126 protein-coding genes (1 of these 126 only partly in view) are annotated in these 113096 nt (G+C 58.2%); 67 read left to right on the top strand and 59 right to left on the bottom strand.

Features of this window, described 5'->3' with window-relative positions:
- From VN577_20365 to VN577_20355, 3 genes are all read left to right on the top strand, one after another.
- Positions 1-128: the 3' end of an HAD-IIB family hydrolase gene (locus tag VN577_20365; GenBank protein ID HWR17196.1), read on the top strand. 1585 nt of this gene lie to the left of the window's left edge; 128 of the gene's 1713 nt are visible here — the last part of the coding sequence; its start codon lies off the left edge, out of view; it ends in the stop codon at positions 126-128.
- A 151-nt stretch (positions 129-279) separates the two neighbouring features.
- Entirely contained in the window at positions 280-714 is a 435-nt protein-coding gene (locus VN577_20360) for an NfeD family protein (protein ID HWR17195.1), read from the top strand.
- A gap of 13 nt (positions 715-727) precedes the next feature.
- Positions 728-1144 (top strand): paraslipin, encoded by a 417-nt coding sequence (locus VN577_20355; GenBank protein HWR17194.1) that lies wholly within the window; start codon positions 728-730, stop codon positions 1142-1144.
- 162 nt (positions 1145-1306) lie between these two features.
- On the opposite strand, the gene VN577_20350 is transcribed toward VN577_20355, so the two are convergent.
- From VN577_20350 to VN577_20340, 3 genes are all read right to left on the bottom strand, one after another.
- Positions 1307-1714, bottom strand: coding sequence for a VOC family protein (locus tag VN577_20350; protein ID HWR17193.1), 408 nt, complete (start codon positions 1712-1714; stop codon positions 1307-1309).
- A 95-nt stretch (positions 1715-1809) separates the two neighbouring features.
- Positions 1810-2883: a recombinase RecA gene (recA, locus tag VN577_20345; GenBank protein ID HWR17192.1), complete on the bottom strand. Its 1074-nt coding sequence runs from the start codon at positions 2881-2883 to the stop codon at positions 1810-1812.
- Between the two features lie 198 nt (positions 2884-3081).
- Positions 3082-4464: a glucose-6-phosphate isomerase gene (locus tag VN577_20340; protein HWR17191.1), complete on the bottom strand. Its 1383-nt coding sequence runs from the start codon at positions 4462-4464 to the stop codon at positions 3082-3084.
- A 114-nt stretch (positions 4465-4578) separates the two neighbouring features.
- Here VN577_20340 and VN577_20335 point away from each other — a divergent pair, with 114 nt between their 5' ends.
- Complete coding sequence (locus VN577_20335) at positions 4579-4992, top strand: low affinity iron permease family protein (protein HWR17190.1); 414 nt, start codon at positions 4579-4581, stop codon at positions 4990-4992.
- A gap of 24 nt (positions 4993-5016) precedes the next feature.
- On the opposite strand, the gene VN577_20330 is transcribed toward VN577_20335, so the two are convergent.
- The gene (locus VN577_20330) at positions 5017-7035 is read right to left on the bottom strand and encodes a M13 family metallopeptidase (protein HWR17189.1); all 2019 of its coding nucleotides are present in this window, start codon (positions 7033-7035) and stop codon (positions 5017-5019) included.
- 202 nt (positions 7036-7237) lie between these two features.
- Between VN577_20330 and VN577_20325 the strand changes: the two genes are divergently transcribed.
- Genes VN577_20325 through ispF form a run of 4 tightly spaced genes read left to right on the top strand, consistent with a single transcriptional unit; the run spans position 7238 to position 9328 of the window.
- A complete protein-coding gene (locus VN577_20325) occupies positions 7238-7606 on the top strand; it encodes a hypothetical protein (GenBank protein ID HWR17188.1) in 369 nt (122 codons plus the stop codon).
- A gap of 8 nt (positions 7607-7614) precedes the next feature.
- On the top strand, positions 7615-8034 hold the full coding sequence (locus VN577_20320; GenBank protein HWR17187.1) for a vitamin K epoxide reductase family protein: 420 nt from the start codon (positions 7615-7617) through the stop codon (positions 8032-8034).
- Positions 8035-8091: 57 nt separating this feature from the next.
- Positions 8092-8823 carry a 2-C-methyl-D-erythritol 4-phosphate cytidylyltransferase gene (ispD, locus tag VN577_20315; protein HWR17186.1) on the top strand — a complete coding sequence of 244 codons (732 nt, stop codon included), beginning with the start codon at positions 8092-8094 and terminating at the stop codon, positions 8821-8823.
- A gap of 37 nt (positions 8824-8860) precedes the next feature.
- Positions 8861-9328 (top strand): 2-C-methyl-D-erythritol 2,4-cyclodiphosphate synthase, encoded by a 468-nt coding sequence (ispF, locus tag VN577_20310; protein ID HWR17185.1) that lies wholly within the window; start codon positions 8861-8863, stop codon positions 9326-9328.
- Positions 9329-9356: 28 nt separating this feature from the next.
- On the opposite strand, the gene VN577_20305 is transcribed toward ispF, so the two are convergent.
- The gene (locus VN577_20305) at positions 9357-12749 is read right to left on the bottom strand and encodes a diguanylate cyclase (protein HWR17184.1); all 3393 of its coding nucleotides are present in this window, start codon (positions 12747-12749) and stop codon (positions 9357-9359) included.
- A 200-nt stretch (positions 12750-12949) separates the two neighbouring features.
- Between VN577_20305 and ligA the strand changes: the two genes are divergently transcribed.
- Complete coding sequence (ligA, locus tag VN577_20300) at positions 12950-14980, top strand: NAD-dependent DNA ligase LigA (GenBank protein ID HWR17183.1); 2031 nt, start codon at positions 12950-12952, stop codon at positions 14978-14980.
- Between the two features lie 53 nt (positions 14981-15033).
- Here ligA and VN577_20295 read toward each other — a convergent pair whose 3' ends face one another.
- Entirely contained in the window at positions 15034-16326 is a 1293-nt protein-coding gene (locus VN577_20295) for a beta-propeller fold lactonase family protein (protein HWR17182.1), read from the bottom strand.
- Between the two features lie 202 nt (positions 16327-16528).
- Between VN577_20295 and VN577_20290 the strand changes: the two genes are divergently transcribed.
- Together VN577_20290 and prmC are read left to right on the top strand one after the other, a co-directional pair.
- Positions 16529-17191 (top strand): hypothetical protein, encoded by a 663-nt coding sequence (locus VN577_20290; protein ID HWR17181.1) that lies wholly within the window; start codon positions 16529-16531, stop codon positions 17189-17191.
- Between the two features lie 125 nt (positions 17192-17316).
- Positions 17317-18153, top strand: a complete 837-nt coding sequence (prmC, locus tag VN577_20285) for a peptide chain release factor N(5)-glutamine methyltransferase (GenBank protein HWR17180.1) — start codon at positions 17317-17319, stop codon at positions 18151-18153.
- Here prmC and selD read toward each other — a convergent pair.
- The 3 genes from selD to VN577_20270 all read right to left on the bottom strand — a co-directional run bounded on the left by selD (position 18150) and on the right by VN577_20270 (position 22792).
- Positions 18150-19205: a selenide, water dikinase SelD gene (gene selD / locus VN577_20280; protein HWR17179.1), complete on the bottom strand. Its 1056-nt coding sequence runs from the start codon at positions 19203-19205 to the stop codon at positions 18150-18152. The genes prmC and selD overlap by 4 nt on opposite strands.
- 45 nt (positions 19206-19250) lie before the next feature.
- Positions 19251-21887, bottom strand: a complete 2637-nt coding sequence (locus tag VN577_20275) for a DUF6600 domain-containing protein (GenBank protein HWR17178.1) — start codon at positions 21885-21887, stop codon at positions 19251-19253.
- 326 nt (positions 21888-22213) lie between these two features.
- The gene (locus VN577_20270) at positions 22214-22792 is read right to left on the bottom strand and encodes a TIGR00730 family Rossman fold protein (protein ID HWR17177.1); all 579 of its coding nucleotides are present in this window, start codon (positions 22790-22792) and stop codon (positions 22214-22216) included.
- 104 nt (positions 22793-22896) lie between these two features.
- Between VN577_20270 and VN577_20265 the strand changes: the two genes are divergently transcribed.
- The 4 genes from VN577_20265 (at position 22897) to VN577_20250 (ending at position 26219) form a co-directional block, all read left to right on the top strand.
- Complete coding sequence (locus VN577_20265; protein ID HWR17176.1) at positions 22897-23685, top strand: cysteine peptidase family C39 domain-containing protein; 789 nt, start codon at positions 22897-22899, stop codon at positions 23683-23685.
- A gap of 64 nt (positions 23686-23749) precedes the next feature.
- On the top strand, positions 23750-24529 hold the full coding sequence (locus VN577_20260) for an SGNH/GDSL hydrolase family protein (protein ID HWR17175.1): 780 nt from the start codon (positions 23750-23752) through the stop codon (positions 24527-24529).
- 244 nt (positions 24530-24773) lie between these two features.
- Positions 24774-25607, top strand: coding sequence for an MBL fold metallo-hydrolase (locus tag VN577_20255; protein HWR17174.1), 834 nt, complete (start codon positions 24774-24776; stop codon positions 25605-25607).
- Positions 25608-25685: 78 nt separating this feature from the next.
- The gene (locus VN577_20250) at positions 25686-26219 is read left to right on the top strand and encodes a hypothetical protein (protein ID HWR17173.1); all 534 of its coding nucleotides are present in this window, start codon (positions 25686-25688) and stop codon (positions 26217-26219) included.
- 219 nt (positions 26220-26438) lie between these two features.
- On the opposite strand, the gene VN577_20245 is transcribed toward VN577_20250, so the two are convergent.
- From VN577_20245 to VN577_20225, 5 genes are read right to left on the bottom strand one after another with little or no spacing between them, the layout of a single operon-like run.
- Entirely contained in the window at positions 26439-26693 is a 255-nt protein-coding gene (locus VN577_20245; protein HWR17172.1) for a hypothetical protein, read from the bottom strand.
- Positions 26690-26914 carry a helix-turn-helix domain-containing protein gene (locus VN577_20240; protein HWR17171.1) on the bottom strand — a complete coding sequence of 75 codons (225 nt, stop codon included), beginning with the start codon at positions 26912-26914 and terminating at the stop codon, positions 26690-26692. Before VN577_20240 ends, VN577_20245 begins: the two co-directional genes overlap by 4 nt.
- Complete coding sequence (locus tag VN577_20235; GenBank protein HWR17170.1) at positions 26907-27113, bottom strand: hypothetical protein; 207 nt, start codon at positions 27111-27113, stop codon at positions 26907-26909. The genes VN577_20240 and VN577_20235 overlap by 8 nt, the downstream gene beginning before the upstream one ends.
- Positions 27110-27625: a hypothetical protein gene (locus tag VN577_20230; GenBank protein HWR17169.1), complete on the bottom strand. Its 516-nt coding sequence runs from the start codon at positions 27623-27625 to the stop codon at positions 27110-27112. Before VN577_20230 ends, VN577_20235 begins: the two co-directional genes overlap by 4 nt.
- Positions 27576-28001, bottom strand: coding sequence for a hypothetical protein (locus VN577_20225; GenBank protein HWR17168.1), 426 nt, complete (start codon positions 27999-28001; stop codon positions 27576-27578). The genes VN577_20230 and VN577_20225 overlap by 50 nt, the downstream gene beginning before the upstream one ends.
- A gap of 17 nt (positions 28002-28018) precedes the next feature.
- On the opposite strand from VN577_20225, the gene VN577_20220 reads away from it, so the two are divergent.
- Positions 28019-28192: a hypothetical protein gene (locus VN577_20220; protein HWR17167.1), complete on the top strand. Its 174-nt coding sequence runs from the start codon at positions 28019-28021 to the stop codon at positions 28190-28192.
- 244 nt (positions 28193-28436) lie between these two features.
- On the opposite strand, the gene VN577_20215 is transcribed toward VN577_20220, so the two are convergent.
- The 19 genes from VN577_20215 to VN577_20125 all read right to left on the bottom strand — a co-directional run bounded on the left by VN577_20215 (position 28437) and on the right by VN577_20125 (position 36760).
- The gene (locus VN577_20215) at positions 28437-28709 is read right to left on the bottom strand and encodes a hypothetical protein (protein ID HWR17166.1); all 273 of its coding nucleotides are present in this window, start codon (positions 28707-28709) and stop codon (positions 28437-28439) included.
- Complete coding sequence (locus tag VN577_20210; protein HWR17165.1) at positions 28699-28923, bottom strand: hypothetical protein; 225 nt, start codon at positions 28921-28923, stop codon at positions 28699-28701. Before VN577_20210 ends, VN577_20215 begins: the two co-directional genes overlap by 11 nt.
- A complete protein-coding gene (locus VN577_20205) occupies positions 28923-29060 on the bottom strand; it encodes a hypothetical protein (protein HWR17164.1) in 138 nt (45 codons plus the stop codon). The genes VN577_20210 and VN577_20205 overlap by 1 nt, the downstream gene beginning before the upstream one ends.
- A gap of 238 nt (positions 29061-29298) precedes the next feature.
- Complete coding sequence (locus VN577_20200) at positions 29299-29496, bottom strand: hypothetical protein (protein HWR17163.1); 198 nt, start codon at positions 29494-29496, stop codon at positions 29299-29301.
- Between the two features lie 94 nt (positions 29497-29590).
- Positions 29591-29986: a hypothetical protein gene (locus VN577_20195; protein ID HWR17162.1), complete on the bottom strand. Its 396-nt coding sequence runs from the start codon at positions 29984-29986 to the stop codon at positions 29591-29593.
- Entirely contained in the window at positions 29983-30429 is a 447-nt protein-coding gene (locus VN577_20190) for a hypothetical protein (GenBank protein ID HWR17161.1), read from the bottom strand. Before VN577_20190 ends, VN577_20195 begins: the two co-directional genes overlap by 4 nt.
- Before the next feature lie 21 nt (positions 30430-30450).
- A complete protein-coding gene (locus VN577_20185; protein ID HWR17160.1) occupies positions 30451-30825 on the bottom strand; it encodes a hypothetical protein in 375 nt (124 codons plus the stop codon).
- Between the two features lie 10 nt (positions 30826-30835).
- On the bottom strand, positions 30836-31117 hold the full coding sequence (locus tag VN577_20180; GenBank protein ID HWR17159.1) for a hypothetical protein: 282 nt from the start codon (positions 31115-31117) through the stop codon (positions 30836-30838).
- Positions 31117-31356: a hypothetical protein gene (locus VN577_20175; protein HWR17158.1), complete on the bottom strand. Its 240-nt coding sequence runs from the start codon at positions 31354-31356 to the stop codon at positions 31117-31119. Before VN577_20175 ends, VN577_20180 begins: the two co-directional genes overlap by 1 nt.
- On the bottom strand, positions 31353-31832 hold the full coding sequence (locus VN577_20170; GenBank protein HWR17157.1) for a hypothetical protein: 480 nt from the start codon (positions 31830-31832) through the stop codon (positions 31353-31355). The genes VN577_20175 and VN577_20170 overlap by 4 nt, the downstream gene beginning before the upstream one ends.
- Positions 31829-32119 carry a hypothetical protein gene (locus tag VN577_20165; GenBank protein ID HWR17156.1) on the bottom strand — a complete coding sequence of 97 codons (291 nt, stop codon included), beginning with the start codon at positions 32117-32119 and terminating at the stop codon, positions 31829-31831. Before VN577_20165 ends, VN577_20170 begins: the two co-directional genes overlap by 4 nt.
- Positions 32120-32240: 121 nt before the next feature.
- Positions 32241-32384 carry a hypothetical protein gene (locus VN577_20160; GenBank protein HWR17155.1) on the bottom strand — a complete coding sequence of 48 codons (144 nt, stop codon included), beginning with the start codon at positions 32382-32384 and terminating at the stop codon, positions 32241-32243.
- Positions 32381-32557 (bottom strand): hypothetical protein, encoded by a 177-nt coding sequence (locus VN577_20155; GenBank protein HWR17154.1) that lies wholly within the window; start codon positions 32555-32557, stop codon positions 32381-32383. The genes VN577_20160 and VN577_20155 overlap by 4 nt, the downstream gene beginning before the upstream one ends.
- Positions 32550-32774 carry a hypothetical protein gene (locus VN577_20150; GenBank protein HWR17153.1) on the bottom strand — a complete coding sequence of 75 codons (225 nt, stop codon included), beginning with the start codon at positions 32772-32774 and terminating at the stop codon, positions 32550-32552. Before VN577_20150 ends, VN577_20155 begins: the two co-directional genes overlap by 8 nt.
- Positions 32771-33025, bottom strand: coding sequence for a hypothetical protein (locus tag VN577_20145; GenBank protein HWR17152.1), 255 nt, complete (start codon positions 33023-33025; stop codon positions 32771-32773). The genes VN577_20150 and VN577_20145 overlap by 4 nt, the downstream gene beginning before the upstream one ends.
- Entirely contained in the window at positions 33022-33276 is a 255-nt protein-coding gene (locus VN577_20140; GenBank protein HWR17151.1) for a sigma factor-like helix-turn-helix DNA-binding protein, read from the bottom strand. Before VN577_20140 ends, VN577_20145 begins: the two co-directional genes overlap by 4 nt.
- On the bottom strand, positions 33273-34274 hold the full coding sequence (locus tag VN577_20135; protein ID HWR17150.1) for an ATP-binding protein: 1002 nt from the start codon (positions 34272-34274) through the stop codon (positions 33273-33275). Before VN577_20135 ends, VN577_20140 begins: the two co-directional genes overlap by 4 nt.
- Positions 34275-34283: 9 nt before the next feature.
- Positions 34284-36326 carry a DDE-type integrase/transposase/recombinase gene (locus VN577_20130; protein HWR17149.1) on the bottom strand — a complete coding sequence of 681 codons (2043 nt, stop codon included), beginning with the start codon at positions 36324-36326 and terminating at the stop codon, positions 34284-34286.
- Positions 36323-36760 (bottom strand): hypothetical protein, encoded by a 438-nt coding sequence (locus VN577_20125; protein HWR17148.1) that lies wholly within the window; start codon positions 36758-36760, stop codon positions 36323-36325. The genes VN577_20130 and VN577_20125 overlap by 4 nt, the downstream gene beginning before the upstream one ends.
- A gap of 27 nt (positions 36761-36787) precedes the next feature.
- Here VN577_20125 and VN577_20120 point away from each other — a divergent pair, with 27 nt between their 5' ends.
- From VN577_20120 to VN577_20110, 3 genes are all read left to right on the top strand, one after another.
- On the top strand, positions 36788-37846 hold the full coding sequence (locus tag VN577_20120) for an XRE family transcriptional regulator (protein HWR17147.1): 1059 nt from the start codon (positions 36788-36790) through the stop codon (positions 37844-37846).
- Between the two features lie 11 nt (positions 37847-37857).
- The gene (locus VN577_20115; GenBank protein HWR17146.1) at positions 37858-38751 is read left to right on the top strand and encodes a hypothetical protein; all 894 of its coding nucleotides are present in this window, start codon (positions 37858-37860) and stop codon (positions 38749-38751) included.
- A 113-nt stretch (positions 38752-38864) separates the two neighbouring features.
- Positions 38865-39050: a hypothetical protein gene (locus VN577_20110; GenBank protein HWR17145.1), complete on the top strand. Its 186-nt coding sequence runs from the start codon at positions 38865-38867 to the stop codon at positions 39048-39050.
- A gap of 7 nt (positions 39051-39057) precedes the next feature.
- Here VN577_20110 and VN577_20105 read toward each other — a convergent pair whose 3' ends face one another.
- Positions 39058-39408 (bottom strand): helix-turn-helix transcriptional regulator, encoded by a 351-nt coding sequence (locus VN577_20105; protein ID HWR17144.1) that lies wholly within the window; start codon positions 39406-39408, stop codon positions 39058-39060.
- Positions 39409-39515: 107 nt separating this feature from the next.
- On the opposite strand from VN577_20105, the gene VN577_20100 reads away from it, so the two are divergent.
- From VN577_20100 to VN577_20035, 14 genes are all read left to right on the top strand, one after another.
- Entirely contained in the window at positions 39516-40298 is a 783-nt protein-coding gene (locus tag VN577_20100; GenBank protein ID HWR17143.1) for a DNA adenine methylase, read from the top strand.
- Between the two features lie 113 nt (positions 40299-40411).
- On the top strand, positions 40412-41164 hold the full coding sequence (locus tag VN577_20095; GenBank protein HWR17142.1) for a hypothetical protein: 753 nt from the start codon (positions 40412-40414) through the stop codon (positions 41162-41164).
- A gap of 13 nt (positions 41165-41177) precedes the next feature.
- Complete coding sequence (locus VN577_20090; protein HWR17141.1) at positions 41178-41846, top strand: hypothetical protein; 669 nt, start codon at positions 41178-41180, stop codon at positions 41844-41846.
- Between the two features lie 10 nt (positions 41847-41856).
- Positions 41857-43692: a chitobiase/beta-hexosaminidase C-terminal domain-containing protein gene (locus tag VN577_20085; GenBank protein HWR17140.1), complete on the top strand. Its 1836-nt coding sequence runs from the start codon at positions 41857-41859 to the stop codon at positions 43690-43692.
- Positions 43674-46445 carry a fibronectin type III domain-containing protein gene (locus tag VN577_20080; GenBank protein HWR17139.1) on the top strand — a complete coding sequence of 924 codons (2772 nt, stop codon included), beginning with the start codon at positions 43674-43676 and terminating at the stop codon, positions 46443-46445. The genes VN577_20085 and VN577_20080 overlap by 19 nt, the downstream gene beginning before the upstream one ends.
- Positions 46446-46641: 196 nt before the next feature.
- Entirely contained in the window at positions 46642-47154 is a 513-nt protein-coding gene (locus VN577_20075; protein ID HWR17138.1) for a glucosaminidase domain-containing protein, read from the top strand.
- Entirely contained in the window at positions 47155-47679 is a 525-nt protein-coding gene (locus VN577_20070) for a hypothetical protein (GenBank protein HWR17137.1), read from the top strand.
- A 188-nt stretch (positions 47680-47867) separates the two neighbouring features.
- Positions 47868-48122, top strand: coding sequence for a hypothetical protein (locus VN577_20065; GenBank protein ID HWR17136.1), 255 nt, complete (start codon positions 47868-47870; stop codon positions 48120-48122).
- A gap of 124 nt (positions 48123-48246) precedes the next feature.
- Complete coding sequence (locus tag VN577_20060; GenBank protein HWR17135.1) at positions 48247-48582, top strand: hypothetical protein; 336 nt, start codon at positions 48247-48249, stop codon at positions 48580-48582.
- Positions 48579-49007 (top strand): hypothetical protein, encoded by a 429-nt coding sequence (locus VN577_20055; GenBank protein ID HWR17134.1) that lies wholly within the window; start codon positions 48579-48581, stop codon positions 49005-49007. Before VN577_20060 ends, VN577_20055 begins: the two co-directional genes overlap by 4 nt.
- The gene (locus VN577_20050) at positions 48973-49335 is read left to right on the top strand and encodes a hypothetical protein (protein ID HWR17133.1); all 363 of its coding nucleotides are present in this window, start codon (positions 48973-48975) and stop codon (positions 49333-49335) included. The genes VN577_20055 and VN577_20050 overlap by 35 nt, the downstream gene beginning before the upstream one ends.
- Positions 49335-50000, top strand: coding sequence for a hypothetical protein (locus VN577_20045; GenBank protein HWR17132.1), 666 nt, complete (start codon positions 49335-49337; stop codon positions 49998-50000). The genes VN577_20050 and VN577_20045 overlap by 1 nt, the downstream gene beginning before the upstream one ends.
- Positions 49997-51562: a terminase family protein gene (locus VN577_20040; protein HWR17131.1), complete on the top strand. Its 1566-nt coding sequence runs from the start codon at positions 49997-49999 to the stop codon at positions 51560-51562. The genes VN577_20045 and VN577_20040 overlap by 4 nt, the downstream gene beginning before the upstream one ends.
- Entirely contained in the window at positions 51559-53055 is a 1497-nt protein-coding gene (locus VN577_20035) for a hypothetical protein (protein HWR17130.1), read from the top strand. Before VN577_20040 ends, VN577_20035 begins: the two co-directional genes overlap by 4 nt.
- A gap of 6 nt (positions 53056-53061) precedes the next feature.
- Here the strand turns inward: VN577_20035 and VN577_20030 are convergent, their stop codons facing one another.
- Positions 53062-53406 carry a hypothetical protein gene (locus VN577_20030; protein HWR17129.1) on the bottom strand — a complete coding sequence of 115 codons (345 nt, stop codon included), beginning with the start codon at positions 53404-53406 and terminating at the stop codon, positions 53062-53064.
- 88 nt (positions 53407-53494) lie between these two features.
- Between VN577_20030 and VN577_20025 the strand changes: the two genes are divergently transcribed.
- The 19 genes from VN577_20025 to VN577_19935 all read left to right on the top strand — a co-directional run bounded on the left by VN577_20025 (position 53495) and on the right by VN577_19935 (position 73344).
- Positions 53495-54403, top strand: coding sequence for a hypothetical protein (locus tag VN577_20025; protein ID HWR17128.1), 909 nt, complete (start codon positions 53495-53497; stop codon positions 54401-54403).
- 17 nt (positions 54404-54420) lie between these two features.
- On the top strand, positions 54421-54867 hold the full coding sequence (locus VN577_20020; GenBank protein ID HWR17127.1) for a Rho termination factor N-terminal domain-containing protein: 447 nt from the start codon (positions 54421-54423) through the stop codon (positions 54865-54867).
- Between the two features lie 87 nt (positions 54868-54954).
- Complete coding sequence (locus tag VN577_20015; protein ID HWR17126.1) at positions 54955-57348, top strand: hypothetical protein; 2394 nt, start codon at positions 54955-54957, stop codon at positions 57346-57348.
- Positions 57349-57435: 87 nt separating this feature from the next.
- Positions 57436-57825, top strand: a complete 390-nt coding sequence (locus VN577_20010) for a hypothetical protein (protein ID HWR17125.1) — start codon at positions 57436-57438, stop codon at positions 57823-57825.
- Positions 57825-58016: a hypothetical protein gene (locus VN577_20005; protein HWR17124.1), complete on the top strand. Its 192-nt coding sequence runs from the start codon at positions 57825-57827 to the stop codon at positions 58014-58016. Before VN577_20010 ends, VN577_20005 begins: the two co-directional genes overlap by 1 nt.
- 1 nt (position 58017) lies before the next feature.
- Positions 58018-58716, top strand: a complete 699-nt coding sequence (locus VN577_20000; GenBank protein HWR17123.1) for a hypothetical protein — start codon at positions 58018-58020, stop codon at positions 58714-58716.
- Entirely contained in the window at positions 58713-59204 is a 492-nt protein-coding gene (locus VN577_19995; GenBank protein HWR17122.1) for a hypothetical protein, read from the top strand. The genes VN577_20000 and VN577_19995 overlap by 4 nt, the downstream gene beginning before the upstream one ends.
- Positions 59205-59657: a hypothetical protein gene (locus tag VN577_19990; GenBank protein HWR17121.1), complete on the top strand. Its 453-nt coding sequence runs from the start codon at positions 59205-59207 to the stop codon at positions 59655-59657.
- An 11-nt stretch (positions 59658-59668) separates the two neighbouring features.
- Complete coding sequence (locus VN577_19985; GenBank protein ID HWR17120.1) at positions 59669-59890, top strand: hypothetical protein; 222 nt, start codon at positions 59669-59671, stop codon at positions 59888-59890.
- A 15-nt stretch (positions 59891-59905) separates the two neighbouring features.
- Positions 59906-60907, top strand: a complete 1002-nt coding sequence (locus tag VN577_19980) for a hypothetical protein (GenBank protein ID HWR17119.1) — start codon at positions 59906-59908, stop codon at positions 60905-60907.
- 268 nt (positions 60908-61175) lie between these two features.
- Positions 61176-61910, top strand: coding sequence for a hypothetical protein (locus tag VN577_19975; GenBank protein ID HWR17118.1), 735 nt, complete (start codon positions 61176-61178; stop codon positions 61908-61910).
- A gap of 91 nt (positions 61911-62001) precedes the next feature.
- Positions 62002-62403 carry a hypothetical protein gene (locus tag VN577_19970; GenBank protein HWR17117.1) on the top strand — a complete coding sequence of 134 codons (402 nt, stop codon included), beginning with the start codon at positions 62002-62004 and terminating at the stop codon, positions 62401-62403.
- A gap of 2 nt (positions 62404-62405) precedes the next feature.
- Positions 62406-65132: a hypothetical protein gene (locus VN577_19965; protein HWR17116.1), complete on the top strand. Its 2727-nt coding sequence runs from the start codon at positions 62406-62408 to the stop codon at positions 65130-65132.
- Complete coding sequence (locus tag VN577_19960) at positions 65129-65968, top strand: hypothetical protein (protein ID HWR17115.1); 840 nt, start codon at positions 65129-65131, stop codon at positions 65966-65968. The genes VN577_19965 and VN577_19960 overlap by 4 nt, the downstream gene beginning before the upstream one ends.
- A complete protein-coding gene (locus tag VN577_19955) occupies positions 65968-66609 on the top strand; it encodes a hypothetical protein (protein ID HWR17114.1) in 642 nt (213 codons plus the stop codon). The genes VN577_19960 and VN577_19955 overlap by 1 nt, the downstream gene beginning before the upstream one ends.
- 1 nt (position 66610) lies before the next feature.
- Positions 66611-69118: a hypothetical protein gene (locus VN577_19950; GenBank protein HWR17113.1), complete on the top strand. Its 2508-nt coding sequence runs from the start codon at positions 66611-66613 to the stop codon at positions 69116-69118.
- Between the two features lies 1 nt (position 69119).
- On the top strand, positions 69120-69479 hold the full coding sequence (locus VN577_19945) for a hypothetical protein (GenBank protein ID HWR17112.1): 360 nt from the start codon (positions 69120-69122) through the stop codon (positions 69477-69479).
- A gap of 173 nt (positions 69480-69652) precedes the next feature.
- Complete coding sequence (locus VN577_19940) at positions 69653-70882, top strand: NAD(P)/FAD-dependent oxidoreductase (GenBank protein HWR17111.1); 1230 nt, start codon at positions 69653-69655, stop codon at positions 70880-70882.
- Positions 70883-71043: 161 nt separating this feature from the next.
- A complete protein-coding gene (locus VN577_19935; protein HWR17110.1) occupies positions 71044-73344 on the top strand; it encodes a family 10 glycosylhydrolase in 2301 nt (766 codons plus the stop codon).
- 50 nt (positions 73345-73394) lie between these two features.
- Here the strand turns inward: VN577_19935 and VN577_19930 are convergent, their stop codons facing one another.
- Positions 73395-74477: a hypothetical protein gene (locus VN577_19930; GenBank protein ID HWR17109.1), complete on the bottom strand. Its 1083-nt coding sequence runs from the start codon at positions 74475-74477 to the stop codon at positions 73395-73397.
- A 93-nt stretch (positions 74478-74570) separates the two neighbouring features.
- On the opposite strand from VN577_19930, the gene VN577_19925 reads away from it, so the two are divergent.
- The 3 genes from VN577_19925 to VN577_19915 all read left to right on the top strand — a co-directional run bounded on the left by VN577_19925 (position 74571) and on the right by VN577_19915 (position 76545).
- Complete coding sequence (locus VN577_19925; GenBank protein HWR17108.1) at positions 74571-75365, top strand: fumarylacetoacetate hydrolase family protein; 795 nt, start codon at positions 74571-74573, stop codon at positions 75363-75365.
- An 18-nt stretch (positions 75366-75383) separates the two neighbouring features.
- Positions 75384-76028 (top strand): fructose-6-phosphate aldolase, encoded by a 645-nt coding sequence (gene fsa, locus VN577_19920; GenBank protein HWR17107.1) that lies wholly within the window; start codon positions 75384-75386, stop codon positions 76026-76028.
- A 163-nt stretch (positions 76029-76191) separates the two neighbouring features.
- Positions 76192-76545 carry a hypothetical protein gene (locus VN577_19915; GenBank protein HWR17106.1) on the top strand — a complete coding sequence of 118 codons (354 nt, stop codon included), beginning with the start codon at positions 76192-76194 and terminating at the stop codon, positions 76543-76545.
- On the opposite strand, the gene VN577_19910 is transcribed toward VN577_19915, so the two are convergent.
- The 6 genes from VN577_19910 to VN577_19885 form a co-directional block, all read right to left on the bottom strand.
- Positions 76542-76946: a response regulator gene (locus VN577_19910; GenBank protein ID HWR17105.1), complete on the bottom strand. Its 405-nt coding sequence runs from the start codon at positions 76944-76946 to the stop codon at positions 76542-76544. The genes VN577_19915 and VN577_19910 overlap by 4 nt on opposite strands.
- A gap of 147 nt (positions 76947-77093) precedes the next feature.
- Positions 77094-77654, bottom strand: a complete 561-nt coding sequence (locus VN577_19905) for a RidA family protein (GenBank protein ID HWR17104.1) — start codon at positions 77652-77654, stop codon at positions 77094-77096.
- 30 nt (positions 77655-77684) lie between these two features.
- Positions 77685-78641: a hypothetical protein gene (locus VN577_19900; GenBank protein HWR17103.1), complete on the bottom strand. Its 957-nt coding sequence runs from the start codon at positions 78639-78641 to the stop codon at positions 77685-77687.
- Between the two features lie 269 nt (positions 78642-78910).
- A complete protein-coding gene (locus tag VN577_19895; GenBank protein HWR17102.1) occupies positions 78911-79216 on the bottom strand; it encodes a hypothetical protein in 306 nt (101 codons plus the stop codon).
- Positions 79213-79518, bottom strand: a complete 306-nt coding sequence (locus VN577_19890) for a hypothetical protein (GenBank protein HWR17101.1) — start codon at positions 79516-79518, stop codon at positions 79213-79215. Before VN577_19890 ends, VN577_19895 begins: the two co-directional genes overlap by 4 nt.
- A 117-nt stretch (positions 79519-79635) precedes the next feature.
- Positions 79636-79869: a hypothetical protein gene (locus tag VN577_19885; GenBank protein HWR17100.1), complete on the bottom strand. Its 234-nt coding sequence runs from the start codon at positions 79867-79869 to the stop codon at positions 79636-79638.
- An 850-nt stretch (positions 79870-80719) separates the two neighbouring features.
- Here VN577_19885 and VN577_19880 point away from each other — a divergent pair.
- The 3 genes from VN577_19880 (at position 80720) to VN577_19870 (ending at position 83929) form a co-directional block, all read left to right on the top strand.
- A complete protein-coding gene (locus VN577_19880) occupies positions 80720-82621 on the top strand; it encodes a LysM peptidoglycan-binding domain-containing protein (GenBank protein HWR17099.1) in 1902 nt (633 codons plus the stop codon).
- Positions 82622-82803: 182 nt separating this feature from the next.
- Complete coding sequence (locus VN577_19875; protein HWR17098.1) at positions 82804-83289, top strand: hypothetical protein; 486 nt, start codon at positions 82804-82806, stop codon at positions 83287-83289.
- A 106-nt stretch (positions 83290-83395) separates the two neighbouring features.
- Complete coding sequence (locus tag VN577_19870; GenBank protein HWR17097.1) at positions 83396-83929, top strand: hypothetical protein; 534 nt, start codon at positions 83396-83398, stop codon at positions 83927-83929.
- 30 nt (positions 83930-83959) lie between these two features.
- On the opposite strand, the gene VN577_19865 is transcribed toward VN577_19870, so the two are convergent.
- From VN577_19865 to VN577_19840, 6 genes are all read right to left on the bottom strand, one after another.
- Positions 83960-84448, bottom strand: a complete 489-nt coding sequence (locus tag VN577_19865; protein ID HWR17096.1) for a hypothetical protein — start codon at positions 84446-84448, stop codon at positions 83960-83962.
- 220 nt (positions 84449-84668) lie between these two features.
- Positions 84669-86117, bottom strand: coding sequence for a 2-oxoacid:acceptor oxidoreductase family protein (locus tag VN577_19860; protein HWR17095.1), 1449 nt, complete (start codon positions 86115-86117; stop codon positions 84669-84671).
- Between the two features lie 23 nt (positions 86118-86140).
- The gene (locus VN577_19855) at positions 86141-87193 is read right to left on the bottom strand and encodes a 3-methyl-2-oxobutanoate dehydrogenase subunit VorB (protein HWR17094.1); all 1053 of its coding nucleotides are present in this window, start codon (positions 87191-87193) and stop codon (positions 86141-86143) included.
- Positions 87177-87437, bottom strand: coding sequence for a ferredoxin family protein (locus VN577_19850; protein ID HWR17093.1), 261 nt, complete (start codon positions 87435-87437; stop codon positions 87177-87179). Before VN577_19850 ends, VN577_19855 begins: the two co-directional genes overlap by 17 nt.
- A gap of 3 nt (positions 87438-87440) precedes the next feature.
- On the bottom strand, positions 87441-88775 hold the full coding sequence (locus VN577_19845) for an acetyl-CoA hydrolase/transferase C-terminal domain-containing protein (GenBank protein HWR17092.1): 1335 nt from the start codon (positions 88773-88775) through the stop codon (positions 87441-87443).
- A gap of 19 nt (positions 88776-88794) precedes the next feature.
- Positions 88795-89256 carry a hypothetical protein gene (locus tag VN577_19840; protein ID HWR17091.1) on the bottom strand — a complete coding sequence of 154 codons (462 nt, stop codon included), beginning with the start codon at positions 89254-89256 and terminating at the stop codon, positions 88795-88797.
- Between the two features lie 365 nt (positions 89257-89621).
- On the opposite strand from VN577_19840, the gene VN577_19835 reads away from it, so the two are divergent.
- Positions 89622-91559: an asparagine synthase-related protein gene (locus VN577_19835; GenBank protein ID HWR17090.1), complete on the top strand. Its 1938-nt coding sequence runs from the start codon at positions 89622-89624 to the stop codon at positions 91557-91559.
- A 135-nt stretch (positions 91560-91694) separates the two neighbouring features.
- Here VN577_19835 and VN577_19830 read toward each other — a convergent pair whose 3' ends face one another.
- Both VN577_19830 and VN577_19825 read right to left on the bottom strand, forming a co-directional pair.
- Entirely contained in the window at positions 91695-92378 is a 684-nt protein-coding gene (locus VN577_19830; protein HWR17089.1) for a glycine cleavage system protein H, read from the bottom strand.
- 651 nt (positions 92379-93029) lie between these two features.
- Positions 93030-93674 carry a hypothetical protein gene (locus tag VN577_19825; protein ID HWR17088.1) on the bottom strand — a complete coding sequence of 215 codons (645 nt, stop codon included), beginning with the start codon at positions 93672-93674 and terminating at the stop codon, positions 93030-93032.
- Positions 93675-93862: 188 nt separating this feature from the next.
- Between VN577_19825 and VN577_19820 the strand changes: the two genes are divergently transcribed.
- Positions 93863-94909 carry a class I SAM-dependent methyltransferase gene (locus VN577_19820; GenBank protein ID HWR17087.1) on the top strand — a complete coding sequence of 349 codons (1047 nt, stop codon included), beginning with the start codon at positions 93863-93865 and terminating at the stop codon, positions 94907-94909.
- A gap of 66 nt (positions 94910-94975) precedes the next feature.
- On the opposite strand, the gene VN577_19815 is transcribed toward VN577_19820, so the two are convergent.
- Positions 94976-96520 (bottom strand): glutamine synthetase family protein, encoded by a 1545-nt coding sequence (locus VN577_19815; GenBank protein ID HWR17086.1) that lies wholly within the window; start codon positions 96518-96520, stop codon positions 94976-94978.
- A gap of 324 nt (positions 96521-96844) precedes the next feature.
- On the opposite strand from VN577_19815, the gene pyrH reads away from it, so the two are divergent.
- A complete protein-coding gene (gene pyrH, locus VN577_19810; protein ID HWR17085.1) occupies positions 96845-97561 on the top strand; it encodes a UMP kinase in 717 nt (238 codons plus the stop codon).
- 64 nt (positions 97562-97625) lie between these two features.
- Here pyrH and hslU read toward each other — a convergent pair whose 3' ends face one another.
- Positions 97626-99032, bottom strand: a complete 1407-nt coding sequence (hslU, locus tag VN577_19805; protein ID HWR17084.1) for an ATP-dependent protease ATPase subunit HslU — start codon at positions 99030-99032, stop codon at positions 97626-97628.
- A 44-nt stretch (positions 99033-99076) separates the two neighbouring features.
- The gene (gene hslV, locus VN577_19800) at positions 99077-99649 is read right to left on the bottom strand and encodes an ATP-dependent protease subunit HslV (GenBank protein HWR17083.1); all 573 of its coding nucleotides are present in this window, start codon (positions 99647-99649) and stop codon (positions 99077-99079) included.
- Positions 99650-99857: 208 nt separating this feature from the next.
- Here hslV and VN577_19795 point away from each other — a divergent pair, with 208 nt between their 5' ends.
- Positions 99858-101003 carry a cache domain-containing protein gene (locus tag VN577_19795; protein ID HWR17082.1) on the top strand — a complete coding sequence of 382 codons (1146 nt, stop codon included), beginning with the start codon at positions 99858-99860 and terminating at the stop codon, positions 101001-101003.
- Positions 101004-101010: 7 nt separating this feature from the next.
- On the opposite strand, the gene VN577_19790 is transcribed toward VN577_19795, so the two are convergent.
- Genes VN577_19790 through VN577_19780 form a run of 3 tightly spaced genes read right to left on the bottom strand, consistent with a single transcriptional unit; the run spans position 101011 to position 104100 of the window.
- On the bottom strand, positions 101011-102162 hold the full coding sequence (locus VN577_19790; GenBank protein HWR17081.1) for a class I SAM-dependent rRNA methyltransferase: 1152 nt from the start codon (positions 102160-102162) through the stop codon (positions 101011-101013).
- A gap of 29 nt (positions 102163-102191) precedes the next feature.
- Positions 102192-103301: a tetratricopeptide repeat protein gene (locus VN577_19785; GenBank protein ID HWR17080.1), complete on the bottom strand. Its 1110-nt coding sequence runs from the start codon at positions 103299-103301 to the stop codon at positions 102192-102194.
- Between the two features lie 19 nt (positions 103302-103320).
- Positions 103321-104100 (bottom strand): C4-type zinc ribbon domain-containing protein, encoded by a 780-nt coding sequence (locus VN577_19780; GenBank protein HWR17079.1) that lies wholly within the window; start codon positions 104098-104100, stop codon positions 103321-103323.
- A gap of 166 nt (positions 104101-104266) precedes the next feature.
- Here VN577_19780 and VN577_19775 point away from each other — a divergent pair, with 166 nt between their 5' ends.
- From VN577_19775 to VN577_19760, 4 genes are all read left to right on the top strand, one after another.
- A complete protein-coding gene (locus tag VN577_19775) occupies positions 104267-104545 on the top strand; it encodes a hypothetical protein (GenBank protein HWR17078.1) in 279 nt (92 codons plus the stop codon).
- A gap of 66 nt (positions 104546-104611) precedes the next feature.
- Positions 104612-106846: a S9 family peptidase gene (locus VN577_19770; protein ID HWR17077.1), complete on the top strand. Its 2235-nt coding sequence runs from the start codon at positions 104612-104614 to the stop codon at positions 106844-106846.
- Positions 106843-107718: an NAD(P)-dependent oxidoreductase gene (locus tag VN577_19765; protein HWR17076.1), complete on the top strand. Its 876-nt coding sequence runs from the start codon at positions 106843-106845 to the stop codon at positions 107716-107718. The genes VN577_19770 and VN577_19765 overlap by 4 nt, the downstream gene beginning before the upstream one ends.
- Positions 107719-108187: 469 nt before the next feature.
- Positions 108188-109120, top strand: a complete 933-nt coding sequence (locus VN577_19760; GenBank protein ID HWR17075.1) for a hypothetical protein — start codon at positions 108188-108190, stop codon at positions 109118-109120.
- Here VN577_19760 and VN577_19755 read toward each other — a convergent pair.
- Entirely contained in the window at positions 109097-109549 is a 453-nt protein-coding gene (locus VN577_19755) for a DUF3592 domain-containing protein (GenBank protein HWR17074.1), read from the bottom strand. The two genes, VN577_19760 and VN577_19755, sit on opposite strands and share 24 nt — an antisense overlap.
- 214 nt (positions 109550-109763) lie before the next feature.
- On the opposite strand from VN577_19755, the gene VN577_19750 reads away from it, so the two are divergent.
- Positions 109764-110294: a DUF488 domain-containing protein gene (locus VN577_19750; GenBank protein HWR17073.1), complete on the top strand. Its 531-nt coding sequence runs from the start codon at positions 109764-109766 to the stop codon at positions 110292-110294.
- Between the two features lie 39 nt (positions 110295-110333).
- Here VN577_19750 and VN577_19745 read toward each other — a convergent pair whose 3' ends face one another.
- Both VN577_19745 and fusA read right to left on the bottom strand, forming a co-directional pair.
- Entirely contained in the window at positions 110334-110924 is a 591-nt protein-coding gene (locus VN577_19745; GenBank protein HWR17072.1) for a hypothetical protein, read from the bottom strand.
- An 18-nt stretch (positions 110925-110942) separates the two neighbouring features.
- A complete protein-coding gene (gene fusA, locus VN577_19740) occupies positions 110943-113051 on the bottom strand; it encodes an elongation factor G (protein HWR17071.1) in 2109 nt (702 codons plus the stop codon).
- Positions 113052-113096: the final 45 nt, after the last annotated feature.

Here is a 113096-nt window from a genome sequence, read left to right as displayed (position 1 = left end):
GCACGATCATCAAAGACGATGAGCTCGCGGACGAAATCCACCAGATCGAGCAGAGTGGCGACGCTCCCGCTGAAAGTCGCGAGCGAGTGAAAGAGGCGGTCGAGCGCCGCTATACGACGGCCGCATAGGGCAGGAGAATAGCGTCTTCGTAATATGCCTCTCCTGTTTTGGGAAATCCGGTTATCGCATTTCCGAAATCGCGCGTGAAAACACCGAATTAACCAGCGGTTTGTGCTATTCTCTCGCCGCAATTCAGTCAAAACATATGAGGAACTTTCAATGACGTGGTGGGTGTGGATCGTCATCGGCTGCGTGCTGAGCCTCCTCGAATTGATGGGTGGCGGGTTCTATCTGCTCTTCTCCGGCTTAGCTGCCCTGATCGTTGGATTTGCGCTTCTCTTCGGAATCCACCTGCCGCTCTGGGCGCAACTGCTCGTGTTCTCCGTCCTGGAGATCGTTCTGCTCGCATCGAGAAGGCCCGTTCTCGACCGCCTCGGGATACGTCCTGATACAAATCCGGCGGAAGACTACGACAGCCTGGTGGGTGAACGCGCCGTAGCGCTCGAGGCAATCGCATCCGGGGCTACGGGGAAGGTGGAAATGCGCGGTGCGCCGTGGCAGGCGCATAACGATGGCGAAATGGCCCTTGCCTCGGGCCAGCGTTGCGTAGTTCGCAAAGTAAACGGATTGGTCCTGCACGTCGCAGCACAATAGCAAAGTGGAGGTAATGATGTTTTCCGGCGCAGTTATCGCAGCAGTTGTTATTGCAATCATTGTGATCGTCATTCTGGCGAAGACGGCCGTCGTTGTTCCGCAACAGAACGCGTATGTCGTCGAGCGTCTTGGGAAATTCCATAACGTCCTCGGCGCCGGATTTCACATTCTTGCCCCGTTCCTGGACGTGATCCGTTACCGGCACTCGCTAAAGGAAACGGCTCTCGACATTCCCGAGCAGGTTTGTATCACCCGCGACAACGTGCAGGTTGCGGTGGATGGCATTCTCTACATGAAGGTGCTCGATCCCATGCGCGCGTCATACGGCATCCAGAATTACACGTTTGCTATCACGCAGCTTGCGCAGACCACGCTCCGCAGCGAGTTGCGAGCGACATCGCATCGTTCGTGGCGATGGCGACCAATGTGATTCGTCATTCAGGAAACGGCGCGACACCCGAGGCTACGCCGCCGCAGGCTCCGCAACCTACGGTCACGCAACCGGCGGCTGCAAGGTATTCGGCAGGAAAGTAGTTCATCGCAGAGATGAAGCCCGGCATTTCGCGCGCCGGGCTGTTCTTTTGTAAGCAGTTTAAAGCTGTCCCGAAGTTCCGCCCCACTCTTCCGGTGCGACGTCCGCAATCGACTGTGAAAACGTCCAGCAGTGGCCACCGACGTCCTGAACGGTGTATTGACGCTCACCGTAGGGATAGTCGGCGGGTGCACGAAGAATATGCGCGCCTTTTGCTTTTGCGTGCTCGTGATGGCCGTACACATCGCCGATACGCACCATTACCGATGAGCATCCTTTGTCGTCCGGGCGGCGTTCAATCACAACCATCGCTCCGTCCCTGACATTTAACTGAATCCGGTGATCGGCGATGCGAACACGAACGGTGAACCCGAATACATCGCACAACCAATCTGCTGCCTCTCCGACATTGTCGTAGGCTAATTCGGGAATCACGGTGCAGCGAGGAATGGAGCGGTTGTCGAGCATTCGATACCTCACGTCTCTCGCCGCAAAAGAAAATGTCTATTGCCGTTTCGCCTTGGCAGCTACCGGCAATAGACATCCGTAACAGCGATCGGTTCTTACTTCTTTCCCGCCACCGTTTTCGCGCGCTCTACTTCCGGTGCGCTCGGAGGCGCGGGTGAAGGCTCCGGCTTGCCGATGCCCAGCGTCTTCTTCACTTCGTTTTCGATCTTCGTAAAGATATCGCGGTTCTCTTTCAGGAACTGGCGGGCGTTTTCACGCCCTTGTCCGATACGCTCGGTTTTGTAGCTGAACCACGAGCCAGACTTCTCGACAATGTTGTTGTTCACCGCCAGATCGAGCAGATCGCCTTCGCGCGAGATGCCTTCGCCGTAAAGGATGTCGAACTCGGCTTCGCGGAAAGGCGCGGCAGTCTTGTTCTTTACCACCTTCACCTTCGTGCGTGAACCGATCACCTGATCGCCTTCCTTAATAGCAGCGATGCGGCGGATATCGATACGGACAGACGAGTAGAACTTCAGCGCGCGTCCGCCAGTCGTGGTTTCCGGATTGCCGAACATGACGCCGATCTTCTCGCGGATCTGGTTGATGAAGATCAGGCACGTACGCGACTTGGAAACCGTGCCGGTCAGCTTGCGTAACGCCTGCGACATAAGGCGAGCTTGAAGTCCGACGTGGCTGTCGCCCATCTCGCCGTCGAGTTCGGCCTTAGGCACCAACGCTGCCACCGAGTCCACGACCAGAACGTCAATCGCGCCGGAGCGCACAAGTGCTTCCGTGATTTCCAGCGCCTGCTCGCCGTAGTCGGGCTGCGATACCAAAAGGTTGTCGACGTCCACGCCAAGCTTCTTGGCATAGATGGGATCGAGCGCGTGTTCGGCGTCCACGAAGGCGGCCATACCACCCGCTTTTTGCGCTTCCGCGATCACCTGCAGCGCGATCGTGGTTTTGCCGGAAGATTCAGGGCCGAAGATTTCGACAACGCGTCCGCGCGGCACGCCGCCCACGCCGAGTGCAGCGTCGAAGGAAATGGCGCCGGTGGAAATTACTGAGATCGGGACGATCGCTTCCTTCGTCCCCAAACGCATGATGGACCCTTTGCCGAACTGCTTTTCAATCTGGGAGAGGGCCAGGTCCAGAGCCCGGTTCCGTTCGGTCGCCACATCAGCCATGAAGAATGCTCCTAGGGGTAAGTCCGCCGCGGTCATCGCGGAAAAGCACGAATAAGGCGGGAGAACTATATTCTCCGATTGTATCGAAGCAGGACTATATCATTTCCACAATCGTGGGGCGAATAAAAAGCGAAGTAGGTCTCAAAAAAGGAACGTAGCACGACAATGACCAGTCTTTTGCCCGCTCTTACCGGGCCTTTACTTCAACATCTTGGCGAAATCTTCGTAGCCCTTCCGGCCCATCAGACCGTAGGTGAGCTTCTTGCCCAGCTCTACGCCCGGCTGGTCGAAGGCGTCGATACCGTACAGCTCGCCACAAAACGCGGTCTGAAACTCCAGCATCTGGAAAAACGCGCCAATGTTGTATTCATCGACCTGGGGCAGCATCCAGCGACAGTTCGGCTGGCCAGCCTCGGTGAGTGCAGCCTCGGTAGCGCGGCGCTCCGCCGTGAACAGCGAAGACATCATCTTCCCGCCCAGGTATCCGGTGGAGTCGTACTGCTTCAGGTCCTTGGGAATCTTCACGTCCTTGCGATACTTATCCACGCCCCAGAAGGTGATCATCTTGTCCTTCGGGCCTTCGGCATAAAGCTGAACCTGCGAGTGCTGGTCGGTGACGCCCAGCGCTGCTACGGGTGTTTGCCCGGTGTGAACGACCTCGCCCTTGCGGTTGACCTTCTTGCCCAGGCTCTCTGCCCAGAGTTGGCGGTACCAGAACGCCGACGCCCACAGGTAAGAGGAGTATGCGAACACGACTTCGATCTTCTTCTGCCGTTTGGTATCGAGCGCGTAATGCACATACGCCGACTGCAATGCTGGGTTGTCGTTCGCATTCGTTTTCCAGCAGAGAGCGTTGGCATCGCGGGCACCCTTCATGAGGGCGTTGATGTCGAGTCCGATGAGCGCAGCCGGAACGAGTCCCACGGGCGAGAACACGCTGAAGCGTCCACCGATATTCGCCGGCACGAAGAACAGCGGATACTTCTCCTCCTGCGCAATCTTGAGCAGCTCGCCCTTCTGCGGATCTGTGACAGCGATGATGCGGCTGCGCGCCTTCTTGCCGAGCGACTTGGTCATCCACTCGCGGACAATGAGCAACTGCGCCAAGGATTCCGCCGTCGAGCCGGACTTCGTAATCACGCAAACAGCCGTGCGCTTTGGATTCAAACTGGAGAGCGCGGCGTCGATGAGACCGGGATCCACGTTATCGAGCACAACCAGACGTGGGCGCGTGACGATCTTCTTTCCCGCCGCCTTGCCGCTTACATCGAGCTGTACCGGATGCGGTCCGCGGATAGCCACGTCGAGCGCATACGGTCCAAGCGCCGATCCGCCGATGCCGACGAGCAAAACGTCGTCGATGTCCTTGCGCATCGACTGCGCAAATTCATTGATCGCGCCGATGACACGCTTATCGTCCGGCAGGTTGGGGAAGCCAATTTCGCCGGAATCCACGCGTGCACGAAAGGCGTTGACCACGTCTTTCGAAGAGGAATAATCCAGATCATTCGCGGTCAGGCCTTCGGCTCCAACGCGCGATGCCAACGTATTGTCGAAATTGAAATCAATCCGCTTCGCCATAGTCGAGCATTAGAAATCATGCGGAACGACTTGAAAAGTGGGCCATCCCGGGGCTGCACAAACGCAGGTGCGAAGCGTGCATCCAATTTCAGAAGGGATTAAGGGGAACTGGTTATGGAATCGAATCCGGGAGCCTGGGCGCAGTTCTGTGCGGCTTTTGGGAGAGCGGCGGCACACGTTGCTGCATGGGTAGGGACACCCTGGGCGTTTGTTTTGGCCGTTACGGTGGTGGTCGTTTGGGCAATTTCAGGTCCTCATTACCACTATTCGGACACCTGGCAACTGGTCATCAACACGGGAACGACGATTATCACTTTCCTGATGGTCTTCCTGATTCAGAACACCCAGAACCGCGATGCTCGCGCGCTACACCTGAAACTCGACGAACTGATCCGCAGCGTCAAGTCGGCACACAACGACATGATCAACATTGAGAAGTTGTCGGATGAAGAACTTGCCGCCCTCGCCAAAAGGTATGACGCAATCCGGCAGGAATACGAATCGCGGAAGACGGGCCGCGTCGCCTGACAGGGCCCGTCCTTACCACGTGTTTTACCAGACTTCGCAGCGCAGGTTTTCCGGTCGTACCATCGGCGAATCCGGCTTGCAGGAAAATGCCTGTTGGAACTCCAGCATGTTCGACAGGGGCCCAATCACGCGATACTTCCCGGTCGGATGCGGATCGCTCTGCACCATGAGCCTTTGCGTTTCCGGACGAATGGCATCGCCGCGGAACTGGCCCCAGGCAATGAAAAACTGCTGATCGGGCGTGAATCCATCGACCGTGGGTGCAGGCGGCTTTCCTTCGAGTGAATGCTTAAATGCCTTGTAAGCGATCTTTGCCCCGGCAAGGTCGCCGATACTTTCGCCCAGCACCAGTTTTCCGTTGTGGTGGATTCCGGGCTCGATGAAATATCCCTCAAACTGGTTCACGATGCAGGCGCCACGTTGCTGGAACTGCTGGTAGTCGGCGTCGGTCCACCAGTTCAACAGGCGTCCATCGGCCGCATACTGCGCGCCCATGTCGTCAAAGCCGTGGCTGATTTCGTGTCCGATCACCACTCCAATCGCGCCGTAGTTCACGGCATCTATCACATCCATACTGAACGACGGCGGCTGCAAAATTCCTGCGGGGAAGACAATCTCGTTCAGCAGCGGATTGTAGTAAGCGTTTGACGTGGGAGGCGTCATGCCCCAACGGCCGCGGTCCACTGGTTTGCCGATGGTCGACCAGTTGTCGTTGACATTGAACTGTTCGCCCGCCACGACGTTTGACCAGAAGTCGTTCCGTGCCACGGTCACGCTGCTGTAGTCCTTCCATTTGTCCGGATACCCGATCTTGGGATTGAAAGTGGAAAGCTTCTCCAGCGCTTTTTTCTTCGTGTCGGCGCTCATCCACGTCAGCCCTTTGATGGTGTCGCCCATGGCCCAGAGCAGGTTCTTCACCAGTTCCTGCATGCGAGCCTTGGCGGCGGGAGGAAAGTGCTTCTCGACATACTTCTGCCCAAGTGCTTCGCCGAGCAGTTCGTCGGTCGATTCCACGCACCGCTTCCAGCGCGGCTTCATCTCGCGAGCACCGGCAAGGTAGGCACGATTGAAGGCAAAGTCCTCATCCACGAATTCCTTCGAGAGTGAAGGTGCGGCAGAATTCAGCAGGTGCCACTTCAGATAGATCTTCCAGTCAGCGAGCGTTGTCTCCGTAAGCTGCCGGTTGAACTCAGCCATGAACTTTGGCTCGTAGATGTTCAGGTCGCCGGGGGCGACGTTCGCATTCTTGAAATATGCGGTCCAGTCGAACGAAGGGACCATCGTTTTCAGTTCGGCGAAGGTCGTCTTGTGATCGGTGTTCTTCGGATCGCGAAGCGCTACGTTGTCGAGCGAGTACTCAGCCAGGCGCGTTTCCATTGCCATCACCGTCTTGGCGTTCGCGGCGGCTTCGGCCGGCTTTGTGCCCGCGAGAGTGAACATCTTCTCTACGTGGGCGAGGTACTTCTCGCGCGCTTCCTTGAAGCGGGGCTCGGTCTTCACGTAGTAGTCCCGGTCGGGCAGGCCCAGCCCGGAGGCATACAGGTTCGCAATGACGTTTGTAGGGGCGTGATTGTCCGATTCGCCGGTCATGCCGAAGGGGATGGCAATGTCCATCTGGTGGAAGCGGACAATCATGCGCTGGAGGTCGGCGGAATTCTTCAACTTTTCGATCTCGGCCAGCAGCGGCTTGATCGGGGTTACGCCTAACTGGTTTACCCGGGCTTCGTCCATGCAGGAGGCGTAGTGGTCGCCGATCAGTTGCTCAACGGATCCTTTTGGCCAGTCCTTCCTGGCTGAGATGTCGTCCAGAATCACGTGCAGTTGGTCTTTGGCCAGTTCGCCGGAAGCCCACCGACGGCTCCACCGCACCATCGAAGGCGGTATTGGATTCTCGGCGCGCCATTTGCCGTTGGAGTACTCAAAGAAGTCGGTGCAGGGATCTGCGGACTTGTTGATGTCGCCGACCTCGATCCCTTTGGGATTCTCGGCGACGGCGGCCACCGAGCAGAGCAGTAAGGCGAGCAAAGCTAAGAGATAGCGCATGGTTACCTTCAATGAAGGAAGTTATACAGAAACAACATTGGATAGAAACCGCCGCAACTGGTCAAACCTGGCGGGACGAATCGGGAGTTCTGGTTGACGAACACGTCCGGATCACATCATTTTTCACCGGATGAACGCACGCTCGAAGGCTCAACTTCTGCGTGAAAGCTGTGTTCTAATAGTCAAACGGGAATACATATTTATGCTTCGCATTGTCCGTATCGCTTTCGTACTTGCTTTCATCATGGTAGTTTCCGGTTCGTTCCGAGGTGTTTCGGCGGCCGACAACAAGCTGGACTCGTTCGCAAAGTGCCTGGCCGAGAAGAACGTAAAAATGTACGGGCTCTTCTGGTGCCAGCACTGTGCCGATCAAAAGGAATTATTCGGCTCGTCGTTTCAGTATGTGAACTACGTGGAATGCGCGGTGCCCGGAAGCCGCACACCCACGGAAGAGTGCAAAGCGGCTGGCATTAAGCACACGCCAACCTGGACATTCAGCAACGGAACCCGTCTTGAAGGTCTGGTGCCACTGGACCAGCTAGCGAAGCAATCGGGGTGCAAGTTACCGTGAGCGACCGGATGGCAGTTGTCATCAGCGTCCTTGCAGTGATTGGAATCGGACTGTCGGTTGTTTCGCTGGTCAATCATTACAAGACCACGCCCAGCGAATTCTGCGACATCGACGAAACCTTCAACTGCGACATCGTGAACCGCAGTGTCTATTCGAAGTTTCTGGGCGTACCCGTAGCTGCCATTGGGTTGGCCGGCTACATCCTGTTGCTGGTGCTCTCACGCATCAACCGGGAGAAGCGATTGCCATCGGCCATCCTGATTTTGGGATCGCTGGTGGGGCTGGGCTTTTCCATCTATCTCACTTATGTCGAAGCACGCATTCTAGCGGTGTATTGCATCCTGTGCCTGGCATCGCTGGCGTGCATTGTGCTGATCACAACGCTCTCGATCGTGCGGCATGTAAGGACAAGGGAACTGGTGTTCTAACTGCGGCAGCCCCAGATTCCTTGTATACTAACCACCCCTCGCCAGCCGAGGGACTATATGAAAGTCATTGTCATCATCCCCGCTGCCGGGCTCGGGACGCGCATGGCCGGCCCCGCCATCGGCAAGGCACCTGCCAAGCAGTTTACGGAAATCAACGGCATTCCCGTGCTCATCCATACCCTGCGCAAATTTGCCGCCGCTCCGCAGGTTAGCGAAATCATCATTGCCCTGCGCAAGTCCGAAGCCGAGCACTTCTCGCCTCGTCTTGAGCAGGAGCGTTTTCGCAAACCGGTTCGAATCGTCGAAGGCGGCGAGCATCGCCAGGAATCCGTCGCAAATGCCATAAAGGCAGTGAATGCCGCAGCTGACGATCTCGTACTCGTTCACGATGGTGTCCGCCCATTCGTGGACCTTGAGACGATTGAAAATGTGATTGAAGCAGCATCGAAGCACGGGGCTGCCATCGCCGCCGTGCCCGCGGTTGACACGATCAAGCAGGTGGATCGCACTGCCGACGGCGCAGTAGTGAGCGCCACGATTCCGCGCGAGCACATTGTGCTGGTACAGACGCCTCAGGGCTTCCGGTTCGAAGTCCTTCAACGCGCATTCGACGAGGCTACCCGCGACGGCTTTACCGGAACCGACGAATCGTCGCTGGTCGAGCGCATGGGAACACCGGTGCACGTCGTCATGGGATCAGCGCGCAACATCAAGATCACGACACCGGCAGATCTCGAACTGGCGGAGTTCTACGCCGGACAGGAAGCGAAGAAGTACGTCGCCGGGTAAAAGCAGCCGCGGGTGACGCGCTGACAACGAGCATTTAATGAGAATCGGATACGGTTGGGATTCGCACGAATTCAAGCAAGGTGTGCCGCTGAAAATCGGTGGCATTTCTCTCGATCACGAGAAGGGACTCGCCGGGCATTCCGACGGTGATGTCCTGCTGCATGCGCTCACCGACGCCCTGCTGGGTGCGGTCGCGGCAGGTGATATCGGTCAGTTCTTTCCGCCCAGCGATCCAAAGTGGAAAGGCGCCGACTCACGGGTTTTCGTGGAGAAAGCCCTCGAACAGATCCGTGAAGTCGGATATCGCGTCGTCAACGTCGATTCAACGCTTATTCTTGCCGCACCCAAAATTGGCCCAGTCGCAAAACGGCTTCAACAGAGCGTCGCCGACCTGCTTGGTATCGAACCGAATCGCGTTGGCATCAAAGCGAAAACGCCGGAAGGAATGGGGACAGACAACGCGGCCATCGCCCACGTCGCGGTACTTCTCGAACCAGTGAAGTAGGAAGCATTCGCGGATTCCGCGGTCGCCTTTATCGCCCTTTGCGAGCCGTCTGCTCTCCGCGCAACTGATGCAGGAAGACGCCCACCACCTGCGGGTCGAACTGGCCCCCGCTGTTGCGTTCTAATTCGGCAGCAGCTTCCGCCACCGTCTTGCCCTGCGCGTACGCGCGATCGCGGATCATGCTCGCGTAAGCATCGGCGACATTCAATATCCGCGATGCCAACGGGATCTCGTCACCCTGCAGCCCATCCGGATACCCGGTGCCGTCAAAGCGTTCATGATGATGCCGCACGATGTTCTGGATTTTCTCGCCCCCTGGAACGCAGGCCACGATGTCCGCCGAGAGCGATGAGTGCATTTGCACGACGTAGAATTCTTCTTTCGTCAGCGGACCAGGTTTCCCGAGCAGCCGCTCCGGAATCACCAGCTTGCCGACATCGTGAACCTGGGCGGCGAAAACGACGTCCGCAATCTCCAGTGCAGTCAGGCCAAGTTCGCGCGCGATCATCTCGGCGTATTTCGCGACCGCCGCGGCATGTCCTGCATTATGGCCTTCGCGGGCTTCTGCCGAGCGAGCGAGCACGACGATTGCCTCGCGCATCGGCTCAGGATCATCCTGCAAACCGGCGCACATCTTCTTGAGCGTTGCGACAAGTTCCTCGCCCGCCTCGGGCTCCATATTTTCTCGCTGCAGGAAGCCTTCGATGTAGGAGGCGATCAACTGCCGCTGAACCGCGACCGTCTCCCCTTCGCGGAATTCCTCGGCCGTCGAGACTCGGTTTCCGCCGGCGTGCTTGGATACGTACATTCCCGCATCCGCCACGCGCATGACTTCTTCCACCGTGGAACCGTGCAGCGGGAAACTCGCCACACCGAAGCTGCCGCTTATATGGCGTTCGTTCAACATCGGGTCGGTTGCGATCCATAGGCGAAGACGTTCGGAAAGAATCTGCGCCTGCTCGATGCCGGTTTCCGGCATCAGGATGACGAACTCGTCTCCTCCATAGCGGGCGACAACGTTCGACTGGCGGCACTTCTGTTCAAGCAGGCGTCCCACACGAGCGAGCACGAGGTCGCCTTCCAGGTGCCCCATGCCGTCGTTCACTTCCTTGAACTTGTCGAGGTCCACCATCACCACAGAAAACGGGCGGCCGCTACGCGAGGCGCGCTTCCATTCGCCTTGCACGGCCTCAAGGAAGAAGCGCCGCGTCTTGATGCCCGTGAGTCCATCCGTGATCGACTGCTGCTGCATCTTCTGGAAGACGAATACGTTATGCAGCGCGGTGGCCATCAGGTCGGCAAGCGTACGCAGAATCAGGACATCCTGATCCTTGAATGCCTGCTCCGTGCGACTCTCGATATTCAGAACGCCGAGTTGCGTCTCGCCATAATTCAACGGCAGGCAGAGTACGGAGCGGGCATCGGGCAAAATGCCGGGGGAGGGGCCTTCGATCTTCTGCACCAGCATCATTTCGTTCGAGCGGGCCACTTTGCCCATGATGCCCATCCCTAGCGGGATGCGCTTTCCCAAACTGACGGCGGTACTGCCCGCCTCCGCCTTGATCTCGATCTCTTTCGTTGCGTAATCGAGCACGCCGATGCCGATATGATCCAGCTGGAAGTTCCTTTGAATTTCCGTGACGATCTCGTCCAGCATCTGTTCGGCGTCCTGGCTGGAGATTGCTGTCTTCGACACGGTGTTCAGGAACGCCAGGTAACGCGCGCGCCGCTGTTGTTCTTCAAACAGATGGGCGTTCTCGACGGCGACGGCCACCTGTCCGGCGGCGGTCTGCAGCAGCTCGACGTCGCGCTCGCTGTAGACGAGTTCGCTCTCGTAATTCAGCGCGGCCATGATGCCGACCGACTTGCCCTGCATAAAGATCGGCACGCCACAGAAAGACTTCGCCGGACGTCCCGGAACAAACGTTGCCCCGATTCGTTGCCGCATCTGTTCCATGTCGGAGCTGACGAGCAAAGGCTGCCCGGTGCGGATCACGTACTCACTCAGGCCGTTGGCCAACTTGCGTGAACGCTTCGGCTGAACCTCGCCTTCGATAACCTCGAGTTCGAACCGCAGTTCCTGATCTTCCTCAAACGCGATGTAAAAGGTGTGAGTGTCCACCAGCAAACCGATTTCGCGATGAATGGCCAGCAGGACTTCGTTCGCGTCTAGATGCGAACTGATCACCTGGCCCATTTGCGTCATCAGTTCGTATTCGCGGGTGCGGCGCTGCGTTTCCTGAATTGCGACATGGTTTTCGAGTGCCATCCCGATCTGCATGGCCAGGCCGAGCAGGAGGCGGTTCTTGGAGGCTCCAAACAGCGACCGGTTCGGATGAGGGAAGAGCACCACGCCGAAATTCTTGTCGCGCGTCTGCAGGCTAATGGCGGTGATGCTGCGAATGCCGTTTCTGCCCAGCAGGTCCCTTAATTTCTCAAACCCCCCTTGCGGACCCGCGGGCAGCGGTTCCGACATTCCTGCGATGTTGCGGAACGTCAGGATGCCTCCACGGCGATACGCCATCTCGATCAGGTATTCGCTGACGCCCTGCGAATCAAGCGCACGCAGGAAGTCGTGCTGGAAGCCGAAGCCCGCCGTTGGAATCGATGATCTCCACTGCGGGGCTACGCATATCGCCGCCCGATCCACGCCCAGCAATCCGGCCAGATGCTCCAGCATTTTGCGCAGACTGAGGGAGAGCTCGCCAAGCGAAACCAGGTGCGAGTGATCGACATCCAGGGTCGAGAAGAACAGGGTGTTCTCCTGCACCATGCGACGCTCGTGTTCGTACAACACGATTACCATTGCCAGGCCGAGCAGCATTTGCGGAAGGGGTCCGAGCACGTGTCCCGCGCTCCCGAACCAGCTCTCAGCGAAAAGCCCATGCAACTGTTTGGAAGAGAGCAGGATTGCCCAGCATGTAACCGCAAAAGCCACCAGCCGATATCCGACGAAATCCCTCTGGCGCCCCGCGCGGTAGAACTTGAATCCGGCGAACAGCAACATGATCGCCAGCACCACTTCCAATTCCACCAGTGTTCCGTCGCCGGAGAGCTCGAAAACGCCTTCCTTGTAGTGGCCGATCAAGAGGTACAGGTTGAACCCGAGACCGCCGGCCAGAATGGCGGCGTCGTACCATTTGCGCTCGTACTTCCCGCCTTCAATTAACCGCGTGGAAAGAAGAATCAGGAAGACGGTTAGGAATTGGAACGTCTTGGCCGCGAAGTAAATCGCGGGGTTTCCATGATGGCTGAGCAGCGCTCCGATGGCGACGTAATACAGCGTGTGGGAAGCCCAGGCGGCCTGCCAGGCCCGAAAGAACCCCTCCCGGCTCTGCTGATAGAGATAGGTGAAGATCAGCAGGAGCACCACTGCGGTAATTCCCGGAACCACGACAATGCCGACGAAAAAGGAGTCCATGTGCCTGAGCCGTTGTACCGCTCGATTCGTGGAAGGGGGAGATTGCACCTTACCGCAAGACCGGACGCACACACCCGCCCGGCCACGCTTTCATGCGGCATGGTGCGAAAAGTGTAGGTTTTTTAGGGGGTTACGTCAATCGGGAGTAGCACCCGAAGGTGCCATGAGGCTGCCGTGTTTCTCCTTCTATAATCCTTGCGATGGCCGCCAAGTCCCAGTCCATTGAGCAGCAGGTCGAAACCCTTCGCGAAAAGCTTCGTTACCACGAGCATCTTTATTACGTGCTGGACTCTCCCGAGATCTCCGACGCGGATTACGACGTCCTCATGCGGGAGCTCAAGGCGCTCGAAGAGAAGCATCCGGAACTGGTCACCCCTGATTCCCCCACGCAGCGTGTCGGCGGCAAGCCCCGCGAAGGCTTTGTAAAGGTGCCGCACTCATCTCAGATGCTTTCCCTCGACAATGCCTACAACGAAGAGGAGCTGCGCGACTGGGAGCGGCGGGTGCACGAGCTCAGCGGCGAGAAGCAGGTTGAGTACGTCTGCGAGCTCAAGCTCGACGGCCTGTCGATGGCCCTGCATTACTCTGGCGGAAAGTACCAACGCGCGCTCACCCGTGGTGACGGCTCCATCGGCGAAGACGTCACCTCCAACGTTCGCACCATTCGCTCCGTACCGCTGGCCATCGACAAGAAAGCCAAGTTCCCGGACCAGTTTGAAGTACGCGGCGAAGTCCTGATGCCCATCTCGGCCTTCGCTCGCATGAACGAAGATCGCGAACGCCAGAACCTTTCGAAGTTCGCGAATCCGCGCAACGCTGCTGCGGGGGCTGTTCGCACGCTCGACGCCACCGTGACCGCCTCACGTCGCCTCGACTTCTTCTCCTACTTCCTCCTCGTAGACGGCCGGCCGCTCCACGACAAGCACTCGAAGAATCTTGAAGCGCTCAGCGCCGCTGGCTTCAAAGTGAACCCTAACTGGAAGCTGCTGAAGTCGATCGATGACGTTTGGAAATTCATTAACAGCTGGGAACAGAAGCGCGATTCGCTTCCGTATGAGATCGACGGCATCGTCATAAAAGTCAATTCAATCGCGATGCAGCGACAGCTAGGCTTCACCGGCAAAGCGCCGCGATGGGCCATCGCCTACAAATACGCCGCCCGCGCCGGCACCACGCAGATCGAAGACGTTCTCATCCAGGTCGGACGCACCGGAAAACTGACCCCCGTGGCGGCATTAACCCCGGTCTTCATCGGCGGCACCACCGTCAGCCGCGCCACACTCCACAACATGGATTTCATCGAGAACCTCGGCATTAAGATCGGCGATTGGGTCGTAGTCGAACGCGGTGGCGATGTCATCCCCAAGGTCGTGAAGGTCGTCGAGGACAAACCGCGTGGCAAGAAGACATTCCGCATGCCCGAGACCTGCCCTGAGTGCGGTGGACACGTGGTCCGCATTGAAGGCGAGGCCGATCATCGCTGCGTGAACGCCAATTGTCCGGCCAAGCTGCGCGAGAGCATCCTGCACTGGGCGTCCCGTGGCGTGATGAACATCGAAGGCATGGGCGACGTGCTGGTGAATCAGCTCGCCGACAGGGGCTTGGTGCGTAACGTCGCCGAAATCTACGACCTCACCGAAGAAAAGCTGCTCACGCTCGAGCGCATGGGGAAGAAGTCTGCCCAGAATGTTCTGGAAGAAATTGAGAATTCCAAGAAGCTGCCGCTCGATCGCGTGATTTATGGACTGGGAATTCGATTTGTCGGCGAACGTACGGCGCAGTTTCTGTCCGAGCACTTCGGCTCCATGGACGCCCTCATCGAAGCCGCGACCGAGAAGGACGCCGAGCAAAGTATCGCGAAGTTGCAGGAAGTAGAAGAGGTCGGGCCTCGGATCGCGGAGTCGATTCGTGACTTCTTTGCTGAGCCCAGCAATATCGAACTCATCGAGCGACTGCGCAAGGCTGGGCTTCAGTTCAAGGGCAAGAAGAAGGAACGGGGCACTCAGCTTGCCGGCAAGACGTTCGTCCTCACCGGTACGCTGCCGAACATGAGCCGCGACGAGGCCAAGAAGATGATTGAAGACGCCGGCGGGCGTGTCTCCGGCTCGGTCAGCAAGAAGACCGACTATGTTGTCGCCGGAACGGAAGCCGGATCAAAGCTCGACAAAGCGCGCGAGCTAGGCGTGAATGTTATCGACGAGGCCGCCATGCTCGCCCTCATCGGAAAATAAAGACAGGAAAATAAAGGGGCGGAAAGCTCCACCCCCCTTTTGGTAATACGCTCTTACTTCTTTACTACTACTCCGCCCAACATCTGGCTCGGTGACGCGAACGGCGATCCCGCCAACGGCGTCAGCTTTCCCGAGGACGGATCGAACGAAAATCCCGCAATCGAGTTCTCGTTGTTTCGCGCGTAGACGAAATGGTTCGTCGTGTCGATCACCATGTTCAGCGTCATCGTAGAGTTGGGCGCGTTCGACGTGAACGTCAGGTTCCCGTCCGCTTCCACCTTGAACACGTTGATGCCACCGGCGAACAACGACAGGAACACCCACTGGCCCGTACGGTCTGCCAGCACGTTGGTCGTCCCCGTGAATTTGTCACCGCTCAGGTTATGCACCATCGTGATATCACCGCTATTCTGGTCCACCGACCACACGCGTACCGTACCCGTCGATGCATCTTGTGCGTGCGTGCTCACCAGGTATTTGCCGCCTGCGACCAGGCCAATATCGTCCACGGGAATGTCCGTCGTAAACGGATGGACTGCAACCTGGCTCAGCGTGCCCGAGGAACTGCGGCCCAGAACCATGATCCCGTTCACGCTACCGGCGATCACGGTGTAGATAAACTTCCCGTCCGGGGACATAACTGCGCGCACCACATTGGTGCCGGTGAATGTGTATGGAGAATCGCTGAGTTGTGTCAGCTTTCCGGTATTTGCATCAACTGAGTACCCGTAGATCAAGGCATCCGATCCATCCTGCTTCATCGCAAAGACGTAAAGGTTCTGCCCTGTCGGGTCCATCGTCACATCCTGCACGCAGTACGCATCGAGTTTGATCTGCTCGAGCGGCGCAAGCTGCCCGCTGGTGTCGATTGTGAAGGAGTGAAGTTCGCCCGGAGTATCCGAACAGTTGCTGCCGCGCACCGCCGGTTGCTGGCCGATGCCCACATAGAGGAACTTCTGTGCCGGATCTGCGACCAGCGAATTCGGTTCTAACGCGCCGCCAAACGGGCTGTTCGGAAGCAGCGTCAGTGCGCCGGAAGCGCCGTCAATGCGGAAACCCTGCACTCCTTTATCGAGACTACCGGCGTACAGATACTGCGGCGCCGTGCTCGTTCCACCCCCAGAATTGTTTCCGCCGGAGTTGTTTCCACCGGAGTTGTTTCCACCGGAGTTGCCGCCCGAATTGTTCCCGCCCGAGTTATTGCCGCCGTTGTTCGACGATCCCGGATTTGGATTTCCCGTGTTGTTGTTGCCGGAGTTCGAGTTGGATCCACAACCAACCAACACCAGGAGCATGGCTACAAAGAGAGCTGTCGCCAGCCACACACCTCTACGAATGTTTCGCATGTGTATATTCACCTGACCAGGGAAGAGTTACTTTCTGGTCTTCTAGATGGCTGCTGCTGAAGCGCGGTTTGCTGTCCTACTCTCGTTAGCGTTGACACAAGGCTGTCGTCGATAGTGCGGTTTCCAAGAGAGTAGAGGACCCTTAACGAAGGGAGATTTGGTTACAATAGGTCATCACGACTCTCGTAGGGAACCGACACAAATGACAACCCAAGCAGCCGAAGCTGTCGGCACGATATACGTCACGCTTTCCGGACTACCTCTGTTCATTGACCTGAAATGGCCGTTTCGTCGCGCTTCCTCGGGCGCAGACTTCCACGTCATTCATTCCGACCTTCGTCTGGCGGATGGGTCCGGACTTCACGCCCTGATTGCGGTAAACCTTTCGCTCACCGTTGCAGAAGTTCTGCCCTCGCTCGAGCGGCGTGACACCGAAGCCCCCGTCATCAACGCGTTGCGCAAGGAAGTCGATAACAAGCAGATCGAATTCATGAAGTCGCCCAAGCTCATTCCAGTGCACTTCAATAGCCGCTACTGGAGCCACAAGCAGAGTCGCTGGACATTCCCCAGTGCCACCGACGACCAGATCGCGCAACTGCTTCTGCGCAAGGTGTACTGGTCCGACCGAACCAGCAAGGGAACAAAAGTTACCGTGGCCGATGCCATTGATGCCCAGTACGTCAGCAGCACGCCCGAGCACCTTCGCGAGGTGGCTCAAAAACTCGCTGCCCAGGACCTGTTGAACCTGCACGGAGACCTTGCTTCCGCGGGAACTGGACTGGCTCGCCACGCCGACGCCTTTGAGGCTGATATGAAGGCCGTCCTCGAGCAGCTTCAACAGAAGCACGCCTTCGAACGTGGATAATTACTGAATTCGGTGCAGGCCGTTCGCCTTCGAGCGGCCTGCTTCATTTCCGGCACCTGCCGTTGTATCACGCTGTATGATTTGTTTTCCCTACTCGCTAGCTGCTATCTGCTAGCCCCCTATTTATGCAGCTTCGAGCCGCGCTCAACACCGCTATCGAAATCCTCGAGCAAAACGATGTCGGCTCGCCTCGCCTGAACGCCGAAACACTGCTCATGTTCGTGCTCAACTGCAACCGCGCCTACCTCTACGCGCACCCGGAGCGCGAGTTTTCGCAAGACGAACAGCAGCAGTACGACGAAGCCATCGCTGAGCGTGCGCGTGGCGTCCCGGCTCAATACATCACCGGACACCAGGAGTTCTGGGGACTGGATTTCATCGTCTCCCCCGCCGTGCTTATTCCGCGCCCGGAAACTGAACACGTGGTTGAGACCGCCGTCGAGATCGCACGCGACATCGAGCACCCACTCATCATCGATGTTGGCACCGGCACCGGGTGCATCGCTCTGGCGCTTGCCAACGAGTTGCCGCGTGCCGAGGTCCATGCCGTCGATCTCTCACCTGACGCGCTCGAAATCGCGCGCGCCAATGCCGCCCGTCTTCGCCTTGAACGCGTACGCTTTCACGTCACCGACCTCCTGCAAGTCTTCCCCGAAGACTTCGCCGACATAATCGTTTCGAATCCGCCTTATGTCGGCGAATGCGAAGCCGATAAAGTGCAGGCCCAGGTGCGGCGCTTCGAGCCTCACATGGCTGTCTTCGGAGGGCAGAGCGGCGCTGAAATCGTCGAGCGCCTGATTGCCCAGGCGAAACCGGTCCTGAAGAAGAATGGTTGGATTCTGATCGAGATCGGTTACACGCAATCCGCGATGGTGGAGAAGCTGCTCAGCGGATGGAACGACGTTCACTTCGTTCCCGATTTGCAGGGGATTCCGAGAGTCGCGGTAGCGAGAAAAAACTAGCTTACGATCGCGATCGCCGGCTTCTGCGATTCGAGCACTTCCCCAATCACCGACGCGCTGACGCCTGCTTCCTGCAAGGCATTGCGTAACCGCTCCGCGTCACTGCCGGCGACCGATATCAGCAATCCTCCCGCCGTCTGCGGATCGTACATCAGCGTCCGGACTTCCTCCGGCACACCAGCTTCGTAACTCACCAGGCATTCCGCAAATTCACGGTTTGCCTTCAAGCCTCCCGGAATAAATCCGGCCTGCACACATTCCACCGCGCCGTTTAACAAGGGGATCTTCGATCCGAAGAACCGCAATGACACGCCCGACCCAAGTGCCATCTCACGCGCATGGCCGATCAATCCGAAACCGGTCACATCGGTCATGGCGTGAACTTCGGCACCGCTGTTGACAACCGCTTCGGCAGCCTTCTTGTTCAGCGTCGTCATCGACGTCGTTGCCGCGTCAATCCACTCCGGCTTGGCCTGGCCCTTCTTTATGGCCGTCGAAATCACGCCGGTGCCGATCGCCTTCGTGAAGATCAGCTTGTCGCCTGCCCGAGCACCCGAGTTCGTCAGCACTTTCTGCGGATGAATGACTCCCGTGACCGAGTATCCAAACTTGATCTCAGGATCGCGGATCGAGTGTCCGCCGACCACGGTGCAGCCAGCCTCAACCATCTTCGACAAGCCGCCGGCCAGGATGCGTTCCAGCACGTCGAAGTCGCCCTTCTCCGGAAAGCACACCATCGCCAGCGCCGTCAGCGGACGCCCACCCATGGCATACACATCGCTCAAGGAGTTCACCGCCGCGATCTGCCCGAACGTATATGGATCGTCCACAATCGGCGTGAAGAAATCCACCGTCTGGACGAGCGCCTGCTCGGCCGTGAGTTGATACACTCCGGCGTCGTCGGCTTTATCGAAGCCAACCAGCACGTTCGGATCCTGTTGCCGGGCTAATTTCCCAAGCACCGTGTCCAGCACCGCCGGACTCAGCTTGCTTGCTCAACCCGCAGCTTTCACCTGCTCCGTAAGACGGATTTTTGCGGCTGATTCAGACACACGCTCATTGTAAAGGAGGGAAAGGGAGGAAGCTTCGACGAGGAGTTATCTGTGCGAACGGCCGCCACCACGTTCGCCACCCGACCTGCTCACGCCGGACGAACGCTGGCCGCCACCACCGCCACCACGCGATCCTGAGTACGAACCACTTGACGCACGCGCCCCTGAATAGCTGGGAGCCGACATTCTCGGAGAATAACTCTGTGCCTGACGTTGCGAGCTAACTCTGTTCCCGGCATCGCTGGAACGGTATCTTGGCGCGGAATAGCTACGTTCAGCCGATGAATAACCAGGCGAAGAATAACTCCGGGCAGATGGTGCATAGCTACGTTCCGGCGAAGAATAACTGCGGCCGGGCGAAGCATAACTCTGGGCCGGCGAAGCGTAACTCAACGACGCCGGTCGGTATTCCCCTACCTGGCCTTCGCTCGGCCTGGGATATCCATAGCTGGAAGAAGGGCGGAGGCCCGCCTGCGGGCCTCCTTTCCTTGGATTAGCGTCGATGTTGCGCGACGGTTTTTCCGGACGGCTCTCACGCGGTGCCGCCGAAGGACGTGGCTGCGCCGGTGCCGCTTGCGGCGGTGCCGAACGCTGCACATCCGGAGGTCTGCTTACCGGTGCAGAGTGCGTTTCCATTCTCGGAACCACGCGCTCCTGCCTTACTGGCGGAGCTGACGGACGGCTCACGTTGCCCGGATTCGAACTCGGCGGAGCCACGTTCACCGGACGGTCATTGCTCGGCTGCGGCACGCTGCGTGTTTCGTTCCGCACCTCCGGCGTTGTCATCGGACCGCGCGGCCCGCGATACACGCCACCTTCATCGCGCGGCTGAATCCGGTCGTTCTTGCGCTCCATCTGGTCGCGAACCACGGACTGCCGTTCTTCGCGCTGCATGTTGCCGTTTCCGGGCTGCGCTACCGGCTGGTTCTCCGGCGGACGCGGCACTGTTCTCGGTTCGCGCAGGCTGTCTGGAATAGTCCGGCCGCCACGATTGACGTTCCCGTTATCGTCCATACCACGCGGCGTGCGATCCGGTCCGGCGTTTACCGGTCCCGGCGTCACCGGATTGTTGTTCTCCACCCGTCCCGGCCTCGGAACGCGCGACGAAATGCCATCGCCGCTAGGTCCCGTGAAGCTTTCGGTAGCTGGCTCGCGCTTCATCGGTCCTCGTCCTGGCCGATCCGGCGTGCCGGTCATGATGTTCGTTTCGTACGGCTTTGGGACACCACGGTTCGGTCGTCCAACCACAATCTCCTGTCCCTCGGGAGTATTGTTCTTGGGCGCATTTGCCATCGGCCCAACCGGAACTGGCCGACCCGGCTCATCTCCGCGTCTCGGTCCCTGCGCGCCCCGGTTTACGCCCGGCGTTTGGATTCCGCCAACTTCCGGACGGTCCGGCCCACGGCCGCGTCCACGCCGATCGATCCCCGCTGGCGGCACCGCTCGCTTTTCGCCTGCATTCGTGCCCAGTACGCTGTTCGTCGTTGGCGTCACGGGCACGCTGTTCGTAGGACGGAACTTGTCCACGTCGCGTTTCGATACTCGTACCAATCCATCGCGCGTCGGACGCGAATGACGGAACACATCATTCGACACCGCCGTCACCGCATCGGGCTGCTCGCGATACTTGTAGTGAATGTTGTAATGATTCTTGCCGTAATAGTTGTTCGTAACGTTCGTGATATTCGTGATCCGCGTATTCGTCACGTTCACGTGCTGGAAGTAATTGCGGCTATGCCGGTAATAGGGCACGTAAGGTTCACCCCATCCGAGCGGGAACCAGCCGACGCCACCGCCAACTCCAAACGAAAGTCCCACACCCCAGCTCGATCCGCCATACCAGGCCACTAACGCCGGCGCATAGACCGGACGCACATGTAGCGGTCCCGGGCACCATCCCCAACGGTTGCGGTGATACACCCAGCGTCCATAGTGGAATGGCGCAAATCCCCAGGGAGCGTCGTCAACCCACGTCCATCCCCAGGGCGAAATCCATACCCAGTGTCCGTAACGGTAGGGAGCCCATCCATACGTCACCGTGCGCGGATACCACACCGGCCCGTACGGGGACACGTCCGCCCAGTATCCGTAATAGTCCAGGTCGGAATAGCCGACCATCGAGCGAGGCACATATCTCGCCGCCACCGCGCGGTCGTCGCGGTCAGCGCGAGCAAAACACCAGTCGTCGAAACCATCGCGGCCTGGATTATGGTTCACGGCGTAACGCATCGTGCGTCCGCCCATGAAGGTGTAGCGCTCATCTCCCTTGATTCTTACCGACGGCCCGTCGCCCGTGGCATCCCCTTCGCCACGGAACACCGTCACCGATGTCGTATCGCCCGCGTTATCCACGTCAAAGCGATAGGTACCTTTCTTGCGGACCGTAAACGCCACATTCGGCGTTGTGACTTCGTAATACTCACCGTCGTAAAGCTGCGTAATGTGCAGGTTCAGCGTCCCCTGGTCCACCTGCACCTGGACGTTGTTGTTGTTTACGTTCATCAGCGTGATGCTGGTCAGCTCATTGAGCCGGATCGACGCGGCGCCCAACTGCAACTCCGTCCGCGAATCGCGATCCGTCCACACCCGGTCGCTCGACGTTAGCGGCCGGTTAACCGAAGCGGCCACCCATTCATCCACCCCATTCGGCTGGATCGATACCTGTCCGCTTATATAGTTCAAGCGGGCTACACGTGAAGGGGGATCATCATCGTCAGCGCAGACGGGGGGAACAAAGACTGCTGCGCAAAGGACCACGAGGAGCAAACTCCGTAACGAGGTCATGGCAGACTCCCAAGACCGGCCCGTTGACACCTGTAGGACTGGTCGAAATTCCACTAGTACTAACCCACATACCTTACTTCAAGTTGCGACATTTTGCAGTCCAGTCGCCCCGAACCGCAGTCCATGTCCCGCAACCAAATACAGGTGCTAAGTTACGTATCTAGAATGAGATACACGGCACTCCGTCACGCGGAAGTGAAATCGAAGGTAACCCTTCCGCCCTTCTACTTTCCCGCCTCAAACCATTTCGTCGGCACCGCCGTAGGCCGGTAGCTATCCAGGTAGGCGAACGCATCCTCCGCCGACTCGGCAAAGTGGTACAGCACCCGCGACGCCGGTTTTGCAAAATGCTGTTCGAAAAAATGCTCGAAAAGCGCGCGCAAGGGATCGTAGAACCCATGTGCATTCAGGATCACGACCGGTTTCTGATGCTGTTGCAACTGCTTTAGCGTGATGATCTCCACCGTCTCTTCCAGCGTGCCGAAGCCGCCCGGCAACACCAGGAATGCGTCTCCGCGCTGCTCCATCATGGCTTTGCGCTCGCGCAGGTTGTTGGTCAGGATCAACTCGTCGGCCTCTTCAAACGCGATCCTCCGGTCGGCAATGTACTTCGGAATAATGCCCACCACCGGTGAACCGGCCTCTCGCGCCGCGTGCGCCACCGCGCCCATCAGGCCGATACTCGTGCCGCCATAGATCAACGTGTCGCGACGTGCCCCAATCCGCCGCCCCAACTCGCGCGCCACTTCAAAGAACAGGGGATCCACCGCATCGGAAGAAGATGAGAAAACCGTGATGTTCATCGCCGTTAGCTGAAAAGGTATCACTGCAGCCCTTGTCTCACCACACAAGTCATTGAACAACTTATGCCAGCCGTAGTACGTTCCCCTCGATGCGAGTAAATCCCATGATCGTTCCTACATTGATGTTGGCAGCGATCACGTTCTGGCTTGGCCGTTCGGCGGAACAAAGACTCGTCGCTCGCAGCAGTCGTCTGCTGTTTCTCGCAATTTCCGTCGTCCTTGCAGTCCCCGGTGTAGTGTACGTGCTTTATTACACACATCTTTTTGACCGTGCCGCATGGTTCTACGAACTCCGCACAATTCTCGGAAGTGAACTACTCGCCTCGGGCATCGGAGTCCTTGCAGGATTCCTGTACTCATGGTCGGCGCCCGAGGGCAAAGGAGAGAAGTTGGCAATTCCGGCCGCATTGGTCGTGCTCACCTTCATCCCTTTCATGAAGCCGCTCATTGCACCCCTCGATTTCAGCACGCTTCACGACCGATGCGACGAGGAAGCTTGCCTCCAGAGCACACCATCCACCTGCGGCCCAACGAGTGCGGCCAATCTTTCAAAGCTGTTCGGTGTTGTTACTTCGGAAAAGGAGCTAGCGCGCGCGGCCTACACCTATCGCGGCGGCACCGAGAATTGGTATTTGGCGCGGGCGCTAAACCAGCGCGGCATCGCAACTCGCGTCGTTATCCAGAACGAAACCGATGCACCGCCTGCTCCCTCCATCGCCGGAGTCGTTCTTCCGGGAGGTGCCGGACATTTCATCGCAGTTGTTTCCATCACCGACGATGCGGTTACCGTCATCGATCCGCTGGTAGGGAAATTGATCATTCCTAAATCAAGTCTCCACCAGCGTTACAAGTTCACCGGATACTTCCTGGTCCTTTACCCGCTCCTAATGTAATCCGCAAAAATCCGCTTCATCGCGTAATCCGCGGGCAGCTTTTCATCGGTTACACTGTTTTGCCATGAAACGCCTACTCGCCTTCGTGCTTCTCGCTCTCGCCTCGGCCTCTGCGCAATTCATGCAGGCCATTCCGCCGAAGACCGCCGACAACTGCGAGGTCCGCGCCGACAAAATGGACAAGTGGCTCCTTGACTGGGCCAACCTCACTCGTTACCAGAAGGCCGACTCCGACGCCATCCGCAAGTCTGATCCTTCTCGAGTGGTCTTCATGGGAGACTCCATCACCGACCACTGGGACCTCGCCGCGTCCTTCCCCGGCAAACCTTACGTCAATCGCGGCATCAGCGGGCAAACCACTTCGCAGATGCTCATCCGCTTCCAGCCTGATGTGGTGAACCTGCGTCCGTCCGCTGTGGTCATCCTCGCCGGTACCAACGACATCGCCGGAAACACCGGCCCCATTCTCATCGAGCAGATCGAGAACAACTTCAGCGCCATGGCCGCCATCGCCCGTGCCAACAAGATTCCCGTCATCGTGTCGTCGATTCTGCCGGTCCACAACTACACCGAAGCTTCGCAGAAGTTCTTTGTTTCGCGCCCCATGGCCCAAATCCGCGTGCTCAACGATTGGCTTCGTGACTTTGCCAAGGACCAGGGCTACGTCTATGTCGACTACTTCTCGGTCATGCTCGACGAAAAGGGCTTACTGAAGCGAGAACTCGCCGCTGACGGACTCCACCCCAACGCCGAGGGCTACAAGATGATGGCCGAGATGCTCCAGAAAGCCATCGATGAGACCTTGCAGAAACGTAACGCCCCGCTGAAGAAGGTAAAGAAGTAAAAATACATTTCTGCAAAGTTCCTGACGGGATCTCTGAAGTTTAAGGAGAATGCTGTTTGAGCGCCGCAGGCGTGACATGCCATAGACCGCCACGTAAGTGGCGGGTACATTCACGCCGCAATCCCGAGAGTCCCGTCAGGGACGGCATCCCAGTACGGCAGCATAAGCCATCCAAAATCATGCAACTCTGCAACGGCTGACTAATTCTGTAAGCTAAGAGCAGCGCTATCAGCTGAAAGCCTCCATGCACAGAACGACTCTCGGCAATCTGGAACTCACCATCCTCTCCGACGGCGAGTACTACCTCGACGGCGGCACCTTCTTCGGCGTCGTCCCCAAAATCATGTGGCAGCGTAAGTGGGCGCCCGACGAACTCAACCGCCTTCGCGCCGGACTCAACTCCGTGCTCATTCGCGGCGGCGAGAAGACCGTGCTCATCGAAACCGGAATCGGCAACAAGCTGAATGACCGAATGCGCAAGATTTACGGGCACGAAGAAAAGCTGCTGCAATCATTCGAGGCCGCCGGAGTCTCGACCGAAGAGATCGACGTCGTTATCAACACCCATCTTCACTTCGACCACTGCGGCTGGAACACCATATATAAGGAGGGGCGTCCCGTCCCGACGTTTCCCAACGCGCAGTACTACGTTCAGGAAGGCGAGTGGCGTCACGGCCAATTGCAGACGGAGCGTGACCGCATCAGCTACATCAGCGACAACTACAACCCGCTCATCGAGTCCGGACAGATGACGCTGCTCAACGGCAACCAGCAGATCACACCGGAAATCTCCGTTCGCATCTATCCCGGCCACACCGAGTTCATGCAGTCCGTGATCATCGAGAGCGCGGGCAAGAAGGCCTGCTACATCTCCGACCTCATCCCCACCACGGCGCATCTCGATCTCGCCTGGGGCATGTCGTTTGATCTCCTGCCGCTACAGACTCTGTACAGCAAGAAGAAGTTCTACGCAGATGCCGTGCCCGAAGAGTGGCTCGTAATTTTCACCCACGACCCGAAGATTCCGTGGGCTTACGTGCAGCAGTCGGAAGGGAAGTACATCGCGCGGCCGATCTAGATAACGAACTGGTTTAAGTGATTCCGCGGAATTGTTGCTTCATTGCCCTCGTTTCGTACTAACATTCCTGACCACCGAATGCATAACGAACCGAAACGCGGTTACGCAAAGTTCCACTATCGCCTGATCGCAGCGGTCTGTGTTGCACTCGGCTTTTTGGTCTATCAGTGGACTAAAGACCGTCCGGCAGCCGAGCATCAACTGTTCTTGCTGCAATCCACTATTTTCTTCCTGTGGGTGCTATTTCTTTCGGTTCTCTTTCGTTGGCAGCGCTTATTGCATTGGGCTAATCGAAGCCAATGGCGCAGGTTCACGTATTTCTTTGTATTGTTCGAGCTTGGGTTGGCCCTGCCGCAGTGTTACTTTGGCTGGCCGACGGATCTCTTTGATCGCTACATTTATCCCCTCATCTTTGCCCTGGTGGTCACGCTGGATTTCTCTGAGAAGAGGACGGCGGCTCAGATTGGGGGTGAGGGAATTACACCGGAGTGGTGGGAAGTGAGGGGACGACGCGGGATGTGGTGGGACAAATCACGGTGCGCTAAACACTTACGAGGGTTTTGCGGAGCCGAAGAGCGCACGATTTCTCCGGCACAATTCCGCTCGTATTGAGCGCGTAACGCGTGTTCTTGGCGATTTGAATCGCTGTAAGCTGTTGAATCTTCGTCGCGGTTAACCGAAGTCGGTTGCCGTTTTGCCGTTTTAGAACAGCGCCTATACGCAGATCATTGTAAGTTGCTGATATCGCGCGATTTACAAAACGGCAACGAATGATTCCGCATGCGATTCGGTCGGTACCAAAACGGCAATGGCTTTTCGCTTTTAAGATGCTCATTTTTGGACCTCTTTTTCCTGCCTGCGGAGCTCCAGCCAGTCTTTGATCGAGCCGCCGTTTTCGAGGTACTGCATGTAGGCGCAGACGCTGTCGTAATCGACTCGCCACCAACCCCGCAGTGTGCGTCTGTGGCCGTCGATCGCGCCACATTCCAGCAGCCGCAGAACAGAGTCATCGGAGCATTCCATAAGCTCCTTAGCCCGCTTGGTTGAGATCCAGATTTTTCGTTTGATCGTGGTCGGAGTGATCATTTGCAGCGGCGCTCCTTCCCGGGCTTTCCTGCGCCGTTGTGCTTCGCGCGGCGAGCGAGAAATCGATCGACCGAAACACGGCTGACCAACATCCAGCCGCGATCGCGAAGGGTGAACCATTCAAGCTCGTTGGCATGAGCCAAACGGCGTGCCGTGTCGTCGGAACACCCTATGATTTCGGCCGCCTCGCGGAGCGAGATCATCTTCGGACGCTTAGGCATCCTTACTCCTCAGAGGAGCGAAGAGTTTCTCCAGGAATTCGTCGAACTTGGCGGCGACATCCTTTGCATCACCTTCGGCATGAAAATGCGCGCCGTTGATCGTGCAGCGCAGGCTGGTGACGGCCTTCGCGCCTTCGTTGCTACGGACGACTGCTTTCCCAACGCTCATGCGTTTCACTTTCACTGTTTGGTCACTCATGCAGTCACGCGCTCCTTCCAAACCCCGGCACGCTTCAGCATGGGCTTCAGCGCCCACCAGACGCGATTAGCGTCCCACTCGGTGCGGATCTCGGTGCGGCCTTTCAGCGGACCGCTCGAAGACTGCAGCCAGGCGGTGAAGCGATACTCATCCCATCCCATGCGCTCGTAACCGCGGCGAATGCGATCGAGGCTGGCTTGCGTCACCATGGTCTTGGGTCCGTTATCGCCGCGACGTCCTTCGAGACCAGCCGAAGTGGCCGCATATTGCGACGTAGGACGATGACGCGGCGGTTCGATCGGTTGACCTAGCGAGATCTGCAGAGTGTCGATGAGATCGTTCGCCTCGTCTCGCGTCAGGACACTGAAGCTGGCGACCGGACGTTTGCAGGCCTGGCTTGCCCACAGAAGGCGCTGCGATCGCAGGCCGACGCGTGGGTCCATATCTCGCCGTGTGTACGCGTTATAGAGCGTCTGTAGACGCTTGAGCTGGCTGCTGCTGATCTTCTCCATAAGACTCCTCGAACAAAGGCAACGCTGTGGCCTCGGGCTTTCCAATCTTACGGAAGCCAGCCGCGCGCTTAAGGCAGTAATCGGTAACGCGGCGCGGTTCGTCGTCGTCGATCCAGGCGTCGCGATTTGCTTTCTCGTAAGCGCCGACTGTGGCGTAGAACTCAACGCGATCTCCTCTTTCGAGTGAGAGTTCGCGCATCAGTTTTCCGACCTTGAACCACAAGTGGTCGGTTACGAGGTCGCCGCTCTCGTCGCGGACGTCGACCATGAGCGCTGTCACCGTGTTTCCCCACTGCGACCGCCTTAACCCGAACCGTGAGAACTGGGCGGTGAAGCGTCCGCGACGGCCCGCTCGGTCCTTCAACTTGTTTCTCACGCGAGTACTCCTTTCGCTTGGCAGTGACCAGAGCCTTGATTGCTGCCGGCTCGATCGCCGCGATCTCGACGACCGTGGCAGGGTTGACCAGGCCGACGCGACGCCCGCGAACCACCATCCAGAATCGCTTCGGCCGAGCCTTGCAGGATGGACACAGCTTCGGCTTCTTTAACGCGGCCGCTGCGCGCTGAGCAGCCCGACGCCGGCGATAGTCTTCCTTCTTGCATTCGTACGTACAGAAGCGAGCTTTGATGTTCGGTACAGACTTTCCGCATCCTGGTAGTTGACATACTCTGTCGACCAATGTGGCCCCTTAGTCCTTCCGCCTCTTCCGGGCGGTCTATTTACAACGTTCGTGCGGCGCTTCTTGGCGTTACCGAGCAACCGCCGATTTGCATCACAATGACTGTTGGCAGCGTCCCAGTGACCTGCCTTTCACAAAGGCTTCGCGTCTCGCTTTGCCATGCTTCGCGCTGGTATACGAACGGTTCGCGGAGCCTTAGCTTTGCTGCCGTTGCGAAGCAGACTCTTGTCGAGTTCCTCGAATTTTGTGAGCGCCGTGTGCACGTATTCGGATCGTTCTTCTGTGGTGACGCAGACGACGGCCAACGCCGACGCAAGCGCCGAAGACGAGTATTTAGAAAACGCCTTCGTCAATTCGTCGACGCGTTCCAGACGGGCTTGAAAATCGGCATCGTTAGTCGACATAGACCTCCAAAAGCAGGACAGGGCCTGCGCGTTTAATACGGGCTCCGAAATTGTTGCCACCGAAGTACTTCATCAGCGTCTCGTCGGGCGGCCAGGGCGCGTCGCTGAACTTCACCAATTCCAAACGGTGAATCGAGCGGCCCTGGTAGATCGTGCGGACACCGAACTCAAATCCGTCGATTGAGCGTCTCTCGTATGCACGTTGCGCTGTCATCAACGAAAACTCCTGAGTCGCGTGCAGAAGATCCAGGCACGACGGACCTTAAGAACAAGCGCCCAGAACGCCACGCCGCGCGCGTACATCGCTTCGAGTTCCTGGACCTCAAGCATGGCTGTGATCTCGGGAGGCATCAGGCTGCATCTCCTCCAAACAGCGGGCGTGGGTGAGTTGGGCAATAGTCGCGATCAGGCCCAACCGGTACCAGGCAGGATGCGCATAGCCAGGCATCACAGGTCCGGTCCGGGTTTTGTTTTGTCGGCTGCGGAAAATCGCATTGATAGTTCGCGCTCATCTTTCCGCAGATGGAGCACTTCTTAGGACGAGGCTTCTGCACCTTGCAGATCGCGTATCCTCCACCGGGCATGTTCACTACGACGCAGGGCATGGCGCCTCCTGCTTTCCGAACTCCTTTTCCTGGTAGAAGTGAACGCCGCAGCACGGACACCACTCCGGCCGCAAAGCGATGTGAAAGTCGGTCAGGCACTGCGAGCAGCGGAACGCGAAGACAAGGACACGGGCGCTGCCGACTTTGCTCTTCACTTCGTAGTGGAGGATGCGGGTCGCCATTACAGGCCTCCAGCTTCGCGGAGTCGCTGCACCATGTCTCGATGGTCGCGTCCGTAGCGGGCGGTGAAGAATCCGATGAGGAAGAAGATCAGTCTCATATGCGAATCAGTGCCTCCAGAGAACCGCGATACTTTTCAAGTTCGAAGTAGCGCCATCCGCGAAAGCTCTCGTAGCAAAGCTTTTCCCCAAGAGCGACGAATGGACCTGGACAGATTGCGATCCAGATACCTGGACGGAACTGCCATTCACTTTCGCGGTTGCTGATTGAGCGCAGCCGGGGAAGCTGGCCTTCACGCTCGTAGTGAAAGAATTCGCCCACGCTGAAGTGACCGAGGACCTCGCCCTGGTGTGTAAACCACATCCGCTCGACATCTTGTTTCGGGCGTCCTTTCCCGACGGAGAAGTAAAAGCGGCCCCAGCAATGCGTGAACACTGTCAGCACACGCTCGCGCGGCATAAAACTTGGCCAGGTTTTGATGATGTCGCTCACGCAGCGTCCTCGCTCCCGCCGTTGACCTTTTCAACCAGGCGTTTCGCAAAATCAGCGATGTGCGAGGGGCCCCGAAGAGCACGGATGCGCTGCATGAGCGCGAATACTTCGCTTTCAAGCGGGCGCGATGCCGCCTGGATCTCCTCGGAAGTTGTCGCCATGTAATAACCGAATGGCTTCTGACGGGAGCCGGCGATTGGGAGGTCGAACTCCATGATCAGGCAGCGAACAGCTTCCTTGATCTGCCGAGGCGTGTAGTTCAGCTTTTCAGCGAAATCGGCGATCGGAGCCGCGTTGCGCTCGCCAGGATGCCCCATCAACTTCTTTAGGACGGCGCGCTCACAGTCAGTGAGCGCGCGCGGTTGCGGATTGGGACCGAGCAGCAATTCCCAAGTACGCTGCCCGTAGGACGGCGTCCCAAAGAGATTCGGCGTTGTAGTCATGGTCCCGCTCCTTCGTTCTTGTTAGCCTGCTGTTGCGGTCACGCTCGGTTTGGTGTTCGTGATGCCACCCGCCGTAACGACCGGGACGAGGTTGAAATAGCTCTCGAAATATGTCGGATTCGGGTTGTCCGAGACGGCCAGAACAATTGGCTGTAAGGGCTGGCCAAAGGTGTATAGCGTGAGGAAGATGTCAGCTCCCTCAGCAACAGCCTTTCGTTGTTCCGGTGTCAGGGTCCAGCGCGACATCACCTTCACATCGGCGGATACAGAACGCAGGCAGCGAAGCGGGATATATTCCGGCTGATCTTTCGCGTAGACGACCTCGTGTTTTTCGAGGCCATCGACGACCGGACGATCTGCGGGCTGCAGATAGTCGAATCTGTAAGGCTTTTCCACGTAACTCCTCCTATCGGTTCACCAGCGCAAGCGCTGGACGTTCGGTTGCGGTTCTGGCGGCCGCGCGGCCGCCGTCGAATACCAGGAACATCTGCCGCACTTCTTCGGCGATCAGGCGCTCTTCGTGCATCCACGCTTCGGGACCAAACTCGATCTCGATGGACCGCGTCTCGTAGCGGTAGAGCAAGAACAGGTCGCAAGGAGCGCAGTAGTGGCGCGCGCTGATGAGTTGCCGCTCGGTCTGGCGGATCTGGACCGTGACAGGTTCGTTGCCACACTGAGGACAGAACATCAGTCATTTCCTCCCTGCGTGTGGAACTTGCGAAGCGCGAGAATGAGGTCGACTCGCGGAAACGCGAACAGGCGCTGAATGCGCTTGATCTCGTTATTGCAGCCCAGGCAAACGGAACTTCCGTCCTGGTTCACGAAGACGTTGCGGGCCACGCCGCAGGCGGCGCACTCGATCATGTCGGCAGTGACGAGACCGGTTGCGCCGTCTGGCAGCGGAATTTGAACGGCGAACGAAATCACCGGGCAGCCTTTCCTTTCACCGCGACCGGCTTCACGTCGAGACGTGGCTTCTTGGGCTTGAATGACAGACACGAGTGGAAGAGCGTGGCGAGATTCTTCGGTGCTCTCGAAGGAGGAATCGATAGTGCCGCCTCCGCGTTCGGAGCCAACGTGAACTTGGAATTCAGAACGAACAGCTTGTTGAAGAAGTGGCCGGCGCGGTTCTTCACCAGCGCGAGCCGGAGCTGCAGCACGCTGTTCTGATCGATCTCTGTGTTCACGCCGCCGATGGACGTGGCCTGGTACTGGTTGCCTTCCAGGCGAAGAGACTTGTCGGAGCCGTCCGGCGACCGGCCCCATTGGTTCACCAGGGCCATGATCTCCGCGTCTTTGGCGGCGAGTTTCTTGTCGGCGGATTCACACTGAGTTTGGAGTGCGATCCGTTCTGCGCAGAGCTTGTCGAGCCGCGCAGCTGTTGGGGCCTTCGCTTCTGTCATTTGCTTCCCTCGGGGATAAATTGCCGCGATGGTTCGAAGCTTTTCGATTCAAACCACCGCGCTAACAAAACTTGTGCGTGTGCTTCGCCGCAGACGGGGACGAGCGCATCGCGCTTACCAACGAATCTCGCCTCGTCCGGGTCCCACTCCCTCACGCAGAGAATCGCGTCGCCATCGCATAGCTCGCCGCATTCCACGAGGTACCAGCGATTGGCCGCGCCTTTCTGCACACCGCAAACCTTGCAGTAGAAGACCTGCGCGACACACGACTTGGGAGCAGCCGTCATCGAGGGCTCCTTTGCCGCGCGGCATCAGCTCGTGGCCCAAAGACCACGACGAAGACGATGGTGCCGCCAAGGAGCAAGCCGAGTACGAATGTGCCCAGGGCGACAGCGATCGCGATTCCGTTCACGGCAGCACCTGCCATTTCCAGGCGTCGTAATGCAGCCAGGCGCGATACGCGTTGAGCGCGATCAGCGCAATGAACGCCATGACCATGAGCGGCCAGACATAGCGATCGAAGATCTGGTTCGCGCGATCGTAGGGGTTCATCGTGCGGCCTCGGTCTTCTTCTGGAGCTCGGCGAGATCGAATCGACGCAGCTCCCGATTTACCTGATCAATTGCGTCAGTCAGGCGCAGGCCGAACTCGTCGGTGACGAAGCTCTCGACTTCCTCAGAAGCCGCGAGCAATTCAGTGATCGCGCTACGAAGCTGGCTATCCATTCGCGGCCTCGCTTTCCGGATTCAGGGCCTTCAGGTCCGCGATCGCGCGGTCGATCGATTCCCTGGCGGAGATGGCGTACACCATCGCGGTCTCGAAATCGGTGTCCGCTGCGCTGCGCGCTTTCACGTAACGCTCGTAGGTGAGGTTCAGATTGATCCGGGCGCTCTCGATGCGGCCGAGGATCTGTGGACGGCTGAGAATCGTTCGAGCGCTCATGCGGCGATCCTCCCGTTCTGCTGCAGGAACTGTTTCGCTTTCTCGTACCACTCGATATAGCCATTCGCGATGTGCGTCCAGAGACCGTTCTTGATGTCGCCGGGAAGCAGCTTGTAACAGGGTTTGCAGAACGACTGCTGTTCGCGTTTGCGGCGTCCGCAGGCGCAGTGAGTGGATTCGAGATCGCGCAGAGCACGAAGGCGCGGATCCTGCTCGACGGCGGCTTCGAAGACTGAGGCTTGACGTTTCACTGTTCCACCTCCCACATACCGACGCGCTGTTCAGCCAACCGCTGGCGTTCGCGGGCGAGTTCGCGCAGAGACTGAAGCGCTTCCGGTTGCGCGACCAGCTTCGCCATCGCATTGCGATAAACCTGCCAAACGCGCTGCCGAGTCATGCCGAGCCGCTCTGCAATCTCAGGAAGGCTCATTGCCGCGAAGCCTTCCTCGATCGCGGCGCGCGGAATGGCGGGATAGTTGTGGACCACGACGCGGCGGCTCATGCTTCACCGCCTCTCTGCGCCAGGGCTTCGCGGGTTTCGTTGATGGCGTTGAAGAGGCGACGCGCCTGGAAGTACTGCACCTTTTCCTGCGAGCGGAGAACCGTCGCGCGCGACCCGTCGACCAGCTTCTTCAGCTTCGCGTCGGCTTCCTTCTTGCCAAACATGGCGCGGAGCATGTCGCCGATCTCGTCATCGGCAATCTTCCAGGCTTCGGTTTCGTCCAGGCCTGGAAGTGATTTGCCCTGGCGGAAGCGGGACATCCATTGTTCGAGGGTGAGGGCGTGGCGAATAAAGTTGCGATGAAGCTCGTGCGATCCCTGGAAGACGAGGCCCGTGTACGGTGGCCGATCGTAGAGCTCGCGGATGACTTCCAGGCACTCGACGCTGAGGTGCTGGGCTTCATCAAAGATCAACAGCGCCCTTATGCCACGAAACTCATGACGAAGGTTGCGAATGATGCGGTCAATGTTTCCCAAGCCCGCGATGCCGCAAGCCTCCGCCACCCGCTTCATTAAATCGAGCGGACGCAGATGACCACCGCGCGAGTAGACGATGTGGACGCGACGGTTGCCCTTAGCCTCTTCGATGTTGACTCGCTGCTGGAAGAATTCTGCGACCCACGTCTTTTGGGTCCCCGGATCTCCGTGGACGTAATAGGCGTATCCGTTCGCAAGCGCTTTGCTGTAGTACTTCAGCAACAGTGACGTGTTGCGCGTCTCGTGAAGCTTGCCTTGCTGGTGCTGCGTCGCGCCGATAGGATGAGCCGTCATATATCCCATCAGCGCTGCTCGGATTGCTGTGTCGTGGGAGGCGACATTCGCATACGAGCCGTTGAGCCAGTTGCGAATCGAAGAATCCGCATAGCCGATCCGCATCGCGATATCCGCTGAGGTGAGCTGTGTCCGCGCCATATAGTCGCGGACCTCTTTCACCGCCGCGTCGTACTCCGGCAAGTCGAGAGCCATCAACTGCCGTCGTTCTTCGAGAGAGAGAGCCATGAACGTTCCTTAGTTGTCGGAGAGGATGTCGTCGACGACGTCCTCTACGAATTGCGGAGCCGTGGCCGGAGCCAGACTGCCGCGTATCGGGGCCGGTAAAGCTTTTGGTTCAGGTACAAAATCGTTGGGCGCGGAGATGGCGGCGCGGCGGCGGAACATGTCCACTTCGCTTTCCACCTGCGCTCCGATAGCCTGGAGATGCTGTTCGACAGCGCGCTTAACCGCCCGGCGGGTACGCATCGAGTGCTTTACGTCATCTCGCGAGATGGGACCGTGCGCGACCAGCTTTTGGGCGCGAATGCGGCCGAGCGGAGTGCCGGCGTGGTCGAGCACGATCGCGTCCCCGATGTCATAGGGATCGCATGCGACGAGGACGGAGCGCCCGATCAACGAGAACAGCGCGGCGCTGGATTCGATGTCAGCAGGCTCATAGCGCTCGTTGAACATCTGGACGGTTCCACCTTCGAGGACCTGGCGCGTTTCACGCTTCCAGAAAAGCTCCTGGATGTAGTCATGTGAGTCGAGGCGGCGCGCATTCGCCGGGTACTCCTCCTGAAACACCTCGTTTGGCGTACGCCCTTCCATGCCGCGCCCGCTGTGCGCGCGATATTCGTCGTTGTAGTCCTCGAAGACCCACAGCGCCGCGATGCGAATGAATTCGCTTGCCGGCATGAGTGGCGTCGCCGCGCGCTTCCTTTCAAGGAACTGTTTGTGTTCTTTTAGGACCGAGTCGCATTCTTCGGGACGGTTCGAGGGAGAGTCGCCGCAATAGAAAGGACCAAAGCGCGAATCGAAACGCTTGCGGACGGTGGAGAACCAACTCTCGATCAGCTTCGACTGGGGATGCTTCGGAATGCAGTACTGCGGTTCGACGCCGAGACGGTGAAGCACGCCACTGGCTTCAATCGAGTAATCGATCCGTCCGATCGATTCGTAGTCCTTGCCGTTGTCGATGTAGAACTTTTGCGGGATGCCGAAGCTAACAACGGCATGGCGGAGCGCGGTCGAGACCGTGTGCCCGCTCGGTTGAGCATTCCAGTTTGCGCCGACGATCTTCCGCGAACGCATGTCCAGGATGGCAGTCAGCCATGGCCGAATCGCGATGCCGCGAGGAATGCCCGAGAAGCAATCGTTCCAGACCCATACGTCATGCTTGCCGTGGTCGCTGACCCAGACTTCGTTTACTGCGACAGCGAAGTCGCGGATGAGAATCGGAGAGCATTTCGCCTCGTACACAGTGGAGCCTTCGCGGCCATAGATCTTGACCGGCTCGGGGAGCTCATCCGTGTTCTTCAGGAATGCCCGGACCGTGGTGTAGGAGGGAAGCTTCTCGCCATTCGTGTCGAGCGAATCCCAGGATTCCTGCAGGCGCTCGTACGTCATGCGGTACGTGAGGCGGTCGCGATAGTACTTCGAGATTACGAACGCCCTTGCCTGAGCCAGGTGTTCCTTGGCAAAGAATCGGGAGGTTCCACTATCGCTGCGTATTTTGTCGGCGAGTCCGGCGAGTCCTTCCTGGCGAAAGTTGAGCGCCCATTGATAAACGGTGCTTTTGCCGACATTGCACTGCTCGGCGATGTAGCCGGCAAGAGCGTCGATGCTCGTCAACCGCCGCCCATCGGCAGATGTGACATCTGGCCGGCGCTTCGTGCGCTGGCAATCGAGGAGCGGCTGAATTGCCGCAAGCCGTTGTTCCGCTTGGCGCTGCTGCTCCTCGTTGACGATCATGCGCCGCATCGTCGGTGGGGCCGCGTGACCGGCCCCGTTTAAGCAGGCATTAGGATTTAAGCTCTGCGGCGGCAGCACCTGGCCCGACGATCTCGCGGCGAGTTCCTGTGAAGCGCTCGTCAATTGCTGGCGCGAATACTTCGCCTGAAATTCGGCTGGCAGTGAGTCGACAAAGTAGGCGCGCGGGCGACGGCCTGACCGCTCAGCATCTACGTAGCGCCACTCGATTTCCTTCAGTTCCGCCTTTAGGCGAACGGTGCGATCGGACCACCCGGTGAGGGCAATGAGTTCGTCTTTGGTCACACACGGGCGTGGTCGACTCATCGCGCGGCCCCCATCGTGATCGCTTTAGCATTCTCGAAATCGCGATCAGCCCGTTCCTTTGCCTCCAATCGCTCCGCCAAATTCAGGAGTTCCGATTGGCGCTGGTTAATAAGGCGCAGCCCCAAAGGACGAAGCAGGCAGATCAAGAGCCTGTAATCTCCGGTTGAGCGACAGAAGGCTGGGATGAACTGAGCTGGGAAACGATGGGGTTTGCTTTCGGCAGTGTAGTCATTGAGCATCTGCTCTGTGACTTTTCCTGCAACGAGATAGCTCATCTCGTCGGCGATTTGCGCCCGGCTCTTGTTGCACCGTTTGATCGCTTCGGCGACAACGGCCCTGACAACCGATTCGATGTCCAGGCTCCCCGGCACGGCGTCTTGGTCAAAAAGGCTTGCCTGGTTTGTGTCGCCGATTCTTTGTTCGTCAGTAGGCATGTCGTTTCCTAAGTCGAAAGCCCGACAATGTCAGGCATGGACGGAGCCCTAGGCTGTTTTCCTTTCAAGCCGACGAAATTCGCGGACCAACGCCTGCTCGATACGTCGAGACCGTTTGAGTCCACGCGCGACCCGCGAAACCAGCGAAGGATGAACGCCTTCGCGGCGGGCTATGCGCGAGTAAATTCCGTAAAAACCCCGGTAGAGTTCGGCCCTTCGCCTATGGCTGGGCGACGTGTTATTTTCGGGGTCACAGGTGATGACCTTCATAAGTACACTTATATAAGTGCATTTATAAGGAACGTCAAGGAGAAAGTGCAGACAGGTGCCAAATTGGCGAAACCTGATTGGGCGGATCGCCTCACAGCGGTCCGAAAAAGGGTGGGTGGAAACCAAGCCTCTTTCGGGCAAAGGCTTGGTGTGTCGCAAGTTACGGTCTCGAACTGGGAAGCCGGGCGAATCACGCCCGCTGCCGAAAACTTTTTGAAGATTGGGCAGATCGCAGGTGACCCAGACTGCTGGTATTTTTGGCAGTTAGCGGGCTTGGATCGAGACGCGATGGATACAGCGATGACATCCCTGGGAAAGAAAGTACATCCACAATCGTTGACGATCCTCTTCGAACCTGCGCCCGGAGCACTCAAAGCCGGGTCCGGAAATCTGAAAAAGATCCCCGATGCTGTCGCAATTCCATTGTTAAAAGATGCTGCCGCCGCGGGATCTCCTCGCACGATTCAGGAGCGCGATATCGAAGACATGATGATTTTGCCGAGGAAATGGGTCCCTCGGCCGGATCACGCAACTTGCATTAAAGTGATGGGCGATTCGATGAGTCCCATCCTCGATGACGGCGACATCGTTGTTATCGATACGTCTGTGCGCGATCGGAGCAAACTATACGGAAAGATGGTCGCGGCCGTCTCCCCCGACGGCGGAGTCACGATCAAGTGGTTACGAAAATCAGGCAAAAGTGAGATGCTCGTTCCGCAACACACCAGCCCACGCCACCAAATTGTTGTCATTTCGGACGATCCCGAGTGGGAAATCATTGGCAGAGTGTGTTGGCGCATGGGACGCGTTCCGTAAAGGGAGAAAACATGGCCGAATGCAGGTTTTGTGGCAACAAAGCTGGTTGGTTTAAAGAGGTCCACGAGGAATGCCAAAAACGTCATGACCAGGCATTGCGCGACGCTCGCGAACTCGCCGGTCAGGCTGCGCTCGATCCGGATATGCGCGCAAAATTTAAAGGTATGATATTGAGCATTGCGAAGGATGGATTCCTTTCCGCGAGTGAACAGGCCCAGGCTGTTGTGGGAGGCTTGGCAGACGCCGTCCGGCTGACGCTGGAAGATAAGATCCTATCGAAAGACGAGGAGGATCGCCTGGCCCTCTTCTTAATGGAATCTGGTTTCGAGAAACAGATACGAGAGTCGCCTGTTGCCGAGCAGATCGCGATGGCCGGTGCGCTTCGTGAAGTGATGGAAGGAAAGATTCCCCAGCGAGTGAAGCTTCCAGAAGATCATGCGCTGCCTTTCATACTCCAGGCAGACGAAGCGTTGGTGTGGGCATTTCCGGACGTCACTTATTTGACTGAGAAAACGAGACGCAGCTATGTAGGAGGGACTTCCGGAGCCAGCGTTCGCGTGGCGAGAGGGCTCTACTGGCGGGTGGGGGCCTTTAAGGGGCGTCCAATCGAAACCTCGTCGATCGAAGCAGTCGATACCGGGAACTTATACATCACGTCCGAGGCTCTCTACTTCAAAGGTGACCGCGAGATGTTTCGTGCACCATTCCGGCAGCTCATTGGATATGAGGCATACGACGATGGCATCGGCGTATGGAAATCGAACGCGAATGCGAAGCAGAAGCTGTTCAGCGTCGGTAAAGGAAAAGGTTGGTTCGTTTACAACCTCGTACGGAATCTCGCAGAATTGGAAGCTCAACCGGCCCAGGGCGGCCGAGTGAAAGGCTTTGGCGGCGCTTCCGACTGAAATTCCGGAGCCCCGCCGTCTTTTCGGAGGGGCTTGTTACCGAAGTTACACGATCTGGGCAAAAGGTCATGGACCAACGGGGCCGTTAAGGCCTACTCTTCTTTGATCTCCGCATGGTCCCGATCGACGAATATCGCTATTTGCGCTCGCAGTACCAGTCAATTTTGCAGCACTGCGAGTACCTGATTCAGACCACGGCCGACGTGAAGGTCCTGGAACAGGCGAGGGAGGCCCGACACAAGGCCGCCACGGAACTTCAACGGCTCAATCGGATGCAGCTTCCGCGCTCCAACGGCTGAACGCCGGTTACTTCTTTACCAGGTCCTGCTTTGTCAGCCCCGCTTTCCCAACGAAAAACCAGAACTGCTGCGGACTGGAAGACAGCTTGGCCAAGCCGATAAGGTGATCTGCGGTCGGGATCACTCCACGCTCCCACCTCGACACGGACATAGCGCCTACGCCGAGCCTGTCCCCGAGCTCGGTCTGAGACATGTTCAAAGTTTTACGGAGTTCGAGGATCGCATGAGGTAAAGAGCGGTTGGTCGCCAAATCAGCACCTGCCTTGGTCGTTATGGAGCCGCAATTGTATATGTGCGAACGCGCACGATAGAAGAATAAAGTAGCGGCCCCAAAAGTGTGCGAATACCGGCAGCGCATCCGCCAGGGCGCTCAACCGGGGAGTCATGGACTTTCTGGAGTTTTCCTCAGTTTGAATCACGCTTCTAAATAGTCCTGGCGGCGCATTCCGAGTTACGAGTTGTTGTATGAATGCACCGTTTGGATGGCCGGGGGGAAAGAAGAATCTCAAGCTTCAACTGCTCAAACTCATTCCTAAACACCGCTGCTATGTGGAGGTCTTCAGCGGATCCGCCAAGCTGCTTTTTGCCAAGGATCCATCGCAATGGGAAATCCTGAACGACTGGAATTCCGACCTGATCAACTTCTTTCGTGTTGCCAAGTACCGCGCGGCTGAGCTCGCCCAGGCGTTCGATATAGAAATCGTTCATGCGGAGCGATTCCTGGACTGGAAGGGCGCGCATCCAACCGACGAGATCCACCGTGCCATGAGGTTCGCGTACCTGACCTGGTGGTCGTTCGGAGCAAAGGGTGAGCACTTCGCGACGACCGCAATTGCATCGCTGCGATCGCACGCGCGGGCGGTCCATAAATCGATCGCCACCGTACGCGAGATCCTGACAAAGACGGCGACGCGGCTCCACGACGTCCAGGTGGAGCGCCGCGACTTTGCCGACTGCATCCGGCGTTACGATTCTCCGGACACGTTCTTCTATTGTGATCCGCCCTACACGTCGTTCGGCCGCAATGGCCGCTACGAGACTCTGGCAGAAGATCGCCATCGGGAGCTGATTCGGTCGCTCGCGAACGTCAAAGGCAAGTTTCTGCTGAGCTATGACGATTCGGAATTGGTGCGTGAAGAGGCACGCGCCTGTGGGCTGAAGGTGCGACGGATCGAGGTGAAATACACGCTGGCAAAGCAGGCGGCGAAGCGAAGGAAATTCGGCGAGTTGCTGGTCTCCAACTACTAAACATTTGTATACCGATGGGCGACGCGGCGGCGTCGCTCTTATTTTGGAATAAAACTCCGCAAAGTCCGCAAACTCCGCATTAGAAAAAGGCCGACTGACGTAGGCTCGGGCCTATGAAATCCTCCACAATTGCGCGCCTGATCGCCGCTGCGATTGTGCTTTTCTTCTTCGTCTTTCTCACCGTGTTGACCGCTAAAAGCCAGGTGACCGTGTCTGGCAATGTGAAGGACCTGGGCGGCGGGGCATGTGGAAAGAATTGCGAGATCCGGGCGCGCCTTTGGAATTGCGGAGACAACACGCCCACGGTTCCGGGCGTAGCCACGGGCGGCGGAAACCCTTCGCCGGCTCCCGTCAATGCCGCCACTGGGGCTTTTAGCTTCACGCTGTATGGGAACGACCAGATCTCGTGCGGCGGAATCACCGACGCGACCCGCTGGCTGCTCGGCGTGTACATCAACAACAAGCTTTACGGCGTGGAGATGCGCTACTGGATTCGTTTTGCCGATGGCGGCATTTTCAATCCAGCCAACAGGACGCCCGAGAACGGGCAAGCACCGCCGCCTGCCGGTAATGACTGCGCGATCCGCAACGGCAGCAATCAATTCCGCGGAACCCAGGACTTCAGTCTCGCGACCGTGGTCGGGATTACGTCCACCGGCAATCTGCGGCGATTCATTCCGTCCGAATCGCCGGATGGCGCGCGTCTAACGTTCACGATCGGTGTCGCGCCTGCCGACTCGCTCTCCTTTACCTGGTACTGGAACGGGCAGCAGCTGATGGATGGGGACGACTACACCGTGAGCGGCAATGTGGTGACGATGACGCGCGCACCGAAATCGGGCGACAAAGTTTGGGCAGTTTTCTAGGAAAGGAACACTCATGAACAAAGCAAAGCTTTCGCGGCCGATGATCGCGTTCATGCTGCTGTTCGCACTAGTGGCGATGGCGGCCGTTACGCAACTCGATCTCAGTACACAGGTGAAGGGCGTACTGCCGCTGGCAAACGGCGGGACGGGGCTCGGATCTGCCGGCAACGGCACTGCTCCGGTTTCGAACGGCACGATCTTTAGCGCTGTCGACATTGCGACGCAGGCCGAACTCGATACTCATGCAGGTCTGGTCGCCGCGCATAACTTCCTCGGGGATTTCACCGTCGCAACCCGGCCTTCTGCCGCTGCCAGCTCGGGCAAATGGGTTGTCATCACCGACGCATTGACGGGCGGCAACTGCGGTTCAGGAGGTGGATCTGCGATTGCCCTTTGCCGGTCCAACGGATCCGCCTGGGTCGCCTTGGGTGATGGCTCCGGCAGCGCGACGACTAACTTTGCTGATGCGGAAACGCCTTCGGGAACGGTGAACGGAACCAACGCAGCTTTCACGCTGACGAATTCGCCGAGCCCGACGTCGTCGTTGCGCCTGTACAAGAACGGCCAGCTGATGATCGAAGGCGCGGGCGCAGACTACACCATCACGGGGAACACAGTCACGTATACGGCATCGGCAAAGCCTCTGACGGGCGACGTTCATCGCGCTTATTACCGCTACTAGGGAGATCTCCATGCGATTGCGCCTGGCCGCCGCGCTGCTGCTGTTCTTCTCTGTAGTTGCGCACGCACAAACAAAGATCGATCTCGCCACGCAGACGAAGGGCACGCTCCCTGGTCTAGCAGCAAAGGCGGATGATTCCGCCGTAGTCCACAAAACGGGCGACGAAAGCATTCAGGGCGTGAAGACGTTCGAGAATGGCATCAGGTTCGGTACTGGCATCGCAAACGACACCACCACTGGGACGACGAACAAGCTACTCGCGAAGTTCGATGCGGCAGGAAAATTAGTCAAGGCGGGCACGAGCGACACAGCGGTTCCGGTGTATGTCGTAGTTTCTGGCGGCGCAACCAGCGGGAGTGCATTCATCGCGTTGAGTGGACAGGCAACCTGCACATTCGATGGAGCGGCGACGGCCCAGCATTACGTAGTGGCGAGTACTTCCACGGCTGGGAACTGCCACGATGCGGGGGCGAGTTTACCGACCGACGTATGGGTGATCGGTCAGGTCAGCGCCACGATCGCCAGCGGCGATGGCGTGGTGAACCTGCTCTCCGGGCAGATGAAGTCAGCAGCAAGCACGGGCGGGTGTACGGCTGGAACGCCTGCGAGCCCCTCTGATGCGGGATCGGATGGTGACTGCAAGTTTGATACGAACTACCAATATCGTTACGTTGGAGCAGCGAGCCGTTGGCACCGAGTGGCGTGGGATTCAACATGGCTGCTCAATGCGGTGCAGCCGACGTTTACTCCGGATGGCCGCGCGATCGGTACGGGCGGCACGATCACGATGGCAACCGCGACCTCAGGCGCGAAAATCTGCTTCACGACGAACGGTAGCCCACCGGCCGCAACGACGCCAGGAACCTGCGACGGCGGATCAACGGAGTACACGACGGCGATCTCGGAAGCTACGCAGCGGGTGCGCGCGATCGCGACTAAGGCTGGATTAACAAACAGTTCGGAAAAGAGCGCGTACTACACAGTGGGGACGCCGTCATTTAGCCCGGCATCCGGAAGCACGATCGCCTCGGGTGCGACGGTGACGGTGACCTGTCCCTCAGGGATGCCTACGCCGACGGTGTACACCACGCAAGATGGCAATGATCCGACGACGAGCTCGACGGCCGGAGCCACGCCGAGCGTGACGGCGTCGCCGCTGAAGGCGATGTGTGCAGCGACCAGCTATCCGAACTCGGTTGTTGGCACGGCGACGTACACGATCAGCGGCGGCAGTGGACGCGGGGCCGCCACGGTCACAGAAAACTTCGACAGCGGATACACGACGGCGTCGGTCCTGGGGAGTGGCAGCGGAGACGCCGGCAAGTGGAACTATCTCGAAGACATCAATGGTGGCATCCGCGTTAAGGGCACAACCGATCTGCAGATATTCGGCCTGACCAGTTCGCATGGCGCGGCCATGTGGAAGTCGAGTGTTAATTCGGCTCCGAACGATCAGTGGGTATCCCTTGATCTGGTCGTTTATTCCACGGGATGGACGAGCAGCTATACCATCGGCGTCGAATGTCGCGGGAGCGGTCTTAATGCGACACGGAAGTATTACTACGTCGAGGCGGCGGCCGCGTCTGGGACAAACACCTTCATGGGGAAGTATGTCGATGGTGTTCACACGTCCCTCGGTTCAGCGGCGGTGACGTGGAATATTGGGGATGTGCTCTCGATGGAATGCGTTGGGACATCTCTCACTGCCTATAAGAACTCGACTGCGATTACCGGACTGTCGGCCATAAGCGACAGCAGTATTGCGGCGGGGCAGCCAGGAGTCGTCGGCAAGGGCTCGGAAACCGTGATCCATGGAGACAACTTCAAATGGGGGCCGTACAACTGATGCGGCTCTCATTTTTATTGGCTGTGATCGTGGTCACCACGGTTCCCTGTCTGGGCCAGTTTGTGGGAAGTGGGAGTCTTGCGGGTGGGTTCCAGGTTGAGGGAAGCTCGGCCCCTGCAGGTCCTCCGCCGAGCACGTTTAGCCAGGGGTGGACGGATCTCGGGATCAACACGAGATTCGACCGTAACGGTTACGAGATCTGTCCACCAACGGCCGGTCTCAACATCGCCTACACAGAGGGATGCAAAGCGGCAATCAACGACTGGGGATCTGGCATCCTGCGTCTCGTTGATGAGGCGCTGCTGTTCAATGGAGGCGGTCACACGGCTTACGGAGGCAACGAGCTGTACAAGGCCACTGCCGGCGTAAGCCCGTCGTTAACCCGCTACAACAGTCCGACGACCCCAGGCCACGATGATGGCACGATTGAAGCTGGCGTTACCGGGTGTGAGTATGGCAGTTGGAATGGGACGACTTCTGGCAGGCAGGACGTCAGTGGGTTCGGCCCTGCGTCACTGCCTCCGGTAATAAACACGACGATGAATCCCGGATTCAACACCTGTCTCGAATGCCAGGAGGATTCGACGGGCCGCAATTGCGCTCCCGACTCGAAGCACCTCTACAATTACCGGACCTACATTCCACCGAACTCGCTCTCTTGTCCTGTCGGAAGCTTTAACGAGGGATTTACAGGCGATGCGATGTTTGAGTTCGGTGGCTATACATCATGGGACGGTCCTAGCGGAAGACCCGATGCATGGCTGTATCACTTCACGACTCCGGGCTGGGTGGATACGTGGCAGCGCCTCGACAGGCTTGCGTCGTATCCGGATGGTTCGGTGGCGAACGATGGCAACGGGGACTGGAAAGGGTTCGTCGTCTTCAATCCGGCTGATGGCCTGATCTATATGCACGCGGGTGCGAGATATGGGACGTGGGACGTCTGCACCAACACCTACAGGCGCAAAGCGGACCTGGCTATCGACACGACGATGCCCGGTGTCCTCGTGCCGTCGACACAGAAGATCATCTCCTTCGCCCGGATACTGAACACTCGTAAGGTGTACAGCTACGACATTGCGACCAATGTTGCCAGTGACATCACCGGAACTTTCACCGCGGGATTGAACTGCGATCTGTTGACCACGGCCAGCGTGCAAGGCACGTTCATGTATGAAGGCCTTGGCGCTGAACTCGATCCAGAGGATGAGCACATCTTGATATGGCCCAATTTCGGCGGCCGGGTGTACGACTACAACCCGTTCACCAATGGATGTGTTGGCCTCGACCTAGGTGGATCTGCTCCGGCAAACGCGGCACACGCCGGAAGCAACTACTCCAACGGAACCTACGGTCGCTGGAGAGCGCTGCCGTCATATCCCGGCGCGTTTGTACTGGTCAACGACCCAGCGCAGAACACAAAGGTGTTGTGCCGCAAGGAAGGAGGATGTCCGTACCGGCCCGCAAGTACGTTCGCGTCGCGATCGGCGGGGACGGGCATGGCTGCCGGGAAGTCCGTGATCAGGGTATTTGCGCTCGACGCGGCAAGCGATTACCAGTTTACTGGTTCGGCATGGCCAGGACAGCCGGCGCACTTTAACCCGAACGCGCAAGGGTATCTGCGCGAAGGAATCGACACGACAACCAAGGTATCGGGAACCGGGTCGATGTTCTTCAGCTTCCCATCGCAGAGCACGGAGAATCCCGGTTGGTTCGAGGCAAGCTTCGCGGACACTCCAAATCACGAGGCACAGAACTTCGGGCAGGGACAGGAGCGATGCATCCAGTTCCGCTACAAGCGGAGCGACCACACTGTGTTCACCGGGTGCGGCGGGGACAAGATATTCCAGCTTGAGGCTGGGGATCACGGAACCACAGTGGAGGGTAATTGTTCGGATCCGGAGGTTGTCCTCCAGAACACGAACAACAAGTTCATCTGGCAGGCATACCACTCCTGTGGGGTGAAGGCTGTCACGCCTCCGTATACGAGTGGAACCTACGAGGCACTCGGGGAACGAGCGATTCCTGGCACGTCGTCTTACACGATGCAGAATGCTACCGGGTGCGACAGCTCCGGCTCATCGTCTGGCTATCCTGCGAGGCGCTGCATCAAGATCGCAGACAACCAGTGGCAGACGGCCCAGTTCTGCGTGAAGGGGAGCAATCCCGCCTATGCGAACGATGGCACCTACCGAAAGAACGGCACGTTCACGTTGTGGGTCGCGAACAATAACGAGCCTGCGACAACGGTAATCAACTACACCGATTACGATTATGTAAGTATCGGCACGCTTCCGTGGGGCAAAATTGGCGTGACGCCCTACTGTTACCAGAAAGACCCCACTCAGGTGCACCCACAAGTGGAGATGCACTATGACGACATCATCATCGCGGATGGCCGCATTCCCGACCCTGACGTTCGTACGCCGCAGCCTCCCGATGATCTATCGGTAACCATCGACAGCAGCACACAGCTCACCCTTCATTGGCGCGACAACGCCGTGAATGAGTCCGGGTACGTGGTGGAGATGTGCCAAGGCAAGAGCATCAACTGCTATTACAACGGCGCATGGAATATTCAGGCTAGATTGCCGGCCAATACCACCTCCTACGTGAAATCGGGCCTCACGACAAACACCTACTACTCGTTCCGGGTCTGGGCTTTCAACTCCTACGGTCGATCCGGCAAGGGCGGTGGATCCTGCTGGTGGAATGACGACACCAGCTGCAATGGAAACGCTAAAACCAACTAGCGGATAAAACTCCGCAAAGTCCGCAAACTCCGCACCAGTTCAGCAGTGACAAACGTACATTCAAGCCTACGAGAGAGCACTCTCGCGAAGCTTCAATCCCCAACCTATTCGGTGAGGAAAGGAGGTCGCGGAGATAGCCAGAGCCGATCGGACGCCTGGTTTGGGAGACGCCAGGCGTCCGATCCGAAAAGAGCCCATGACTCGCGCCGAGAGATTGCAGTTCATCGAGAAGCTCGCACCTTACGCCATCAAGACGATGAGGGAGACCGGCATTCCCGCGAGCGTCATCATCGCGCAAGCTACGATCGAGAGTTCCGATAGCCAGGGCAACTGGGGACATTCGCCGCTGGCAACCGAGGACAACAACTTTTTCGGCATCAAGGCTCGCCGTCGCAATGGCATTCCCATCGAGCCCTACTGCGAGCACAACACGCGCGAGTGGAACCGGAAGCTGAAGAAGTACACCATCGAGCGCGAGCCCTTCCGGAAATTCCAATCCATCCAGGAGTGCTTTGACCGCCATGCCGAACTGCTCTCGTCCGAAGAGCGCTACCAGCCGGCCATGAAGGCGGTCAGCGATCCGTACAAGTTTGCGCTGCAGTTGCAGCTCTGCGGTTATGCGACCGATCCGAACTACGCGTCGATGCTGATCGGCCGAATCAAGAACTGGGACATTGCGCGTTTCGACGCGGCAGGAAGGAGCAAGTAAATGGTTTCAGCAAGTCGAAGATTTGGAATCGCGCTGCTGATGTCGGCAGTGCTCGCATTTGGGCTTATGGGCGCGGGTTCGCTTCTCGGCATGACCGGATGCGCGAAACGTGCCGATGTTGCAACTGCACCCGCCCCGGAAGTCGAGACCGAACAGCACAAGGCGCTGCGAGCGACGGCGGGGTTCGCCGCCGGGTTGTCTACGCTCCAGGACGTCGCCGAAAAGCTGTACGACTCGAAGCTCCTGGGCAAAGACGAAGCGACGGCATTCGCCAAGGGCATCAACGATGCGACCTACGTCAACGATGAGGCGACGGCGAAGATCTCCGCGTTCGCAACGATCGACGGTAGCAACCGAGAAATCGTCGTGAAGTATATGCGCGAGATCTCTGACAGTGTGAAGGCGCTGCATGAGAAAGGCGTTACACACGTCAAGGATCCCGTCGCGAGAGAAAGATTCCGGCTGGCCTTCCAGGCATTCGATGCCGCGATGGCACTAGCCGAAAGCTTTCAAGATTGGCCGTAAATGCCTAAGCAGAAACTCAGCGGAGGGCTGTTGAGGTCTCAGCGAGCGAAACCCGAGTTTCCCGCTGGTTGCCTTACGGGGTGGCCAGCAGTGCGATTCCCGAGTTCGCGGGGAATCGGTCGACGCACCTGGAGGCGGTGAGCGACACAGCGATCTTAGCTCGCAGGGAATGAAGTACAGCGGCCCGCATGGATGCAGTAAGCGCCGGACTCTCCAGGGTCCGGCGTCAATCAACCGAGGAGTCGGTGATGAACGAACAGCAGATTTTGGCATTGATCGCGCTGGGGATGGACCTGGCGGAGCGGATCGCGAAACTGGTCGCCGAATTAAGGGCGCAGAAGGGCATCACGGATGAGCAACTTCGTGAGTATGTCGCGACCAAGGACGCCGAGACCAGGGCGAAGGTGGAAGCCTTCCTTGCTCGGGTCGAAACCCAGGGGTAGCGCCGTCACCCCGTCGTAGGGGTGGCAAATCGCTCCCAGGGGCCTTGTCACGCGTGACACGGCCATATTACGAGCCGGGCGAACCCGGCCAAATTGACCCGAAAGGGTCCGAATCGAGGGTCGCATGACCTGGTTGCAAGGAAAAAAGACGTACATCGCGGCGGCCCTGATGTTCCTGCTGGCGGCTGGCGGGTACTGGTATGGCGTGGTCGACGAATTCAGTGCCACGGTGATGCTTGTCCTGGCGCTCGGATTCATCGGCGTTCGTGACGCGATCGCGCGGCAATATGCGACGACGGTGCTGCATGCGGTTGAGGCGGCTAAGACGGTCCGCGATAAGAAGCCGCTTTCGACTGAGCAGAAAGCGGAGCTGGTCCAGGACGTGAAGGCGATCGTGATCGAGGAGGTCAGAAAGCAAGCCGGACCTCCGGTGTTTCCGACGCCGAGGGATGGTCAATGACGTTCGGCCACTTCGACACACCGGAGCGGAGGCAGGGAGCAAAGAACACGTTGCTCGCCGCTTCGACGGCGGGAGTGGGAGGACTGCTTGGCGTTGGGGTGCACAGCATTCTGCGCGATCGGCCGGAGCTGCTGGTTCAGTTGATCAGCGGATTTGGGCCGATGTTCCTGATCGTTATGGGCTTCATGTTTTTGGTCGACAAGCATGCAAGCCGGTTTATCGAAACGCAGAAGGAAAGCGCGATAGCGACTCAACGGATGGCGACGGCAATCGAGGTCATCGCCAAGCGGGACAGTGAGCGAGACCGTGAGATGGAGATCCTGACGGGATCGCTCGCGCGCGACACGCAAAGCGTTTTGGAGAAGTTAGGGCGGATTGAGGACCGTCTGAATGAACCGAGAACACAAGCACACCACGCCGGCTGATGGCGCGCAGATGAACTACCTGCGTGGGTCCATCTTGAAGCTCGTTTACTCGAACTTCCGCGATCAAGCGCCGCATATGGACGGCGTTGTCCTGTTTGGCGTGATGGAACGGCTCAGGATGCCTGGCCCGCTGAACGACTGGACAACGGCGCTTCAGCAGTTGCGCGATCGCGGATATCTCACGTTCGAGCAAGAGCGAAACAAATGGACGGGCCGCGTTCGTATCCATCGGATCTCGATCACGCCAAAAGGTTGCGACCTGGTCGAAGGAAACTTGCGCGATAAGGAAGGCAGCAAGATCGAGGATCCGGCGGTGCCGATCGACTGATGAAGAAATCGCGTCCCAGAACCGGCGAGAAGCGCGAGGTTCGGCAGCCGCTCAAGATCGACAAGCTGCCACTCGAAGTGCACGAGCGTATTCAGAAACTGCGCGCGAAGGGAAAGACGTGGCTGGAGATCGAGGAGATGTCGAAAGGCTTCGTGCCATGGGACAAGTTGCCAACGGCGACACTGGAACTCTTTCCGGATCTCCACTTGCCGCACTCGAATCTGCAGCGCTGGTACGACCTGCGGATCGAGCAGGTATCGCACGAGCTGGCGGCCGAGGCCGAGCGTGCGCGGCAGTTCTCGAAGGCGATCGCGAAGATCGCCGACGTCGAGCAGTTGGGCGACGCGGCAGTGAACGCGTTGTCCGATGTTGTGTTCTCGGTGATGAAGGCGCAGACGCGCGACAAGTACGCGAAGGCCGTGGAATCGCTTGGCTATCTGGCGGCAAAGATGACGGACGCGAAGTCGAAGCGGGTGCGGGCCGAGGCTGAGTCGAAACGTATTGCGATCCTCGAACGGGAGATCGCGGAAAAGAAGAATGCGGCCGATAAAGCCACGGAAGCGATGGCGAAGAAGTCGGCGAAGGGTAAGGCGATCACGCAGGACGACATCAACAACATTCGGCAGCGAGTGTTTGGCTTGCCTCCTGTGCAGAAAAGCGCATGACGAAACCAGCAAAAGGTCGGTCGGTACCAAAAGCTGCGCGGGCGCAGATAGTCTCGCGCAAATACACGGTACCTCCAGTCATCCAGCTTCGTCCGTATCAACAGGCGTGGATCGACGACCCATCTCGCTTCTGCGGAGCTGTGAAGTCTGCGCGTATTGGCTTCTCTTACGGCACCGGCCTGCGCCGGCTGTTCCGCTGCTTGGAGCATGAGAACCGCACGGCCACGGTCCTGAGCGCATCGCACGCGCAATCCGTAGAGTTCATCGGCGAGCTTTCGAAGAATGTGAAAGCGATCGGTGCGACGATGCAGTTGTTTCAAGACGAGTTTTTCGTCGACATCGATGGCAAGAGCGAGATACTGCAACAGCGGATTCAGCTTCCGAACGGAGCGCGCATCATCGCACTGCCGGCGAACCCACGCACGGCGCGCGGCTATCCGGGAGATGCCGTTCTCGATGAGTTCGGCCATCACCAGGACAGTTATTCGATCTGGGCTGCGATCGCTCGACAGGTGGCGCTCGGTAACGAGCTCGACGTGCTCTCGACCCCAAACGGTCAGATCGGCAAGTTCTACGACCTGGCAAAAGAGTTTGGCCTGGTCGACGGCGTGGCGCCGAAGACGAATCCAGTTCGCGCAGACGATTGGTCATGGCATTGGGTGGATGTCCACATGGCGATCGCCCAGGGCTGCCCGATCAACCTGCGGCAGATGCGCAACCTGTTCAAAGACGAGCAGACGTTCTCGCAAGAGTTCCTGTGCGTCTTCCTGCAGGCGGTCGGATCCTGGCTAACAAATGAACTCATTCAGTTGGCCGAGAATCCGAACGCCACACTCGATTGGCCAGCCGGTTACACCGCAAGCGGACCGCTGTTTGCCGGGATCGACGTCGCACGCGACCGAAACAAGAGTGTGCTGTGGCTCGACGAGAAGCTCGGCGATGTGGCTTGGACGCGCCTGGTGCTTCGCCTGGTCGGGATGCCCTTCCCGCAACAGCACAACGAATTTCTGCCGTGGGTGGAAATGGCAACACGCACGGCTGTCGACGCCACAGGCATGGGCGTCGGCATTTTTGATTACCTCGACCAGGCGTGCCGGGGAAAAGTGATCGGTGTGAACTTCGCCGGTAAAAACGACAAAGGTGTCGCGATTAAAACGCACATGGCGATCAACATGAAGAATCGCCTGGAGAAAGGCCTTGATCGCATTCCTTACGACCCTGATATCCGCGCTGCCTGGCTTTCCATTAAGCGGATGCCTACAGCCACCGGCGTTAAGTTCGACGCTCCCCAGATCGAGACTGACACTCCCGTTGCCGGCGGACAGCGCCGCAAGGCGTACGGGCACGCCGACGAGTTTTGGGCAAAGTGTATGGCGAACCTGGCTGCCGAGAGCGCGCCTGCCGCCGTAGCCGAAAGCACACAAGAGGAAATGGTGCAGCGGGCCGCACGCGGAATCTTCCGAGGCGACGCTGCCCGCAGAGCAATGCGCGATCGCGGCGAGGAAGTCGCCGCCGATGCACAGGTTGAATACGCGGTCCGTCCACGGAGGAGAGCGATATGAAGATTGAAGCCCTGGATCTCCATGAAGCACGCGCCGCAATGAGCGCGACACAACAAGAGCCTCAGACGATCGCCAAGGTTGAAGCCGCTCTCGAGAGCAGCGTTTATCAGGTAGCCGGATTAGATCCGGAAGATCCACGCTTCAAACGGCTGACTTCGTCGAACTCAAGCCGCGACCTCAGCCCCGTCGAGCACGAGCGCATGCAGTTGGTGTGCCTCTACATCGCGACACGGCTGCCGTTTGCGAAGCGCATTCCGGAGATGATCACCGAGTTTGTCGTCGGTGAAAACATCGCCGCCTCAGCCGACGAGGAAGTTGTCCAGGAGGTAATCGACCGGTTCTGGAATGACTCGATTAACAACATCGAACAGAGCGCAAAAGAGTGGTCCGAAGAACTATCGAAACTGGGCGAGCTCTGCATCCCCGTCGCGGTGAATCCAGTAGATGGTTTCGTGCGCATCGGCTACGTCGATCCGCTGCAGATCGATTGCATCGAGCACGGCCTGTTGAAGACTGGCGACGGCCGGGAAGAGATCACGATTCCGATCGCTGTTCGCCTGCGGAAGCAGCTCGGCGAGACCGAAGGGCGGCGCCTGCGGATCATCCGTCTCGACGAAGATCCATACTCGCCGACGTTCGGACAACTGGCCGGCGACTGTTTTTATTTCGCGATCAACAAGAGTAAGACCGCAAGCCGCGGGATCTCCGATTTGTACTGCATTGCTGACTGGGCCGATGTGCTCGACCAGATCGTCTTCGACGCGGCCGATCGCATTCGTTTCATGAACGCGTGGCTGTGGCACTTCGTCTTCAAAGGCGCGGACGAGAAGAAGGTCCAGGAGATGAAGGGGCAGATCCTCAAGAATCCTCCACGCCAGGGCGGCACCCAGTTCACCAACGACCAGGTCGAGATCAAGGCGCTTTCGCCGGATTTCAAGAGTGCCGAGTTCAGCGACACGATCACGAGTCTGAAGTTCTACGGACTCGGCGGAATGGGCTTCCCTGGACACTGGTTCGCCGATCCGACCGACGCCAACCGCGCGACTGCCGGCGAGATGGGTGAGCCGACGATCAAAAAACTGACGGCGCGGCAGAAGGTTGTGAAAAGCGTGATCACGTCGGTACTCAACTTCGCGTTGTACCAGGCGAAGCTGCACGGCGTGATTGCCGAGTCGATGTCGATCGAGTGGACGCTGCAGGTTCCAGATCTCAGTCCGAAGGATCTGCAGAAAGGTTCTACGGTCCTCGGCTCGATCGTGAACCCGCTCTCGATGGCGGCCGATCGCGGATGGATTCGCGAGGAGACGGCAGCCCGGGCGTTCCACGTTGTGCTCACGCAGGTTGGGATTGAAGTCGACTCGAAGGAGGAGTTCGAGAAGGCGCAAGAGGAATCACAGGCCCGGCGCGCGCAGGAAGTGAACGATCTGAATAGCCAGGCGAATCTCGACGCGGCGCTACGCCGGATCGAACAGGGCGGGGGTGTCGTCCAGTGACAAGGTTCAGTCACGCCAGGGTTTCTGATGCCGACGGAGGGCTAGTTCAAAGGCGATGATGCCAGAAAAGAGCAAGCATCCGAGTATCGAACCAACGATGCCGAAGACGTCGAAGCGAGTTGGTAAGGACGGTTTAAGCATGAGAGACAGGAGAGCCCAAAGGTTGAACGCCAGCGCCAAGGCGCTCGCGATGATCTCGCGATTTCTCCTAACCGTCGTCTTGAGTGTCTCTCTTGCTTGTTGGTTGGATGCCCATCGGCCGGCAGCATCCCACAACGTTTTTAGCAGGATGCCCACCGAACCGCTGATGACGGCGGTAATTACTTGGTTAGTGATGGCGTTGCTATCCATTGGCGAGTGCCTCGCACGGAAAGTGTGGGGTCAAAGAAGGGGCCGAACGGTAACGATAGAAGGGCGACCGGGAGTCAGTCAAAGGTAAATGACGACACAGCAACAATTCGCGGCGAAGGTAAACGAGTTGATCGCGCAGTCGCATCAGCTCGCGCCCGACGCCAGGAAGAAAGTCCTGGAGATGTTGGACCAGGCGCGTAAGCGCATCCTCGGCGAATTGGTGTCGCTGAATCCGAACAGCTTCTCGGCCGCGCAACTTCGCGCGCTGAAGCTCTCGATCGACCAGGAGTTCGAATTGTTCCGCCAGCAGAGCACGGCGTTCATGACGTCGATGCAAACGGACGCATCGCGGCTCGGTACCGCCACGATCGGCGCTCCGCTGTCGGCGGCCGGGTTGGAACCGTTTGCGATCGGCGGTCTCTCGAGTACACACCTGGCGATCGCGCAGGGTTATACGGCTGACCTGGTGACGGCACTCTCAAAGGATGCCGCCGCGAAGGTGAATGGCGCGATCCAGCGCGCGTTCCTCGGAGGCCAGCAGATTACGGACATCATCGAGCAAATCGGCATGGCACTGAACAAGGGCAGCAAGCCGAGCATGTTCGACCAGATCGGTGAGCGTGCCATCACGATCGCGCAGAACGAGATCCTGCGCGTGCATTCGATGGCGGCGCAAGCGAAGCTGCAGGAAGCGAAGACGCGCCATCCCGACCTGAAGAAAAAGTGGAAGCACCTGAATGCGGCCAAGCTGCCACGCATAACGCACATCCTGGCAGACGGACAAGTCAAGGAAGTGGAGGAGGCGTTCGAGATCCCGGTGAAGCCGGGTGCTCCGCCCGAGCTGCTGATGTTCCCGCGGGATCCGAGCGGATCGGCCGAGAACACCATCAACTGTCACTGCCTTGAGCAGCCGCACTTCGACGACGAAGCGCTTCGGCCGACGTCGGTGCACAAGAAGGTACTTCGCGATCTGGGCATCAGTGTCCAGGTCGCATAAGAGAGGAGACGAAACAAATGGAAGGTCAAATTCCCGCAGCGCCGGCGATCCTGCCGGCAGCCGAGCAGGCGAAGTGGAAGCAGCGTTATGCCGAGGGCCGCAAGCAGGGCTTGATCGACTCGAACGGCAGCGAGGCTGAAGCCGCCCAGTACGCAACGAAGTTCGCAAACCAGATGCTCCGCGTGCCGGAGATCACCAGCGTCGCGCAGGCGAAGTCGCTGCCGGCGTGGATGATCCTGAAGGCAGACGAAGCAACCGGCAAAGTGGTGACGGCCGATGGAAAGAAGTACGAATTCGAAGTCGTCGCCGCACCTGCTGCGAGCGAGCAGAAGCCGATCGAGAAGATGACGGTCGCTGAACTCGTCGCGTACGCGAAGGAGCACGGCATCACGCTGCCCGACGGCGCGAAGAAGGACGAGATCCTCGACGCGATCAAAAAGGCAGCCGAGGCACCGACCACGTAATTTCCTATAACGACGAAGAGCGACACCTGCTGAGAAGTGGTGTGGCATCCGGGAGAGACCGGAAAACAGTTCGAGGGACCCTGGGCCATGATGTCACTGGAAGAGTTAACGCAGAAGATACACGATGCGATCCGCGGAAAATACGGCAATGGGAAAGATGGATATTCGCGCTACTGCGTGATCGAGACCTTTCCGAGTTATGTGATCGCGCGCGAGTACGACACCGGCGATCTCTTCCGGTTCAACTACAGCGTCGGCCAAGACGACGTGGTCGTGATTGATGGAGACCCTCAGCCGGTCGAGACGGCATACCTTCCCGTCGCCGAATCGTGTGGCCACTTTGCGATGACTTCCGAGGCCGCGGCTGGCACGACGGACGAAACCTGGCCGGTCGTTGTCATGAAGGCGGGCTGGGGATTCGGAAAAGTCACGCTGGCCAGCGGACAGGCTCCACTGCCGCAGTACTTCCCGCCTGAAGTTGTGGCAAAGGTTGCCGCGTCGGTGAACGGATCTCGTTTTGGCCGCCGTCACCCCGAGACGCAGGTTGAAGAGCAGGATCCCGCTCGCGTTGCCGGATGGCTCGATCGCGGCTCGTTCGCGAGCGCCGAAGGTGAAGCCCTGGCGTACGTCAATCTGTTCCCTACCGAAACCGAGATCAAGGGCAAACTTGCCGCCGCGCGCGACGCGAACAAGCTCGATTTGTTCGGCGTCTCAGTGCTCGGGTACTTCGGATTTAAAAAGGGCAAAGTCGAAGGGCGCGAATGTCTGTTCGCAACCGACTTCGCCAAGTTAACCAGTGTCGACTTCTGCGCCGAGGCTGCTGCAGGCGGACGCTTTCTCACGGCCGCGCGCGTCGCGGCGTCCCAACACATTCCAGTGGAGATCGCCCAGTTGCAGGCTGCGGCGGTCCGCACAAGTTCTCCTGCCGGCAACGGTGGGAATAATCCAGGCGGCGCTAGCGGCGCTGGCCGAACTGAAGAAGGAGAGGCGATGAAATCTCGCATCCTCATGGTGCTCACGGCACTGGCGGCCTTCGATGCCGCGGGTGCTACCACACTCACAACGGAATTCAGCGCGCTGTCGGAAGACAAGCACGAGGAATTCCTGGGTAAAGTCACCGAGGCGCTAGCCAAAGTGGTGAAGCCCGCAACCCAAACGGCTGATGCCGACGCTCTTGCGCAGGCACGGCAAGTCTTGGCCGACGCGCAGAAGCTCGATGCAAAGAATCGCATCGAAGGCAAGCTGGCGGCTTCGAAGCTGCCCGTCCCGGGACAGAACCTGGTCCGCGACTACTTCGTCGATCGCATGCCGACCGATGCGGAAATCGACACCAAGATCACCGCCGTGCGCACCGAGTTGGCCGCACTGGCAACCATCACTCGCGTGGGTGCAACCGGCGTCGAAGTCGGACGCGAGAGCGTGGAGAAGGTCCAGCTCGCTTGCGACGCGATGCTCGGAGTGAAGACCGCGCTCGCCGACGCGAACGTCCGTCCGTTCCGTGGGCTCCAGGAAGCCTACATCATCATCACCGGCGATCGCGATTTCCGCGCGCTTGGTGCAGGGAACGGCTTCTACAAGGTCTCGGAAGCGATCTCGACGGCCGACTTCCCGAACATCCTGCTCAACTCGATGACGAAGAAACTGCTCCAGGACTATGCCGAGGTTGGCATGGGCGGCCTGGAGCAGCTCTACGTTGTCACGCCGGGCGGGATCCCGGACTTCAAGACGCAGGACCGTGTCCGCATGGGTTACCTCGGCGATCTGCCGACGGTGGCTGAAGCGGGTCCATACACGGAACTGACCAAGCCCACGGACGAGAAGGTGTCGTTCACGATGGCCAAGAAGGGCGGCATCCTGACGATCTCCGAAGAGACCATCCGCAACGATGACCTCTCGAAGATCGCGCAGTTCCCGTCGCGCCTGGCGCGCGCAGCACGGCGCACCCTGAAGCAGGTGATCACCGACATCCTGGTGAACAACCCGAACTTCGGCGGCGATGGAGTGGCGCTGTTCCACGCCGGACACTCGAACCTGAGCGCGGTTGCGCTGTCGGCGGCCGAGCTCGACGCTCGCGCGATTGCGCTGGCGAAGCAGGCGGAAAAGGACTCCAACAAGCGGCTGGGCCTGCGCTTGAACTGGATCGCCGTTCCCGTCGATCTCGAACCCACGGCGCGGCAGATCAATCGCAACGACTCCGGCACCAACAACTGGTTCCAGAAGTTCGGCGCGAACGACGAGCGGATCATCGTCAACGAGTTGTTCACGGATGCCAATGACTGGTACTACGGAGCGCCGGTGGCCGATGCGCCGTCGATCGAAGTTGGCTTCCTGGACAACCAGCAAGCGCCGACGATCCTGCTCGCGAACGATCCGCGTACGGGCACGCAGTTCACGAACGACCAGTTGCAGTACAAGGTGCGGTTCGTGTTCGGCGCGGTTGCGACGGACTATCGCGGCGTCGGCAAGGCGGTCGTCGCCTAAGCGATTCGCTGATTTGCGCGCCTCGTCCGCTGGCTGCGGAGCCGGGCGAGGCGCGATTCATGAGTCCGCAGCGGAGAGAGGTTTTCGGTGACCCAGCGCAATCGGTTATTTCACATCACGATGGTTGTACCTGGCAACCTGGCGGCCGGAGCCGGGCAGGCCACGCACAGCGTGATGACACGTTGCCGCATTCTCGAAGCAGAAGCGGCGCTCAACACCACGGGCGCTACGTCCGGCAATACCGACGTGGACGTGAACAAAGGGGGCGCGTCGATCATGGCTGCGCAAGCACTGCGCATCGCCCAGGGATCGGCCACGAAGTTCGTGAAAGCGAAACCTTCCGTGGGTGTCGTCGGTGAACCTGCCGGCGTTCCTTGTGAAGTCGGCGACGTAATCACCGTCGATGTGGATGCGATACCAGGCACCACGTCGAAGGACCTGACGGTTCGCCTGCTCTGCATGGCGGTCGACGTTTAATGACCGCCGAGCAGAAGCTGGCGGAAGTAGAGCGAGTGCTCACGGAAAAACTCATCCTCGGGCACTCGCACTACGCGCCGAAAAGCAAGAATCCGATCTTCATGGACGGCTACAACCAGGGCCGTGAAGATCACAAATCGTATAGCGATGACGTGGCGCATTTTGCGCTGGGCATCATTCGAGGCGAGTAACGTGGCAAAGACGATCGACGACTTCCAGAAGCGGCTAAGCACGTTGATCCAGGATCCGTCCGGAAAGCTCCCGGACGAGGACCGCCGCGCGATCATTGCGAAGGCGATCGTCCAGGTCTTCTCGAAGGACCGCCCACATGTGAAGGTCGTCGAGATCCTCGGCAACGGCACCAATGACATCGCGCTGCCTGGAGAGTTTGTCGACGGCTTCTCGCTGGTGTCGAAGGTTGAGTATCCGATCGGCAATATTCCGGCGACTTACATCGACGACGCAGATTACGGTCTTTACCGCACGCCAACCGGACTGAAGCTGCGGTTCATGTCGGCCGCGCCGGCCGATGGCGAAAAGATCTGGAGCACCTTCACCGCGCCACACAAAGACGATGGCTCGACGATCGCCGACGTGGACTTCGAGGCGGTGTGCGACTGCGCAGCTGCGATCGCGCTTGAAGTACTCGCAACCAAGTACGGCGGGACCGTCGATCCGCAAATCTCGGCCGACGTCGTGAATTGGCGGTCGAAGAGCCAGGAATACCTGGCGCTCGCGAAGGCTGCATGGCAGCGCTATTACAAGGCGCTCGGAATCCAGGCAGGCGGATCCTCCGAAGGCGCAGGTCAATCGGCGGCCGTTGCCGTAGGCGAAATGGAAACAGGCCTGAGCTTCGGCGGTGACCGGCTCACTCACCAGAGGCGCAGATGAAGTTACAGGTCCGAATCACGGGAGCGGAGCAAGCCTCGGCCGACATCCGCGCAGCCATGCACCAGGGGCTTGCGAATGGCATCGAGAAGCTCGCGTGGACCGGTGTTGGCTACGTCCAGGAAAACACGCCGACTGCGTTCGGATACCTGGCAAATGGAATCACGGTGGACTTTGCGGGCGGGCGAAACCTGATTGCCACGATCCACGCAACGCCTCCGGGCGAGAAGTATGTACTGCCGGTCGAGACAGGCACGCGGCCTCACTTTCCTCCGATCACGCCATTGATGCTGTGGGTGAAGCAGAAGTTCGGCGTGGGAGATGAACAGGCGGCACGATCGATCGCATTCGCCGTGGCACAAAAGATCGCCAAGCGAGGCACCAAGGGCGCGTTCATGTTTCAGAAAGCCACGGAGAAACTAGTGAATCTCGGTCCGGATGTGATCGAGCGAGAGATCGCCGAGGCGATCATGACAGCAGGGTTGGCATAGATGTCATTGGAAGACGCCATTAACGCAATCGTTGAACGGATGAAGGCTCTCCCCGGAGTCGGCGTCCTTGTGTACGACGAAGAGAAGAGCACCACGGATCCCGACCAGTTCCAGAAGGAGTTCGTTGAAGAGTTGAAGCAACGGATCAATGGCTGGACGGTGCTGGTCGAAACGACGCAGAGTACGGACCGGGGCGTGACGGTTGTCGACGATCGTCACCAGCTCGTGATTCGCGGATGGCGATCGCTCAATGCCGAGAAGAATTCCGGACGAGAGTTCCGCAACGATGTCGAGGCGCTTCGCCAGGCGTTCAATAAAGGCGATCGCAAACTGGGTGGCGCGTGCCTGGAATCCGGCCCGATGAGCAGACGCTACCAGACGAGCGGCATGTTCGCAGGCGCGCTCGTCCATTACGTGGAGCTGACATATCCGGTGCGTTTGTATCCGGTGTAGAGAGGAAGCATATGGCGAGCGAGAAACCTGATTTCGTGGCAGTGAAGTTGACCGCATTTGGCGAGGAGCTCGCCGGCGAAAACGGATCCGTGCTCGTGGTGAGCGGAATCCGGCAGTATGAATTCCGGCGCGGCGAGGTGAACCGAGAGATCACGCGCGCGTTCGATTGGGAAGTAGTTCTCTCGGACCGCAATGTCGATGGCCAGCCTTTGTTCGAGTTGGTCGAGGAATAAGGCCAGGAGGAGCACATGCCTTTCGAGCAGCAGACAGTAGAAGCACGTAACATCACGCTGAGCACCAACAAACAGAATGCGTTCGGTACCGCACTCGCCGATGCCGCCATGACTCTTCGGCCGCCGATCATCGATCCGGGCTCTTTCGCAAACATCAAGAAAGAGTGGTACAGCAACCTGCAGCGCGGGAATAAGGGGCATCAGTGGGCAACCGTGCGCCAGGAGATCGGGCGATTCACTGACTTCCAGATGGGCGGCGACCTTGACGAGGTTCTGGCCGGCTGGCTGTGCGCCTTCGCATTCATGGATGTGACGACGACCGGCGCGGGCGTGAAAACGCACGCGTTCAAGCCACTGGTTTCGTCCAACCAGGCGCCAGTGACCACGATCTACTTCGAGGACACGGCGGACCTGAAGTACAAGATGCAGGATCTCGCGATCGCCGAGCTGGAGATCTCCGGCAGCGATCGCGGCCCGCTGCAGTTCCGAGCGTCGATGGTGGGCAGCGGCCGCCATACCGATGGCGCGATGGCGGCTCCGGTTGCGTCCGCAGTCGGCACACTGCTCATGGGCAACGATACAGATTTTCTGATCGGACCTTCGGGGGCGGCGGTCTCGATCAAAGAGCAGATCCGAAACTGGTCGGTGACCTTCGCCATCGGCGTGGTTCCACATCGCGCTCCGGGCGGCGGAAAGTTCGCCTCATTCATGCGACTGCAGGAATTTCGGACGCGGTTCTCGGCGACGATCTCCGCGAAGAACGTCGACAACATCCGCACGCTGTTGTTAAACGACACGCTCCAGGAGGTTCAGATCAACACGAACTCCGGCGCTGCTGCGCAGTTGAACATCAAGTACCCCAACATCTATCTTTCGGCGGCGCAGATCGGGGTCGACGGCATGGATCAGGTTTGGCAGATCGAGACCGACGAGCAGGCCATGATGAAGCTCGGCGCGAGCGAAGTTGTGCAGGTTTCGGTGCTGAACAACCAAGCGACGTATCTGGTCGGAGCATAAAGTTCCTGGCAGCGGTCGCCCGTATGGAAAAAAGGGTGCCTGACCGCAAAAGGGACCGGCGTCCAAAACCGGTCCCGTCCTCAAAGAAATACGATCGCAGCTTCGCGATCGCAAAAGCCGCAGCGCTTCGCGGCAGAGGCCAACACTGCAACGGCCTCGGTAACAGGAAAACGAAGTTTCCCGGTCCTGGCCTTTCCCTGGAGGCAGGCTCCTCTCCTTCCTGCGAATTGCGAGCAACAGGACCGGGAAAACAAATCAAAGGAGCGCCATGAGCGACACTGAAAAGCAGCAACAACAGAATGTATTTCTGGATCTCGCCACACCGCGCGAGATCTCCTTCCGAGTTGGAAAGTTCGTTTACAGCTACCTGTTCAAGCGGATCACGGATGAGGCGTGGCTGAAATTCTTTGCCGCCATGCACATCACATCCGAGCGCGATCAGGGCGGCGTGAAGAATACGATCGACGTCGCAACCGCCGCCAGCGACTTGGTTCGCAGCAATGTCACCGGAGTCGATGGATACGCACAAAGCTTCAAGCTGGAAGGCGAGTGGCAGAAGGCGCTTCCGCCAGGCCATGTGAAGCTTGTCGCGGGCTGGCTGCAGGACGCGACGATATACGAGGGCGGAGACGGCAGCCCCGTGGATCCGATGTCGATCGAGATCTCGCTGGCCTCGTCATGGACTGCGAGCGGTCCAGGAAAGATGCAAAAGATCACGGGATTGAAGCATCGCTTCGCGCCACCCTCGGGCGCTGACGAGCAGAAGTACAACCGCGCGCTCAGTGAGACGCGCGTCGTTGGGAACCGGAATACGGGGACGACGATCTATCCGTCTCGTCAGGCTGTGCTCGTGCAACTTTATGACGAACTGATCCAGAGCGTGGATGGCTACGTGTCCAACGGCTCGAAGCTCGAAGGCCGCGCGATCATCGCCCAGGAGATGGACGCGTTTCATAAGGTTGTGGCGGTTCGGCAGCTGTTTGCAGAGCCGGAGATCGACTAGATGAATGAGGCGCTGTGTTTTGCCCACGACAGCGCCTCAAAGTAGAACCGCACCGTTGGATGCGAATCCGAATGCGGAGAGTGTAGCTCCGATGATTGAAGTTGCCAAGGATTACGAGGGTTTGTCGATCGCAGCGCGTGAGCTTCTGGAGGAGGAGTTGCACGCGCCCGATGACGACCGCACCCGCAAGAGCGCGGAACAGGCGGCGAACCGCGAAGCCGTCCTGCGATCGCTGAAAGAGCGCCGCACGCTGTCTCCAGGCTACTACGTACGGGCGCGGTACCTCTTTGATCTCGATCGCAAAATGACGGTGATTCAGTTCGGACTCAGCGACGTGACACCGAGCGAGATTAATGGCGTGCTCGCGATTCGGCAGGCAAAGAACAAGTTTCTGAGCGATCACCCGGAGTGCCCTTATTGCGGTGCGTTGCAGATGTATTCAAACGTGCCGCAGTGCCGGCGATGCAGGAAGAAGTTCAGAGGAGCGGAGTAAATATGGCGGCCTCAGTAACGATTGAACTGATCGGCGATGAACGCGATGCCGTGCGCAGTGCGAACAACATCGAAGGGCAGATCAAAAAGGTAGGCACCCAGGGCAATGTCGTGTTCACGGATATGGCGCGTTCGCAGCGCACCGCGAATGCTGAAGGTGAGCGACTTGGCCGCACGATAGGAGGGCTCGCGCGGCAAACATCTACCCTGGGGCCGATCGTGGAGACCGCCTTCTCGGCGGGACCGTTGATCGCTTTCGGACTACTCGTCCTGACGCAGACGGACCGCATCAAGGCCCTGGCCCAGGAACTGGGTGGATACAACGAGAAGATGCGGGAAATGGATCGGTTGAACCGGCAGGCGAATGTGAAGGCATTCGTCGAGCTTGGTCTTCCATCGGCGATCGAGCAGAACGCCCGGATCAACGCGCTGAATATTGAGAAAGAGAAGATCGACGAAAACGAGCGCGCGCGTGTCGGCGGCATGATGGATCAAATGGATCTCATCCAGCGCACCACCGTGGCCTTATACCAACGGCTTCGGGTGGAGAAGGAGATTACGAACGAAACCGACCTCCGCAACGAAGCTTTGAAACACGCACGCGAGGATGCGGAAGAAGAGGCGAAGCGTCGCAAGGCGTACGCGGCTGGAGCGTTTCCTCTGCCTGACTATTCAAATGAGACCGCGCGCAACCAGTCTCGCGCCGAAATGAACGCGCAGATCAACCAGGTTGGGAAGACCGGCCTGGTCCTTTTACAGCAGCAGGAGCAAGACGAGATTGCGAAGCTGCGCGCACAGGGCTTGCAGGATGCCGTCCTGGTTGCTGAGCGTGAATACCAAACCCATCAACTCTACGCCGCGAAGCGCATTCAGCTCATGGAGCAAATACAAGAGAAGGCGCGCGCGATGGCCGCGCAATCGGCCGAGGTCGTTGCCGAGGGCAGCAACGAGATCTCGAAGCGGGTAGACCAGGAACTGAATGCGCAGTTGAAAGCGGAGGAGCAAGCAGGCGAACGCCGGCAGGTTCTACTCGAGAGCGAACTCGACGCGAACGTTCAGTTGCAGGCGGACCGGCGTCGGCTCGCGGGCGATGCTGTGGGCGCAATGATCATTGAGGAGATGCATCGTGTCGACGTGACGATCGCGGGGTTGAAATCGATCGGAATTCAGGAAGAAGAACTGGGACGCCTGCGGCAAACGATGCAGGAGAGTGTGAATGCCCGCGTCGCTGAAGAACACCGGCGAATGGTTGAGCGCCTCGGCCGCGATATGGAAGACGTGTTCGACGACATCACCAGCGGGAACATCGGGAAGCGAATCCTGTCGAACATCAAGAGGCTGTTCTTCCAGATCGTTGCGGAGTGGATTCTTTCGATGAACAAGATGCGCAGCGCGACATCTGGCTCTGGCGGAGGAGGAGGCGGTTGGCTCGGCACCATAACGGGCGCGATAGGGTCGATCATCTTTGGGAGAGGATCGGTGCTCGGAGGAGGCGGAAGTGCCGGTTCACGCGTGCCGGGAGTCACGCCGATCGGAACGAGTATTGGCTCGACGAATGGAGTTGGCGGCGGCGGGATCGGTTCAACGGCGGGGATTCCCGGGACAGGCGTTTTCAGCAGCGGATCGAGCACCTCCGGTGGCGGCGGTTACTTCGGTGGACCAATGTTTTCGTTTGCATCATCGGGCGGCGGCTTCGGCGATGCACTTCCAAGGACCTCAGGCTCCCAGTCCGGCGGTGGCATCGGCGATATCCTACGCACGACTCTTCCCGGAGGAAAATCTGGAGTGCCGGTATCGCGCAGCGCCCAACTCATGGGCATGCTGGTGACGGGCGGCGCTGCTCTTGCGGGGAAAGTCGGTGGTACGCCCGCTATGCTGGGAGCCATGCTGGGCATTGGCGGCCTCGCTGCGCTCTACGGTTCAAGTACGGCGGCGATGATGGCGGTGGCCCCCTTCGCTCCTTACCTCGGACCTGCTGCTGGCGGCCTCGTGGGATTCGGAGTGGGCATGCAGCATGGTAAGGCGGCGGGATCGCTCAGCGGTGCGGGCAGCGGCGCTCTGGTGGGCTTGCTGGCGGGCGGGCCGATCGGAGCGGTCATCGGCGGCATCGTTGGACTGTTCAGTGGACTGTTCGGCGGCATCTTCGGAGGTTCGAAACGTCGCCGCCAGGCGGAGCGGTTCGCGACGGAACAGAAGTCCGAGTTGCAGAAGCTGCTCGAAGCCTACAACACCTACCAGATCGACTCCGGCTCGGCGCTCCAGCAGCTGGACGCGGTGCGCACGAATTCATGGTCGGAACTGAGCAAGCTTAAAGGAGAAGGGAAAGACGTATTCCGTCGCACGCTGGAGCCGGAGATCAATCGCATCTCATCCCTCATTCGTGAAACTCAGACGGAACGCGACCGCCGCGCGTCGTTGTTCTTCGGACCTCCGATGTTTGCGACGGGCGGAGAACTTGCTGGAAGCCGCATCGCCGGCTGGCGACTGACCGGTGGACGCGTTCTTATGATCGGCCACGAAGGTGAGCGCATGATGAATCGCGAGGCGTCGCAGAAGTACGGCTCGCTTCTCGATAGCCTGAACGAGGGGCGTCGACCGGCAGGATCATTCGGAGGCGACTCCTTCGTGTTTAACACGCTCGATGCCGCGACGATCAGTTATTGGTTGCGCAATGGCGGTTCACAGGAGATCCGCTCAGCGATCGGACGCGACCGACGGGAGGGTAGATGAGCGAGCAGAATATTCTGAATCCGACGGCGGCGAGCGAGCTTAATCCAGACTGGGGATACAAGATCCGCGACACATCTATGTTCGCGCGGTTTCGGCCGAAGAGCGGTAAACCCGTCACCCGCATGATCGAAGGCGGTGGCAGGCAATTTGCTTTGTCATGGAACGATCGTCCACGCGCCATCGCCGACCAGCTTGAGCAGTGGGACCGGCAATATCGGGGCGATTTCTTCACCTACTACGATATCGATCGCAACCGCTACTACTCGGGCCAATTCCCTGAGCCGCTCACGTTCACCCCGAACGGCAACGATAAGGTGACGATCGAGGGCGTCTTCGAAGAGATCCAGGGCGTGCCTCTGTATCAATACCCTGGAGAAAATTCGCTCGCAACGAATGCGGCGGAATGGCTGCGGCTAGGGTGCTTTATCGAGGAGCGCGACGGATTCGGGAATGACCTGGTCCACAAAGTTGGGGACTGGTCGTCATACTCGTTTGTATCGCAGCACGGGGGATCGAGCTACTACCATAACAACCCTGCACAGACCGGGACGGGCGGCTTCGCCGCGTGGACCTATTTCGGATATGGATTTCGCTTCTGGTCGATGCGCGAAGTCAATGGTGGAACGTGCGATATTTACCTCGACGGAATCACCGCTCCGTATTTCCTCGCCACTCTTGATCTCTACGCTGCCGCGGATTCGCCAAGCTCTCCACGGTTCGTAAAGGTAGATGTTCCGCTGGGTGAGCACACTATCTACATGTTTCAAAACGGCATCAAGAACCCAGCCTCGGCCGGTTACTTCATCTATGCCGACGCCCTGGAGGTGATCCGCTGATGCCCATCACCTATTCAGCGGCGCAGATCAATTCACTGAAGCGCCGGCAGGGGCTCGCTCCCACCATCCTCCTCGATGTCCAGGTCGCAGATGGAACGACTTATTACTGGAGCGATCGAGTAGGCGCATATCCTGCCGTGATTGGTGCTCCCGCCACGCCGCAATACGCGCCGAAAATTAAGGCAGCCGGTCCGTTCGGGATCACGAGAGACAACGCCAGCGACGCTGGCGACGTTACGATCGAGAACCTGAGCGGCAACACCGTCCGGCGCTACCTGAGCCAGGAGTTCCGTGCCCGCGAGTTCTATCACGCGCTGGCGGTCCTCCGGATCTGGGACTCTTTCGCGAAAGCATCGATTCGTGAATTTCACGCGGTCATTAAGGAACCGGTAGTTGGTGTGGAAGAGATGATTTTTCGCCTCGTCGAGATCTCTGACCCTGCCCAGTACTTTGGGCCATGGGAAGTGACGAGCGAGCAGTGTGGCGTCCGATACAAAGGTCCGTTCTGCGGATCTGCCTCGGGCTTAGCTGATTGTCCGCGAACCATGAATGCGTGCAACACTCGCGCGGCGGTCGAACATTTTAACGGTATTCCTTTTCCGACGCCGGAGTCGGCGTTCACATCGACGCTGGGTAAATAGGATGGCGGTTCCGAAATACGAAGACGGTGTTGGCCCGACCTGGTCCGGTCCATGGGAACATCCTGAGCCGAACTTTGCCGGTAAGGCGACGATGCAGACGCTGCAGACCGGCTTCAGCATTCCCTATCCGATCGCGTACGGCTATGTGAGGGCGGTTGGGAATGTCAGGCTGCTGGCGGAGCTCCCCGACAAATCGAAAGTTGCGATCATCATTTTAGGAGGCGGGGAGTGGGATGGCATCGAGCGCTTCTGGCTGTATCGGCGCATTCTGCAGAGCCTCACGAACATCGTGCATTTTCACCCCGGCGTTCTGCCCGCACTCGGCACGGGCCTCGGTGAGATCTCGACGGGCGGTGACAACAATGTCGACACATTCTTCAGCTACCTGCCAGCAAACGTGCAGCGCGTCACGTTCCCGCGTGTCGCCTACATTGGACTCCATGCCGCGCCCGATCCAAGAGCGGCGTATCCGGACCTGGAATGGCTCGGCGATTACCGTGCGCTGAAGATCCGCAAGTTCGACGCCGGTGGTGCGCAGACTGCATATGCATGGTCACTGAATCCAATCGAGCAGGCGGCCGATCTCCGCTTCCGCCTACAGCTGATGCGCGAAGGTCTTCCAGGCGAGGAGCCCACGGCCGCGGTGAAGTCCCGGATCGACTGGCCGGCCTTCGCCGATTCGGTTGCGTACTGCAATGAGGTTCTCGCAAACGGTAAACCGCGCTTCATCTGCTCAAAGGCATGGACTGAGACGAAGAGCCTGAAAGAGATGGAAGACGAGATCCTGATGACCTGCCGAGGCTACAAGGTTGAAGCAAACGGCAAGGTGCAGTACCGGATCGACAAGCCGAGGGCCACGACGTTTGCTCTAACTGGGGCGCACATCCGGGCGGTGTCGACGCAGTTTCACGAGAAGAACATCGAAGGCGCGAAGAATAGGTACATCGGGAAGTTCCGCGACCTGAACCCGATGGCAGTGGCGAACATCACGTCGATCTCGCGGACGTCCTACACGATCACTGTAGCGACGTCGACTCCACATGGATTTGTCGAGGAATCAGCGGTGGAAGTCGTGGGCGTTGCGCCAGCATCGTTCAACGGGCAATTTCGCGTGGTAACCGTTCCCGACAGCACGCATCTTACGTATGCCCAGGTGGGTCTGGCGAATGAGGTGGGTGCGGGCGGAGCGCTGTCGACGCCAGAGTCGCGATTCTCGGAGCGGTCCGTGATTCTCGACCACAAGGCTCATCAACTCCACATCGGTGTTCGGGGCGTCGGCATCCCGCTGCAGGCTCGGCAGGAAGACGCGGTGTACGACTTCGGTGTGAGCACGCGCGACCAGGTGCATCGGGTGCTCAAGTACATGATGACGAAAAACCTCGGCCTCGATCAGACGCCTTACAAGGCTCCCGTCGAGGGCAGGTTGGTCTGTGATCTATACGGCATCGATAGCGCGGACCGCGCGCTCGCTGCCCAACTGCCCGGCGACACGGTTGCTCTCGAGACGACCGCGAGTTACGAGTGCGCGGATGACTACGAGATCATGAAGGAGACGCTGAAAGTAACGAAGGCGAGCGAGGAATCCAACGACAGCAGCACCGTCGAACTGGAGCTTCATGAGTATCTCCCAGATGCATTCCCGGACACATCCGATGAAGAACAGGTGATGACGCCTGCCGCCCAGGGCACTGGCCTTCCTGGTGTGAGCACCTTCGACAACGATGGAACGGAGTTCAAAGCCATGACGGCCGTGCACACAAACTCCGGTCCGACGACGAATCCACTGAGCGGCGTCGCGCTGAGCGGAACGGCGGGCAAGGTCATCGTGAATCCGTTCACGAACCGAGTTGGCGGCAGCGACATTCCCTGCCTGTCCGCGCCATATGAGATCACCGGCGGCGGCATCACGCAGGGCCAGAAGTACACAGCCTATTTTGATGATCCATTCTGGCTCGGCGGCGACATCACACCTCAGTTAACGCAGGACGAATCGATTCTCAGAAATGCGAAGGGCCGCTTCGTAATAGGTGAGGTAAAGATTCCGTTTGCGTCTCCGACTGGGCAGACACTGCGGCCTAGTACCTATAGCGACAGTGGAGACGTGTCGGCCGTTGATCCGACGAAAGCCTTCGACGAGAACAACGAGAGCTACGCGATCGTGGCTTCTGAATTCAGCAGCCCGGACGGGTTCGACTGTAATTGCGTATGGTCTGGAGTCCCCGCGCATGCCGTTGTCTCGCCCAGTGCGATTCATTTGAAGATAAAGTACGTCGCGGTTGGAAAGACCAGTTGTTTTGTTGCGATCAGGTACTCGGTGAACGGAGGGTCGTCGTGGAGTTACGTTCCTGGCTTCCCAACCAATGGGAGCTTATCTGGCATAGCGGACATTCCTTTGCTCACTTCTCAATTGACCCAGAACATTCGGGTGCAGGTCTACACCGACGTTCCCCCAAACCTGTTCAATCGTGGCTATGTGTACATTCATGAAATCTGGATCGAGGTGAGCTAGAGTGGAAACTGTAATTCTCGGAGACGGCAAGAACGCAGCCCAGGTCGAGGTCAACGGAGTCGCCAGATATGTGCGCGTGAGAAGGGTATCTGTTGACCTACTGACGAGGCGAACGGCTGGCGTCGATGTCACTGACGCTACGGTAAAGGTTCAGCCCTATGAAGTCGACCAAAACGGCTCGGAATTGGCTGCCGGTCCAGTGGTGGGTTCAACGTTTCAGGGCGTCTCTATCGTGGACGGCCAACCTATGATCGGCGAGGACGATTTGGCGGGGCTTACAATGCGGGCGGTGGAGGTAATGGTGGGCAGGCTTGGGGAGCCCCCACAGGCCGCTCAGGCGGTTCCTGAGGAGCTGATTTGAGCGATAGCTACGGGGTCGGGCCGGGCCGGTTTTCACTCCAGCCTAATTCCGCTCCACTCCAGCGTAATTCCGCTCTCCACTCCGACAGAAAGCCGTCAGCCCCACAGATCCCCGGATCGAGCTCTAAATCAGCGCTATAATCGCGTTTATCAAGCTCACTGTGGGGGTGAGCCATGCAGCCCAACTACGATCTCATTGTTATTGGCGGAGGGATCGCCGGATCCTCGCTCGCTCGCCGCGTTGCTGCTGCCGGACACAAAGTCCTCGTCCTAGAACGTGAAACCGAATTCCGCGACCGTATCCGCGGCGAAGCCCTTCAGCCATGGGGGGTAGCGGAAGCGCGCACTCTCGGCATCTCTCAGTACCTGATGAAGTCCGGCCAGGAGCTTCGCTACTTCAACCAGATAATCAACGGGCAACCTGGGGGCCGTCGCGACCTGGTGAACACCACGCCGAGTTGTTCGGGTATCTGGGCGTTTTATCACCCGCGTGCGCAGGAGACCTTATTACAGGTTGCCGCCGATGCCGGAGCCGAAGTTCGTCGAGGCGCCACCGCAACGCAAATCCGTCCCGGACAGACTCCCACCGTCAGGGTCCAGCAAGAAGGCAAATCCGCCGAAGTCACCGCCCGCCTCGTTGCGGTTTGTGCCGGACGGAATGCCGGTCTTCGCACTGAACTCGGATTCACCGTGCGCCGCGGAAACATCCCACTGTTCCTCTGCGGCGTTTGGCTCACCAACGTGTCCCGCGACATCGATCCGTCCAGCGCCCACCTCGCAAACGATCTCCGCACCGGTTCGATGTGCGCCTTCTTCATGCAGCCGGGAAACACCGCACGCGCCTACTTCGGATTCCACCCGCAGACATGTCCACGTCTCCAGGGTGCTCAGGACTTCCCGCGCTTCAAAAATGAATTCATGGCCGCATCGGGCGGCGCGATTCCCTTCGGAGACGCCAAACCCGAAGGCCCGTTAGCTTCCTTCGAATGTGCCGATGTTTGGGTTGACTATCCCTACAAAGACGGAGTCGCGCTAGTCGGCGATGCCGCGGCTTCCAACGATCCTTCCTGGGGCCAGGGGCTCGCGCTTTCCTTCCGCGACGCCAGGGTTCTGTCCGAAGAGTTGCTCGCGAACGATCTCTGGACGAATGCCGCGCAACGCTATGCGCGCCGTCACGACGAGTATTACCTCCGTCTGCGCACTGTCACCGGTTGGTTCTACGACTTGTTCCAACGGCTTGGTCCGGAAGCGGCCCAGCGCCGTGCCCGTGCCTTGCCGCTCATCGCGCAGGATCGGACCCGTGTTCCCGACCATCTCTTCGGCGGGCTTGATATACCGCTGTACCCAAACTCCCGTGCCCGTTTCTTCGGCGAAGATACCCTCGCGGCCTCCCATGCTGGCTGATCGTAACCTGCAGGTTATTACCATCAGATTTTAGCCGCATGCGATAGAAAATCACTGCAATCCGGCTTCTCTCGTGGTATCTTTCCGGCGCTTTGCTGCACCTATTTCCCCCATACGACTAACCCTTACTCCGTTTCTCCCTCCAGCAGGAGGTTTAGGAGATGCAAGACTTGAAAACAGTCACAAGGGTAGTTCTGCTCATTCTCCTTGTCGCTTCGGCCACCACAGTCCTCAGCGCTCAGGCACGCACGGAAGTCCGCGGCTACTGGGTGGATACCTTCAACTCGACACTGAACAATCACAACGATGTTCTCGCCGTTGTGGATAACGCGGTCGCTTCGAACGCTAACGCACTCTTCGTGCAGGTACGCCGTCGCGGCGATTCCTGGTACTTGAACTCACTCGAACCATCGCCCGATTTCGTCCCCATCGAAGCCGGGTTCGATCCACTCGCTGATTTGATCAGCGTCGCTCATAGTCGCGGTATCGAAGTTCATGCATTCGTAATCATGGCGGCAATCTGGCATAAAAACCCAACGTTTGCACCGACCGCTACGCTCGGCCCTCCCCTCAGCCCCAATCACGTCTTCAATAAGCACGGCGGATACGACTCCGTGAGCAAGACAATCGTCCCCGGACCGAATAACTGGCTCACTCGCAGCCTGCTCTCGTCCATTCCGTTCAACGGGCATCGGTTCGGAAACGACTTCTGGCTCGACTTCGGTCATCCTGATGCCGCCGCGTACACCGTCGACGTGATGAACCATCTTGTAGCGAACTACGCTATCGATGGATTGCACCTCGATCGTATTCGTTATCCCGATTTCAGTGCCTCCGGCCAGACTCCGGCCAATGGCACGAACATCGGCTATAACCCGACGAGCATTGAGCGCTTCCAGAAGCACTACGGTATCGCCGCCGGATCGCCTCCGCCCGCAACGGGAGACCCCGCCTGGATGCAATGGCGTCGCGATCAGGTCACGAACATCGTGCGTCGGGTGTATCTCAACGCCATCGCCATTCGTCCGAACATCAAGGTCTCTGCCTCCTTGATCGTTTATGGCGGCGGTCCGACGACCGAAAGCGGTTGGGCCTCTGCGGAAGCCTACTGGCGCGTGTATCAGGATTGGCGTTCATGGACGGAGGAGGGCATCCTCGACATCGCCATCCCCATGAACTACAAGCGCGAGCACACTGCTTCCAACGTGCCCATGTTCAACACCTGGAATGAGTGGACCAAGAACCACCAGTACAATCGCTCGGCGATGATCGGTGTGGCGGTTTACCTGAATGCCGTGGAAGGCTCACTGCGCCAGATTCGCCGTTCGCTTGAGCCATCTGCGGCCGGCAACAGCGTCATCGGCGTGAACCTCTACTCCATGGCCACGACCAACGTTGCCGTTACCGCGAACCCGTTCTCGATTCCGCCCGGGCAGAACACGCCCTTGCGTTCATTCGTGGACTTCGCGGCCGGCTTGAGAACCGGTCTCTCTGCGGACGCATCAACCCCGTATGAAGATAAGGGCCTGTATCCGTTCGGCATCTTCGCCGACTGGCCGACCATGCCCAATCTTCCCTGGAAGACCGCTCCGACGAAGGGCCACCTGATGGGCTTCGCCAAGCGCGCTGACACCACTCCGCTCGACACCGCGGATGTCACCATCCAACGCGTCGACGCGGCAGGGCAGAAGACCACTGCCACCGATGGCGGCGGCTTCTATGGCGGCGTCGATCTCGAGCCTGGTCAGTACATCGCCAAGGCCCAACTTGGCGAAGAAGCGCTGTGGGCTTGCAAAACGAGCGTAGTCGCCGGCGCCGTTTCCGTTGCCGACATGCATGCGGAAGCCTCGGCTCCAGTTACTACCGTCGACTTGGCGCCTGCGGCTCCCAACGGCAACAACGGCTGGTACACCGGTGACGTCACCGTCACCATGGGTGCCACCGACGATTGCACTGGCGTCGAGAAAATCCAGTACTCCATCAACGGTGGTGGCTGGCAAACCTACTCCGGTCCCTTCACCATCAGCACCGACGGGACCAACACCGTGCAGTACGCTGCGGTGGATCGTGCGGGCAACGTCGAGCAGACGAGAGACTTCACCGTTCTGATCGACAAGACCGCTCCCACGCTCACCTTCTCGGCTGCACCCGGCGTGATCTGGCCTCCGAACGGCAAACCGGTTCCGGTGACGTTCTCCGCCACCGGCGCCGACGCCACTTCCGGCCTTGCCCAGATCACCTACACGGTCACCGATGAATATGGCGCTCCGCTCGCGATTCCTTCGCGTTCGCTGAATGGCGCGTCCGCAAGCTGGGCGGAGATCCTCGAACTCGAAGCCCGGCGTCTTGGAGAAGACCTCGACGGTCGTCTCTATCACGTCATGGCAACGCTGGTCGATCAGGCTGGCAACACGTCCACCGCTTCTGCGGACGTTGTTGTGGTTCATGATCAGGGAAACTAGCTCACGGAAGTAGTTATTCGGGACAGGCGGCTTCGCGCTGCCTGTCCTTTTTATTGCGGAACCTTTTCACTCGTCTCTTCGGACTTGGCGCTCTCATTCCCGCGGGCATCCACCGCCGCCACTGAGTAGAAGTATTCGCGCCCGGGTTGCACATTCGCATCACGGAACGACGGCGTCGGCACCACTTCGGCGTTAATCTTCACCGCCTGCGCACCGCCTTCCCGCCGATACACGTTATATCCCGCCAGGTCCGCCTCGAGGTTTGGAGCCCACGTCAGATCGACAAACGGCTTCTGCCCGGGACCTGAGAACACCGCCTGCAACCCACTCGGCGCTTCCGGCGCAAACCTGTCGACAGCTTCCACCATCACGATGGGCGAATCGTCGCCCTCCACTTCGATGGCCTCTCCCCTCGTCTGCTCCACCCGCGTGATCGGCGCAATCCGGTACAGATACTTCTGTCCCCACTCAATGTTCCGATCGAGAAGTTCCGGGTGGGCATTTTCGATGGCCACCTCTCCCACGATCACTTCCGGCTTGTTCCCCTCTTCCGATCGACGGAACACCCGGTACAGGAAACTCAGCGCCGCATTCCGCGGAATAGCGTTAGGATCCGTCCAACCCAGTTGCACGCCCTCGCTCACCACCTTCGCTTCCACGCCTGCCGGTGCTGGCAACGTTGGTGCCAACGGCACGCGTACCTGGTTCGAAAGTCCAGCCGACTGCCCCCGCGGATTCTGATCCTCCAGCGCATACGTCGCAAAGCCCGTCGGGTTCTGCGTCATTGCCGATTCCGGAAGCGTGTCCGTCGCATCCTGCCGCGACACCATCGCTTCCTTCGTGTAGTGCTCGACCTGCGTATCCTGCGTCGCCACCGGGGTTCCGCATTGCACCATCGCCGCTTGCGTCAACGAGCGGCACACCAGCGTCTTTCCCGCCTGCCGGATATTCTCCCCATCGCTTGTCTGCGTTGCGGGTGTCCACGTCAGCAGCACGTTCTCGCCTTTTCTCGTTGCCGCCAGGTCACTCACCGGAGCCGGAATTCGCAGCGATGGCGGTTGTGGCGCGCCCGGCGAAGCACACCCCGCCATCCACATCACCGCCAGCACCGCAATAGAAGTCCACAGTTTCATCGAAGCCCATCAGAGTACCATGCCGCTCGCGCTCACTCGCCATTGCTGCGCGCCCCCGCGTGCATTACACTGCGTGATTCGCGGCATCCACTCATGCGCTACTGTCTATTCATACACAACGGTTCTTCTCAATATGGACTCGTGGAATCCCTCGCCGGACGCGACTCCATCACCCGCATCTTTCTTCCGGGCGAATCCGCCCTTCCCGACGAAGACTCTCACACCGAGCGCATCGATCCCGTTTCGCTCGAGAGCGCCCGTCTTCTCGCGCCCGTGCTGCCGTCGAAGATCATCTGCGTCGGACGCAACTACCGTGATCACGCGAAGGAACTCGGCAACGAAGTTCCCACCAAGCTGCTCATTTTCAGCAAACCTCCTTCGTCCGTTATCGGACCAGGCGAAGTCATCCGTCGACCCGCCATCTCTCAGCGTGTGGACCACGAGGCCGAACTCGGCGTCGTCATCGGCAAGCGCTGCTATAAGCTCCGAGATGACGAAGACGTCCGCCCCTATATCAACGGATACACTTGCGTAAACGACGTCACCGCCCGCGATCTCCAGAAGCAGGACGACCAGTGGACCCGCGCCAAGGGCTTCGACACGTTCTGTCCCGTCGGCCCTGTCATCACCGACGAGCTCGATCCCTGGGCCGGAGTCACCGTCGAGTGCCGGGTGAATGGCGAAGTTCGCCAGCATGGTTCCACGAAAGACTTCATCTTCCCGCTCGATCAGATCATCCGATATATAGCGAACACTATGACTCTTCTTCCCGGTGACGTGATTGCCACCGGAACGCCCGCAGGCGTCAGTCCTCTCCTCGCCGGCGACAGCGTCGAAGTCGAAGTAGAAGGTATCGGGACCCTTCGCAACTCAGTAGCAGACGAGTAACTCTATCGGGAGTACGTAATGAAATTCTTCGTAGACACAGCAGAAATCAGCGAAATTCGCGAAGCCGAAGCCATGGGCATCCTCGACGGTGTCACCACCAATCCGTCGCTCGTTGCCAAGGCAGGCAAGCCCTTCAAGGAATCCATCATCGAGATCTGCAACATCGTGAAAGGCCCGGTGAGCATTGAAGTCACCGCCACCACGAAAGACGCGATGCTCAAGGAAGCCCGTGAGTACGCCAAGTGGAGCGAGTACGGTGTTATCAAGCTACCCACCACCAAGGAGGGCGTGAAGGCCTGCAAGCAGTTGGCGTCCGAAGGCATTAAGGTCAACATGACCCTTTGCTTCTCCGCCTCGCAGGCACTCATCGTTGCCAAGGCCGGCGCCACCTACGTCAGCCCCTTCGTCGGACGCATCGACGACATCTCCTGGGACGGCATGCAACTCATTCGCGACATCCGCCAGATCTACGACAACTACGGTTTCGAGACTCAGATTCTTGCCGCCTCGCTGCGTCATCCCATGCACGTCGTCGAAGCCGCCAAAGCCGGAGCCGACGTCGGCACGCTGCCCTTCAAGGTCCTCGACGCGCTCTTCAATCATCCATTGACCGACAAGGGCCTGGCGCAATTCCTGAAGGATTGGGAAAAGGCCGTTCACTAAGGGGAACATCATGTTCGGCAGGGAAGATCTGCACAACCCCTGCCGAATCACTGTTTTGCTTCATTCTCCTATTCGCAGTCGCCCTCTGGTTACCTTTCCCAATCGGTAACATGGCCGTGGGTAATTTGCCGTTCGTCCCGGCATCTTCGATGATGTGCCGCATATGGCGACCTCAAACTCCCTCTTTGGCCGTACCGCCACCACGACCAAACGCCGCACGCCCCGTATCGGCATGATGCTCAAAGTCGGTATCTCCGGTACCGATCGACTCGGCCAGAAATTCAACGCCACGGCAAAAGCCACTGGACTCAACTATTTCGGTGCCACCGTCTCCATGTCCTACCAGGTTGCCGTCGGTGCCGTCCTCAGCCTCCGCAACGCCCAGCGCGCGGAAGCGCAGGCGCGCGTCGTCAGCTACGTCAGCGCGGCCGCCGGAACTCACACCTATGGTGTGGAGTTCGTCGACGAGGCCACGGGATTTTGGGGAATCCACTTCCCGGTTATCGCCAGCTCTTAGTTGGGGAGATTCTTTCGCGTCCTGCGCCGCTCGCGTGCGCGTTCCACTGCGCCTCTTACTACGATCAGCAGGTCATCCGGGTCGATCGGGTAGGTAAGGAACGCCGAAGCTCCCGCCAGGTCCGCTTCATCCCGTGCGGATGCGGTGTTCGCCGTTGCCGAGTGGAAAATCACCGCAATGTCTTTCGTCTGCGGATCGGATCGTAAACTCGCGCAAAGCTCAAACCCGTTCTTGTCGGGCAGGAAGATATCCAGCAGCGCTACCGTGGGATGCTCCCGACGCGCAATCTCCAAAGCGTCCTTGGCGTTGTGAGCCGAAAACACTTCGAAACCGTTGTGCTCCAGTATGCGCGTCAGCGCATAAACATGGGCTTCGTTGTCGTCAACTGTAAGGATGCGCATGCTCGGGGAGACTCTCTCTTTGCAGTAAATCCCTCGAACTATCCCGTGTCAAAGGAATAGCGACACGTCAGCTTCCGCCACCGTCGCGGTTGTTCAATTTCTCATCGTATTCCGACAGTCGCGCGCCATTTTCGGCGCATTGATGACTTACTTAACTACCGCCACCGCCTCAATTTCCACCAGGATCTCTGGTCGTGCCAGCCTCTTCACCACCACGAACGTGCTCGCCGGAGGGTTTTCCACGTTGATGTACTTGTCGCGAATCTCCCGCATCGCCGGCATCTCCTTCGCGTCCACCGCCTCCACCACGTAATAATTCATCTTCACCATGCTGCTCATGTCGCCGCCGGCGGCTTCCACGGCGGCCTTCAGGTTCTTGAACACCTGCTCCACCTGGGCGCGGAAATCCGTCGTGCTCACCAGGTTCCCTGACATGTCGTTGCCAACCTGCCCGGCGATATACACCAGCTTCCCGCCGGTGATCTCCGCCACATGAGAGTAGGTGGCCACCGGCTTTGGCATCGTCGACGGATTGTAGAGACGGAACGGACGGTCATTGGGTTTCACGGGCTTCTTCACCTTCTGGCCGCTGACAGTTTTCGTCTGAGTCTGAGCACTGTCAGGACGGGAATCTTGAGCACAAAGAGTAGTGGTCAACAGGAGAAAACAGACAATTGTTGCGGAAGGGACGCAGAGTCTCAACTTCATCTAGACGCTCCTCATCAGGGCGCCAGTTTATCAGTCCGCAGCAGCAGGTGGAGGCGGTGGGACCGATACCGGTTCGAATGCTCTTCTGTTCCTGACGAGGAAGTAGACCGGTACCAACATCAAAGGGATCATCATCATCGAAAAAATAAAAGGATTAAAGCTGGGCGGATTTGGAGTCTGGAACGACGCGGGCATTGCTTCCAGCAATTGCCTCATCCGCTCCTCGGAACCAGGCCGAAAGTAGGAAACCAATCCGTTCACGATCCCGAACAGAAAATACCCAATCGTGAAGTTGCGGGCGAACGAATTCAGTTTCAGCAATCCTATGCCACCCAAGAGCAATGCCGCTGAATAGAGAATCATCAGGACTTTCGCGTACCAACCCGTAACCACTGATCCGAAGATCATCGCTGGGAGGCTCATGACCAGATTGATGGGGACAAAACATGCGCTCACGATCATGATCCAGGCGATCACGGACACGCTGGTCGGACGCCGCGACGGCTCACCTTGCGCGACCCCGGTCATAAAGCACTCTTTCACCTTTGGGCGTGTCAGATAAATCATCCACCACGCGCCGATCGACGCCAGCAGCAGGTAGAACACAGTGAGGAAGACTTTCAGCCTGGACATGATGGCCGGGTCGGCTCGCGGCGTTTCCGGCAGAGGGATAGCCAGCAGGAACAGCGGCGTGAGAACGCCCATGAAGATCAGAATGCCTGAGAAGATTAAGGTCGAAATTCGCGCCCACCGCTTTGACCGGTAGAGTCCGATGGAACTCGTTAAACCCCACACCGCAGGCGCGAGCAGAAAGAAAAATGACACAAGGAAGGCCGCCTGCGGCGGTGCAGCGCTGGTGTTGACGTTCGACCGAAGCATGGGAGCAAACAAGTACACCAACAACATCAACACGCTCAGGCCAAACAGCAGCAATGATCCGAGAAGAGAGAACGTCGCGATAACCGTAACGCCAGCGGGACGGGACATGCCGCGCATTGTATTCCAGAGTGGCTGAATCGCAACAGGATCGTTCAGTTGTTCCGGAGTTGGAAAACCAGAATGGGAATTTAGGAATAAACCTCGCCATCAGGCGAGGTGATACAAACAGAGCCCAAGGCGTAAGCCTTGGGACAGGTGTACGCCAGAGTCTGCCGAGCCCCTTCAGGGGCGACACAATCCGGCAAGGGCGTAAGCGCCGGGTGCCCGGTCCTTTCCTCTTTTGAAAGGGCCGGACTACCATCGGCGTGTAAGAACACCTACTGCTCCACTCGCTTCCTCGGCGTGTAAACCCACGCGGCAATCAGGTACGCAACGGCCAGCAAGACAGCGGCATTCATAATCCAGCCGAGCATGGGCACACAATCAAGGCGCTCGTCGTAGGTCGTAAAATTACCGCGCACAGCTTTGAATGAGAACCAATTGATGATCTGGAAAAGCGCCCATACGAGTGGTTCCTCGATTACACGCAGAGTTGCTTGAAGTGCGGCAGCAATGAATTGAGCGACGATGATTGCGCCGATGTGTGTGTCCCGTAAGAGTTCAGGCAACACGCGGGTTCTCATTCCTCGACTGTCTCCGGCTCAGCCAGAGGCTCTGCTTTCGGCGCACTATACAACCAGCGAAGCAGTAAGTATGCGAGTGCAAGCGTGACAACTCCGCGCGCGATGTTCGGCACCAGTTGCAGCAGGTCCATCGCTGGCTGCTCGCTTCCGAGCACACTTGTGGATCTGCCGTAGTTTCCCATTAGGACTATAAGCGGCGTGACAACAGCAGACAGGAAAGCCGATAACCCTTGGTATGCCAGCAGCCCTATGACGATTGCCCCGATGTACTGATGACGGAGAAACTCGCGCAACTGTTTCATGCGCAGGATTCATATCACAAGAGCGCCTTATCGGCGGTGATATTCCGGTGGGTTCCGAAAATTGAAAAGTAGCGCCGGCGTCTCGCCGGCTGTCTTGCGGGCGTCCCGCCCACAAGGTTACCCCTTCAACCTCTCCACCAACACCCTCAACTGCCGTACGTGTTCTTCCCGCGCCTCGCGTATCCCGCTCGCGTTCACCGCGATGTCGTACTCTTCCCGAATGTTCGGATGCCGCCTCGACACAAACGCGTACACCCCATGCGCCTTCTCTTCGGCCTCGTACGTCTTCTCCGTCAACGCGATCAGTTGTTCCGTGATCGCCACCAGTGCGTCTCGAATCTCTTTTTCCATATCGAAAATCTTAACAGCCTCGCTAAAGCAGCCACGTGGGAGCGCGGTCCGACTACGTCTGGCCCTCCCGTTTAGCCAACGACAAAAACCTGACGACTAACGACCGCCTCTCACGACCTTTATCACGGTGCCTGAAAAAGACGAGACATCCGCGGCCCGCTTTGGGAAAACCGGTGTCAAGGGGGTCAAAGCTCCGCTTTCCACGTAAGTCACTGATTCAGCGGCAAATATATTTCTCAGAAAGCTGGCATGATGCCCCCACCCAAATTGCTATTCTGAATTTGTAGATGGTTTTCGTTCTTTGTCATTCTGAGTTCTGAGGCAAAGCCGAAGAGCCTCTGTACTTGGTCTTTGTCATTCTGACCCGGAGCGGGGTTGTCATTCTGAGGCGGAGCCGAAGGACCTCTGTACTCGGTCTTTTTGACAGCCGGAAACCGACGACCCGATACAACATATTGTGGTACTCGCAAGTCCTTTAGAATCAAATCTATAACGTAAGTGGTTTTAGAACCATCAACTTATAAGTCCTTTGTTTTCATAGTCCGTCGTGTAAGTCGTTTGTTTTCTAACTCGGGGAGGGGGGAGGGGGTACCCACAATTTTCCGCGCAGGCCGGTCCTGCCGTCGCCGAACTGACCACCAATTAACAACAACTCGCGATCTTCTTTGCATCTGAACCAGCAGTCCGCATTTGCAGGCTTCCAGGCTGTACCCAAAGGGCAGTGCCTTAGCGGACAATGCCTGTTAAGTCGTTCGTTGCATTGACCCTGCGGACAACCCGATAGTACGATTTCCCGAGTACTGCGTCTTACAGGTCGTGGGTTAGTTTTGGGGTAGAAGGCCGCGAGAGAATGGGTTCTCGTTTTGTTTCATGGATATTCGCCGGTGCTGCCCTGATCGGGCTGACTGCCTGCGAACCCTCTAAGACGACGAAGAAGTCGGCCGAGCCGCCGCCAAAGGCCGTCGCGCCCACCCTCTCCGCCACCGCCCAGCCCTCCCAGCCTAAGATCCAGGAAAAGCTGGTTCCCAAAACGGACCCCGTCGAGGTCCTGATCGCCCAGGTCGAGAAGGAGTTCCGGGAGGGACAAGCCGCCTATCGGGCCGGCCACCTCGACCGCGCAAAAGACAATTTCGATCGCGCCTTCGACACGCTCCTCTCCTATCCCGAGGGCGTCCGCTCCGATGAGCGCCTCGAAGACGAATTCGACAAAATCGTCGAAGCCGTCAACACACTAGAAATGCACGCCCTCCAGCAGGGCGACGGATTCACCGCCCAAGCCGCCGAACCCGCTCCTATCGACGAAGCCAACGAAGCCACCTTCCCGGTGGATCCGAACATCAAGGCCAAGGCGGAAATTGAAGTTCGCAGCACCAAGTCCGATCTGCCGCTCGTTCTAAACGATTACGTTGCCAGCTACATCAACTTCTACTCGAGCCGCGGACGCGGAACTTTGGAACGCGCGCTGACTCGCGCCGGACGCTACGAGTCGATGATCCGCCGCATCCTCGCCGAAGAAGGCGTACCGCAGGACCTCATCTACCTCGCCGAAGCGGAATCCGGATTCCATCCGGTTGCGCTCTCGCACGCGGGAGCGCGCGGCATGTGGCAGTTCATGGCCAGCCGCGCGAGCGGTTACGGGTTGGAACGTAACTGGTGGCTCGACGAGCGCCAGGATCCTGAAAAGGCGACCCGCGCCGCAGCGCGCCACCTGAAGGACCTATTCAAGCAGTTCGGCGATTGGTATCTCGCCATGGCGGCCTACAATTCCGGCCCTGGTAACGTCCAGCGCGCCGTCCAGCGCACCGGCTACGCCGACTTCTGGGAACTCTACAAGCGCAACGTCCTGCCGGGCGAGACCAAGAATTACGTCCCCATCATCCTGGCCTTCACCATCATGGCCAAGAACCCCACGCAATACGGACTCGATCATCTCGTCCCCGACCCGCCGATGAACTACGACACGGTCAGGGTCGATTATCCGGTGGACCTCCGCCTGGTGGCCGAGTGCGTGGACAGTTCGCTGAGCACCCTACAAGACCTGAATCCCGCCCTTCTCCGGATGACCACCCCGAAGGACGGCACCTACGATCTGCGCCTGCCGGCCGGGACCTCCGAGAAGTTTCAGCAGGTAATCGCCACTATCCCGCGCGATATGCGCGTGTGGTGGCGGTACCACAAGGTCGGCTCCGGCGAGACGTTGTCGGAAATTGCGAAGCAGTACCGAACCACAACGTCTGCGATAGCCGAGGTCAACAACATCGCGGCGGAAGACGAACTGTCTACAAACACGCGGCTGATCATCCCGGTAGCCCCGCGCAAGGCCAGTTCCGCACTTGCCTTCTCGAAGAAACCGACGCGGTACAAAGTGCGCCGGGGCGACACGGTACTTTCGGTCGCAGACGACTTCAGCGTCCCAGTTGAGAAGTTGCGTCGGTGGAACGGGTTGAAAGGGAACACGCTGAGGGCCGGCAGGGTCCTGAAGATTTATCGGCCCACTGCCGCAGCAACCGCAGCAGATCCTGCTCCCGCATTGGCGAAGCATAGCAAGGCTAAGTCCAGCAAAAAGAGCAGCTTACAGGCAAGCGAGAAGACTGGAAACAAAACGATTCGTCACAAAGTTCGTCCGGGCGAAACGCTGACGTCCATCGCGGAGGACTACAACACCACGGTTCAGGCACTGCGAAAGGCGAACGCGAAATCCGGAAGGATGTTGCACGCCGGTGACGTTCTCATTGTGAAAACAGGACAGTAATCATCCCATTCCCGAAATAAAAATTCATGAATGACTATGTTCTGGATTAGGCTAGGTTTGACTTAGTCGGGGCGAATTTCCGTGTGCTATAATCCGCGCCGATTTTCGCAGTATTGGTCTTTGTTTTTGTGCAGCCAAGCTCGCAGCTGTGACTCCGAGTGCGCTAACAACCAGGAGGAAAGATGAGTTTCTACGACGAGACCCTGTACGGTCGCGATGATGATATGGACGAATTCAGCGATAACGATATGTACGACGATAACCTCGACGAAGAAGAAGAATTTGAAGACGAAGAAGAGGAAGAGGACGAGGAACCTGTAGCGGGGACGATCAGCGAGAGCGTATCCACCGAGACGGTAGTGACACCCGAGCCCGAAGAAGAACCTGCGCCGGCGGCCGCGCCACCAGCTAAGCCCGCTGCTCCGAAGAAGGCCAAGAAAGCCGCTCCCAAGAAAGCCGCGAAGAAGGCGGCTCCGAAGAAAGCTGCCAAGAAGGCCGCGAAAAAGGCTGCGCCGAAGAAAGCCGCAAAGAAGGCAGCGAAGAAGCCAGCCAAGAAAGCAGCCAAAAAAGGCGGAACAAAGAAGGTAGCCAAGAAGGCTCCGAAGAAAGCCGCAAAAAAGGGCGGAGCGAAAAAAGCAGCAAAGAAGAAGAGCGCGCGTAGGCGTTAAGCAGTACTGAAAGTCGGAAGCCGAAAGGCCGCGGGAGGACCGCGGCCTTTTCTTTGCAGTAAGCTTCAGCAGCTCCGCAAACTTACGAACCCGCATCCAACCCCACATGGACTTATCGCGGATTCAGCAGTGGCGGTACGAGTACCTGCGCAGCCGCAAGGCACTGGCGATCGCCGCGGCGGTGTTCCTGGTGCTTTCCGTCGTTGCGTTTTATTCAGGCTACTTGCTGATCAAGAAGACCATGGAGGATTCGAAGGTCACGGCACGTGCGATCAACACGCCTTCGCAACTCGGGTCGCTGTTGAACGATTACGAGCCGGATCAGATCGCGAACTACATCGTGTACCTGAACGACGTGAAGCTTGAGGCGGGTCCCACGGACAATGTGTACTACGCGGCTGGTCCCCGCGGGAACCGGCTACTCGTGGTGGCCTTGGGCAGCAAGCCAGCGTTGGCAGAGGATGAAACGGTAGACATCAGCGCTACGATTCGCCGCGTCCCGAGTACCTACGAAATGAAGAAGAAATGGAAACTGGACAAGGCTGAGATTAAGGCACTCCGGGAGCAGGGAATCTACATTGAAGCAGAAGCGATCCGCTCCACGACCAAGAAGCAAGCCGAGAAGATGGCGAAGAAGTAGGGCGAGCACAAGGCCCGCCCGGTATGGTTTCTATCCAGCTCTCCTCTGAAAGCGCGAGGCTCCCTGCAAGCTCGGAAGACCTTCGTCGCTGTCGTGCTCGCGAACGAACAGATCGTAGCTGCGAACTCCCCTGGTAACATCCAATCGGTCTGCGATCTTCTGCCGCTCTCCGCGCAGCACCGGACCTTCAATGGTTACGTGCCCACCGTGCGCACGGACGTCAACACTGCAATGCGAAAGCACGTGACCGATCTGCGCTTTCACGCGTTCTTCGAGAATTTCGTCGGGAACGTGCCGGTTGAATAAACGAGCCTTCCTTTCGGAGATTGCTCCGAAAGCCTCGTTCCGAATATGCCGTGCCTTTTTGTCGATCTGCCGGTTGGAGCTGTGTGCACCGCGGGAGAGTTTGTCTCTGAGCCATGATCGGCGTCGTGCTCCGCGGCCGGGATCAATCAGCGCCATCGCTCCCGCGCCAATAGCCAGTCCGGCCAGCAACATGAGTCCATTGTTGCGTTCCATAGTCACTCCTCTTTTTTGGGGTTACTTGTAGGACGGTTAGCTACAGGAATAGGTGGCGTGCGCCTGACCGAAATGCGCAAGCAGCCGGGAGGAGTGTTGGCTTCCGCTGCTGCTTGCACTCGTGTTCGTGGGGCAAGTTGCCGAAGACCGCTTTGCGGACCGGAACAGTTACGTAGAAAAAGCCCTCGCATTGGCGAGGGCTCAGTGAATATCAGTTTTGTTAGTAGGCGAACCCGTCGGGTTGCGAAACGGCACCGACGCGAACCTGGTCGTCAATGAATTGGCGGCCCGCAGCAAGGGCCTTCCGGTTCATTTCCATGAACTCTTTGCGTTTCACGGTGGAGTTGAGTACAGCTTCCGCCATATCCAAGGGCAGACACTCGGTTTCCTCGAGCAGAGCTCCGAGCATTACGACGTTCTGCACCTTGGCGCTGCCAAGTTTGTCCGCAATCTCCGAGGCAGGAATGCAGATAATGCGAGCCTGCGGAGCAGAGAAGTCTGGTGGCAACGAGTCGCGGTTGTAGAGAATCGTTCCACCTGCTGCGACTTGTGGAGCGAATTTGCGCAGAGAGATTTCGTTCATCGCCACGAGCACATCGGGTGAGGAGATGAGCGGAGATCCAATGCGCTCGTGTGACAGGCACACATGACAGTGGGCGCTGCCGCTGCGCATTTCCGGACCATACGAAGGCAGCCACGAAACTTCGAGGTCTTCGCGCATTCCCATCTCGGCGAGGAGGATCCCGAGTGTAAGTACGCCTTGCCCGCCGAACCCAGCGCACTTGATCTTCACGTCACGGGTCTTATGTTTTGCGCGTGGTGCCTTGACGCCATCATCCGCGATCTCGATGGCCTCGGCGATCGGGCGCTGCGGCACGGGGATGACAGGGATGTCCGCCTTCCTGTCGCGGAAGGTGTTCAGAGGGAACTGCGGAATCATCTTTTCGGTGATCCAATTGCGAGCGACGACTGGATCTTTCTTCCAGATAGTGGGACAGGGCGAGAGGATTTCGACCAGCGAGAATCCGGCTTTGTTCTTTTGAAGCTCAAGTGCTTTCCGGATTGCTTTGCGGGCCTTCATGATGTTCTTGGGGTCGTTCAGCGCCACGCGCTCGATGTAGACGGGAGCTTCGAGCGTAGACAGCAATTCAGCGACATGGATAGGGAAGCCTTCGTTGCCGGGACGGCGTCCCCATGGACTGGTGGTGCTCTTCTCGCCGACCATTGTGGTGGGCGCGAGTTGGCCGCCAGTCATGCCGTAGATATTGTTGTTCACGAAGAAGACGGTGATGTTCTCACCGCGATTTGCGGCATGAATGATCTCAGCGGTACCGATGGCGGCAAGGTCGCCATCGCCCTGATAGCTGATGACCATCTTGTCCGGGTGCGCACGCTTGATGGCGGTTGCGACCGCGGGGGCGCGGCCGTGAGCGGCCTGCACGTTGCCGGTATCGAAGTAGTAGTAGGCGAAAACAGAGCAGCCGACCGGACTGACGAAGATGGTGTCGTCCTGAACGCCGAGCTCCTGCAACGCCTCGCCGATCAGTTTATGGGCGATACCGTGGCCGCAACCGGGACAATAGTGCGTCTGGTGTTGAAGTTCCGCCTTCCGCTCGTAATGATCGTAAAAGAGCGGCGATTTACTGTGAGTAATCTGAAATTCCGACAAAGCTGCCTCCCTTTTCGCGACGGCTATACGTGAGCCGCTTCATGCGCCAGCAGTTGTGTGTGGATCTCTTCCGCGGTCGGGACATTGCCACCGACACGGTTGTAGAACTCAATGGGCGTGCGGCCATTGATGGCCAGCTTCACGTCTTCCAGCATCTGTCCGGTCGACATTTCGACGACCTGAACAAAGCGGCAACGCGAAGCGTACTCGGCCAGCGGTTTCGACGGGAACGGCCACAACGAGATCGGGCGGAAAAGTCCGACGCGCAGGCCCTGAGCTCGAGCCTGTTCCACGGTGGAACGCAACACGCGCGAAACGATGCCATAGCCGACGAGCAGGATCTCGGCGTCTTCGGCCATGTAGGTTTCGAAGCGCTGCTCGAGTTGCTCGGCCAGGCGATACTTGGCTTCGAGCTTACGGATGTGAGCTTCCAACTCATCAGGTTCGAGGTAGATGGACGAAACCAGGTTCTTGCGCGTTTCCGGTGTGCCCATTACGGCCCAAGGCTTCGAAGGCACTTCGTGCTCGCTGACTTCGAGTCCAATGGTCTCCATCATCTGGCCCACGAATCCGTCGGTGAGAATGACGGCCGGGTTGCGATAACGGTCGGCAAGCTCGAAAGCGAGCATCGTGAGGTCCGCCATCTCCTGAACGGAAGCGGGCGCCAGAACAAGATTTTTATAGTTCCCGTGGCCTCCACCCTTCACGATGCAGGAGTAGTCGCTTTGTTCGGGGGCGATGTTGCCGAGACCGGGCCCGCCACGCACGACGTCAACGACGACGCAGGGCAGTTCGGCACCGGCGATGTACGACATGCCTTCCTGCATAAGGCTCATGCCCGGTCCGGAAGAAGCGGTCATTACGCGCTCGCCGGCAGCGGCAGCGCCGTACACCATGTTGATGGCAGCAACTTCCGATTCTGCCTGCACGAATGTGCCGCCAACCTGCGGCAAATAAAGCGCCGCGTATTCAGCGATTTCGCTGGCCGGCGTAATGGGATATCCATAGTAAGCGCGACATCCGGCGAGGACGGCGCCTTTCACGATGGCGACATTGCCCTTACACAACTGTCGCATAGTCGACCTCCGGGGCTTTTTTGACGGCCTGTTCGCGATAAACGGTTATCGCGCCCGGCTCCGGACAGCAGTAGAAGCAGATGCCGCATCCGGTGCAGCCTTCTCCGGCATACACAGCGGGGTGAATGCCGTACTGGTTGAGACCTTCCGCGAGGTGGAGCTTCTTCGGTGGGCAAGACTCCACACAAAGTCCGCAGCCCTTACACTCGTCGGTGTTAATGGTTACGCTACCTTTTACTGCCATTCTTCACCTCGCGACGGCGAGCGTGTCGGCGGTTTGACGCTGACACCAACCGGTGCGCTCGCAGTACTCGTACAGTTCATTTCGAAACTTGGGATGAGCAATTGAAATCAGAGCTTCGGCGCGCTGACGGATGTTCTTGCCATGCAGGTACGCGACGCCGTATTCGGTGACGACATAACGAATAAGCCCGCGGGAGGTCACCACACCCGCTCCGGGATTCAGCATGGGGACAATGCGTGAAACGGTGTCGTGCTTCGCAGTGGATGAGATCGCGATGATCGGCTTGCCACCCTTGGAACGGGAGGCTCCACGGAGGAAGTCGACCTGCCCGCCGATGCCGCTGTAGAACTTGTTACCGATGGAGTCGGAGCATACCTGGCCGGTGAGATCGATCTGGAGCGCCGAGTTAATGGCGACCATCTTGTCGTTCCGGGCGATGAGCGCCGGATCATTGCAGAACGAGGTAGTGCGAAACTCGAAGATGGGGTTGTTGTCCACGTACTCGAACATCTCTCGCGTGCCGAGGACGAAACCGAGGACGATCTTCCGGGGAAGCAGGCTCTTCACGCGTCCGGTGATGACACCAGCTTCGATCAACGGGATCACGTTATCGCCGACCAACTCGCTGTGAATGCCGAGATCCTTGCGGTCCATGAGGTAAGGAAGAACCGCGCTGGGGATTCCGCCGATACCCATCTGGAGGGTGGCACCGTCTTCGATGAGGCTAGCCACATTCCTGGCGATCGCGCGCTGCAACTCGGATGGTTCTTCCTTCGGCATTTCGCAGAGCGGCCGCGAACTTTCGACAAAGGCCGAGATCTTGCTGACATGGATGAAGCTGTCGCCATAGGTACGCGGCATCTGGTCGTTGACCTGGGCTACGACGAACCTGGCGAGGCGAGTGGCGGTCATGGTGGTGTCCACGCCGATGCCAAGTGAGCAGTATCCGTGCGAATCGGGCGGCGAGACTTCGATGAGGGCGACATCGAGAGGGAGTTCACCGTTTTCGAAGAGTCCTTCGATTTCGCTGAGATAGACGGGCGTGTAATCGGCACGGCCTTCATTGACGGCATCGCGCACGTTTCCGCCGATAAACATTGCATTGTGGCGGAAATGGCCGACCATTTCGGGCGTCACGTACGGGGCGGTGCCGAAGGTGAGCATGTGGACAATTTCGACGTCGCGGACGAAGGGAGCACGCTCCATCAAGGCCTCGACGAGTGTTTCGGGTTCCGCACATCCTCCGTGGATGTAAACCCGCATGCCGGACTCGACGCAACGCACGGCGTCGCTGGCCTTCATTAACTTGCGTTTGTATTCCTCTATCCAATTCGACACGACTTGCCCCCGCTCTCATTCAATCCGCATGCACTTCCGAATGCGCTGCCTTGTACTGCTCGTAACCGACGGCCGCGTAAAAAATAGCGCGATCAAAGAACGTCTCAAGCATTTGCAGCAATCTGAGTTCGCCGAACACCTCGGTGGGACGTTCGAGGCTGTCCTCCGCTTTCAGGAACTCCCAAAGGTTCTCGCGGGCGATCACGATCGCCCAGTTCAACTGGCTGAGGAGAACTCCCTGGGAGGCGCGACGACGGCCGATCTCGGTGTAGCGGCGAGCTACGTCTTCTTCGGATTTGCCCAGCACCCACTCACCAAGATGGGTGTAGATTTCGTAAACGGCGTTGCGGAAATCCTGTGCCGGTACCATGTTGGCGAAGTCGCGCGTTTTGTCGGACTGCTGGAGCAGTTTCAGTGCGCCGTCCGCCAAGGTGTCGGCATGGGTCTCGATGAGACGCACGAGGCGATACGCGAGCAACATGGGGCACCTCCGCACAGGATCTTTGCCGGGCAAACTTCCCCTGCGCACACGTGTCGCGGAAGGGGATTCCTCCCCCGGCTTCGTTACAGCTCAGTGTCGTTCGGAGGGCAAAACATAGCCGTGATTCGAGTCACTTTCCGGTGTGAAGGGTGTCACTAAAACGGCATTTGGTCATAAGAAGAACAGGTATTTATAAGTTCTGATTATGGAGGTATAAGTACTATGCCCCGGAGTAATAGTCGGGGTATTCGGGCCGGTTGATATGATGCGGTAAAGTCCGCACCACGCTGATGAACATCGCCGAAGCGGTAATTTCTGCCTCGAGCGATGAGGCATGAAAAAATGGAACGCAACACGAGAACTCAATGCCGAACCTAGCCGGGATCTTCGATCTCACCAAGAGCAAGTCCGAGATACAAACCGTAGTTGAACGACAGGCTGAACGCATCGATGTGCGACGCGTGAAGTTCGATCGCTACACGTGGTGCGACGATGGATTCGGCGCTACGTTGCTGGACCGCGGCATCTTCGAGAATGGACCGCAACCGGTTTTCAGCCATGACCGCCGGTTTGTGCTCTGGCTGGATGGCGACGTCTCGAACTCCGAAGAGTTGAAAATTGCCCACCGGAATAAATGGCAGAGTTCCATTCCGCCGGACACGACGGCGGAGATGTGTCTGCAATTGCTGATGCAGAGAGGCAATACCGCTGTCCTGGAATTCAGGGGACTGTTCATCATCGTGTTGTACGACCGTGAACTACGGAAGTTGACGGTCTTTTCGGGCCGGTATGGCTATCGACCGCTGTTCTACAAGTACGCGAATGGCCAGTTCCTGTTTGGAACAGAAGTGAAGGCGATCCGGGCTGCCGATGATGCGCCCGCAACTTATGACGAAACCGCACTCCTGGAGCAGTACGTTTACGGGGTGCACTTTGCGGACCGGATGTGGCTGCGAGACCATCAGCGGATTCGACCTTCCACAATCCTGACGGTAGACGAGTCGGGTCTGAACACTTTCACTTACTGGCAATACAAGTACAACGAATCGGCTCCTCGCCACGACCTGCATACGAATTCGACTGTATTCGGTGTATTGCTGGACCGTGCGGTCGACCGAGCCATGCGCGGCAACATGCGTAAGGGCATCTTCCTCAGCGGAGGATACGACAGCCGTTCCGTGGCCGCGGCGATTCGTCCGTGGCATCTGCCGATTCCATCGTTCACATTCGGGGTGCCGGAATCTCGCGACGTGATCTATGCCGGAATGATGGCGAAGAGACTGGGATTCCAGCACTTCGCGCTAAGTACTCCCGGAGCGTATTTGTATAAGAACGCCCCGGGCGTGATCTGGAGAACGGAAGGGCTTATCCCGTTTTCCAACGTCACGTCACTGCATTACCATCCGCTGTTTCGACAACACTTCGACATTGTCCTTACAGGGTTGCTGGGTGAGTTCAGCGGTTCGCACACGTGGCGCGAATTGCTCATGGCCCGCACGAGGCAGGGCGCACGCGACGCGATTTTTAACCGGCACATCGCGCCGAAGCTTCCGATGGCAAAGCGCTTGTTCACGCCGCAATGCTTTGAGAGAGCCTTCAGTGAGTTAGTGGAGCGGTTCGATGAAAGCGTGAACCGCGTATGGAATGATCATCCGCTTGATATCGCAGACGTGTGGGCGTTTGAGAATACGCAGCCGATGGGGTCGTGGCAGGCACCCGGCGTGGATCGATATCTGTTCGAGAATCGGGCGCCGCATCTTGACTACGATCTGGTGGATTTTCTGCTTGGGATTCGTCCGATGGACCGCCTGGAGCAACGCGTCTACAAGCAGATGATCGCGACCACTTACCCGTCGATTCGAGATGTGCCCTGTACCAATAGCGGAAAGCCCATCGATCCGAATTTCGCTCGCGAGTACGCGAAGCTGGTGGCACGTTACGCTGGGCGCAAGTTGCGGGACAAAACGAATGACCTATTGCGGCGGAGGCCAGCGCTGGACAGGGAGTTCCGTCGCGTGGACGAAGATTTCCGGGCAGAGCCCGAGTTGGTGACGGAGATCCTGCAACCGGCATTGCGGGATGGGATCTTCCCACCTGAAATATTCCAGATCAAAGCGATCGAGCAGTTGATCGACGAGCATTACAACAAGAATGCGCGGCACGAGATGATGCTGGCGCGACTGATCTCGTTTGCGCTGGGTTCGCGGTATCTCGTGCACAACCAGTGGCGTGAGATTTACGACGAGCTGAATGTCTGGCCTGAGGAATCGGGAACTGAGGCAATTGCCAGGACGCAGTCGTAGACATTCCTAAAAAGAAGATCGGCGCCGCTTTTGAAGCGGCGCCGTATTCATCAGGGGCCTTGAATATCACCGGCGCCCGTGCCGGCTTGGTTCTTTGGGCCTGGGCGCCGTTGCGGCCTCAGCCCGCAAAACCGGTTACGCGAGGAAGAACTCGTGGCTCAACTTCTCGATGTCGGCATCGGGCATGTTGGCGGTCAGATCGTCAACGGCCACGCCGCCGTCCTGTGCAAGAGCCGGCATCGGCATACCGAACTTCTGCTGCAAACGGCCGGCCGCTTCTTCTGTCCACCAGCGGGCAAGCTGTCCGCCGAGCAGGTTGCGATAGTTCGTTTTCGCGTCGGGCGACTGAACGGTCACCATCCAGCCTTCGCCGTAAGGATCGCTCTTCGCTAGTTCGGGATTGTTGACCACTTCGTCGTTGATGTCGGTGATGCTGCCTTCGATAGGCGACACCATGTCGATCTTCTTGCCATTGCGCGTGATGCTCCAGATCTTCTGGCCTTGGCGAACCCAGGTTCCACGCTGCGGCAGTTGAACACTCTCGATCTTGCCAATGAGCTTGGAGGCGAAGTCGTCAATCCCGATGCGCACAAGGCTCGGACTTTCGCTCAACGCCCAGGTATGTCCGGGGTGATAGCGAAGATTCTCAGGCACCCGGAATCCACCTACCAAGGTGGGAACAAACCGCGGTTCGGCGGTCGCTGCCGCAATCTTTGGGATCGCGGGCTGTGCTGCAACTTGAATTGCTGGCTTCTTCGAGAAGAAATGATCGATCAGTAAGAATGCTACGAAGGTCGCAAGTACCAGAATGACTGTCATGGCGTTTCTCCTATTTCTGGCGATGCTTGCTGCTGAGGCCGCTCGCCACCTTTCCTAAATGCATTCGCCATGCCAACCCTGAAAGATTCGTTGCAGCGGAATTCAGCGGCGACTTAAGTACCTGAAAACGTTGCTGGTTACGAGCGGCGAGAGGTGGTCAACGAAAATGTGGGAGCAGAAACATGCGACGAGGTTGTGTTGATTAATTCAACAGCGACTTAGGCTGCGGGAGAGCGTTAACCGGGGGTTACTTTGTGTTTTCAACGGCTTAGGGGCTGTAAATAAATTAAGCATCAGCCTGTTGTATACATCAACAAATTCAACACTTGTGGATTTCCGAGACTCTGGCGAGGGTTCCACGAAAGAAATATTTTTTCGGGTGCTCCGATCAAGGGTGAACAGGGCTGGTTGTCTGCGAAAACTTCTCAAAACAAAAACTAATCGAAAGCATAAGAAAAATAGATTTCCCTTTTGCGGCGGATGACAGTAAAACAATACTCAATTCACGGTTATGTTTTATCGTGGAGGCAGCGTTGAGCGCATGGCTCCGCTGATGAAAAGTTCCTTGTGACTCTCCTGTCACAGCTGGGGGAAGGGGCATCCGGGCGGATGCCCCCATTTTTTGTTTGAAACCAGAACTATTCGTCGGCCTTACGTAGCCGACCCTTTGACCACCAGCGCGACAGGGAGTTTCTTTCCGTCAGCCGTGGTTACCGTCCCGTGCAACACGACCCAGCCGTCGTCAGTTTGAGTGACGGCGGGCTCGCCTTTCTCCGGCGGCAACATTTCGAAGGACGCTGGATGGGATGTCCTGGATGCGGCGCGGCTCTTCTCCATCAATTGGACGAAATCAAAGGTGGCGTTCGGATCAGGATCATCGGCAATCGGGGTGAGCAAAACGAAATCCGGATACGGTGCTACGCCGAGATGATTGCCATCACTCGGCAACACTTCGTAACGCATAGTGTAAGAACCGGCACGGACGGACTGTCCGCGAAAATCGGTTCCACCACCTTTCGGAAAGGTGATGACGCCGAGGAAGGTGGACTCCTTGAAGTCAGGGTAGCTTGTGCCCTGGCCGGTGTTCTTTCCTTCGGCCGTTTTGGCGGCGAACCAGACTTCGCATCCCACTAAAGTGTTAGGTAGATATACGCGATAACCCTCAGATTGGAGCGCAGACTTGAGAGCCTCGCTCGCTTCACCTGCAAAAGGTCCAACTTTTTCCACTTTGCCTGCGGCAAAGGCACCAATTGTGACAGCAACGACGATCAGAATGAGAAATGCGGTCCTCTTCATATACCCAAAATAGGCAAAACCACGGTTTACAGCAAGGACAGTGGCACCGTATTTGGAAAAGTGCTACTGAGGCAACTTTTGAGGCACACTCGCGGAGCTTGGTTTTCATCTGACCACAGGTGAATGAAAGTGGCGGCCCGAAGATTCTGCCGACGGCAGCCGCTTATCTGTAAGAAGAGGTGCGAGGAATGGCACGAGCGGCGACACTGATGACTCCCGATGCAACAGTTCCCACAAGACCTCCGGTCGCGGAGCCGAGATGGCGTGGCATGCTGCAGCGGGCGTGGAGGGCGGTGCGGCGAAGTCACGCAATCCGTTTACTTTACGTGCGTGGCTTTCGATTTGCGCAATCGCTTGGGTTCAGCATTACACCAGTTCACTTCTATTTCCCCATACCGGATCTCGCGCGCGTAGAAAACCGAAAATGGCCGGGGGGGCCGGGCGAAGCTGCAATCCGTTTCGATGTGAACCTGCAGTTGGCAAAATTACATGATTGGCGAGTCTATGAGCCGGAATGGGACTTCAACGATGAGCCGGATGAGAGTTACGCATTTCACCGTAATAACGGCTTCTTCGAGTCGGTGGATGCTGAAGTGGCGTACTCGATCCTGAGGGAGAGGAAACCTAAGCGGGTAATCGAAGTGGGTGGCGGTAATTCGACCCGGCTGCTTGCGACGGCGCTTCGAAAGAACGCCGAGGAACAGAAGCCATGCGAGCTCATTAGCGTGGAACCGCATCCTGACGATTGGCTCAAACGAGGTTTCCCGGGCCTGAGCCGCCTGATCCCCTCTCCGGTGCAGGACCTTCCTCCCTCTTTCTTCGACCAGCTCGAGGCAGGAGATGTGCTCTTCCTTGATTCAAGCCATGTGGTTTCGCTCGGAAGCGACGTTGTGTACGAGATCCTGGAGGTGCTGCCGCGTTTGAAGAAGGGCGTGATGGTGCATTTTCACGACATCTTCATGCCGGCCGATTATCCGAAGAAATTCGTAATGGACAACCTCTGTTTCTGGGGCGAGCAGTATCTGCTGCAGGCTTTCCTGTGCGGGAATGAGAAGTTCCGCATCGTGTGGTCGGGCAGCATGATGCAGTTGGGGTATCAGAACCTTCTCCGTGCGGTGTTTCCGAGATGGCAAGGAAGCTACACGCGAATGCCGGAGCCAATGAAGATGTTTGCGCCAACCTACGACGGACAGAACGTGTGGCCATGCAGTCTGTGGATCGAGAAGTGCGCGTAACGACCTACTAGTAGAACGGGCCCGGTGAATCCGGGCCCTTCTTAACCAACCTTTCAATTCATGTAATCAGTGCCGGTGCAGGTCGCGATGCATGATCTTGCGCATTGCCCGAGTTCGCTGCTGGGGGCCAAGTTCGCGCAGGTCGCGAGCCAGTTGGCCATCCTCCTCCTTCAAAAGCAAAGAGACCACGTAGTCAATCAGCTTGGCCGGGAACAGGTCATTACGCTGAAACAGTTCACGATCGCGCTCAAGGAGCGATGCAGCTTCGGCGCAACTGCGTGGAAGCCGGGGCAATCCCGCGGCGGTTTGCTCATCGTTCAATCCGGAGGATGTGATGTAGCGCTGCTTTGCCACCGCGAGGGCGCTCGGGTCGTCAAAGGCGTGATCGGCGACTACCGCAATGCCCGCGAGCAGCATGTGAATCAGGGCGCTTCCGTCCGGCGTGCGGAGTTCGACTGTCTGGCGAGGAACGACGCCATCGTAGGCAGCAGGCGGGTTGATCTGATCGGAGAGTGAGCCGATGTTATTCCACGCGAGTGGAACACGGATCAGCGCGGAACGGTTCATGTCGCTCCAGCAGATGCGGGTTGGCGCCTCCTGGTCGGGCACAAGGCGAAGATATGAGGACGCCACGGTGTTGCCGAATACGGTGAGAACGTCGGCGTGATTGCACAGGCCGCCGATCAGGGTTAGTGCTTCGGTGGAGAGTGATCCGTCAGCAGTGGTGACAACGTTCCGCCCATTACGCGCGAGTTCAAGATGAAAGTGCATGCCGCTTCCAGCGGCACCTTCTTCCAATTTGGGTGTGAACGTCGCGATGAGCCCGTGACGGTAGGCTACATTGCGAATGATCCAGCGCGCGATCACCAGAGCATCGGCACAGTCTTCGACGGGAATCGGGAGGAACTCGATCTCGAACTGTTCGGCGGTTTTTCCGGAGATCTCCGCGACGTCGCTTTCGAGGGTACCGATCCATCCGACTTCGCCGTGACCGTACTTGATGGCACCGGTGATCTGTTCGAGGTGGCGGATCATTTCGGCAACCACTTCGCCGTTCTTCACGAAGGGCGCCGAAGCGTGATACCCGCGCTGTTGCTCGGATTTGTACAAGTCGGCCCGATGGTCGCCGATCAGGTAGAACTCCAGTTCACCAAGCGCGCGGAGGTCCAGTCCGGTGTTTTGTTTCAGGTTCGCGGCAGCGCGATGGAGGACGTTGTCAGGCGCGAAGGCCGCCGGGTTCCCGTGGCGGTCGAAATAACGGCAGATGAAGTCAAGACTGCCAGGCTCGAACGGGTTCAGGAACGCGCTGCGATACAGCGGAACAACGTAGAGATCCGATGCGCCGCGCTCCACGACGCCGTTGAACAGTGACGATCCGTCGACGCGTTCTCCCTCGGCGAGAACCTGTTCGGCTCCGGCGATGGTGCTGATGGGGAGACGGAGTTCCTTCAGTTTGCCGTCGATGGCGGTGTAGTGGAACGTGATCTGCTCGATCTGCTTCTCGGAGATGACGCGGAGAAGGTTGTCGCGGGTAAAGTCTGCGGCAGGCTTGTCGAGCAGCGTCACGAGCGGTGACGCAAGTGGTAGTGGGCTGGAGGAGGTTACGAGCATACTCGTGATAATGCTGGCACGAAGGCGAGGCTGGCTTCAGGACGGTTGCTACAGCGGGATGTGACGGAGGGCACGAGGAAGGGGGTTAGCCCGCCAGCCGCCTGAACGAAACCAAAGCCGCGACCGCACTTTATCTAGTTTATGGAGTGCAGCTTTATGGAGTGCAGCCGCCAAGCGCGATTACCGGAGGACAGGGCTTGGCTGTACGAAATACGAGAGTGTGACGTCGACAGCGAGCCGTTCCGAGCCATTCTCGATGAAGTTTGCACGTATCCGCCACCAGACACTACACTGAATAACAAAGTCTTCCGAGGGACTACTGGAGTGGCTGATCTGGCGTTTAAACGTATCCTGCTGAAACTCTCCGGCGAAGCGCTCGCCGCGAAACAGGGTTTTGGAGTTGACCCTGAAAGAATTCACGAAGTAGCTGCCGAACTCGCCGATGTGAGTCGGTTAGGTGTGCAGATCGCCATTGTGGTGGGGGGCGGCAACTTCTTTCGCGGTGTGGCGGTGCAAGCGAAGAACATGGATCGGGTTTCGGCCGATCACATGGGTATGCTGGCCACTGTCATCAACGCACTCGCGCTTCAAGACGCGCTGGAGAAGCAAGGCGTCCACACGCGTGTACAATCGGCGATCGAGATGAACCAGGTGGCAGAGCCCTTCATTCGGCGGCGTGCGATGCGGCATCTGGAGAAGGGCCGCGTGGTGATTTTCGCCGGCGGGACGGGAAACCCTTACTTCTCGACTGACACGGCGGCTTCGTTGCGCGCCATGGAAATCAAGGCGGACGCGATCCTGAAAGCTACCAAGGTGGAAGGGATCTACGATGCGGATCCGGTACTGGTGAAAGACGCGACGATGTTCGAGACGATCAGCTACATGGAGATACTGAAACGCGGCCTGAAGGTAATGGACGCGACGGCGATCAGCCTCTGCAAAGACAACAATCTGCCGATCATCATTTTCAACCTGAACAAACACGGCAACATCAAGCGCGTGGTGCAGGGGGAAAAGGTGGGGTCGCTGGTAAGCGCGTAATCTTAGCCAAAAGAAAAGCCGCGAGGGATGAACTCCTCGCGGCTTCGTATTTCTGGAGCGCTCGCTACAGGATGTAGCGGGACAGGTCCTGGTCCTTCACGATGTCGGTGAGCATCTTCTCAACATAGGCGGCGTCAATCGTGACGTTCTTGTCCTTAAGGTCAGGCGCCTCGAAACTGATCTGATCGAGCACGCGTTCCATGATCGTATGGAGACGTCGTGCGCCGATATTTTCTGTTCCTTCGTTTACGCGAAACGCAAAACGGGCGACCTCCTCAAGAGCTTCCTGAGTGAACTCCAGCTTCACGCCTTCCGTTTCCAGCAGCGCAATATATTGCTTCGTCAGCGAAGACTTCGGCTCCGTGAGGATCTTGATGAAGTCCTCGATGGTCAGAGACTGAAGTTCTACGCGGATGGGGAAGCGGCCCTGCAGTTCGGGGATCAGGTCGCTCGGCTTCGATACGTGAAACGCACCGGCCGCGATGAAGAGGATGTGGTCGGTGCGGATCATGCCGTAGCGCGTGTTGACGGTGGTTCCTTCCACGATGGGCAGGATGTCGCGCTGTACGCCTTCGCGCGAGACATCGGGACCGTGGCCGCCTTCGCGCCCGGCGATCTTGTCGATTTCATCGATGAAGATGATGCCCGACTGCTCGGCGCGTTCGACGGCAATGCGCGTCACCATGTCCATGTCGATCAGGCGCTGTTCTTCTTCCTGGACCAGGTAATCGAAGGCCTCGCTCACCTTCATCTTCCGCTTCTTTGAACGCTGGCCGAAGATGTTGGGCAGCATGTCCTTGATGTTGACGTCCATCTCTTCGACGCCTTGGTTGGAGATGATCTCGAAGGCGGGGAAGGATTTCTCGCGGACTTCAAGTTCCACAAGACGGTCGTCGAGTTTGCCTTCACGCAGTTGCTGGCGCAGCTTCTCGCGCGTGCGGGACGACGTTTCGCCGGGAAGGAGTTCGGGTTGCGAACCGCCCGAGTCGCCCGGACGAAAGCCTACGTTGCCGCTGGGGAGCAGCAGGTCAAGCAACCGCTCTTCGGCATTCAACTCGGCTTTGTCGGCGACGTCTTCGAGCTTCTCCTCGCGGACCATCTCGATGGCGATCTCGATGAGGTCGCGAATCATGGACTCCACGTCGCGACCAACATAGCCGACTTCGGTGAACTTGGAAGCTTCCACCTTCAGGAACGGGGAATTGGCGAGTTTGGCCAGGCGGCGAGCGATTTCAGTTTTGCCGACGCCGGTGGGCCCGATCATGATGATGTTCTTGGGGATAATTTCTTCCGCCAGCTCGGGAGTCAGCTTCTGACGGCGCATGCGGTTTCTGAGTGCAATCGCGACGGCACGCTTTGCGGCGTGCTGTCCGACAACGTACTTGTCGAGTTCAACCACGATCTCACGCGGTGTGAGTTCGTCGAGCGCGACCTGTTCTTCTTCTGCTGTTCCGGGGAGATAAATTGCCATTACTGCTCCAAAAACTCGTTAGCGTCCGCGAGGTACCGCGGCCATCACAATTCTTCAACGACGAAGGTCTCGTTGGTATAGATGCACATCTTGCCGGCGATCTTCATGGCTGCCTCGGCAATCTCACGGGCCGACATCTGCGTATGATCTGCCAAGGCCTGAGCCGCCGCCTGGGCAAACGGTCCGCCGCTGCCAATCGCGGCAATGCCTGTTTCCGGTTCGATGACGTCACCGTTTCCGCTGATCAGGAATGTCTGGTTCGGGTCGGAGACAAGCAGCAAAGCTTCCAGATGCCGTAGCGCCTTATCCGTACGCCAGTCTTTGGCGAGTTCCACTGCGGCCCGCCCAAGGTTCCCGTGGTACTGGTCCAGCTTGGCTTCGAAGCGGCTGAACAGGGAAAAGGCATCCGCCGTGGAGCCGGCAAATCCGGCAAGGATCTTGTCGCTGTACATGCGCCGAATCTTCCGCGCGTTGTGCTTGATGACGTGATCGCCGAGCGTGACCTGGCCGTCCCCGGCCATCACCACCTTGCCGTCACGGCGAACTGCCAGCACGGTGGTGGATCGGATCAAACGCGGCTTGCGGTCCTGCGATAGTACTAGTGCGTTCTTTTTCATGAGGACAATTCACGATTATACCAACCAGGACGGCTCAAATCGCTCGGCATGCCGATCGCGGAACGGGCCGGACTAAGTGAGACTTATCACTGACTCCCGGGATCCTGTAAAGTACGCTCCACCTGTACTCAGGCCCCGTATTTAGGCCATTTCGTCGGGCTCCACCGGAAGTTTCCTTGTTGCCATTCCCCCTGGGAGGAGGAACGCCATGCCCTTCGACTCGTCTGAATTCCACATTCCTTTGCAACGATTGTTTGTGGCGCTGATCCTGATCCTGATTCCGATCAGCATCTTTGGCCTTTACATTGGCCTGCAAGCCAGCCAGCAAGTGCAGGAAATGAACGGAGCATATTTCCGCACCATTGCTCGAGGTTCGGCTGCCATCACTTCCCAGTACATCGGGGAACAGGTGAGCGAACTGGTACAGATCGCGAATGAACCGACGGTGCAGTCGGCTGTCACGGAAGCAAATCGCTCTTACGAGAACATGCCCGAAGCGGCTATTCGCGCGCGGGCCGATCAGGTGGAGGGCAAGTGGAACACCGCCGAAAGCGATCTGTTGGTGAGGAAGATTCTTGGATCCGATGTTGCCCGGTCGATTCGACGGCACCACGAACTCAATCCGAAGTTTCTGAGTATTACGGTGGTGGATCAGGCAGGAGCCGCAGTGGCAGCCACCGAAAAGCCGCTCCGCTACTTCCAGACGGAAAGCGAATATTGGCGTGCGATCTCGGCGAAAGGCCAGCCCAAGACCTACGTTTCGGACGTGCACTTTGACGGGCATTCCCAGTATGTGACCGTCAGTTCGCCGATATACCAGGAGGGCTCCGGGCGTTTCGTCGGTGTGATCACCGCACTGGTGGACGTTTCACCGCTGTTTTCATACCTGAACCAGTTGCAGATCGCCCGCACCGGCCGCGTGTTTCTGATTCGAGACGATGGCACAGTCGTGACAGCACCCGGTGTTTCTCCAACGGAACGGGTCAACTCGGAGGAGTTCGCGGCAATTCGCGACGCGCTCGGAAGCCTGCATCGGCGTGAATCCAGCTACCTGACGGCGACTCTGCGCAACCGCGAGACTTACCTGATCGGATTCGCCGATACCAGCCTGAAGGCCAGTTATCCGAATCTGCCGTGGATGATCGTGGTGAGCCAGGATCTGCGCGAAGCGGAGGGCCCGGTCCGGAACATGGTCATCTTCTCCATGATCATGACGCTCGTGAGTGTGCTGCTCCTGAGCATATTTGGGGCGTATGTGTTTCTGCATCGGAAGCAGCGAATACAGGACCTGGAAGAAGAAAAGCCAGAACCAGCGCCGGAGGAACCAGCAACCCGTCACGCAGCGGCGTCATAACCGGACTTCAAGCCCGAAGGATCACGCACTTGAGGTAAGCCGTCTCCGGGACACCCAGAAGCACCGGGTGGTCCTTTGCCTGCCCACGCTTCTCGAGAACACGGACCAGCCGGCGGGCATCGCTGGCGGCGTCGCGGATGGCATCGACGAAATCTGTCTCGCTGACGTGATGGGAACAACTGCAAGTTACCAGCACGCCGCCCGGACGGAGCATTTTCAAGGCGCGAAGGTTGATCTCCTTATAGCCCCGAAGCGCTGAGCCGAGATCTTTGCGTCCTTTGGCGAACGCGGGAGGATCAAGCACAACAGTGTCGAATTGCCGGCCAGTAGAGGACCAGTCCTTGAGCAGATCAAATGCGTTCGCTTCCGTCCATTCGATCGGTTTAGGAAATGAGTTCAGCGATTCGTTCTTCTCGGCCATTTCGAGCGCAGCGCGAGAGGAATCGACGGCGATCACCGAATCGCACACACGCGCAAGGTGCAGGGCAAATCCGCCCTGGTACGTGAAGACATCCATTGCTTCGCCGTGCGCATACTTCGCGGCGGCCGCGTAGTTCTCCCGCTGGTCGAGGAAGGCGCCAGTCTTCTGCCCGCCGAGTGCGTCGAACCCGAAGTTCACGCCATTGAGCGTAAAGGTGGTCTGACCCTGGGAGCCGAACACCAGGCCTGATTCTTTTGCCGGAAGCTGTTCCAGTTCGCGAATGCGCTCTTCGACTCTCTCGACGATCGACGACGGAGCTACTTCCTCCTGAACTGTGGAAAGGAAAACTTCCCGAAACCATGGCTGATCAGTCGCCTGAGTGAGGAATTGGATGGTGACTATGTTGTTGTATTTATCCGCGATGACGCCCGGCAGTTGGTCGGCTTCGCTGAAGACGAGCCGATAACTGTCGCTGTTCTCGACCAATTCCTTGCGGAAAGCAATCGCCGCACGAATCCGGTCGCGTACGAGAGTCGCCGGGTCGTCCACCGGGCCAGTGGAGATCATCCTTAACGCAATCTGCGAAGAGGTGCTCCAGAACGCTGTGCCGATCAAGTTCTTGCGTTCATCGGAAACGCCGACAAGTGCTCCGGGCGGGAGCTCTGGTTCGCCCACCACATCGGAGCGGTATACCCAGACGTGGCCGTGCCGCAACCGGGCTGCGGCACGCTGGCTGATTCTTACAATGGAGCTCTGACTCTGTTTCTTCAGGGTAACCTTGCCGGATCCTGTCGAAGAATGGCTTGCAACTGCGCCATCTGTTTCCGGACCTGAGCCACTTTCGGGCTGTCAGGCGATTCTTTCAGGAAGATCTCAAGCTCGTCCAGCGCGAGCTTGTGCTGTCGCTGCTGCATGAGGGATTGTGCCGCGATTATATGAATATCGCTGAAGCGCTTGTGCTCGATCTTGTGTAACCGATTGGCGGTTTCGAGCGCCAAGTTCCACTGGCCATTTGCGTACTGCGTGTTTGCGAGCAGGAAGAGTCCCTCCGGGTGGTTGGGGTCCATGCTCAAGCCTTTCCGGATCAACTCTTCCGCCGCGTCGTTCTTGTGGTTGAGGATCTCAAGCCGTGCTTTGTTAAAGTAGGCCGGAACGAACTTGTCATCCGCTTCAAGAGCCTTGTCCCACATCTCGACAGCGCCGGTCCGATCGTTTTCCCTGGCTTTCACGACGCCCAGATTGTTCCAGGCGCGTGCGAACTTCGGATAGATTTCTACCGCCTTCCGGAAGTGATCGGTCGCTTCCGTCAAGTCGTTCTTGCCCATGGCATGGAGTCCCTTATCCATTTCCTTACGGGCCTTGTTCGGGACGCTCATCTCGCTCGCCGAGACATTGCCGCCGGGCAGTCCACCGACGCTTCGATTCGGATCCCGAGGCTTGACGGTGATCCAGTGCATCATCACGCCACTTGACTCGAAGATCTGGATTGGCTCGGTCGTCGAGTCTTCGACGTCGGGCCCACCAACCTGGATCGTATAGGTGCCGGCGCGAACAGCGCGGAAACTTGCCATTCCCTCGCGTGCGGTAAACACATCCTGAATGATTGCGCCGTAGGCGTTAATGAGGCGCAGATGAATCGTGCCGTCTACCGGGCGGTTGTCGGGCCAAGCGACCCTTATCTGCAATTCGACGCCCGAGGGTACGCTGCGAGTGGAGCCGATCATGCCCGGGAACCCGGTGTTACCGGTGTTGCCGCCCGGGTTGCCGCCAGTACTGCCTCCGCCCGTAGTGCCACCGCTTCCAGTACCCGGTGCCTGGCATAAAGCAACTGTGGAACCTACCACGACGAGCAACGTGCAGAGCCAACGGATGCGCATATGCGCCTCCTGGAAATGATTACTGGGCCGCGGCGTTATCAGCCTGTTCCGGTTCGGAACTGGCTACCGGTTTGGGGAGAATGGGGTCGTTATCATGCGCCGGGTCGTAGAACAGAATTCGGTGACAGGAATCGCAGGTTATGAATTCGTCAGTACTGCGAATGTTGTTGTAAACCTGCGGCCGCAACATTACCTGGCAGGCAGAACACTTGTGGTCAATCGCTTCCGCTATTGCGCTGCCCCGGAACTTCAACACGCGATCGTAGTGACGCAGCGCATCGGAGCCGATGGAACCGCGTAGTGCATCGCGCTTTCCCTTCCAATCACCCAGTTCCTTTTCGTCGTCTGCGGAAAGTTCGCGCACTACGGCTTTTTCCTTTTCGATCTCCGCTGCATGCGCCTTCAGCTCGGCCTCCGCCTTTTTCAGGTCGGCATTCTTGCTGTCGGAGTCCATCATTGTTTCCAGGATTTTGTCTTCCAGCTTGCCGATTTCCTGCTGCGCAAACTCCACTTCCTTGCCAAGCGCCGCGTATTCCTGGTTCGTCTTCACATTGAGCATCTGGTCGCGATACTTGGAGATCTTCTGGCGCAGCGCCTCGATGTCGCCTTCGTGCTTGCGGCGAGCACTTTCGTCTGCCTTCAAGGCAGCTTTGGCTTTCTCCGCCCGGTCTTTTGATCCCGCCAGTTTTTCCTCAATGGCGGCGACTTTCTTGGGAAGGGAAGCGATTTCAGTGTTCAGGCGGGATATTTCTGCGTCTGCTTTTTGGAGGTCGATCAGCTTGGATAGGTCAGGGTTCATCGGTAGGACTACAGGAAATTGTAGCACGCAACACGCGCCAGAAGCTCGGGTTTGACCATTGAAAGTGGCCGAATTTCGCGGCTTTCTACGTGATTCCAGTGACTTGCGGTCACGTCCCGGTTCGGTGAATATTAGGAGGTTCGCCGGATTGAGTAACCCTTGCCTTATGACTAGCATTCTTCTCATGTTCTCCGAAATCCTGCGCTTGCTCCTTGGATTCCTGATCGCGGCATTCCATCGCCCGATCGCGGACTACATCATGGAGCAGGAGCGTGTTCTGGTCATGGCTTTCCGGCAACGCGGCATTCCCGCGCCGGTCCTCACTCCGGAGATGGCCCGCAACGTATATTTCGGACTCGGTATCTTCATCATGCTGTTCGAGATGGCTCGCATCTGGGGGCTCACTCATCCAAACAGTGCTTTCGTTTACTTCCTCGGAAGATAGCCTCTCCCCTGTCCGTAGTCGGCGCCTGCTAAACTTTTCAGTTCGCTATTCTCCCTGGAGAGCACTATGCTTCGCCGGCTTTGCTTCGTATTACTCCTGTTGTCGTCCTTCGCGTTCGCCCAGGTCAGTTCCAAGCCGCTGGATATCGAGTCCATTGCCTCAGACGCGCTAGTCGGAAATGCTCCCAGCGACATCAAGTGGAGCCCCGACGGCTCAAAGATCACGTTCATCCAGAGCAGTGAAGACGGAGACCGCAAAGAGCTCTGGCAGATGGACCTCGCTACCGGCCAGAAGTCGGTTCTCGTCGGCCAGACGAAGATGGTTCAGCTCTCTCCACCGCTGAAGAAGATCGCCGACGAACGCGTTCGCGAGTGGCGTTCCCGCTACAAAGTTGCGGCCTATCATTGGGCGCCGGACGCAAAATCGCTTTTATTCGACGCCAACGGCCAGCTTTGGCTGCACCGTCTCGACACCGGAACCGCGGTCCAGATCACCTCGTCCCCGGATCTTGCCACCGACCCGAAGTTTTCACCCGACGGCAAACGCGTGGCGTTTCTGCGAAAGCACAATCTCTGGATTCGCGAGTTGCCGGACTCCATGGAGCGTCAACTGACGAGAACGGAAGGGGACGAAGAGGCGAACGTCCTGAACGGCGAAGTCGATTGGCTCTACGCCGAAGAACTCGACGTACGCAGCAACTATTTCTGGTCGCCCGATAGTCGCCAGATCGCCTACCTGCAGATGGATGAGAAGCAGGTGCCGACGTACCCCATCGTGGATTACAGCCCGAACCACGCACGTGCTGATTTCCAAAAGTATCCGAATCCGGGCGATCCCAACCCGGCGGTCCGTATTGGCGTGCTGGACGCGAGATCCGGGAAAACCAAGTGGATGGAAATACCAGTCGATGAGCATGGATACATTCCGCGATTTGGATGGGTACGTCCGGGCGTATTGTGGGTTGAAACCCTCAATCGCGATCAGAACAAGCTGGCCCTCCACTTCGTGGATGCCACAACCGGGAAGGCGAAGCCGGTCCTGACCGAGTCCAGCGACGTTTGGGTGAATGTAGATGACAACTTCACCATCCTCGAAGGCGGGCGCTTCCTCTGGACCAGTTGGCGCGACGGCCATACTCACATTTACCTGTACTCGTTCGACGTGAACGCTCCGCTTGCGGCGGAGGCGAAGTTGGTCGGGCAGATTACCAAAGGTGACTTCGAAGTGTTCAGCATCGACTCTGTCGATGAAAAAGCAGGCGTGGTGTTCTTTACCGCCGATCCCAACGATGCGCGCCAGCGCCAGTTGTTTTCGATCAAGCTCGATGGAACCGGGATGAGCCGACTGACGAAATCGAGTGGGACCCACCAGGTGGAATTTGGTTCCAATCCGGCGTACTACGCAGACAAGAGTTCGACACTCTACTCACCTGCGGCGCTCGCTGTCTGCCAGGTTTCCGGTGGATGCAAGCCCCTATTTGAGCCGGCGAGCCTGTCTGCCTATCAACTAATCGAGCCACAGTGGCTGGATTTGGTTGCTGCCGACGGGAAAACAAAGCTGCTTGGACAACTGTTCTTGCCGCCGAATGCGAAAGCCGACACAAAAATTCCTGTCGTTATGCACCCGTATGGTGGGCCGTCGGGGCAGTCAGTTAAAGACGAGTGGGGAAGGGCCGGTGGTCTCCTGCAATCGTATCTGGCGCAGAAAGGGTTCGCTGTTCTGGTGGTCGATAACCGCGGTATGGCGAATCGTGGCCGCGATTTCAACGCCTTCTTGAAGAACAAGTTCGGTGAGATCGAACTGGCCGACCAACTGGCTGCGCTCGACCAGGTGTTGAAGAAGTATCCACAACTGGACGGTACGAAAGTCGGCATCTATGGCGCCAGTTATGGCGGATTTATGACGCTCTATGCGATGACGCACTCAGATCGCTTCCAGGCAGGCATCTCCATCGCACCGGTATCGAACTGGCGCTACTACGATTCCACCTACACCGAGCGTTATCTCGGAGTGCCTTCGAAAAACGAAAAGGGATATGCCACAAGTTCGCCGACGAACGATGCCGCGAAGCTGAGTGGATCGCTGCTGATTGCGCACGGAACAAGTGACGACAACGTTCACATCCAGAACACGGTCCAAATGACGCAAGGTCTGATCAAGGCCGGGAAGCAGTTCGACCTGATGCTGTATCCGAATAAGACGCACGGCATCACCGGCACAGATGCGATTTCGCACCTGTACCACTTGATCGAGAACTACTTCACGAAGCACTTGATGACGCCCGGAGGCTCCGCCCAGTGAAAGTCTTCGTCGCAGGGGCAACTGGCGTTCTCGGTCGTTCACTGGTTCCGAAACTGGTGGAAGCCGGGCATCTGCCGCGCGTACTCGTTCGCAACCCGGCCAGAGCCCGGGAACTCTTCGGCAATCTTGACGTAGAGATCGCGGAAGGCGACCTGCTTTCCGCTGGCATGGAATCCGCCCTTACTGACCTGATGAGCGGCTGCGATGCTGTTATCCATGCAGCCACCGCCATTCCGAAAGACTTCACTGCGCCCGACGCGTGGACTCAGAACACTCTACTGCGGGTTCGTGGTACCGGACGCTTGCAGCGTGCTGCGCTTGAAACCGGCGTGCACACATTCGTTCAGCAGAGCATCGTGATGGCCTATCCCGATGGTGGCGACGCATGGCTGGACGAGTCCACGAAGATCGATGACTCGCCTCAGCGCCGAGAAGTCTGTCAGCCTGTCGCGATCATGGAAGCGATCATGCACCTGTTCGGTCGCCAACCAAGGCCAATGCGCTGGATCGTATTGCGGTGCGGCATCTTTGTGGGGCCAGGAACGTTTCAGGAAGGTTTGTTGCAACGGATCCGCGAAGGCAAAGAGATTGTGCCGGCGGATGGTTCGCACTTTGTGTCGCTCGTTCACGTTGACGATGTGGCGAATGCGTTCGTCACCGCACTGGAGCGCGGGCCGGCAGCTACTACCTTCCATATCAACGCCAGCCCGATGCGCTACGGAGAGTATGTGGATTGCATGGCAGAGCGGATCGGAGCGCCACGTCCGCCGCGTGACCCGAACGCGCCCAAGCCGCTCTCTCACCGCGCTTGCAACAAACTGGCAGAGGAAGTCCTTGGCTGGAAGCCGGAACGGAGTGTCTTTCCGGGCTGATCGGATGAGAGTAACGCGGTTGAAGACAAAAAAAGGAGGAGCAATAGGCTCCCCCAAAACAAGGGTTTTTTACCCCAGACTCTGTTTAAAACCGCAGACGAAGTGTGTCTGGCGCTGCGGGCTCGGCTTACCGATAAAATAGAACCCAACTTCACCGAACCAAGTGCAGCGTACTTCTCACAACGCTGTAGTATTAGAACAGTCGGCATCTTTATAACTTGCAATTTCGATACCGGAAGTCCGCCCAAGTAACAGCCCGTAATATCAAGAACTTGCACGGAGCGGTTAGAACGAGAAATCCCAATTCTTGTAGGTTGGCGTTTGGGCCTTCCAATTTGCACATTCCAGAATTGGGAATTGGCCCTTGCAGGTGTGCAAAAGGTCTTAAGACTTCTGCTGGATTCCAAGTCCGTCGACAAACGTTAGAATTGTCTTCCAGGTACTCTCAATGTCTTGGCGGAGAACAACTTTGGCGGCAATCGCCGTCCTCATGCTCAGCGGCCTTGTTCTAGGACAGGACCAGGAGCCCTGGTATGGGCAGGAGGAACAGCCGTCACTGGGGGACATCGCTCGTCAGGAGCGAGCCCGAAAGGAAGCCGTACGGGCTGCCGCGGGGCCGGAAATTGGCGGGCCTCCACCTCTCGCCGTTGAAGGCGAACTCATCCCGGCATACTTCCTGAGCATTCAGGGCGGTTTTGGAGCCGGAGACTACGTCGTCTCGCTGAATGGGCGCACCGTCCTAAAGAACTCGTTTGTGCCGGGTCTGCCCATCTATGTCGCCGGATATCTCCGTGACGGCGGGAATGTGCTGCAAATCGAGTTTGTCAGCCACGCGACCGAACCGCTCGAGATCACGATCGAAGAGCGATACGCGGGAGCCTCGGAACATAGCCGGTTGGCACACTTCCAATCTGCCCCAAACCAGTTCACATCGGCGACAAAGCAGCAGATTTCCTTTACCGCGCGTCCGCGTGCCATTCCGAATGTGCAGATTACCGACGAAGACCGGACGGCCATCCTGAAACTGATTCAGTCTTTTTACGACGCTCTTTCCAGCAAGAACGGTCAGAACGTAATGAAACTGTTCCAGCCCGCGTTGCGTGATGCGCAGGAGATCTATCCCGAAGGTGCCGAATACGGCCGGAACGCTTTGCTACGTCTGGCGCACGTCGTTGGACTGCCCGGCTTTTCCATGAATCATTACGATCCTGCGGGCCTAACGTTCCGCGCCAGCGGAAACGTCGTGAACGTCAGCCGCACAGGCGATACGCCAGTATTCCTCAGCAATGAAGTTACTGCTGGAGTGGACGGCAGCATAGGAGCATCCCGGGTAAATGCCGATATCATCCCGGTCAAAAAAATCGGTGACGAGTGGAGGCTAACGCTTCCGTTCGGTTTCTAGGTGCCGCCGGGCAATTCCACTGGGCAGAGGCGCCAGCCGCAATCCGCTCCAATCCTCAGCGATTACGATGGAATCCCCAGGGTTCTGCGGATTGTATTTCACTGACGAGGGAACCCCGACTTTGCAGGTGTGAATGTCCACGAACTGGCGAAGGTGGGTGATGTCCTGGGAGGCTTCGTACGAGACACCGGAGACGTCGTACTGGTAGATGAGCAACTGCACGGCATCCTCCGACTCGCCGGTCCTGGGAACTTCCTGGGCGTCAATCACTGTGCCGTCAGTGATCCGCCCATGCAGGCTCAAGCGCATGCGGCGCTCCCGCTCCAGTTGTTCCGCGGTCTTGCGGCGGCCGCGCAGGATCAATCCAATGCCTACCGCCAGCGCGGTGGCCCCGCCAAGAATGATTGGGTAATAACGAAGAGCGCTCATCAACCTACCGTGGACCAGAAGCTACTACGTGGAGTCTTTCCGGTGCATCCAGCGTAAATCTTAGATGGCGGATTTCCAACAGCGCTTCAACTTTGGTGGTGGAAATCAGTGTTGATACCAAAGTTTCGGGAATTCAGGCTCCGAGCGAGAGAAATCCCTCGGATGGGCGGAGATGACTTGCGCAAGGCCTTATCAGCACATCTAATGTTCCCGGTTGGCTACGGTATTCACGATCGGGCATTCCACCCGCACACTGGCGGACCTTATCGACGTCCTGCACGCACATAAGGTCATGACGCTGGTGGATATCCGCACCTTTCCGATGTCGCGTCGCCTGCCCCACTTCAATCGCGAATCACTGGAGACCGAGCTTCCCGCCAGTGGACTGACGTATGTGTGGGAGCCGCGATTGGGCGGACGTCGCAAGAAGATGCGACAGGACTCTCCCCACACCGCATTGCGTAATGACAGCTTTCGAAATTATGCCGACTACATGATGACCGGGGAGTTCCGCGCCGGCATAGATGACGTTCTTGCGTTGGCCGGGAAACAAAACGTTGCCATCATGTGCGCGGAACGCATGTACTTCCAATGCCACCGCATGATGGTTTCCGACTGGCTGACTGCGCACGGACATCGGGTGCTGCACATCGTGGATGCTGGCCCGATGCGCGAGCACAAGTTAATGCAGGAAGCGCGCCTCATCGGCGACGATGTGATCTATAACGGCGGTCAGTTGTTCTAAACTACTGAATTAGGCAACAGAGGCGAATTGCAACCTGACTCACTTCAATGCGCGCTTCAGCTCTGAGAATCGGCCAAACTCATTGCGGTCGGCTTTCCACCGAGTTCCATCTGAAAACTTCAACTCTGCAACAAAGATCTCGGTGAACTTCGAACGTGCATTGGGTTTTACGTTCTGCGGTGGAATGTTATAGATAGAACCTGGAGCAATACCCGCACTGACATCCCACGACTCGCCTTGATGGAATTTGCGATGGGAATCGATGACGTAAACCCAGCCAATTCGGTAAGCAACAATCGTCTTGGAACTGTTGTTTTTCAGTAGGGCAGTAATGAGCCAATCGTCCACGCCATGCGTTGCAGAGATCAATCGTGCGGGCGCGTCCTTCTGTTCCGCAGGCAGCACGGCACCCGCAGAAGCAAATAGTAGGACATCAGCTACGATCAGAAGACTCATCAGTGCTAAAGAAATTTGCCTGGTCGACTTATTCATGGGGTAATCCTGTCCACCATGACAAAGTGTACTTCGTGCAATTAACGACAGAGCTATATTTTTCTTCGTCGGAATGAGGCAATTCCCTAATTGAAACAAAACGAATGGGCGGCCAGAGCCGCCCATCAGGATTCGCACAGAGGAAAAGCCTGCGCTCTATTCTTCTTCTTCCACTTCTTCGCCACGTGCCGCCTTCGCTGCCGCAACAATCTTCTCCTGCTGTGCTGACGGTACGAAGTCGTAGTGGTCCATTTCCATGGTGAAGGAACCGCGGCCCTGCGTCATAGACGTGAGTTCTGCTCCATAGGTCAGCATCTCGGCCATGGGCACTTCGGCTTTTACGATCGTCTTGCCGCCCTTGTTGTCCATGCCCTGAATGCGTCCGCGACGGGAGTTCAGGTCACCCATGATGGATCCCGCGAACTCGTCCGGAGCCGTGATTTCGACTTTCATGATCGGTTCAAGCAGAGCGGGCTTGGCCTGCTCCATGGCTTTCTTGAAGGCAATACGCCCCGCGGTTTTGAACGAGAGTTCGTTGGAATCAACGTCGTGATAGGAGCCGTCGTAAAGGATGACCTTGAAGTCGACTACGGGGAAGCCGGCAAGGTATCCGCGAGCCGCAGCCTCGACGATCCCCTTCTCGACAGCGGGGATGAAGTTCTTCGGAATTGCACCGCCGAAGATGTCATTCACAAATTCGAAGTTGCCACCACGCTGCAAAGGTTCCATCTTGATCTTGCAGTCGCCAAACTGCCCGTGACCGCCCGACTGCTTCTTGTGACGCCCATGCGCGTCGGCCTTGCCGCGGATGGTCTCGCGATACGGCACCTTGGGAGCCTTGAGGTTCACCTCGGTGTGGTAACGCTTTTTCAGCTTCGAGACGACCACTTCAATGTGCTGCTGGCCCGTGCCGGCGATGAGGAATTCTTTCGTCTGCTCGTCTCGGAAGAAGCGAAGCATGGGATCTTCTTCCATCAACTTGTGAATACCGTTCGACAACTTGTCTTCATCGGCACGCGACTTGGGTTCAATCGCGAACGTGATCGCCGGTTCCGGCAGCGACGGGTGTGGATATTGAATCGGAGAAGCCTTGTCGCCAAGTGTGTCGCCGGTGAGAGTTTCGCGTAGTTTTACGACGCACCCCAGGTCGCCGGCATGAAGTTCGTTCACGGGAACCTGCTGTTTACCCTGCGTGATCGAAAGGTGCGCGAATTTTTCCGATGTATTGCGACTAAAGTTCTGGAGTGTGGCGTCGTTCTTTACCACGCCTGAGAAAACCTTGAAGTACGTGACGCGTCCCGCGAACGGATCGTTGAGCGTTTTGAAAACGTAAACCGAGCTGGGCTCGGTATCGGTCACGTGATGGATGGCAGGACCCGCGCCGTTGCCGGTGTTGGGCGCACCCTTTACTTCAGGATGCTCCGTCGCGGCCGGCAGAAATTCGACGATAAAGTCGAGCAGACGGTCGGCCCCAATATTGCCAAGCCCCGAGGTATATAGCACCGGGTAAATGCGGTGCGACAGCATGGCCTCCCGGATCCCGGGGAGAAGGTGTTCATCGGGAATCGTGCCCTTCTCAAAGAATTCTTCCATCAGCGCGTCGTTACCTTCAGCGATAATCTCGACGAGTCTTTCGTGTCCGGCTTTGGCAGCGTCCGCCAAATCGGCGGGGATCGGAACTTCCTTACCCTTGCCATTGCCGCCCATGTCGTAGGTGTAGGCCTTCATGCGGATCAGGTCCACCACACCCTTGAAGTTCTTTTCGCTGCCGATCGGGATCTGCACCGGAACCACGGCGCGTCCGAATTCTTCGGTCACCGAGTCGAGCATCCGCTCGGAGCTGGCACGTTCGCGGTCCATGCGGCCGCCGATGATTACGCGCGGCATCTCATATTCTTCTGCGTAGTGCCACGCTTTTTCGGTACATACTTCCACGCCAGAGACGCCGTCCACCACAACCAGCACCGCTTCCACAGCTGGCAGCGCGAGCTTGGCTTCGTGGACGAACATGTTGAATCCCGGCGTGTCGATGAAGTTCACCTTCATTTTGTTCCATTCGGCGAATGCCACCGCATTCGAAATGGACATACCGCGTGCGACTTCTTCTTCGTCGAAATCGGTGGGGGCGGAGCCATTGTCGACTTGACCGAGCTGGGGGGTTGCTCCCGCGGTATGAAGCATTGCCGCGACCAGCGAGGTCTTGCCCGCGTCCGCGTGCCCCACCAGGGCTACATTCCGGACGTTGATGCCTTCGTAGACTTTCACGGATTCACCTCGAAACAGGCCTGTAGTATGTTCCCCGACCGCTCC

Source organism: Terriglobales bacterium (assembly GCA_035561515.1).
GTDB lineage: Bacteria > Acidobacteriota > Terriglobia > Terriglobales > Acidobacteriaceae > DATMXP01.
The sequence above is the reverse complement of the archived record's forward strand: the minus strand, read 5'-3'. Positions and strand labels throughout refer to the sequence as shown.

Coding starts and splice junctions, on each gene's coding strand:
- VN577_20360 (HWR17195.1), top strand. CDS start 280: ATGACGTGGTGGGTGTGGATCGTCATCGGCTGCGTGCTGAGCCTCCTC.
- VN577_20355 (HWR17194.1), top strand. CDS start 728: ATGATGTTTTCCGGCGCAGTTATCGCAGCAGTTGTTATTGCAATCATT.
- VN577_20350 (HWR17193.1), bottom strand. CDS start 1,714: ATGCTCGACAACCGCTCCATTCCTCGCTGCACCGTGATTCCCGAATTA.
- recA (HWR17192.1), bottom strand. CDS start 2,883: ATGGCTGATGTGGCGACCGAACGGAACCGGGCTCTGGACCTGGCCCTC.
- VN577_20340 (HWR17191.1), bottom strand. CDS start 4,464: ATGGCGAAGCGGATTGATTTCAATTTCGACAATACGTTGGCATCGCGC.
- VN577_20335 (HWR17190.1), top strand. CDS start 4,579: ATGGAATCGAATCCGGGAGCCTGGGCGCAGTTCTGTGCGGCTTTTGGG.
- VN577_20330 (HWR17189.1), bottom strand. CDS start 7,035: ATGCGCTATCTCTTAGCTTTGCTCGCCTTACTGCTCTGCTCGGTGGCC.
- VN577_20325 (HWR17188.1), top strand. CDS start 7,238: ATGCTTCGCATTGTCCGTATCGCTTTCGTACTTGCTTTCATCATGGTA.
- VN577_20320 (HWR17187.1), top strand. CDS start 7,615: ATGGCAGTTGTCATCAGCGTCCTTGCAGTGATTGGAATCGGACTGTCG.
- ispD (HWR17186.1), top strand. CDS start 8,092: ATGAAAGTCATTGTCATCATCCCCGCTGCCGGGCTCGGGACGCGCATG.
- ispF (HWR17185.1), top strand. CDS start 8,861: ATGAGAATCGGATACGGTTGGGATTCGCACGAATTCAAGCAAGGTGTG.
- VN577_20305 (HWR17184.1), bottom strand. CDS start 12,749: ATGGACTCCTTTTTCGTCGGCATTGTCGTGGTTCCGGGAATTACCGCA.
- ligA (HWR17183.1), top strand. CDS start 12,950: ATGGCCGCCAAGTCCCAGTCCATTGAGCAGCAGGTCGAAACCCTTCGC.
- VN577_20295 (HWR17182.1), bottom strand. CDS start 16,326: ATGCGAAACATTCGTAGAGGTGTGTGGCTGGCGACAGCTCTCTTTGTA.
- VN577_20290 (HWR17181.1), top strand. CDS start 16,529: ATGACAACCCAAGCAGCCGAAGCTGTCGGCACGATATACGTCACGCTT.
- prmC (HWR17180.1), top strand. CDS start 17,317: ATGCAGCTTCGAGCCGCGCTCAACACCGCTATCGAAATCCTCGAGCAA.
- VN577_20270 (HWR17177.1), bottom strand. CDS start 22,792: ATGAACATCACGGTTTTCTCATCTTCTTCCGATGCGGTGGATCCCCTG.
- VN577_20265 (HWR17176.1), top strand. CDS start 22,897: ATGATCGTTCCTACATTGATGTTGGCAGCGATCACGTTCTGGCTTGGC.
- VN577_20260 (HWR17175.1), top strand. CDS start 23,750: ATGAAACGCCTACTCGCCTTCGTGCTTCTCGCTCTCGCCTCGGCCTCT.
- VN577_20255 (HWR17174.1), top strand. CDS start 24,774: ATGCACAGAACGACTCTCGGCAATCTGGAACTCACCATCCTCTCCGAC.
- VN577_20250 (HWR17173.1), top strand. CDS start 25,686: ATGCATAACGAACCGAAACGCGGTTACGCAAAGTTCCACTATCGCCTG.
- VN577_20245 (HWR17172.1), bottom strand. CDS start 26,693: ATGATCACTCCGACCACGATCAAACGAAAAATCTGGATCTCAACCAAG.
- VN577_20240 (HWR17171.1), bottom strand. CDS start 26,914: ATGCCTAAGCGTCCGAAGATGATCTCGCTCCGCGAGGCGGCCGAAATC.
- VN577_20235 (HWR17170.1), bottom strand. CDS start 27,113: ATGAGTGACCAAACAGTGAAAGTGAAACGCATGAGCGTTGGGAAAGCA.
- VN577_20230 (HWR17169.1), bottom strand. CDS start 27,625: ATGGAGAAGATCAGCAGCAGCCAGCTCAAGCGTCTACAGACGCTCTAT.
- VN577_20215 (HWR17166.1), bottom strand. CDS start 28,709: ATGTCGACTAACGATGCCGATTTTCAAGCCCGTCTGGAACGCGTCGAC.
- VN577_20210 (HWR17165.1), bottom strand. CDS start 28,923: ATGACAGCGCAACGTGCATACGAGAGACGCTCAATCGACGGATTTGAG.
- VN577_20205 (HWR17164.1), bottom strand. CDS start 29,060: ATGCCTCCCGAGATCACAGCCATGCTTGAGGTCCAGGAACTCGAAGCG.
- VN577_20200 (HWR17163.1), bottom strand. CDS start 29,496: ATGGCGACCCGCATCCTCCACTACGAAGTGAAGAGCAAAGTCGGCAGC.
- VN577_20190 (HWR17161.1), bottom strand. CDS start 30,429: ATGACTACAACGCCGAATCTCTTTGGGACGCCGTCCTACGGGCAGCGT.
- VN577_20180 (HWR17159.1), bottom strand. CDS start 31,117: ATGTTCTGTCCTCAGTGTGGCAACGAACCTGTCACGGTCCAGATCCGC.
- VN577_20170 (HWR17157.1), bottom strand. CDS start 31,832: ATGACAGAAGCGAAGGCCCCAACAGCTGCGCGGCTCGACAAGCTCTGC.
- VN577_20165 (HWR17156.1), bottom strand. CDS start 32,119: ATGACGGCTGCTCCCAAGTCGTGTGTCGCGCAGGTCTTCTACTGCAAG.
- VN577_20160 (HWR17155.1), bottom strand. CDS start 32,384: ATGAACCCCTACGATCGCGCGAACCAGATCTTCGATCGCTATGTCTGG.
- VN577_20155 (HWR17154.1), bottom strand. CDS start 32,557: ATGGATAGCCAGCTTCGTAGCGCGATCACTGAATTGCTCGCGGCTTCT.
- VN577_20150 (HWR17153.1), bottom strand. CDS start 32,774: ATGAGCGCTCGAACGATTCTCAGCCGTCCACAGATCCTCGGCCGCATC.
- VN577_20140 (HWR17151.1), bottom strand. CDS start 33,276: ATGAGCCGCCGCGTCGTGGTCCACAACTATCCCGCCATTCCGCGCGCC.
- VN577_20135 (HWR17150.1), bottom strand. CDS start 34,274: ATGGCTCTCTCTCTCGAAGAACGACGGCAGTTGATGGCTCTCGACTTG.
- VN577_20130 (HWR17149.1), bottom strand. CDS start 36,326: ATGAGTCGACCACGCCCGTGTGTGACCAAAGACGAACTCATTGCCCTC.
- VN577_20125 (HWR17148.1), bottom strand. CDS start 36,760: ATGCCTACTGACGAACAAAGAATCGGCGACACAAACCAGGCAAGCCTT.
- VN577_20120 (HWR17147.1), top strand. CDS start 36,788: ATGTCAGGCATGGACGGAGCCCTAGGCTGTTTTCCTTTCAAGCCGACG.
- VN577_20115 (HWR17146.1), top strand. CDS start 37,858: ATGGCCGAATGCAGGTTTTGTGGCAACAAAGCTGGTTGGTTTAAAGAG.
- VN577_20110 (HWR17145.1), top strand. CDS start 38,865: ATGGTCCCGATCGACGAATATCGCTATTTGCGCTCGCAGTACCAGTCA.
- VN577_20105 (HWR17144.1), bottom strand. CDS start 39,408: ATGCGCTGCCGGTATTCGCACACTTTTGGGGCCGCTACTTTATTCTTC.
- VN577_20100 (HWR17143.1), top strand. CDS start 39,516: ATGAATGCACCGTTTGGATGGCCGGGGGGAAAGAAGAATCTCAAGCTT.
- VN577_20095 (HWR17142.1), top strand. CDS start 40,412: ATGAAATCCTCCACAATTGCGCGCCTGATCGCCGCTGCGATTGTGCTT.
- VN577_20090 (HWR17141.1), top strand. CDS start 41,178: ATGAACAAAGCAAAGCTTTCGCGGCCGATGATCGCGTTCATGCTGCTG.
- VN577_20085 (HWR17140.1), top strand. CDS start 41,857: ATGCGATTGCGCCTGGCCGCCGCGCTGCTGCTGTTCTTCTCTGTAGTT.
- VN577_20080 (HWR17139.1), top strand. CDS start 43,674: ATGGGGGCCGTACAACTGATGCGGCTCTCATTTTTATTGGCTGTGATC.
- VN577_20075 (HWR17138.1), top strand. CDS start 46,642: ATGACTCGCGCCGAGAGATTGCAGTTCATCGAGAAGCTCGCACCTTAC.
- VN577_20070 (HWR17137.1), top strand. CDS start 47,155: ATGGTTTCAGCAAGTCGAAGATTTGGAATCGCGCTGCTGATGTCGGCA.
- VN577_20065 (HWR17136.1), top strand. CDS start 47,868: ATGGATGCAGTAAGCGCCGGACTCTCCAGGGTCCGGCGTCAATCAACC.
- VN577_20060 (HWR17135.1), top strand. CDS start 48,247: ATGACCTGGTTGCAAGGAAAAAAGACGTACATCGCGGCGGCCCTGATG.
- VN577_20055 (HWR17134.1), top strand. CDS start 48,579: ATGACGTTCGGCCACTTCGACACACCGGAGCGGAGGCAGGGAGCAAAG.
- VN577_20050 (HWR17133.1), top strand. CDS start 48,973: ATGAACCGAGAACACAAGCACACCACGCCGGCTGATGGCGCGCAGATG.
- VN577_20045 (HWR17132.1), top strand. CDS start 49,335: ATGAAGAAATCGCGTCCCAGAACCGGCGAGAAGCGCGAGGTTCGGCAG.
- VN577_20040 (HWR17131.1), top strand. CDS start 49,997: ATGACGAAACCAGCAAAAGGTCGGTCGGTACCAAAAGCTGCGCGGGCG.
- VN577_20035 (HWR17130.1), top strand. CDS start 51,559: ATGAAGATTGAAGCCCTGGATCTCCATGAAGCACGCGCCGCAATGAGC.
- VN577_20030 (HWR17129.1), bottom strand. CDS start 53,406: ATGGATAGCAACGCCATCACTAACCAAGTAATTACCGCCGTCATCAGC.
- VN577_20025 (HWR17128.1), top strand. CDS start 53,495: ATGACGACACAGCAACAATTCGCGGCGAAGGTAAACGAGTTGATCGCG.
- VN577_20020 (HWR17127.1), top strand. CDS start 54,421: ATGGAAGGTCAAATTCCCGCAGCGCCGGCGATCCTGCCGGCAGCCGAG.
- VN577_20015 (HWR17126.1), top strand. CDS start 54,955: ATGATGTCACTGGAAGAGTTAACGCAGAAGATACACGATGCGATCCGC.
- VN577_20005 (HWR17124.1), top strand. CDS start 57,825: ATGACCGCCGAGCAGAAGCTGGCGGAAGTAGAGCGAGTGCTCACGGAA.
- VN577_19995 (HWR17122.1), top strand. CDS start 58,713: ATGAAGTTACAGGTCCGAATCACGGGAGCGGAGCAAGCCTCGGCCGAC.
- VN577_19990 (HWR17121.1), top strand. CDS start 59,205: ATGTCATTGGAAGACGCCATTAACGCAATCGTTGAACGGATGAAGGCT.
- VN577_19985 (HWR17120.1), top strand. CDS start 59,669: ATGGCGAGCGAGAAACCTGATTTCGTGGCAGTGAAGTTGACCGCATTT.
- VN577_19980 (HWR17119.1), top strand. CDS start 59,906: ATGCCTTTCGAGCAGCAGACAGTAGAAGCACGTAACATCACGCTGAGC.
- VN577_19975 (HWR17118.1), top strand. CDS start 61,176: ATGAGCGACACTGAAAAGCAGCAACAACAGAATGTATTTCTGGATCTC.
- VN577_19970 (HWR17117.1), top strand. CDS start 62,002: ATGATTGAAGTTGCCAAGGATTACGAGGGTTTGTCGATCGCAGCGCGT.
- VN577_19965 (HWR17116.1), top strand. CDS start 62,406: ATGGCGGCCTCAGTAACGATTGAACTGATCGGCGATGAACGCGATGCC.
- VN577_19960 (HWR17115.1), top strand. CDS start 65,129: ATGAGCGAGCAGAATATTCTGAATCCGACGGCGGCGAGCGAGCTTAAT.
- VN577_19955 (HWR17114.1), top strand. CDS start 65,968: ATGCCCATCACCTATTCAGCGGCGCAGATCAATTCACTGAAGCGCCGG.
- VN577_19950 (HWR17113.1), top strand. CDS start 66,611: ATGGCGGTTCCGAAATACGAAGACGGTGTTGGCCCGACCTGGTCCGGT.
- VN577_19940 (HWR17111.1), top strand. CDS start 69,653: ATGCAGCCCAACTACGATCTCATTGTTATTGGCGGAGGGATCGCCGGA.
- VN577_19935 (HWR17110.1), top strand. CDS start 71,044: ATGCAAGACTTGAAAACAGTCACAAGGGTAGTTCTGCTCATTCTCCTT.
- VN577_19930 (HWR17109.1), bottom strand. CDS start 74,477: ATGAAACTGTGGACTTCTATTGCGGTGCTGGCGGTGATGTGGATGGCG.
- VN577_19925 (HWR17108.1), top strand. CDS start 74,571: ATGCGCTACTGTCTATTCATACACAACGGTTCTTCTCAATATGGACTC.
- fsa (HWR17107.1), top strand. CDS start 75,384: ATGAAATTCTTCGTAGACACAGCAGAAATCAGCGAAATTCGCGAAGCC.
- VN577_19915 (HWR17106.1), top strand. CDS start 76,192: ATGGCGACCTCAAACTCCCTCTTTGGCCGTACCGCCACCACGACCAAA.
- VN577_19910 (HWR17105.1), bottom strand. CDS start 76,946: ATGCGCATCCTTACAGTTGACGACAACGAAGCCCATGTTTATGCGCTG.
- VN577_19905 (HWR17104.1), bottom strand. CDS start 77,654: ATGAAGTTGAGACTCTGCGTCCCTTCCGCAACAATTGTCTGTTTTCTC.
- VN577_19900 (HWR17103.1), bottom strand. CDS start 78,641: ATGTCCCGTCCCGCTGGCGTTACGGTTATCGCGACGTTCTCTCTTCTC.
- VN577_19895 (HWR17102.1), bottom strand. CDS start 79,216: ATGAGAACCCGCGTGTTGCCTGAACTCTTACGGGACACACACATCGGC.
- VN577_19890 (HWR17101.1), bottom strand. CDS start 79,518: ATGAAACAGTTGCGCGAGTTTCTCCGTCATCAGTACATCGGGGCAATC.
- VN577_19885 (HWR17100.1), bottom strand. CDS start 79,869: ATGGAAAAAGAGATTCGAGACGCACTGGTGGCGATCACGGAACAACTG.
- VN577_19880 (HWR17099.1), top strand. CDS start 80,720: ATGGGTTCTCGTTTTGTTTCATGGATATTCGCCGGTGCTGCCCTGATC.
- VN577_19875 (HWR17098.1), top strand. CDS start 82,804: ATGAGTTTCTACGACGAGACCCTGTACGGTCGCGATGATGATATGGAC.
- VN577_19870 (HWR17097.1), top strand. CDS start 83,396: ATGGACTTATCGCGGATTCAGCAGTGGCGGTACGAGTACCTGCGCAGC.
- VN577_19865 (HWR17096.1), bottom strand. CDS start 84,448: ATGGAACGCAACAATGGACTCATGTTGCTGGCCGGACTGGCTATTGGC.
- VN577_19855 (HWR17094.1), bottom strand. CDS start 87,193: ATGCGACAGTTGTGTAAGGGCAATGTCGCCATCGTGAAAGGCGCCGTC.
- VN577_19850 (HWR17093.1), bottom strand. CDS start 87,437: ATGGCAGTAAAAGGTAGCGTAACCATTAACACCGACGAGTGTAAGGGC.
- VN577_19840 (HWR17091.1), bottom strand. CDS start 89,256: ATGTTGCTCGCGTATCGCCTCGTGCGTCTCATCGAGACCCATGCCGAC.
- VN577_19835 (HWR17090.1), top strand. CDS start 89,622: ATGCCGAACCTAGCCGGGATCTTCGATCTCACCAAGAGCAAGTCCGAG.
- VN577_19830 (HWR17089.1), bottom strand. CDS start 92,378: ATGACAGTCATTCTGGTACTTGCGACCTTCGTAGCATTCTTACTGATC.
- VN577_19825 (HWR17088.1), bottom strand. CDS start 93,674: ATGAAGAGGACCGCATTTCTCATTCTGATCGTCGTTGCTGTCACAATT.
- VN577_19820 (HWR17087.1), top strand. CDS start 93,863: ATGGCACGAGCGGCGACACTGATGACTCCCGATGCAACAGTTCCCACA.
- VN577_19815 (HWR17086.1), bottom strand. CDS start 96,520: ATGCTCGTAACCTCCTCCAGCCCACTACCACTTGCGTCACCGCTCGTG.
- hslU (HWR17084.1), bottom strand. CDS start 99,032: ATGGCAATTTATCTCCCCGGAACAGCAGAAGAAGAACAGGTCGCGCTC.
- hslV (HWR17083.1), bottom strand. CDS start 99,649: ATGAAAAAGAACGCACTAGTACTATCGCAGGACCGCAAGCCGCGTTTG.
- VN577_19795 (HWR17082.1), top strand. CDS start 99,858: ATGCCCTTCGACTCGTCTGAATTCCACATTCCTTTGCAACGATTGTTT.
- VN577_19785 (HWR17080.1), bottom strand. CDS start 103,301: ATGCGCATCCGTTGGCTCTGCACGTTGCTCGTCGTGGTAGGTTCCACA.
- VN577_19780 (HWR17079.1), bottom strand. CDS start 104,100: ATGAACCCTGACCTATCCAAGCTGATCGACCTCCAAAAAGCAGACGCA.
- VN577_19775 (HWR17078.1), top strand. CDS start 104,267: ATGACTAGCATTCTTCTCATGTTCTCCGAAATCCTGCGCTTGCTCCTT.
- VN577_19770 (HWR17077.1), top strand. CDS start 104,612: ATGCTTCGCCGGCTTTGCTTCGTATTACTCCTGTTGTCGTCCTTCGCG.
- VN577_19755 (HWR17074.1), bottom strand. CDS start 109,549: ATGAGCGCTCTTCGTTATTACCCAATCATTCTTGGCGGGGCCACCGCG.